103 protein-coding genes, 3 tRNA genes, 1 other RNA gene and 1 pseudogene (1 of these 108 only partly in view) are annotated in these 115,343 nt (G+C 68.9%); 55 read left to right on the forward strand and 53 right to left on the reverse strand.

Annotated elements, in window-relative coordinates; genetic code table 11:
• Positions 1–1,151: the 3' portion of a glycerol dehydrogenase gene (locus ACWGKS_RS15915; protein WP_358515993.1), read on the forward strand. 1 nt of this gene lie to the left of the window's left edge; only the last 1,151 of its 1,152 coding nucleotides appear in the window; only part of the start codon is in view: it crosses the left edge, with 2 bases visible at positions 1–2; the stop codon is at positions 1,149–1,151.
• Between the two features lie 111 nt (positions 1,152–1,262).
• Complete coding sequence (gene nshR / locus ACWGKS_RS15920) at positions 1,263–2,084, forward strand: NshR/TsnR family 23S rRNA methyltransferase (RefSeq protein WP_358515996.1); 822 nt, start codon at positions 1,263–1,265, stop codon at positions 2,082–2,084.
• A gap of 41 nt (positions 2,085–2,125) precedes the next feature.
• On the opposite strand, the gene ACWGKS_RS15925 is transcribed toward nshR, so the two are convergent.
• Complete coding sequence (locus ACWGKS_RS15925) at positions 2,126–4,099, reverse strand: M3 family metallopeptidase (protein ID WP_452456146.1); 1,974 nt, start codon at positions 4,097–4,099, stop codon at positions 2,126–2,128.
• Positions 4,100–4,231: 132 nt separating this feature from the next.
• Positions 4,232–5,797: an ABC transporter substrate-binding protein gene (locus tag ACWGKS_RS15930; protein WP_358508445.1), complete on the reverse strand. Its 1,566-nt coding sequence runs from the start codon at positions 5,795–5,797 to the stop codon at positions 4,232–4,234.
• A gap of 293 nt (positions 5,798–6,090) precedes the next feature.
• On the opposite strand from ACWGKS_RS15930, the gene ACWGKS_RS15935 reads away from it, so the two are divergent.
• Both ACWGKS_RS15935 and ACWGKS_RS15940 read left to right on the forward strand, forming a co-directional pair.
• Entirely contained in the window at positions 6,091–7,929 is a 1,839-nt protein-coding gene (locus ACWGKS_RS15935) for an ABC transporter ATP-binding protein (protein ID WP_452522997.1), read from the forward strand.
• On the forward strand, positions 7,926–9,668 hold the full coding sequence (locus tag ACWGKS_RS15940) for an ABC transporter ATP-binding protein (RefSeq protein WP_358508449.1): 1,743 nt from the start codon (positions 7,926–7,928) through the stop codon (positions 9,666–9,668). The genes ACWGKS_RS15935 and ACWGKS_RS15940 overlap by 4 nt, the downstream gene beginning before the upstream one ends.
• Positions 9,669–9,731: 63 nt before the next feature.
• On the opposite strand, the gene ACWGKS_RS15945 is transcribed toward ACWGKS_RS15940, so the two are convergent.
• Complete coding sequence (locus ACWGKS_RS15945; RefSeq protein ID WP_358508451.1) at positions 9,732–10,121, reverse strand: VOC family protein; 390 nt, start codon at positions 10,119–10,121, stop codon at positions 9,732–9,734.
• A gap of 236 nt (positions 10,122–10,357) precedes the next feature.
• On the reverse strand, positions 10,358–10,927 hold the full coding sequence (locus ACWGKS_RS15950; protein ID WP_358508453.1) for a GNAT family N-acetyltransferase: 570 nt from the start codon (positions 10,925–10,927) through the stop codon (positions 10,358–10,360).
• A gap of 126 nt (positions 10,928–11,053) precedes the next feature.
• On the opposite strand from ACWGKS_RS15950, the gene ACWGKS_RS15955 reads away from it, so the two are divergent.
• On the forward strand, positions 11,054–11,623 hold the full coding sequence (locus tag ACWGKS_RS15955) for a DNA-3-methyladenine glycosylase I (protein ID WP_358508455.1): 570 nt from the start codon (positions 11,054–11,056) through the stop codon (positions 11,621–11,623).
• 73 nt (positions 11,624–11,696) lie between these two features.
• Positions 11,697–12,110: an NUDIX hydrolase gene (locus ACWGKS_RS15960; RefSeq protein ID WP_452523001.1), complete on the forward strand. Its 414-nt coding sequence runs from the start codon at positions 11,697–11,699 to the stop codon at positions 12,108–12,110.
• A gap of 196 nt (positions 12,111–12,306) precedes the next feature.
• Here the strand turns inward: ACWGKS_RS15960 and ACWGKS_RS15965 are convergent, their stop codons facing one another.
• From ACWGKS_RS15965 to zwf, 4 genes are all read right to left on the reverse strand, one after another.
• Positions 12,307–12,825 (reverse strand): thioredoxin domain-containing protein, encoded by a 519-nt coding sequence (locus tag ACWGKS_RS15965; RefSeq protein WP_358508459.1) that lies wholly within the window; start codon positions 12,823–12,825, stop codon positions 12,307–12,309.
• A gap of 259 nt (positions 12,826–13,084) precedes the next feature.
• The gene (gene eda, locus ACWGKS_RS15970) at positions 13,085–13,723 is read right to left on the reverse strand and encodes a bifunctional 4-hydroxy-2-oxoglutarate aldolase/2-dehydro-3-deoxy-phosphogluconate aldolase (protein ID WP_358508460.1); all 639 of its coding nucleotides are present in this window, start codon (positions 13,721–13,723) and stop codon (positions 13,085–13,087) included.
• 63 nt (positions 13,724–13,786) lie between these two features.
• Positions 13,787–15,604 carry a phosphogluconate dehydratase gene (gene edd / locus ACWGKS_RS15975; RefSeq protein ID WP_452523003.1) on the reverse strand — a complete coding sequence of 606 codons (1,818 nt, stop codon included), beginning with the start codon at positions 15,602–15,604 and terminating at the stop codon, positions 13,787–13,789.
• Positions 15,601–17,082: a glucose-6-phosphate dehydrogenase gene (zwf, locus tag ACWGKS_RS15980; RefSeq protein ID WP_358508463.1), complete on the reverse strand. Its 1,482-nt coding sequence runs from the start codon at positions 17,080–17,082 to the stop codon at positions 15,601–15,603. Before zwf ends, edd begins: the two co-directional genes overlap by 4 nt.
• Before the next feature lie 228 nt (positions 17,083–17,310).
• Here zwf and ACWGKS_RS15985 point away from each other — a divergent pair, with 228 nt between their 5' ends.
• The 3 genes from ACWGKS_RS15985 to ACWGKS_RS15995 all read left to right on the forward strand — a co-directional run bounded on the left by ACWGKS_RS15985 (position 17,311) and on the right by ACWGKS_RS15995 (position 21,810).
• Positions 17,311–18,498, forward strand: coding sequence for an ROK family transcriptional regulator (locus tag ACWGKS_RS15985; RefSeq protein WP_358508465.1), 1,188 nt, complete (start codon positions 17,311–17,313; stop codon positions 18,496–18,498).
• Between the two features lie 385 nt (positions 18,499–18,883).
• Positions 18,884–19,558 carry a hypothetical protein gene (locus tag ACWGKS_RS15990; protein ID WP_358508467.1) on the forward strand — a complete coding sequence of 225 codons (675 nt, stop codon included), beginning with the start codon at positions 18,884–18,886 and terminating at the stop codon, positions 19,556–19,558.
• A 506-nt stretch (positions 19,559–20,064) separates the two neighbouring features.
• Positions 20,065–21,810 carry an LCP family glycopolymer transferase gene (locus ACWGKS_RS15995; protein ID WP_358508469.1) on the forward strand — a complete coding sequence of 582 codons (1,746 nt, stop codon included), beginning with the start codon at positions 20,065–20,067 and terminating at the stop codon, positions 21,808–21,810.
• A 515-nt stretch (positions 21,811–22,325) separates the two neighbouring features.
• Here ACWGKS_RS15995 and ACWGKS_RS16000 read toward each other — a convergent pair.
• Positions 22,326–23,420, reverse strand: a complete 1,095-nt coding sequence (locus ACWGKS_RS16000) for a hypothetical protein (protein ID WP_452523006.1) — start codon at positions 23,418–23,420, stop codon at positions 22,326–22,328.
• A 364-nt stretch (positions 23,421–23,784) separates the two neighbouring features.
• Complete coding sequence (locus ACWGKS_RS16005) at positions 23,785–24,603, reverse strand: hypothetical protein (RefSeq protein ID WP_358508473.1); 819 nt, start codon at positions 24,601–24,603, stop codon at positions 23,785–23,787.
• A 314-nt stretch (positions 24,604–24,917) separates the two neighbouring features.
• Here ACWGKS_RS16005 and ACWGKS_RS16010 point away from each other — a divergent pair, with 314 nt between their 5' ends.
• A complete protein-coding gene (locus tag ACWGKS_RS16010; RefSeq protein ID WP_452456145.1) occupies positions 24,918–26,669 on the forward strand; it encodes a sensor histidine kinase in 1,752 nt (583 codons plus the stop codon).
• A gap of 1,915 nt (positions 26,670–28,584) precedes the next feature.
• Here ACWGKS_RS16010 and ACWGKS_RS16015 read toward each other — a convergent pair.
• The 8 genes from ACWGKS_RS16015 to ACWGKS_RS16050 form a co-directional block, all read right to left on the reverse strand.
• Positions 28,585–29,523 (reverse strand): DMT family transporter, encoded by a 939-nt coding sequence (locus tag ACWGKS_RS16015; protein WP_358508477.1) that lies wholly within the window; start codon positions 29,521–29,523, stop codon positions 28,585–28,587.
• A gap of 243 nt (positions 29,524–29,766) precedes the next feature.
• A complete protein-coding gene (locus ACWGKS_RS16020; RefSeq protein WP_452456144.1) occupies positions 29,767–30,297 on the reverse strand; it encodes a hypothetical protein in 531 nt (176 codons plus the stop codon).
• A 115-nt stretch (positions 30,298–30,412) separates the two neighbouring features.
• Positions 30,413–31,420, reverse strand: coding sequence for an ABC transporter ATP-binding protein (locus ACWGKS_RS16025; RefSeq protein ID WP_452523009.1), 1,008 nt, complete (start codon positions 31,418–31,420; stop codon positions 30,413–30,415).
• A gap of 3 nt (positions 31,421–31,423) precedes the next feature.
• Positions 31,424–32,323 (reverse strand): ABC transporter permease, encoded by a 900-nt coding sequence (locus ACWGKS_RS16030; protein WP_452456142.1) that lies wholly within the window; start codon positions 32,321–32,323, stop codon positions 31,424–31,426.
• The gene (locus ACWGKS_RS16035) at positions 32,316–33,122 is read right to left on the reverse strand and encodes an ABC transporter permease (protein ID WP_358508483.1); all 807 of its coding nucleotides are present in this window, start codon (positions 33,120–33,122) and stop codon (positions 32,316–32,318) included. Before ACWGKS_RS16035 ends, ACWGKS_RS16030 begins: the two co-directional genes overlap by 8 nt.
• Positions 33,123–33,297: 175 nt before the next feature.
• Positions 33,298–34,074, reverse strand: a complete 777-nt coding sequence (locus tag ACWGKS_RS16040) for an SDR family oxidoreductase (protein WP_452523012.1) — start codon at positions 34,072–34,074, stop codon at positions 33,298–33,300.
• 97 nt (positions 34,075–34,171) lie between these two features.
• Positions 34,172–34,801 carry a DAK2 domain-containing protein gene (locus tag ACWGKS_RS16045; protein WP_358508487.1) on the reverse strand — a complete coding sequence of 210 codons (630 nt, stop codon included), beginning with the start codon at positions 34,799–34,801 and terminating at the stop codon, positions 34,172–34,174.
• 14 nt (positions 34,802–34,815) lie between these two features.
• Positions 34,816–35,811: a dihydroxyacetone kinase subunit DhaK gene (locus ACWGKS_RS16050; protein ID WP_358508489.1), complete on the reverse strand. Its 996-nt coding sequence runs from the start codon at positions 35,809–35,811 to the stop codon at positions 34,816–34,818.
• Between the two features lie 287 nt (positions 35,812–36,098).
• On the opposite strand from ACWGKS_RS16050, the gene ACWGKS_RS16055 reads away from it, so the two are divergent.
• A complete protein-coding gene (locus ACWGKS_RS16055) occupies positions 36,099–37,316 on the forward strand; it encodes a DUF418 domain-containing protein (RefSeq protein ID WP_452523015.1) in 1,218 nt (405 codons plus the stop codon).
• A gap of 151 nt (positions 37,317–37,467) precedes the next feature.
• Here the strand turns inward: ACWGKS_RS16055 and ACWGKS_RS16060 are convergent, their stop codons facing one another.
• A complete protein-coding gene (locus ACWGKS_RS16060; protein WP_452523017.1) occupies positions 37,468–38,454 on the reverse strand; it encodes a CHRD domain-containing protein in 987 nt (328 codons plus the stop codon).
• Positions 38,455–38,705: 251 nt separating this feature from the next.
• Here ACWGKS_RS16060 and ACWGKS_RS16065 point away from each other — a divergent pair, with 251 nt between their 5' ends.
• From ACWGKS_RS16065 to ACWGKS_RS16090, 6 genes are all read left to right on the forward strand, one after another.
• Positions 38,706–39,950: a hypothetical protein gene (locus ACWGKS_RS16065; RefSeq protein WP_358508495.1), complete on the forward strand. Its 1,245-nt coding sequence runs from the start codon at positions 38,706–38,708 to the stop codon at positions 39,948–39,950.
• 228 nt (positions 39,951–40,178) lie between these two features.
• Positions 40,179–40,943, forward strand: a complete 765-nt coding sequence (locus ACWGKS_RS16070) for a L,D-transpeptidase family protein (protein WP_452523019.1) — start codon at positions 40,179–40,181, stop codon at positions 40,941–40,943.
• An 87-nt stretch (positions 40,944–41,030) separates the two neighbouring features.
• Positions 41,031–41,777 (forward strand): protein phosphatase 2C domain-containing protein, encoded by a 747-nt coding sequence (locus ACWGKS_RS16075; protein ID WP_452456134.1) that lies wholly within the window; start codon positions 41,031–41,033, stop codon positions 41,775–41,777.
• A 467-nt stretch (positions 41,778–42,244) separates the two neighbouring features.
• Entirely contained in the window at positions 42,245–42,694 is a 450-nt protein-coding gene (locus ACWGKS_RS16080) for a hypothetical protein (RefSeq protein ID WP_452456133.1), read from the forward strand.
• Positions 42,695–43,155: 461 nt separating this feature from the next.
• On the forward strand, positions 43,156–44,418 hold the full coding sequence (locus tag ACWGKS_RS16085; protein WP_452523021.1) for a multidrug effflux MFS transporter: 1,263 nt from the start codon (positions 43,156–43,158) through the stop codon (positions 44,416–44,418).
• 69 nt (positions 44,419–44,487) lie between these two features.
• The gene (locus tag ACWGKS_RS16090; protein WP_452523023.1) at positions 44,488–47,262 is read left to right on the forward strand and encodes a DEAD/DEAH box helicase family protein; all 2,775 of its coding nucleotides are present in this window, start codon (positions 44,488–44,490) and stop codon (positions 47,260–47,262) included.
• A gap of 24 nt (positions 47,263–47,286) precedes the next feature.
• Here ACWGKS_RS16090 and ACWGKS_RS16095 read toward each other — a convergent pair whose 3' ends face one another.
• Entirely contained in the window at positions 47,287–48,534 is a 1,248-nt protein-coding gene (locus ACWGKS_RS16095; RefSeq protein WP_358508504.1) for an FAD-binding protein, read from the reverse strand.
• Between the two features lie 141 nt (positions 48,535–48,675).
• Here ACWGKS_RS16095 and ACWGKS_RS16100 point away from each other — a divergent pair, with 141 nt between their 5' ends.
• A complete protein-coding gene (locus tag ACWGKS_RS16100; protein ID WP_358508506.1) occupies positions 48,676–48,981 on the forward strand; it encodes a hypothetical protein in 306 nt (101 codons plus the stop codon).
• Between the two features lie 268 nt (positions 48,982–49,249).
• Here the strand turns inward: ACWGKS_RS16100 and ACWGKS_RS16105 are convergent.
• Both ACWGKS_RS16105 and ACWGKS_RS16110 read right to left on the reverse strand, forming a co-directional pair.
• Positions 49,250–49,325: transfer RNA gene (locus ACWGKS_RS16105), tRNA-Arg, on the reverse strand.
• A 149-nt stretch (positions 49,326–49,474) separates the two neighbouring features.
• Positions 49,475–50,725 carry an aspartate aminotransferase family protein gene (locus ACWGKS_RS16110; RefSeq protein ID WP_358508508.1) on the reverse strand — a complete coding sequence of 417 codons (1,251 nt, stop codon included), beginning with the start codon at positions 50,723–50,725 and terminating at the stop codon, positions 49,475–49,477.
• 140 nt (positions 50,726–50,865) lie between these two features.
• On the opposite strand from ACWGKS_RS16110, the gene ACWGKS_RS16115 reads away from it, so the two are divergent.
• On the forward strand, positions 50,866–52,332 hold the full coding sequence (locus tag ACWGKS_RS16115) for an NAD-dependent succinate-semialdehyde dehydrogenase (protein ID WP_452456127.1): 1,467 nt from the start codon (positions 50,866–50,868) through the stop codon (positions 52,330–52,332).
• Positions 52,333–52,728: 396 nt separating this feature from the next.
• On the opposite strand, the gene ACWGKS_RS16120 is transcribed toward ACWGKS_RS16115, so the two are convergent.
• The 6 genes from ACWGKS_RS16120 to ACWGKS_RS16145 all read right to left on the reverse strand — a co-directional run bounded on the left by ACWGKS_RS16120 (position 52,729) and on the right by ACWGKS_RS16145 (position 58,287).
• Positions 52,729–53,511 (reverse strand): hypothetical protein, encoded by a 783-nt coding sequence (locus ACWGKS_RS16120; RefSeq protein WP_358508511.1) that lies wholly within the window; start codon positions 53,509–53,511, stop codon positions 52,729–52,731.
• Positions 53,512–53,845: 334 nt separating this feature from the next.
• Positions 53,846–54,802 (reverse strand): hypothetical protein, encoded by a 957-nt coding sequence (locus ACWGKS_RS16125; protein ID WP_452523027.1) that lies wholly within the window; start codon positions 54,800–54,802, stop codon positions 53,846–53,848.
• Between the two features lie 323 nt (positions 54,803–55,125).
• Complete coding sequence (locus tag ACWGKS_RS16130) at positions 55,126–55,863, reverse strand: GntR family transcriptional regulator (RefSeq protein WP_358508515.1); 738 nt, start codon at positions 55,861–55,863, stop codon at positions 55,126–55,128.
• 115 nt (positions 55,864–55,978) lie between these two features.
• The gene (locus tag ACWGKS_RS16135) at positions 55,979–56,725 is read right to left on the reverse strand and encodes a maleate cis-trans isomerase family protein (RefSeq protein WP_358508516.1); all 747 of its coding nucleotides are present in this window, start codon (positions 56,723–56,725) and stop codon (positions 55,979–55,981) included.
• A 58-nt stretch (positions 56,726–56,783) separates the two neighbouring features.
• Entirely contained in the window at positions 56,784–57,686 is a 903-nt protein-coding gene (locus ACWGKS_RS16140; protein ID WP_358508518.1) for a maleate cis-trans isomerase family protein, read from the reverse strand.
• 118 nt (positions 57,687–57,804) lie between these two features.
• On the reverse strand, positions 57,805–58,287 hold the full coding sequence (locus ACWGKS_RS16145) for a DUF3830 family protein (protein ID WP_452523082.1): 483 nt from the start codon (positions 58,285–58,287) through the stop codon (positions 57,805–57,807).
• Between the two features lie 320 nt (positions 58,288–58,607).
• On the opposite strand from ACWGKS_RS16145, the gene ACWGKS_RS16150 reads away from it, so the two are divergent.
• From ACWGKS_RS16150 to ACWGKS_RS16185, 8 genes are all read left to right on the forward strand, one after another.
• Positions 58,608–59,645 (forward strand): D-2-hydroxyacid dehydrogenase, encoded by a 1,038-nt coding sequence (locus tag ACWGKS_RS16150; RefSeq protein WP_358508520.1) that lies wholly within the window; start codon positions 58,608–58,610, stop codon positions 59,643–59,645.
• Positions 59,646–59,671: 26 nt separating this feature from the next.
• On the forward strand, positions 59,672–61,186 hold the full coding sequence (locus ACWGKS_RS16155; RefSeq protein ID WP_452523030.1) for an amidase: 1,515 nt from the start codon (positions 59,672–59,674) through the stop codon (positions 61,184–61,186).
• Positions 61,187–61,443: 257 nt separating this feature from the next.
• Complete coding sequence (locus ACWGKS_RS16160; RefSeq protein WP_067598083.1) at positions 61,444–62,115, forward strand: response regulator; 672 nt, start codon at positions 61,444–61,446, stop codon at positions 62,113–62,115.
• Between the two features lie 149 nt (positions 62,116–62,264).
• Positions 62,265–62,642 (forward strand): hypothetical protein, encoded by a 378-nt coding sequence (locus tag ACWGKS_RS16165; protein WP_452523032.1) that lies wholly within the window; start codon positions 62,265–62,267, stop codon positions 62,640–62,642.
• Positions 62,632–64,248 carry a sensor histidine kinase gene (locus ACWGKS_RS16170; protein ID WP_452523034.1) on the forward strand — a complete coding sequence of 539 codons (1,617 nt, stop codon included), beginning with the start codon at positions 62,632–62,634 and terminating at the stop codon, positions 64,246–64,248. The genes ACWGKS_RS16165 and ACWGKS_RS16170 overlap by 11 nt, the downstream gene beginning before the upstream one ends.
• A complete protein-coding gene (locus ACWGKS_RS16175) occupies positions 64,245–64,904 on the forward strand; it encodes a response regulator transcription factor (protein WP_358508528.1) in 660 nt (219 codons plus the stop codon). The genes ACWGKS_RS16170 and ACWGKS_RS16175 overlap by 4 nt, the downstream gene beginning before the upstream one ends.
• Before the next feature lie 195 nt (positions 64,905–65,099).
• Positions 65,100–65,705: a DUF4956 domain-containing protein gene (locus ACWGKS_RS16180; protein WP_358508587.1), complete on the forward strand. Its 606-nt coding sequence runs from the start codon at positions 65,100–65,102 to the stop codon at positions 65,703–65,705.
• Complete coding sequence (locus ACWGKS_RS16185) at positions 65,702–66,562, forward strand: polyphosphate polymerase domain-containing protein (RefSeq protein ID WP_452523036.1); 861 nt, start codon at positions 65,702–65,704, stop codon at positions 66,560–66,562. The genes ACWGKS_RS16180 and ACWGKS_RS16185 overlap by 4 nt, the downstream gene beginning before the upstream one ends.
• Positions 66,563–66,783: 221 nt before the next feature.
• Here ACWGKS_RS16185 and ACWGKS_RS16190 read toward each other — a convergent pair whose 3' ends face one another.
• Positions 66,784–67,068, reverse strand: coding sequence for a hypothetical protein (locus tag ACWGKS_RS16190; protein ID WP_358508532.1), 285 nt, complete (start codon positions 67,066–67,068; stop codon positions 66,784–66,786).
• A 298-nt stretch (positions 67,069–67,366) separates the two neighbouring features.
• Between ACWGKS_RS16190 and ACWGKS_RS16195 the strand changes: the two genes are divergently transcribed.
• Together ACWGKS_RS16195 and ACWGKS_RS16200 are read left to right on the forward strand one after the other, a co-directional pair.
• Positions 67,367–67,990, forward strand: a complete 624-nt coding sequence (locus tag ACWGKS_RS16195) for a cyclodeaminase/cyclohydrolase family protein (protein ID WP_452456119.1) — start codon at positions 67,367–67,369, stop codon at positions 67,988–67,990.
• A complete protein-coding gene (locus ACWGKS_RS16200) occupies positions 67,987–68,823 on the forward strand; it encodes a bifunctional 5,10-methylenetetrahydrofolate dehydrogenase/5,10-methenyltetrahydrofolate cyclohydrolase (protein WP_452456118.1) in 837 nt (278 codons plus the stop codon). The genes ACWGKS_RS16195 and ACWGKS_RS16200 overlap by 4 nt, the downstream gene beginning before the upstream one ends.
• 120 nt (positions 68,824–68,943) lie before the next feature.
• Here the strand turns inward: ACWGKS_RS16200 and ACWGKS_RS16205 are convergent, their stop codons facing one another.
• From ACWGKS_RS16205 to ACWGKS_RS16215, 3 genes are read right to left on the reverse strand one after another with little or no spacing between them, the layout of a single operon-like run.
• Complete coding sequence (locus ACWGKS_RS16205; protein WP_452456117.1) at positions 68,944–69,156, reverse strand: hypothetical protein; 213 nt, start codon at positions 69,154–69,156, stop codon at positions 68,944–68,946.
• Complete coding sequence (locus ACWGKS_RS16210) at positions 69,153–69,503, reverse strand: hypothetical protein (RefSeq protein ID WP_452456204.1); 351 nt, start codon at positions 69,501–69,503, stop codon at positions 69,153–69,155. The genes ACWGKS_RS16205 and ACWGKS_RS16210 overlap by 4 nt, the downstream gene beginning before the upstream one ends.
• A complete protein-coding gene (locus ACWGKS_RS16215) occupies positions 69,503–70,045 on the reverse strand; it encodes a hypothetical protein (RefSeq protein WP_452523039.1) in 543 nt (180 codons plus the stop codon). Before ACWGKS_RS16215 ends, ACWGKS_RS16210 begins: the two co-directional genes overlap by 1 nt.
• A 273-nt stretch (positions 70,046–70,318) precedes the next feature.
• On the opposite strand from ACWGKS_RS16215, the gene ACWGKS_RS16220 reads away from it, so the two are divergent.
• The 3 genes from ACWGKS_RS16220 (at position 70,319) to ACWGKS_RS16230 (ending at position 72,339) form a co-directional block, all read left to right on the forward strand.
• Positions 70,319–71,158, forward strand: a complete 840-nt coding sequence (locus tag ACWGKS_RS16220; protein ID WP_452456115.1) for a helix-turn-helix domain-containing protein — start codon at positions 70,319–70,321, stop codon at positions 71,156–71,158.
• Between the two features lie 11 nt (positions 71,159–71,169).
• On the forward strand, positions 71,170–71,361 hold the full coding sequence (locus tag ACWGKS_RS16225; protein ID WP_452456114.1) for a DUF397 domain-containing protein: 192 nt from the start codon (positions 71,170–71,172) through the stop codon (positions 71,359–71,361).
• Positions 71,362–72,096: 735 nt separating this feature from the next.
• Positions 72,097–72,339, forward strand: a complete 243-nt coding sequence (locus tag ACWGKS_RS16230; protein ID WP_358508547.1) for a hypothetical protein — start codon at positions 72,097–72,099, stop codon at positions 72,337–72,339.
• Positions 72,340–72,682: 343 nt separating this feature from the next.
• On the opposite strand, the gene ACWGKS_RS16235 is transcribed toward ACWGKS_RS16230, so the two are convergent.
• Positions 72,683–74,764 (reverse strand): heavy metal translocating P-type ATPase, encoded by a 2,082-nt coding sequence (locus tag ACWGKS_RS16235; protein ID WP_452523042.1) that lies wholly within the window; start codon positions 74,762–74,764, stop codon positions 72,683–72,685.
• A 185-nt stretch (positions 74,765–74,949) separates the two neighbouring features.
• The gene (locus ACWGKS_RS16240; protein ID WP_452523084.1) at positions 74,950–75,666 is read right to left on the reverse strand and encodes a phosphatase PAP2 family protein; all 717 of its coding nucleotides are present in this window, start codon (positions 75,664–75,666) and stop codon (positions 74,950–74,952) included.
• A gap of 778 nt (positions 75,667–76,444) precedes the next feature.
• On the opposite strand from ACWGKS_RS16240, the gene ACWGKS_RS16245 reads away from it, so the two are divergent.
• The 10 genes and pseudogenes from ACWGKS_RS16245 to ACWGKS_RS16290 all read left to right on the forward strand — a co-directional run.
• Positions 76,445–77,122, forward strand: coding sequence for a GntR family transcriptional regulator (locus tag ACWGKS_RS16245; protein WP_358508549.1), 678 nt, complete (start codon positions 76,445–76,447; stop codon positions 77,120–77,122).
• Between the two features lie 480 nt (positions 77,123–77,602).
• Entirely contained in the window at positions 77,603–78,706 is a 1,104-nt protein-coding gene (gene pdhA, locus ACWGKS_RS16250) for a pyruvate dehydrogenase (acetyl-transferring) E1 component subunit alpha (protein ID WP_358508551.1), read from the forward strand.
• 16 nt (positions 78,707–78,722) lie between these two features.
• A complete protein-coding gene (locus ACWGKS_RS16255; protein WP_304077291.1) occupies positions 78,723–79,739 on the forward strand; it encodes an alpha-ketoacid dehydrogenase subunit beta in 1,017 nt (338 codons plus the stop codon).
• Between the two features lie 11 nt (positions 79,740–79,750).
• Positions 79,751–81,052: a dihydrolipoamide acetyltransferase family protein gene (locus ACWGKS_RS16260; RefSeq protein ID WP_358508554.1), complete on the forward strand. Its 1,302-nt coding sequence runs from the start codon at positions 79,751–79,753 to the stop codon at positions 81,050–81,052.
• Positions 81,053–81,168: 116 nt separating this feature from the next.
• Positions 81,169–82,260 (forward strand): hypothetical protein, encoded by a 1,092-nt coding sequence (locus tag ACWGKS_RS16265; protein ID WP_452523045.1) that lies wholly within the window; start codon positions 81,169–81,171, stop codon positions 82,258–82,260.
• 21 nt (positions 82,261–82,281) lie between these two features.
• Complete coding sequence (locus tag ACWGKS_RS16270; protein WP_358508558.1) at positions 82,282–82,656, forward strand: DUF952 domain-containing protein; 375 nt, start codon at positions 82,282–82,284, stop codon at positions 82,654–82,656.
• Between the two features lie 590 nt (positions 82,657–83,246).
• Entirely contained in the window at positions 83,247–85,019 is a 1,773-nt protein-coding gene (locus ACWGKS_RS16275) for a gamma-glutamyltransferase (protein ID WP_358508560.1), read from the forward strand.
• Positions 85,020–85,027: 8 nt separating this feature from the next.
• The gene (locus ACWGKS_RS16280) at positions 85,028–86,329 is read left to right on the forward strand and encodes an MFS transporter (RefSeq protein WP_358508562.1); all 1,302 of its coding nucleotides are present in this window, start codon (positions 85,028–85,030) and stop codon (positions 86,327–86,329) included.
• A 27-nt stretch (positions 86,330–86,356) separates the two neighbouring features.
• Positions 86,357–87,340, forward strand: coding sequence for a LacI family DNA-binding transcriptional regulator (locus ACWGKS_RS16285; protein ID WP_358508564.1), 984 nt, complete (start codon positions 86,357–86,359; stop codon positions 87,338–87,340).
• 31 nt (positions 87,341–87,371) lie between these two features.
• Positions 87,372–87,528, forward strand: a pseudogene (locus ACWGKS_RS16290) (IS5/IS1182 family transposase); the annotation flags it as partial.
• 203 nt (positions 87,529–87,731) lie between these two features.
• Here ACWGKS_RS16290 and ACWGKS_RS16295 read toward each other — a convergent pair.
• Positions 87,732–88,112 carry a PLD nuclease N-terminal domain-containing protein gene (locus ACWGKS_RS16295; protein ID WP_358508565.1) on the reverse strand — a complete coding sequence of 127 codons (381 nt, stop codon included), beginning with the start codon at positions 88,110–88,112 and terminating at the stop codon, positions 87,732–87,734.
• 339 nt (positions 88,113–88,451) lie between these two features.
• Here ACWGKS_RS16295 and ACWGKS_RS16300 point away from each other — a divergent pair, with 339 nt between their 5' ends.
• Positions 88,452–89,186: a GntR family transcriptional regulator gene (locus tag ACWGKS_RS16300; RefSeq protein ID WP_452523049.1), complete on the forward strand. Its 735-nt coding sequence runs from the start codon at positions 88,452–88,454 to the stop codon at positions 89,184–89,186.
• Between the two features lie 115 nt (positions 89,187–89,301).
• Here ACWGKS_RS16300 and ACWGKS_RS16305 read toward each other — a convergent pair whose 3' ends face one another.
• The 4 genes from ACWGKS_RS16305 to ACWGKS_RS16320 all read right to left on the reverse strand — a co-directional run bounded on the left by ACWGKS_RS16305 (position 89,302) and on the right by ACWGKS_RS16320 (position 92,962).
• Positions 89,302–90,363 carry an aspartate-semialdehyde dehydrogenase gene (locus tag ACWGKS_RS16305; RefSeq protein ID WP_358508567.1) on the reverse strand — a complete coding sequence of 354 codons (1,062 nt, stop codon included), beginning with the start codon at positions 90,361–90,363 and terminating at the stop codon, positions 89,302–89,304.
• On the reverse strand, positions 90,360–91,631 hold the full coding sequence (locus ACWGKS_RS16310) for an aspartate kinase (RefSeq protein WP_358508568.1): 1,272 nt from the start codon (positions 91,629–91,631) through the stop codon (positions 90,360–90,362). Before ACWGKS_RS16310 ends, ACWGKS_RS16305 begins: the two co-directional genes overlap by 4 nt.
• A gap of 181 nt (positions 91,632–91,812) precedes the next feature.
• Complete coding sequence (recR, locus tag ACWGKS_RS16315) at positions 91,813–92,412, reverse strand: recombination mediator RecR (RefSeq protein ID WP_358508569.1); 600 nt, start codon at positions 92,410–92,412, stop codon at positions 91,813–91,815.
• Between the two features lie 211 nt (positions 92,413–92,623).
• Complete coding sequence (locus tag ACWGKS_RS16320; RefSeq protein WP_067598433.1) at positions 92,624–92,962, reverse strand: YbaB/EbfC family nucleoid-associated protein; 339 nt, start codon at positions 92,960–92,962, stop codon at positions 92,624–92,626.
• A gap of 315 nt (positions 92,963–93,277) precedes the next feature.
• Between ACWGKS_RS16320 and ACWGKS_RS16325 the strand changes: the two genes are divergently transcribed.
• Positions 93,278–94,426, forward strand: coding sequence for a methyltransferase domain-containing protein (locus tag ACWGKS_RS16325; RefSeq protein ID WP_358508593.1), 1,149 nt, complete (start codon positions 93,278–93,280; stop codon positions 94,424–94,426).
• On the opposite strand, the gene ACWGKS_RS16330 is transcribed toward ACWGKS_RS16325, so the two are convergent.
• On the reverse strand, positions 94,415–94,603 hold the full coding sequence (locus ACWGKS_RS16330; protein WP_358508570.1) for a DUF6243 family protein: 189 nt from the start codon (positions 94,601–94,603) through the stop codon (positions 94,415–94,417). The genes ACWGKS_RS16325 and ACWGKS_RS16330 overlap by 12 nt on opposite strands.
• Positions 94,604–94,719: 116 nt before the next feature.
• On the opposite strand from ACWGKS_RS16330, the gene ACWGKS_RS16335 reads away from it, so the two are divergent.
• Positions 94,720–95,331 carry a TetR/AcrR family transcriptional regulator gene (locus tag ACWGKS_RS16335; protein WP_358508572.1) on the forward strand — a complete coding sequence of 204 codons (612 nt, stop codon included), beginning with the start codon at positions 94,720–94,722 and terminating at the stop codon, positions 95,329–95,331.
• A gap of 39 nt (positions 95,332–95,370) precedes the next feature.
• Here the strand turns inward: ACWGKS_RS16335 and ACWGKS_RS16340 are convergent, their stop codons facing one another.
• A complete protein-coding gene (locus ACWGKS_RS16340; RefSeq protein ID WP_452523052.1) occupies positions 95,371–97,560 on the reverse strand; it encodes a DNA polymerase III subunit gamma and tau in 2,190 nt (729 codons plus the stop codon).
• A gap of 117 nt (positions 97,561–97,677) precedes the next feature.
• Positions 97,678–97,773: signal recognition particle sRNA small type (ffs, locus tag ACWGKS_RS16345), an RNA gene on the reverse strand.
• 108 nt (positions 97,774–97,881) lie between these two features.
• Between ffs and ACWGKS_RS16350 the strand changes: the two genes are divergently transcribed.
• Positions 97,882–97,966, forward strand: a tRNA-Ser gene (locus tag ACWGKS_RS16350).
• A gap of 164 nt (positions 97,967–98,130) precedes the next feature.
• On the opposite strand, the gene ACWGKS_RS16355 is transcribed toward ACWGKS_RS16350, so the two are convergent.
• Positions 98,131–99,870, reverse strand: coding sequence for a pyruvate dehydrogenase (locus ACWGKS_RS16355; RefSeq protein WP_452456108.1), 1,740 nt, complete (start codon positions 99,868–99,870; stop codon positions 98,131–98,133).
• Between the two features lie 188 nt (positions 99,871–100,058).
• Here ACWGKS_RS16355 and ACWGKS_RS16360 point away from each other — a divergent pair, with 188 nt between their 5' ends.
• The 3 genes from ACWGKS_RS16360 (at position 100,059) to ACWGKS_RS16370 (ending at position 103,596) form a co-directional block, all read left to right on the forward strand.
• Positions 100,059–100,835: an SGNH/GDSL hydrolase family protein gene (locus ACWGKS_RS16360; protein ID WP_358508578.1), complete on the forward strand. Its 777-nt coding sequence runs from the start codon at positions 100,059–100,061 to the stop codon at positions 100,833–100,835.
• A gap of 122 nt (positions 100,836–100,957) precedes the next feature.
• Entirely contained in the window at positions 100,958–102,973 is a 2,016-nt protein-coding gene (locus ACWGKS_RS16365) for an NADPH-dependent 2,4-dienoyl-CoA reductase (protein WP_358508580.1), read from the forward strand.
• 56 nt (positions 102,974–103,029) lie between these two features.
• Positions 103,030–103,596 carry a PadR family transcriptional regulator gene (locus ACWGKS_RS16370; protein WP_358508731.1) on the forward strand — a complete coding sequence of 189 codons (567 nt, stop codon included), beginning with the start codon at positions 103,030–103,032 and terminating at the stop codon, positions 103,594–103,596.
• Between the two features lie 50 nt (positions 103,597–103,646).
• On the opposite strand, the gene ACWGKS_RS16375 is transcribed toward ACWGKS_RS16370, so the two are convergent.
• From ACWGKS_RS16375 to ACWGKS_RS16390, 4 genes are all read right to left on the reverse strand, one after another.
• Positions 103,647–103,734 (reverse strand) — tRNA-Ser (locus tag ACWGKS_RS16375).
• A gap of 10 nt (positions 103,735–103,744) precedes the next feature.
• Positions 103,745–104,197, reverse strand: coding sequence for a nucleoside deaminase (locus tag ACWGKS_RS16380; protein ID WP_358508743.1), 453 nt, complete (start codon positions 104,195–104,197; stop codon positions 103,745–103,747).
• A 44-nt stretch (positions 104,198–104,241) separates the two neighbouring features.
• Positions 104,242–104,730 (reverse strand): tRNA adenosine deaminase-associated protein, encoded by a 489-nt coding sequence (locus ACWGKS_RS16385; RefSeq protein ID WP_358508730.1) that lies wholly within the window; start codon positions 104,728–104,730, stop codon positions 104,242–104,244.
• 42 nt (positions 104,731–104,772) lie between these two features.
• Positions 104,773–105,273, reverse strand: a complete 501-nt coding sequence (locus ACWGKS_RS16390; RefSeq protein WP_067598185.1) for a tRNA adenosine deaminase-associated protein — start codon at positions 105,271–105,273, stop codon at positions 104,773–104,775.
• 323 nt (positions 105,274–105,596) lie between these two features.
• On the opposite strand from ACWGKS_RS16390, the gene upp reads away from it, so the two are divergent.
• The 5 genes from upp to ACWGKS_RS16415 all read left to right on the forward strand — a co-directional run bounded on the left by upp (position 105,597) and on the right by ACWGKS_RS16415 (position 108,463).
• Entirely contained in the window at positions 105,597–106,250 is a 654-nt protein-coding gene (gene upp / locus ACWGKS_RS16395) for a uracil phosphoribosyltransferase (RefSeq protein ID WP_358508728.1), read from the forward strand.
• A gap of 436 nt (positions 106,251–106,686) precedes the next feature.
• The gene (locus ACWGKS_RS16400) at positions 106,687–106,929 is read left to right on the forward strand and encodes a hypothetical protein (protein ID WP_358508726.1); all 243 of its coding nucleotides are present in this window, start codon (positions 106,687–106,689) and stop codon (positions 106,927–106,929) included.
• Positions 106,930–107,291: 362 nt separating this feature from the next.
• Positions 107,292–107,456 carry a hypothetical protein gene (locus ACWGKS_RS16405; RefSeq protein ID WP_358508724.1) on the forward strand — a complete coding sequence of 55 codons (165 nt, stop codon included), beginning with the start codon at positions 107,292–107,294 and terminating at the stop codon, positions 107,454–107,456.
• Positions 107,457–107,475: 19 nt separating this feature from the next.
• Positions 107,476–107,991 carry a PH domain-containing protein gene (locus ACWGKS_RS16410; protein WP_067598195.1) on the forward strand — a complete coding sequence of 172 codons (516 nt, stop codon included), beginning with the start codon at positions 107,476–107,478 and terminating at the stop codon, positions 107,989–107,991.
• A 241-nt stretch (positions 107,992–108,232) separates the two neighbouring features.
• Complete coding sequence (locus tag ACWGKS_RS16415; RefSeq protein WP_358508722.1) at positions 108,233–108,463, forward strand: hypothetical protein; 231 nt, start codon at positions 108,233–108,235, stop codon at positions 108,461–108,463.
• Between the two features lie 777 nt (positions 108,464–109,240).
• Here ACWGKS_RS16415 and dnaB read toward each other — a convergent pair.
• Positions 109,241–110,593, reverse strand: coding sequence for a replicative DNA helicase (gene dnaB, locus ACWGKS_RS16420; protein ID WP_067598201.1), 1,353 nt, complete (start codon positions 110,591–110,593; stop codon positions 109,241–109,243).
• A gap of 348 nt (positions 110,594–110,941) precedes the next feature.
• Here dnaB and ACWGKS_RS16425 point away from each other — a divergent pair, with 348 nt between their 5' ends.
• Positions 110,942–112,291, forward strand: coding sequence for an MATE family efflux transporter (locus ACWGKS_RS16425; RefSeq protein WP_358508720.1), 1,350 nt, complete (start codon positions 110,942–110,944; stop codon positions 112,289–112,291).
• A gap of 69 nt (positions 112,292–112,360) precedes the next feature.
• Here the strand turns inward: ACWGKS_RS16425 and ACWGKS_RS16430 are convergent, their stop codons facing one another.
• The 5 genes from ACWGKS_RS16430 to rpsF form a co-directional block, all read right to left on the reverse strand.
• A complete protein-coding gene (locus ACWGKS_RS16430; RefSeq protein ID WP_358508718.1) occupies positions 112,361–113,194 on the reverse strand; it encodes a peptidoglycan recognition protein family protein in 834 nt (277 codons plus the stop codon).
• A 176-nt stretch (positions 113,195–113,370) separates the two neighbouring features.
• Positions 113,371–113,817, reverse strand: a complete 447-nt coding sequence (rplI, locus tag ACWGKS_RS16435; protein WP_067598210.1) for a 50S ribosomal protein L9 — start codon at positions 113,815–113,817, stop codon at positions 113,371–113,373.
• Positions 113,818–113,844: 27 nt separating this feature from the next.
• Positions 113,845–114,081, reverse strand: a complete 237-nt coding sequence (gene rpsR, locus ACWGKS_RS16440) for a 30S ribosomal protein S18 (RefSeq protein WP_067598213.1) — start codon at positions 114,079–114,081, stop codon at positions 113,845–113,847.
• Positions 114,082–114,200: 119 nt separating this feature from the next.
• Complete coding sequence (locus ACWGKS_RS16445; protein WP_358508715.1) at positions 114,201–114,800, reverse strand: single-stranded DNA-binding protein; 600 nt, start codon at positions 114,798–114,800, stop codon at positions 114,201–114,203.
• A gap of 112 nt (positions 114,801–114,912) precedes the next feature.
• A complete protein-coding gene (rpsF, locus tag ACWGKS_RS16450) occupies positions 114,913–115,203 on the reverse strand; it encodes a 30S ribosomal protein S6 (RefSeq protein WP_067598220.1) in 291 nt (96 codons plus the stop codon).
• Positions 115,204–115,343: the final 140 nt, after the last annotated feature.

Raw genomic sequence — 115,343 nt, forward strand, 5'->3', positions numbered from 1 at the left:
TGTCCGAACACATTCCGTCGTTGCGCGTCTTCGCCTCACCGAGCCGTTACGTCCAGGGGCGGGGCGCGTTGGAGGAACTCGGTTCCCTGGTGGGCGCGCTGGGAAAGAGACCCTTGGTCCTGACCGACGACGTGGTGCGTGGTCTGACCGGCGAGATCCTGGAACGTACCTTCGCTCGGGCGAAGGTGCCGCTCACCTTCGAACGGTTCGGGGGGACACCCACCCGGGCGGAGTCGGAACGAGTGGCCGAGGTCATCGGGAAGGGCGGCCACGACGTCGTCATCGGCCTCGGTGGCGGCGCCGCGATCGACGCGGCCAAGGCAGCCGGTGACAACGCGGGTGTCCCGTGGGTGAGCGCGGCGACGGTGGCCTCCACCGACGCCCCCACCTCGGCCCTGTCCGTGGTCTACACCGAGGAGGGCTCCTTCGAGTCCTACCGGTTCTATGGCCGCAACCCGGCTCTGGTGGTGGTCGACACCCAACTCGTGGCGCAAGCTCCCACGAAGTTCCTCGCAGCAGGTGTCGGGGACGCGTTGGCCACCTGGATCGAGGCCCGTGCCCTTCGGGGTACCGACGCGGCCAACATGGTGGAGGGTCGCCCCACCCGGGCCGGGACCACCTTGGCCCGGTTGTCCTGGGACATCCTGTGGGAATCCGCGCTGCCCGCGTTGGACGCCGTGGACCGGAACCTGGTGACCCCCGACGTCGAAGCGGTCGTCGAGGCGACCACGCTCCTGTCCGGACTGGGCTTCGAATCCGGGGGGCTCGCGGCCGCGCACGCGGTGCACGACGGCCTCACCGCGGTCGACGAGACCCATCACCTGGCGCACGGGGAGAAGGTGAACATCGGCTCCCTCACCCAGCTGTTGTTGGAGGGTGCCGCCACCGCCGAGGTGGAGGAGTTCGCGGAGTTCACCGCACGGGTGGGGCTTCCCACCACACTCACCGAGGCGGGCTTGGGCGACGCCGACGATTCGGTGTTGGACCGGGTGGTGGAGGCCGCCATGGCTCCGGAGGAGACCATCCACAGGTTGCCCTTCACCCCATCGCACCGGGACGTGCGGGACGCGCTCCGTGCGGTGGAGGGGGTCGGCCGACGGGTCCGTGAACGCGCGGGGCTGGGAGAGCCGCGGTCGCCCGAGAAGGGTTGAGTCGACGAGGGTGCGGGACGGAAGGGGACGGGTCGGAGGGGCGGCGCGGGGAACCATGGCAGACTGGACCTTTGCCCTCCGACCTAGACACCGCACACGAGAAACGGGCCCATGGACAACTTGGAAATCATCGAAAGCGCCTCCGATCCGGCGGTCCGAAGGATCCTCGATGTCACCAAGAGTTCCAGGGCCAACATCAAGACGACCCTGATCGAGGACCCCGAGCCCCTCGTCCAGTGCCTCAAGGCCGGTGTGGAGTTCGCCGAGATCTACGGGATCGAGACCCAGCCGCCGCCCGAGGAGCTGATGGACCTGTGCCGGGAGCGGAACATCCCGGTCCGGTTGTTCGCCACCTCGGTCGTCAACCAGGTCTTCAAGGGCGAACGCAAGCCCAAGACCTTCGGTATCGCGCGGGTGCCGCGGCCGTCGCGGTTCAGCGATCTCGCCAAGCGCGGCGGGGACGTCATCGTGCTCGACGGGGTGAAGATCGTCGGCAACATCGGTGCCATCACGCGTTCGGCGCTGGCCTTGGGCGCTTCCGGGATCGTGCTCGTCGACAGCGACCTCACCAGCGTCGCCGACCGACGACTGATCCGTTCCAGCCGCGGTTACATCTTCTCCCTGCCGGTGGTCCTGGCCACTCGCGAGGAGACCATCGACTTCGTCCGCAAGGAGGGTGTCCCGATGGTGGTGCTCGACGCCGACGGCGAGGTTCCGCTCAAGTCCCTCGGGGACAACCCGGATCGGCTCGCGCTGCTGTTCGGCGGTGAGAAGGGCGGCGCTTCGGAGATGTTCGAGGAGGCGGCCTCCGCTTCCATCTCCATCCCGATGCTCACCTCCACCGAGTCCCTCAACGTGTCGGTGTCGGTCGGCATCGTGCTGCATGAGCGGACCGGTCCGAACTTCGCGGCCCACAGGGCCGACCGCCGCTGAGCGTAGGGGGCCGCTCCGAGATCGGAGCGGCCCCCTACCGTCTACTTCAGGCCCTTGCGGGCCAGCAGCGGCTCCATACCGGGCTCACGGCCCAGGAACTCGGTCACGGCCTCCATCGGGTCGACGCTGCCGCCCACGGCCAACACCTTGCGCCGGAAACGGTCGCCGTTCTCCCGGAGCAGTCCGCCGTTGGCCTTGAACCACTCCACGCTCTCGGCGTCCAGCACCTCACTCCACACGTAGGAGTAGTAGCCGGCGCTGTAGTCGTTGGAGAACACGTGCATGAAGTACGAGGTCCGATAGCGGGGGTGGACCAGCGGGTGCAGGGCACCCACCTTCTCCAGCGCCTCGTTCTCGAAGGCCAGGGCGTCGTCCACGGTCGTCCCGGGCTCGATGCGGTGCCAGGACCAGTCCAGCAACGCGGCGGCCAGGTACTCGAAGGTGGAGAAGCCCTGGTTGAACTTCTCCGCCGCGCTGAGCCGCTCCACCAGTTCGGTCGGGACGGGCTCGCCGGTCTCATGGTGCTTGGCGTAGTTGGCGAGGATCTCCGGCCAGGTCGCCCACATCTCGTTGACCTGGGACGGGAACTCCACGAAGTCGCGCGGAACGCTCGTGCCCTCCACCCGCGGGTAGCGAACCGCCGACAGCAGTCCGTGCAGGGCGTGGCCGAACTCGTGGAAGGCGGTCTCCACCTCGTCGAAGGTGAGCAGGGTCGGCCCCGACACCGGCTTGGTGATGTTGAGGTTGTTCACCACCACGGGCCGCTCGTCCATCAGGTAGGACTGCTCGACGAGGTTGTGCATCCACGCGCCACCGCGCTTGGTCGGCCTGGCGTAGGGGTCGAACAGGAAGAGACCCAGCGCGTCACCGTCACCGTCACCGTCGAAGACCTCCCACACCCGCATGTCGGAGTGGTATCCGCGCAGGTCGGAGCGTTCGGTGAAGGTGACGCCGTACAGGCGCGTGGCCGCGTACAGGACCCCGTCCTCGATCACCCGGCCCAGCTCGAAATAGGGGCGCAGGGCGTTCTCGTCGAAGTCGTAGCGGGCCTTGCGGACCTGCTCGGCGTAGTACGGCCAGTCCCACGGCTCGATGTCGTGACCGGCGTGCTCGGCCAGCGCGGCGGCCTCACGTTCGACGTTGCGCCGTGCCGGCCCCACCAGCTGACCGAGACGCTCCTCGACCGCGTCGACGGTCTTGGCGGTCTGGTCCGCGACCTTGTAGGCGGCGTGGTCGGGGTAGCCGCGCAGTCTGGCCTGCTCGGCGCGGATCGTCGCGACGCGCTTGGCGATCTCCAGGTTCTCCGGGGCACGCTCCACGCTGAGCTTGTAGAGCTTCTCGCGAGTGGCGCGGTCGTGCAGCCGGGCCAGGGCCGGCTGAACGGTGGTGTTGAGCAGCGGCAGCACGTACTCGCCATCGTTCTCGATGGCTTGGAGCCAGGCCTCGTCGAGCCCGTCGAGGTCGGAGACGTCCCGGGTGACCAGGGCGGACTCGGTGGAGGCCCGGACCAGGTCACGGGCGAACTCCGTGCCGAGCTCGGAGATCTCGGTGTTGAGTTCGCGCATCCGCTCCTGTTCGGCGTCGTCCAGGTCGGCGCCGGCCTGGACGAAGTCGAGCCGGTACCGCTCCAGTAGCCGGGATTCCTCCGGATCGGTGGTGGTGACCCGCTTGATGCGCTCCCAGAGCCCGCGGTCGAGCAGGATGGCGTCCTGGTGCTGGGTGGCCCTGGGGGCGAGTTCGGCTTCGAGTTCCTGGATGGCGTCGGTCGCGTCCGAACCTGCGAGGGTGTGCAGGACGGTCTCGACCCGCCGCAACGTGCGCCCGGAGCGTTCCAGGGCGGCGATGGTGTTCTCGAAGGTGGGTTCGGCGGGGTCGGCGACGATCGCCGCGACCTCGGCGAGGTGCTCGGCCACGCCCTGGTCGAAGGCGGGCCGGTAGTGCTCTTCGCGGATCCTCGCGAAGTCCGGGAGCCCGTAGGGCAGTGTGCTGGGTGACAGGAACGGGTTGTCGGTCAAGGGAACGTGCTCCTCGTTCGTCGGCGCCGGATCACGGCATCGGGGACGTCCGTGCTGTTCTATCGCGCGTCCCGCCACGTGTCACACGCTTACTCTCCGCTCAGGAGGGATGACGCCGCCACGAACGGTGGCTCAGGGCGCGCTCTCCCCTCCGGCGATGACGTGCGGTTCCGGCTTCGGTTCGGCGTCGGCGTCGAACGGCAGCTCGACGATCGGAACGTACCGTCCGATGGCATCGCCCGCGCTCTCGGGGCTGTAGCTGAGCGTGCCACCACCCGCCGTGACCTGGCTGTTGCGGGTGTTGAGCAGCATGAGCCGGTCCCGGACGGCCTCGGCCCTCGGTGCCACCGGCTCGTTGCCCTGCTCGTTGGTCATCCGGATGGCCGCGGCGGCCACCGCCACGGCGTCGTGGTTGACGAGCGCGTAGCCGTTGGCGAGCCGTTCGAGGTCGGTGTCGTGCTCGCCGAAGTGTTCCCGGTAGGCGTCGCGGAAGGCCGGGTAACCCTCCGGAACGCCCGGGGAACCGGCGGGCGCGTCGTTCCAGCGCGGGTCGAGGCCGGTGGCGTAAACGAGCGTGATGTCCTGTTCCTCGACGATCCGCATCTCCTCCTCCTGGTTGAGCATGCTCATCCCGGTGGAGACGAAGAGGACCCGCATCTCGCGATCGCAGACGCTGTACCTGAGGCTGTCCAGGAACGCGTCCAGGTCGGGTGCGCGTCCGGCGAAGAGGATGGTGTCGGCGTCGGTCGCGCACACGTTGCCGGACACGTCGGAGAACAGACCCGCGGGCGGGGTGTCACCGACGGTGGTGCCCCTGTAGGTCTGGACGGAGCGCCCCTCGGTGTACGCGCTCAGGTGTTCGTCATAGGCGCTCTTGAGGGTGGAGACGAACAGGTCGGGTTCGGTCTGGTCGTGCACGATGACGGCGCGGGCGGGTTCGTCGAGACCTTCCAGGTAGGTCCCCAGCGCCTTGACGTACTCGTTGTTGCTGGGCGCCACCCGGATCACCCCGGGCAAGGCGGGGTTCTCTTCGTCGCCGGCGTCGTCGATGCCCTCCGGTCCGTGCGCGAGCCCGTCGGCGGTGACCGCGGAGGAGACCATGGGGATGTCGTACCGGTGGAGTTCCTCCGCGACGCTCTTGGTCGACTCGATGCTGACCCCCAGACCGGTGACGGCGACGAGGGGGCGCTCCTCGTCCTGCGCCATGGCGACCAGGTCCTCCACGACCGGCTCCCAAGACCCCTGCCGCCCGCCCATGTTCGCCAGGACCAGCTGGATCTGGGGGGTGGGGTCACCGTAGGCGCGGGTGTCGTTGGCGCGGATCTGCGCGGTGTAGGCGCCCTCCAGGGCTCCGCGCATCCGGGTCGGGTCCATCGGGCCGACCTCCTCGAAGCTGAGGGTGCCCAGGAAGGCGACGCGGACGATGGGCTGCCCGTCGGCGAGGGCGTCGACGCGTTCGTTCTCGGCCCGAATGAGCCCGGAGACATGCTCGAACTCGTCGGCGAATTCGAAGGAGCCGTCCGTGATACCGACGCACTCGCCCTGGATCTGCCGAACGCCGCTGCCCGGGCCTCCGCAGGTGAAACGGTCTCCCACCATGAGGGCGGTCGCCACGACGACGAGGACCAACGCCGCCGCACCGCCCAGCAGCAGGATCCTCCTCCTGTTCCCGCCGCCTTCGTCGGCCGGGTCGGCCATCTGTGGTCACCTCATCCTGTTCGGCGGCTCGCCAACGACTTATAATGCGCGTTCTCAGTCGATATATGAGTATCTCGGCCATTCGTGACGCAGGCGTTATACGAATTCGTCTCAGCTCGGCGCCGAAATCACCGGAATCACCATTCGAATCGGGGACGAGAGGGGGAACGGAGACCTCGTACTCGAAGTGCGGGTCCCCCTCACGTCTCTCTCGGACGTCTCCCACCCTGGGGTACGGCCCGGGCCCGGCCTCTGATTCGATGAAGGCCCACAGGCCCCTCCAGGAGGACCGATTGGCCCAGACGACGAACGTCCCCGGCCCTTGGGGAAGCCTGCCCCTCCCCCGTTCCGCCCTTCCTCCCACCGGTGCACCCGACCTTCGCGGTTCGGCACGCTTCGTGTGGTGGCTCATCTCCTGTCAGCCCTGGCGGGTGCTGCGCGGAGCCCTCTACGGAACCCTGTGGATGGGCGCCCTGTTGGTCCCGCCGTACCTGCTGGCCCGCGCCATCGACGACGGTTTGAGGGCTCGGGATCCCGGTGCCCTCGTCCTGTGGGTGGCGGTCCTGGTGGTGGTGACCGTCCTCAACGCGACCCTGTCGATCCTGCGGCACCGCACCATGTCGATGGTGCGGATGGACGCCGCGCACCGAACAATGCGCGTGGTGACCCGGCACTCGACCGTACTGGGCTCCTCCCTGGCCCGGAGGGTCACCTCAGGGGAGCTGTCCACCGTCCAGGCCTCGGACGTGCTCCTCATCGCGCACATCCTCACCATGACCGGACCCGGGGTCGGAGCGGTCCTCGGGTACGCGGGGGTCACGATCCTGCTCTTCACCATGTCGCCGCCGTTGGCCGCGATCGTGGTGTTGGGTGTCCCGGTGCTGGCGTTGGTGGTCGGGCCCCTCCTCGGTCGGTTGCAGGGACGTCAGCGGACCTATCGCGAACACCAGGGCGCCACCACCGCGCTGGCCGCCGACATCGTGTCCGGGCTTCGAGTGCTGTGCGGCATCGGCGGCAAGGAGCACTTCGCCCGCCGCTACGAAGAGCGGTCCGGGGCCCTGCTCCATCAGGGGTATCGGGTCAGCGAGACCACCAGCTGGTTCCACGCGGTGAGCGCCTGTCTGCCCGTGGTGTTCCTGGGCGTGGTGACCTGGGTGGCTGCCCGGTTGACGGTCGCCGGGCAGATCACCGTGGGCGAGACCGTGGCGGTCTACGCGTACGTGGCCATCCTCATCGTGCCGGTGTTCTTCCTGATCGAGGGCGCCAGTGGGGTCACCCAGGGGTTGGTCTCGGTCCGACGGGTGCTACGGGTCCTCGAACTGGAGCCGCCGCTGGCCGGAAGCGGGGTGGATCGACCGGGGCCCGTGCCCGGGTCCGGTCTGGAGGATCCGGACTCCGGGGTGAGGGTCGTGCCCGGCACGACCACGGCCCTGGTCTCCGCGTCCCCGAAGGAGGCGGCCGCCGTCGCGGACCGGTTGTGCCGCTACATCGACTCGGAGGTCCTCTGGGGCGAGGTCCCGTTGCGCGACGTGGAGCTCACCGAGGTCCGCGAACGCCTACTGCTCAGCGACAACGGTGCCTACCTGTTCGCGGGTCCACTGCGCGAGGTCCTGGATCCGCACGGCGGCCACGCCGACTCGGAACTGCGCGAGGCACTGCACGTGGCCGCCGCCGACGACGTCGTCGACGCGATGCCGAACGACCTGGACTCATGGGTGGAACCCCAGGGACGCAACCTCTCAGGAGGGCAGCGCCAGCGGATCCGGCTCGCCCGTGCCCTGCTCGCCGACACCGAGGTCCTGGTGCTGGTGGAGCCCACCTCGGCGGTGGACTCGCACACCGAGGCGACGATCGCCGGACGTCTCCACGAGGCACGCTCCGGGCGCACCACCGTGGTCGTGGGAAGCTCACCGCTGCTGCTCGATCGGGCGGACCGCGTCGTCCTTCTCCTGGACGGGGAGGTGGTCGCCGTCGGCACGCACGGGGAGCTGGCCCAGAGCAGGAGCGACTACCGGGCCCTGGTTCTGCGCGGTGCCGACGAGGAGGACCCCTCGGGACACGACACGGACGAGGAGGCCGGGGAGATCGAGAAGCACCGGGCCCACGAGGGGAACGAGGAGGCCGGGGCATGAGCGAACGGCTCCCGGTCGCCGACCGGACCCAGGTACGCCGCGACACCGCCGAACTGCTGCGCGTCGAACGTGGACGGGTCACCCGGTTGGTGGTCCTGACCCTGCTCGCGGGCGCCGCGGGGTTGGTCGGCCCCTACCTGCTGGGGCTGATCATCGACATGGTGGAGGACGGCACCGCCACCCTGGACGTCGTGGACCTCATGGCCGCCGGTGTGGTGGTGGCGGCCTGCGCACAACTCGTTCTCACCCGGTACGCGCGTCGCTCCACCTATCGGTTCGGCGAACACGTCCTACGGCGACTGCGCGAGGACTTCGTCGGGCGGACGTTGGCGCTGCCCACACGGGTGGTGGAACGCTCCGGCACCGGCGACCTCACCACCCGGGCCTCGGCGGACGTGGCGACGGTGGGGCAGACACTGCGCGGTGCCCTCCCCGACATCGCGCTGTACGTGTTCCAGCTCGTGGTGCTGTTCGGCGCGATCCTCTGGATCAGCCCGCTGCTGGGGGCGTGCCTCGTGATCTCGATCCCGCTGGTGATCCCGGTGATCCGCTGGTACCTGCGACGATCCCGGCGGGCGTACCTGGCGGAGGGCGCGGCGCTGTCCGGGACCTTGGAGAACGTGTCCGCCACCGCCGAGGGCGGGCGCACGGTGGAGGGCCTGGGCGTTCAGCGGGATCGGATCGAGGTGACCGAACGGGACGTGGGGCTGCTGTACCGGGCGCGACGCGGCACCCTGCGTCTGCGCACGGTCCTGTTCCCCGTCACCGAGAGCGGCTTCATGATGCCGAGCGCCATCGCCCTGTTGGTGGGCGGTCTGGTCTACCTCGACGGCGGGATCGAACTGGGCGCCCTGGTGACGTGCCTGCTCTACATCGAGCAGGCGGTGAACCCGATGATCCGGTTGACCCAGTGGGTCGAGGAGATTCAGCGGGCCACGGCGTCCTTCGCCCGGCTGCGCGGTGTCCAGCGGCTACCGGAGGAGTCCACCGGGCCCGGCCCCGAGCCCGAGGGCGACGGGATCGAACTGGTGGACGTGCACTACGCCTACGTGCCGGGCCACGACGTACTGCGCGGCATCGACCTGGAGATCCGCCCCGGTGAGCGGATCGCGGTGGTGGGTCCTTCCGGGGCGGGCAAGACCACCATCGGACGGCTGTTGTCCGGCGCGGACGTGCCCGGTTCGGGCCGGGTACTGGTCGGCGGGGTGCCCGTCGGCGACCTCTCCCCCGGAGTGCTGCGCGAACGCGTCGTCCTGGTCGACCAGGAGCACCACGTGTTCACGGGTTCGTTGCGGGAGAACGTCGCGATCGCCGCCCCGGACGCCGATGACACCCGGCTGCTCGCGGCGTTGGACGCGGTGGACGCCGACTGGGTCCGGGAGCTGCCCGAGGGGTTGGACACCCCGGTGGGCTCGGGTGGCGCGGACCTGGACCCGGCCAGGGCCCAACAGGTGGCGCTGGCCCGGGTGGTGCTGCTCGACCCGCACACGGTGGTGCTCGACGAGGCCACCTCACTGTTGGATCCGCGGACGGCGCGAGCGGCCGAACGGTCCCTGGCGGCGGTGTTGGAGGGCCGGACGGTGATCGCGATCGCGCACCGGCTGCACACGGCGCACGACGCGGACCGGGTGGCGGTGGTGGAGGACGGTCGGATCACCGAGATCGGGCCGCACGACGAACTCATCGCCGCCGGTGGTGCGTACGCGTCCCTGTGGTCATCCTGGCACGGCACGGACTGAGGATTCGAGGACGCGTGCTCGGGCCGGACGTCGCTTCCCGGCCCGAGCGGCGGGTACTCGCGCTCACTCCCGCGGGCTGAGGAACTCCAGCCGGTTGCCGTTGTTGTCGAAAACGTAGAAACGTCGATAACCGGGGAAGGCGTCATCCCAGGTCACCTCGTGTCCGGCTGCGGTGATCCGCTCGGCGAGGGTGTCGATCTCACGCACGAGGATGCCGGGGTGCGCCTTGCGCTGCGGGGCGAACCCCTTCTCGACTCCCAGGTGGATCTCCAGGGCGTCGGCGCGCACCCACAGGCCTCCGCGGGCCGCCAGAACCGGGGGCTTGGGGATCTCGACGAAGCCGAGGACGCCCACGTAGAAGGCACGGCAGTCCTGCTCACCACCTGGCGGGAGGGCGATCTGGACATGGTGGAGACCGAAGCCGAGTGCGGTGGAGGTGTCGGGGGTCGTCATACGTTCCTCTCGGTTCGGTCCAGGGTTCCGTTGCCCGCGCCGTTGGGTCCCGGCAGCCCGTGCGTCTCGCCTTCGGGAATGTCGAGGGTGACGCCGCGCAGGGCTACCGAGTCCGCGTTCCCTTTTCGCCGGTGGACACGTCTGAATTCGGTGATCTCCAGGGCACTCACGTGCGTCCTCCGAGGGTGTCGAGGCGAAACCGTGATTGTCTTGATGTCGAGGTAATTAGGGGAACGCTACCCCCGAGTCGATTCCTCCGGCAAGGGTGAGGAACGCTCGAAGATGTACTCCAGTCCGTCACGTTCGTCCCACTGCTCACCGACCCTTTCGAAGCCGAAGCCGGTGATGGTGGCGAGCGATCCGACGTTGTCCGGACTGATCGCGGCACGTACCGTCATCACGTCCGGCGACGCGTCGGCCCGCCGCAGCAGCTCCACCACCATCGCCCGGGCGTAACCCCGACGCCGCAGTTCCGGCACGACGGAGTATCCGATCTCCACACTTCTGCGCTCGTCCGGTGGTCCATGGAATCCCGCGTGGCCGACCGCCCCGCCGTCGTCGGCGTCCACCACGACGTTGGTCAACCAACCGGCACGCTCCGGTACCGCCCGTAGCTGGTCGAGCCGGTAGCCGCTGAGCCAGAGCATCTCCTTCTCGGCGAAGTGCGGCCCCAACTCCGCGCCCACCAGTCTCCCGGCGGTCGAGACGTCCCCCTTCTTCAGGGCGACCAGGATGGGTTCGGTCATCTCCACCAGGCGCACCCGAGGGGCGCCGGTCGGTACGGTCCCGGCGTTCGTGTTCGTCACCCAAGCATCCTCGCTGCCTCCGACGAACGGCTCAACGTGTTTTACCGAACGCGCCACGTGTCGGATGGTCGTCGATCTCGGGGACGATGGACGTGCCCCGCATCGACCAGCCAATGAGGAGCCCCAGTGCCCGACGTCGACGATCCGCGCTGTTCCTGGGCCCGGACCACCTCCGAGCTCATGACCTCCTACCACGACGGCGAATGGGGGCGACCCTCCCATGAGGACCGCTACCTGTTCGAGATGCTCGTGTTGGAGGGTGCTCAGGCCGGCCTGTCCTGGGCCACGGTGCTGAACAAGCGCGAGAACTATCGGCGGGCGATGGACGGTTTCGACTTCGATCGGATCGCCGGCTATGGACAGACCGAAACGGACCGGTTGCTGTCGGACCCGGGGATCATCCGCAACAGGCTCAAGGTCGGTTCGGCGGTACGCAACGCCCAGGCCTTCCTACGGGTGCGCGAGGAGTTCGGAAGCTTCGACGCCTACCTGTGGGACCGAGTGGACGGCACCCCGGTGGTGGGCCACTGGACCACACCCGAGGAGGTTCCGGTGACCACCCCGCTCGCCGACCGGCTGAGCCGCGACCTCAAGCGGCGCGGGTTCACCTTCGTCGGCGGCACCATCACGTACTCCTACCTCCAGGCCACCGGCGTGGTCGAGGATCACCTGGTGGGCTGTCCGGCCAAACCCTGACCACCGTCCTCGGGACGAACGCTCCCGCCCACCGGATGGGCCTCGCGACGTCCCGTGGCCTAGCGTGAGCGACATGACGACCGCTCCTGCCACCCACGGCGCGATGGCCATCATCACCAACGGCGCCGGACGATATCTGCTGCACCTGCGCGACGACATTCCCGGTATCGCCTGGCCCGGCCACTGGAGCACTCTGGGCGGTGGTTGCGAGGAAGGGGAGGCCCCGCGCGAGGCGATCGTCCGCGAACTCCAGGAGGAGGCCGGCCTCACCGTCGAAGGACTCACCGAGTTCTGCGAGGCCCCCGACGTCAACGGCTCCGGGCAACACCTCACCTTCTTCTCCGCCACTTGGGAGGGCGATCCCCGTTCCCTGCCCCTCACCGAAGGCCAAAGACTCGACTGGGTCGCTCCCGAACGGTGGGGCGCCCTCCTCGTCCCCGGCTTCGTCCTCGAAATCCTCCACCGACACCGCACCACCACCTCCTGACCCCGTGAGGCCCGCCCTACCGGACCCGGCCCCGCCCGGTCCCCTCCCTCCCATTCCCGCCGCCGAACGGCCGGGCACACCGGGCGGTCTACGGCCCCGACCACGAGTTCTCCTTGGGTCTGGAGCGGGTCTTGGACGGGGTTGTGCGCTCGTGGACTCCCGCGCTCCGACCGACGACCGAGGGCGGGTCGGGCCCTCAGGTGAGTTCGTCCTCGATGGCGGCGTTCAGCTCGTCCACGTTCATCGCGCCGGGAACGGTGGTGTGGGTGCCGTCGGATCGCAGGAAGACGAACGAGGGCGGGCTGATCACCTCGAAGCCACCCCAGATGGTGCCGAACTCGTCGACCAGGTTGGTCATGTCGTCGATCCCGTGTGCGGTCTCGAAGAGGAGGGCGGCTTCCTCTTCCGAACGACCGACGACGCCATGGAAGTCGATGTCCTCGTGCACCCGGTCGGCGGCCGAGACCACGGAGGCCTGGCCCGGGCATTCCTCGCAGTCCGCGGTCCAGAACCACAGGACGGCGTCGGACTCGGTCAGGGACTCACCCTCGAACTCGGCGCCGTCTGTCGTCGTGGTGGTGAAACTCAGGGCCCGGTGGACCTCGGGGGTGGTCTCGGCACCGGAGTCGATCGTGTCCACGGTGTCCTCGGGTTCGGATCCGCAGGCCGATAGCGCCAGGGTCAACGCGGCGGTCGTCAGGTTAACGCGGTTCATGGTCGCGCCCATGTCTGCACCTCGATGGGGGGATCGGGGGGTGGTCACGGAGTCACGTGATAGTGACGCAAGTGAATGCAGTGCAGTATGCCCGTTACGGAGCGTTCAGGCACCCCCTCCACGAAACTTATCCGCTTTCATGCCCCTTGTCCGGCATCAAGATCCGCTTCGCACCGAGACATGACACCGCCGACCGTCGGCTTCCCAGCGACGGTCGGCGGTGTGCGCTCCGCGGTATCGAGGTCCGTGGTATCGAGGTTCAGGAACGCAGCGCGGCGGCCTCGCGGGCCAGGGCCGTGATGTCGTCCCAACGGGCCCCGGCGACCAGGTCGGTCGGGGTCAACCAACTCCCGCCCACACAGCCCACGTTCGGCAGGGCGAGGTAGTCCGGCGCGCTCTGGAGGGTGATCCCACCGGTCGGGCAGAAGCGCACCTGCGGCAGCGGTCCACCCAGGGACTTCAGGAACCGTGCCCCGCCCGACGCCTCCGCCGGGAAGAACTTCAGCGCGGTCAGGCCCGACTCCAAAAGGGTCATCGCCTCCGACACCGTGGCCACCCCCGGCAGCGAGGGCAGCCCGGTGTCCGACATGGCGCGCGCCAGGTCGGGGGTGCACCCCGGGCTGACCAGGAACCGCGCCCCCGCCTTCGCGGCGGCGTCGGCCTGGTCGGCGGAGACCACCGTGCCGGCGCCCACCACCGCCTCGGGCACCTCCTCGGCGATGCGCTCGATCGCGTCCAGCGCGGCGGGTGTCCGAAGGGTGACCTCGATGCCGGGCAGGCCGCCCGCCACCAGTGCGCGGGCCACGGGCACCGCGTCCTCGGCGTTCTCCAGCACCACCACCGGCATGACCGGGGCGAGGGCGAACAGGTCCTCACCGGAGCGGGGAACGGTCGTCATGTGCTTCTCCAAGTACAGGTTCGGTACGGGTGGGGTCGTGCGGGTCCCCGGCGCGCGGATTCCTCAGTGACCGAAGACGCCGGCGCCGGACTCGGCCGGGCCGACCGCTGCGCGCAGAGCCGCGAAGAGCTCACGCCCGGTGCCCACCGAGGAGTCGACGGAGGGACGAGCGTCCTCCCTGCCCTCCAGGTCGGTCAGGACCTCCAGTGTGCCGTTCACCGCGTCCAGCCGGATGAGGTCGCCGTCCTGGATCCTGGCCAACGGACCGCCCGCCTCCGCCTCCGGGGACACGTGGATGGCGGCCGGCACCTTCCCGGAGGCCCCGGACATACGCCCGTCGGTCACCAAGGCCACCTTCTGGCCCCGGTCCTGTAGGACCCCGAGCGGCGGGGTGAGCTTGTGCAACTCGGGCATTCCGTTGGCACGCGGCCCCTGGAAGCGCACCACCGCGACGAAGTCACCGGTCAACTCTCCCGCGGTGAAGGCCTTCTGCAGTTCGGCCTGGTCGGCGAAGACCTTGGCGGGGGCCTCGATCACGCGCCGTTCGGGGTCGACGGCCGACACCTTGATGACGGCACGGCCGAGGTTGCCGGAGAGCATGCGCAGACCGCCGTCGGGGGCGAAGGGGTCGCCCGCGCCGCGCAGTACCGTCTTGTCGGCGCTGTCCTTCGGCCCGTCCACCCAGGTCAGACCGGCCTCGTCCAGGTGGGGCACCTGACGGTAGCGGTCCAGTCCCGGGCCGACGATGGTGTGCACGTCCTCGTGGAGCAGACCGGCGTCGAGGAGGCTCCCGATGAGGAAGGCCATGCCGCCCACCTCGTGGAACCGGTTCACGTCCGCGGCACCGTTGGGGTACATGCGGGTGAGCAGCGGCACCACCTCGGACAGGTCCGCGAAGTCGTCCCAGGTGAGCCGGATACCGGCGGCGCGGGCGATCGCCACCAGGTGCAGGGTGTGGTTGCTGGAGCCGCCGGTGGCCAGCAGCGCGACCACCGCGTTGACGATGGCCTTCTCGTCGACCTGCTCACCGAGTGGGGTGTGCTCCTCCCCCAACGCGGTGTGGCCGAGTACGCGGCGCCCGGCCTCCTTGGTCAGGGCCTCGCGGAGCGGGGTTCCCGGCTGCTCGAAGCTGGCGCCTGGCAGGTGCAGGCCCATGACCTCCATGAGCATCTGGTTGGAGTTGGCGGTGCCGTAGAAGGTGCAGGTGCCGGGTGAGTGATAGGCGGCGGACTCGGCCTGGAGCAGCTCCTTGCGCCCGATCTGTCCCTCGGCGAACCTCTGTCGGGCCCGCGCCTTCTCCTGGTTCGGCAACCCCGAGGCCATGGGGCCGGCCGGCACGAAGGCCACCGGAAGGTGCCCGAAGGACAGTGCGCCGATGAGCAGGCCGGGCACGATCTTGTCGCACACACCGAGCATGAGCGCCCCGTCGAACATGTCGTGCGACAGCGCCACGCCGGTGGCCATCGCGATCACGTCGCGGCTGAAGAGGGACAGTTCCATGCCCTCACGGCCCTGGGTGATGCCGTCGCACATGGCGGGGACACCACCCGCGAACTGGGCGACGCCGCCGGCCTCGGACACCGCGGCCTTGATGATCGCGGGGTAGGACTCCAGGGGCTGGTGCGCGGACAACATGTCGTTGTAGGCGGAGACGATCGCCAGGTTGGGGGTGACGTCCCCGGAAAGGGCGAGCTTGTCGCCCACACCGCAGGCGGCGAACCCGTGGGCGAGGTTGGCGCAACCCATCGAGGAACGGGCCGGCCCCTTGCTCACGGCCTCACGGATCCGTTCCAGGTAGGCCGATCGGGTGTCGACGCTGCGGTCGGCGAGGCGGCGGGTCACCTCTGCGACGACAGGGTGGAGGTCGGGGTGCGCGGTCATCGGGCTCTCTCCTCTTCGTGCCACGTACGGCCGGTGCGGCCGATGAGCCGGTCGGCGCCCGCGGGGCCGGCGCTTCCGGCGGGGTAGGGCTCAGGGGCGACACCGAGGTCGTCCCAGGCCTGGATGATCGGGTCCACCCATCGCCATGCGGCCTCGACCTCGTCGCGGCGCATGAAGAGGGTGGAGTCCCCGGCCAACACATCCATCAGCAGCCGCTCGTATGCCTCGGGGGAGCGGGTGGCGAAGGTGTCGGCGAAACTGAGTTCGAGCGGGACCGGCCGCAACCTCAGCGCTCCGGCGCCGGGTGTCTTGGCCAGCATGGTCAGGTGGATGCCCTCGTCCGGCTGGAGTCGGATGACGAGGGAGCCGGCGTCGCTGGGCGTACCGGCGCCGGGGAAGATCGTGTGCGGCACGTCCCGGAACCGGATCACGATCTCCGAGTCGGCGTTCGCCATGCGTTTGCCGGTGCGCAGGTAGAAGGGGACGCCCGCCCACCGCCAGTTCGCCACCTCGGCGCGCAGGGCCACGTAGGTCTCGGTGTCACTGGTCGGCGGCCCGCCCGCCTCGTCCAGGTAGCCGAGGACCTCTTCTCCCTGGACCTCGCCGCGGGTGTACTGCCCGCGCACGATGTGCCGGGCGACCTGGTCCCCCGCCACGGGTTTGAGGGACTGCAGGACCTTGAGCTTCTCGTCGCGGACGGCGTCGCGGTCGTAGCTGGACGGCGGTTCCATCGCGGTCAGGCAGAGCAGCTGCAGCAGGTGGTTCTGGACCATGTCGCGCATGGCACCGGAGGAGTCGTAGTAGCCCCTACGGCCGCCGACGCCGACGGTCTCGGCCACGGTGATCTGCACGTGGTCGATCCAGCGAGAGTTCCATAGGGGTTCGAGGAAGACGTTGGCGAACCGCAGCACGAGCAGGTTCTGCACGGTCTCCTTCCCCAGGTAGTGGTCGATCCGGTAGATGCGGGACTCGTCGAACACCGCCCCCACCTCGTCATTGACGACCTGTGAGGAGACCAGGTCGCGGCCCAGCGGCTTCTCCATGACCACTCGGGATTCCGGGGTGACCAGGTCGGCGTCGCGCAGGCCATGGCAGATGGCGCCGGAGATCATCGGCGGCACCGCGAGGTAGAAGACCCGGTCCCGGCCGGAGGTGAGCGCCTCGGTCAGACGCGTCCAGCCCGAGGGGTCTCCGCCGACGTCCACCGTGACGTGCCGGAGACGCCCCAGGAAGCGGCGCAGGACCTCGGGTTCGACCACCTGGACGGCGTTGTGGCCACGTACCGCGGAGGCCGCCTTGTCGCGCAGGTCGGCGTCGGTCAGTCCGTCCTTGGAGACGGCGATGACGCGTGTCCCCTCGTCTAGGTGACCGTCACGGTCCAGGAGGTAGAGGGAGGGAAGGAGTTTGCGCATCGACAGATCGCCGGTTCCGCCGAAGACCACCAGGTCGGTGGGGTGGCGGGGCACGGGCTGCTGCATTCGGTCGGCTCCTGCGAGAGGGAGGGAGGAGAGGTGTGATCGGGGGGTGCCGGGGCGCGGGTCCGAGGACTTCCGGTGCGGGGTCCGGAACGTCGTGGCCGGGGGGACCAACGACCCTGTTTCGACCTTAATCCCACTATGGTAAAAAACCAATCACACTTCAGAACAATAATTTACATAAGCACACGGTCTTCACGGCGACCGACCTGGTGAATGGTTCAATGAGGCATGGCCAGAACCCCAGGACGCCTGTCCTCCACCGCGACCAGCGGCCACATCCTGGAGATGATCCGTACGGGAAGCGCCACCAGCAGGTCGGAGATCGCCCGAGCGACCGGCCTCTCGCGCCCGTCCGTCGCCCTGCGGATCACCGAGCTGATCGAGAACGGCCTGGTCACGGAGGGCACCCGCGCCGCCTCCAGTGGTGGCCGGCCACCCACGTTGCTGGAGTTCAACGCCTCCCACGGCCTGGTGTTGACCGGGGCCTTGGGCATGGTCCGCAGCCAGGCCGCCGTGTGCGATCTGGACGGTCGGGTGCTGGTCCGCACGCCGGGCTCGCCCGACATGGAACAGGGACCCGACGCAACCGTGCCCTGGCTACTGGACACATGGAGCGAACAGATCGCGTCCCTCGAACGCTCCCCCGACGACGTCCACGGCGTGGGGATCGGCCTGCCCGGAACCGTGGAGTTCCACGCGGGTCGGGCGGATGATCGGCCCGTCCTGGGCAAGTGGGCCGGCGTGGCCCTGGCCCCGCTCGTGGCCGAACGCTTCCCGGTCCCGGTCATGGTGGACAACGACGTGAACGTGATGGCCCTGGGTGAGCACATCTCGGGCGGCCACGGCCACACCGACGACATGATGTTCGTGAAGGTCTCCACGGGGATCGGCGCGGGGCTGATCTCCGGTGGCAACCTACTGCGCGGGGCCCTCGGCGCGGCCGGGGAGCTCGGGCACATCCCCGTGCGCGACGGTGGCGGCCTGCCGTGCCGCTGCGGCAACACCGACTGCCTGGAGGCGGTGATCGGTGGCCGACGCCTGCTGACCCTCGCGGCGCGGGAAGGGCGGGCGGTCGCGGGACTGCCGGAGCTGGTGACGCTGGCCCAGGACGGGGATCCGGTGGCCGTGACCCTGGTACGCGACGCGGGGCGACGGCTGGGTGAGGCCCTCGCGGGGGCGGTCAACCTACTGAACCCGGAGGTGATCGTGCTCGGCGGCGACCTCTCTGGGGCCTACGACCACCTGGTCGCGGGGGTGCGCGAGGTGGTCTTCCAACAGTGCACCGCGCTGTCCACTCGCCGTTTGCGGATAGTTCCGAGCACCCTGTGGGACGACGCCGGGGTTCGCGGATGCGCGGCGATGGTCACCGAGGAGGTCCTCTCCCCCGACGCCGTGAACAAGCTGCTCGCGGGTTAGGCGGAGGGTTCAGGGCCTCCGCCGGCGCTTCGGCCCGTCCTGAACCGGTCCCCGGATGTCACGGATCGGCTCGGGTCGACTCATGGACGGCCCCGGCCGGGAGCACGGGCGGGCTCACGACCTGGAGGGCGGGGCGATTATCCACAGCCTGTGGACGGTCGTGTTCGACCACGAACTCCCGGGTAAGTGATGGGCGAGGGCGATTCGACACCGATCCCCACCGGCCTCCCTGATCTGCGGGGGCGTCTATTTTCGTGTGCCCGGCATGTCATGACACTTGACAAGATGTACCGAACTACCGAATAGTCACGCACCCGAGCACCTCCCCGCACGCCCCCACCTCCGCAACCCCTGCCCCGTGCGGCCCCGTCCGGAAAGGCCTCCCGTGGACATTCTTGAGAACCCCGCCGTGCTCGTCTTGTTGGGTGCCGGCATCAGCCTGGTCACGAGCGCCGTCGTCACGGCCCTGCACGCCAGACAGATCCGCCGAGCCGAGCTCCGGTCCGGCACCCGCAACTCCGCCCGTAGTCTCACCAGCGCGTTCATCGCCGAACGTGACGGCGACGGCGACAAGACCGAGTTCCTGCGCGACGCCGAGCTCACCGTCATGTCGATGACCGACCGCAAGACGCGTGAACGGCTCGCCGCCGTCGTCCGGCTACTGCGCGAACACGAACTGCCAGAGGTCGAACAACTCAGTGGCGTCGGCTCCGGTACCGCCAAGCGGGTCCTGTGCGACCACGCTCTGGACGTCCTCGGCGCCCACCTGCGAGCGGACCGCCTCCCAGAGATCCCCTCCGCGATGCGCAAGATGCTGAGCGTGGAGGAAGAGGCCCTGAGCATCCACTCCGGGGAGACGCCCAAGCCCGCCGCGCCGATCGAGAAGAGCTCCGTCACCGCGCGTCCCCGGCACACCGGAAGCGCGCCCGCCAAGAGCACCCCGGCCCGTAAGACGACCACCAAGACGACCAAGGGTGGCACCAAGCCCTCCGGCAAGACCAGCGGACGCACCGCCACACCGGCGAGCCCTGAGAAGGAAAGCGCGTTCTGGGACGACTGACCCCGGTTCGTCACGGGACACGCGACTCCACGCACCCCGATCGGGAGCGTTCTCCAGGCGGAACCGCATCATTGCGCGCACGCCCACCGGGACGCTCCGAACCGATGTTCCCACGGCGGGTCAGAAGTGATTCTTGCGGTCACACGTGAGAAAGTCGGGCAGGAAAACCTCCGTGGACTTCCATCCGACGAAGGAACTTGTGCGGCGCAATTGTGGTCAGGAACCGCGCGCGTGGACAACCCGAACGCGCACTCTGCGAGAACTTCACCTAGGATCACTGCCACGCGCGGGTTCTGGTGTCTTAGCCGCCCCCTGCCCATCGGTGCCGCACCCTCTTCCACGGGTGCCACATCTTCCCTCGATGACTTTTCGGCCCGGATTCCGGACATCCCGCGCGCATCCCCTGCGCGACCTCCGCCATTCCTCGGATCCGGACGCGAGACCCGCTCGGGTCGGTGTCCGTCCGTTGGCACGTCCAGCCGTCCGAACTCACCGAGATTGTCACGATGCCCGCTGACGAGAACTCCGCCGATTCCGGCGCGGACCAGACACCAGACGAGATCCCGGAGAACGATCCCGTGTCCGAGGACCGGAGAGACTCCGAGGAACAAGACGGTCCCGGGGGACCCGAGACCGTGGCCGAGGAGCCTCGCGCCGAGGATCCGAACGAGGCACCGGAAGAGGCAACGGACGGAGCGTCGGCACCGGACGGTGTGAGTACGCCTGATGGTGAGAGCGCTCCGGCGCCCGTCGTCGACGACGTCGACGAGTCCGTGGCGGCCACGGAGAAGTCCGGTGAGGACGCTTCGCGGGACCGGACCGAGGACGACACCACTCCGGATGACGAGGGTGCCGAGAGCTCCGAGACGGAACCGTCCGAAGGCGCCGAGGAAGTGACCGCCCAGGCCACCTCGAACGTCACCGGGGCGAGCCCCGAGAGCGCACCCGAGACGGACGGCGAGGCAGGCGGCGAGGAACAAGGCGCCACCGGAGCCGGTGATGAGTCCGCCGCCACCGCCACGGCCACCGTGGCGACCGGCAAGAAGGGGCACCGCCGTCTGCGCCGCGTCGTCCTGTGGACCGCGGCCTCGGTCGCGATCCTCCTGTGTCTGGGCGCCGCCACCGCCTACGGCTACTACCACTCACTGCGTTCGGAGATGACGCAGCACGACATCGGTTCGGTACTCAGCGAGGAGGACCGACCGGACAAGATCAGCGACGCGGTCAACATCCTCTTCATCGGATCCGATGGATACGAGGAGGACAGTCCCGCCTACACGGAGGAGTTCGAGGGCGAACGCTCCGATTCCCTGATGCTCGCGCACATCTCGCCGGACAAACGCGTGTCGGTGATCAGTTTCCCGCGCGACTCCCTGGTGCAGCTTCCCGAATGCGACGCCTACGCCAAGACCGAGGGCACCTACGGCTACTTCGGCATGATCAACGCCGCGATGTACCACGGTGGCCCGCCCTGTGTCGTGCGGACCATCGAGTCGCTCACCGACATTCGGGTCGACCACTTCGTCCACCTGAGCTTCGCGAGCTTCCGAGACGTGGTGGACGCCATCGGTGGGGTGGACATGTGCATCCCCGAGCCCATGCGGGACGAGCGGTCCAAGCTCGACATCGAAGCCGGTCAGCAGACCCTCCGCGGGGAGGAGGCCCTGTCCTTCGTCCGGGCCCGCTACGACATCGGCGACGGTGGGGACATCGGCCGCATCGACCGACAGCAGATGTTCATGGCGGCGCTCGCCGACCAGGTGACCAGCAGCGACGTGCTGGCCAGCCCGCGCAAGCTCAACGGGGTCCTGCAGGCGGTGGCCCAACACAGCGCCACCGACCGTGAGCTCTCGCTCGATCGCATGTTGTCCATCGCGGTCACCATGGCCGACGTGGACTTGTCCGACATCGAGTTCCACACCGTGCCCTGGTATCAGGCTCCGTACGACCCCAACCGGGTCATGTGGAACCAGGAGGACGCCGAGGAACTGTTCCGGGCCGTGCGCGAGGACCGTCCTCTGCCGGAACTGCTCGCCGCCGATGACGCTTCGGTCCCGCAGGAGCCGCCGACGTCCTCTCCGACCCCGGTGGACCGGTCGGTCGTGGAGAACGGCGAGGCGCTGGAGGAAGAGGGTGTGGGCGAGGAGGACGCGACGGGATCGCCGTCCGCCCGTCCGGGCGAGGGCCGTGACGCCACGTCCAACCCGTGTGAGGACGGGCTCGGGTTCGGTACCGGCGAGGACGACTGGTAGCGGTCACACGAATCGACCTCGACGTGGAGGGCTCCGCCGTGAACGGCGGGGCCCTTCGGCGTTCACGGGTTCGGTGGGGTCGAGGGGGCCGGTCGGGTCCGGGAAGGACCGCGGGTTCAGGGAGGACCACGGGTTCGGGGAGGACCACGGGTTAGGGGAAGGGCACCGGATCGGAACGCCCCATGGCCGGAGCCGACCGCGCCCTATGTGCGGCACCCGATGCGCGGCGGGAGAACGGGGCGCCGGGGTCCGCCCCGACGCCCCGAACGCTCTCGGAACCCCTGTGTCGTCCTCCCTCCCCGGACCGGAGCGGGCGGTCCGGGTGAGGACTCGGCGCGCCCCCGGCCTCCTGGGCCGGGGCACACCGCGCACCTCGGGCGGCGAGAGCCGACCCGTGCCCACCGGCGGATTCCGGGGAACCCTCACAGTTCAACCCGATGGCCGATCGACGGAGGCGGTCACGCGTATCGCCCAAGGTGGTGCGCCCACCGCTGTGGGTGGGCGCACGTTCGGAATCAGCTCAGGCCCAACCCCAGGTCCGCGGCGGAACCCTCGGCCACGGGCAGTTCGTCGGTGGAGACGGGCAACTGGTCGGTGCCGACCTGGGGCTCTCCCAACTGAGGCAGACCCTGGACGTCGACGAGGTCGCCGCCGGGGGTCTGCGGCAGCAGATCGCCCACCAGGTCCGTGGCACCGCTCTGCGGCAGGGTCCCGGCCGAGTCGCCCACGGGGAGCGGCAGTTCGAGTTCGGCGGCGGTGTCGGTGACGGGCTCGGTGGCCTGGTTCAGCGCCCCTGCGTCCACGCCGTCGACCACATCGGTGGCGGCCAGGTCCTCGGATCCGCTCATCGGGAGGGTCTCGGCGACGTCCGCGGGCAACAGGGTGGTGACTCCGCCGGTCAGGTCGGCGTTCTCACCCGCGTCGAGCCCGACGGGGTCGCTCATGGGGACGCTCCCACCGACCCGGTCGAGGTCGACCTCGTCGAGGCCGACCAGGTGCGCGTCGGTCTCCTGCACCCCGGTCTTGACCCGGCTCCCCAACTCACCCGCGGTGTCCTCGACGACGGAGGCGTGGTGCCCCAGGTCGAGGGGCGACTCGGAGTGGTTCAGCGGGAGGGTCTGTCCGCCACCGCTCAGGGGGAGGGCGTCGAGCAGCCCCGTACCCCCCAACAGCCCGGAGAGGGGGTCGACGGCACCGCCGACCGGGGAGGCCCCGGCCGCGTCGGTCAGCGGCAGGGTCTCGGTGGCTCCGTCCAGACCGAGCGGGCCGAGTTCGGCGGCGTTCTCCTCGCCGGTCTCGATCGGGGTTTCGGCGGAGACACCGTCACCGACGACGTGTCCGACGGTGTCGGTGGGGGTCCCGGACTGGTGCTGGACATCGGGCTGGGCGGAGATCTCGCCGGGCTGGACCTGGACCAGGTCACCGACGGGGGTACCGACGCCTTCGGTCAGGGCGGTGGGGACCTGGTTTCCCAGGTCTCCCAGGGGGAGGCCGTCCGTGACACCGCCGAGCGTGTCGGCCCCCGCGATCCCGGCGCCGAGGGCGACGAATCCGGCGGTGCCGGCCGCCAACAGCATGGCATGGGCGGAGGAGCGGGCGGTGTGGAACATGTGTGTCCTTCCAGAGTGGTTCTCGTGTCGGTTCATTCGGGTGCGGCGGGGCGATGTCACGCCCCGTCACGGTGGCCCGTCTCCCTGGCCGGGGGATCGGGGCCGGAAGGCTTGTTCCGGCGGTCGAACCATCGCGCCCATGGAAGGGGCGGGGTCGGTTCTTGCCGGATTCAGTCGGTCGGTCTGGCGGACCACCGGCTGACGTGAACCTCGCAGGAGGTGCGGGGCTCACGTCAGCCCCCAGACGCGTGGCTGGGAAGGGTGTGCCGGGAGAAGGCCGATCGCGCGCGGTGGGACGCCGAAGGAATGAGGAGCGTGTGGAAACGCTCGGGGCGTGGCGGCGCGGTGGACCTGTGGGGGTCCGTTAGTCCGGGGAGAAGGTGGACTCGTCCGTGGGTTCGACGGGCGCCGAACGCAGGACGTGTCGGGCGGCCTCGAACAGGCCGGGGGCGGGTGCCGGAGCGGCCGCGGTGGCGAGGTAGCCGGCGACGGCGTGCGCGGTCGCGGTGCCGCCGGTGGCGGTGGGCGCCGTGGCGGGCGCGGCACCGCCGGCGGAGGAGGCGTCGAGGACGTCCGGACCCAGGACATCACTCTCGTCGTCGGAGTCCGCCACATCGGTCGCCTGGACCGGGTCGGGGACGGCCCGTTCGTGAGGAGGCGGGGCATCGAGGCGCGCCATGGTCTCTTCGACCTCGGGCTCTTCGGGGTTCTGCCCCGTCTCGGTGGTCACGCCGGTCTCATCGGGGCCGTCCGTGTCCTGGGACTCGGGGTGGTCGACCTGACCGGTGACCGGGGCGAGCGTCTCGGGAAGCCCACCCGGTTCGGGCAGCGAGGCCGAACGCACGGCCTCGTGAACGTGCGGAACCGGATCCGGGGTCTTGGCCTGGAGCGCTTGTGCGGCCTCCGAGGCACCGCCGACCGCTCGGGTCGCGTGGCCCCCTACCTCGGCGACGGTGTCACCGACCGGGCCGAGTCCCTCCGCCCGTTCCACGACGGCGCCCGTCGAGGGCAGCGCGGGTTCGGAGAGGGAGAGTTCCTCGGCGTGTGCCGGAGCGGAGGAGAGCCATACGGTGAACAGGATCGCGGTGACCAACCCCGCGAGCAGCAGGACCCTGCGGAGTGGTTCCGGCCACACGGCGGGACCGACGCCGGTGGCGCCGACCGTACCGTGGTATCCAGACACCGAGGTTTCCTTCCGCCGTACCGTGGGTCCTCCCAGAGGCGATGCCCGGGTCCCGACAGCCTGTGGGGTTCATGTGAATGGCACCGGAAACATCGTGTTCCAGATGCTCGACTCCAGGTCAGAGAGGGCTTGCCGCGCTGACTGACCGCGACGTTAGCATGAATTACCCAACCGTCGTCCGCGTTTTCGAAGTAATTTATCCGCCCCACAGACAGGCTTCAGAGCAGCCAGATGTGGCAAAACGGGAAAAAACCAACGACAATTCGAGTATTAGCCCTCAACCCCTCAACGGCTCTGCGGAGGTTGAACCACACATGACCGAGATCCCCCAGAGCCACCGGTTGTCCCCCAAGCCCCTGGGCGAACTCCTCGCGGAGATGCGTTCCGGGGCACGAACAGGACCATCCGCCCAGGGACGAGTGCATTCCCTGCTCCAGGCGGTGCTGACCATCGGTGGTGATCTGGACCTGGCCACCGTGCTGCGCAGGCTGACAGAGGCCGCCGCACAGCTGACGAAGGCCAGGTACGCCGGACTCGGAGTGATCGGCGAGGACGGCAACTTCACCGAGTTCATTCCCGTGGGGCTGAGCCGGGAGCACGTCGAACGGATCAGTCGCTTCCCTCATGGCAGGGGCGTGCTGAGCGCGCCCCTGTACGACCGCGCCGCGCTGCGCCTGTCCGATCTGCGCGACCACCCGGAGTTCGGCGGGTTCCCCGAGGGGCACCCCGGCATGTCGAGTTTCCTCGGGGTGCCGATCCAGGTCCGCGACGAGGTGTTCGGCAACCTCTACCTGACGGAGAAGGAGAACGGCGAGGAGTTCGACGAGGAGGACGAGGCGATAGTCACCGCGCTGGCCACCGCCGCCGGCGTCGCCATCGAGAACGCCCGCCTGTACGAGGAGACCCGGCTGCGCGAACGCTGGCTGGGCGCCTCCAGCGAGATCACCACGCGATTGCTCTCGGGCGCGGACACCAACCAGGTGCTGACCTACATGGCGGCCCAGGCCAGGGAGATCAGCGGGGCGGACACGGCGGTGGTGATGCTGCCCGACCCGCACGCGCGCGATCACCTCTTCGCGGAGTTCGCGGATGGTCCGGTCGCCCAGGAGATCCTGGGGACGCCGGTCGAGATCCACGACTCCGTCTGTGGGTGGGTGTACGAGTCCGGGGAGGCCGTCACCATTCCCGATCTACGGCAGGCCAAATGCCCGATGCTGACGCACCGCGGGTACGGTCCCGGGTTGTTGGTGCCGTTGGGCACCCCGGGGAACACCCGAGGCGTGTTGTTGCTCGGCAAGCTCCTCGAACGGGCTCCGTTCGACGCCAACATCCGCCGGATGTTGCATTCGTTCTCCGCGCAGGCGGGGGTCGCCCTGGAGTTGGCGGACGCCCGCCGCGACACCGAGCGGATCGTGGTGTTGGAGGAGCGCGACCGGATCGCCAAGGACCTGCACGACGTGGTGATCCAGCGATTGTTCGCCTCGGCGATGACCCTGATGAGCACGGTCCGGCTGATCGATTCCGCCGAGGCCGAGGAACGGGTCCAGCTCACCATCGACGAGCTGGACGGCACCATCAGGGAGATCCGCTCCACCATCTTCGACCTGCAGAACCCACCGAGTCGGCAGGACACGTCGTTGCGCGGTCGGATCCTGCGACTGGCGGAGAACACCGCGCACAGTCTCGGTTGTCATCCGGGGGTGGGTCTGGACGGGCCGATCGACGCGTCGGTCCCCGAGGACGTGGGCGAGCAACTCCTGGCGGTGCTCGGGGAAGGGTTGACCAACGTGGCCCGACACGCCCAGGCCTCGGAGGTACACGTGTCCGTGGTCGTGGAGGAGAGGGCGGTCACCGGCCGTTCGACCACCCTGGCGTTGAGCGTGACGGACAACGGGATCGGGTTGCCGGAGACGGGTCGCCGCAGCGGGCTGCGCAACATGAAGGAGCGGGCCCTGGCCCTGGGCGGGGAGTTCGAGGCCAGGCGCGGTGAGGTCTCCGGAACCGTGCTGACCTGGAAGGTCCCGGTTCCCGATCCGGCTCCGGAACCGCATCTCGACCTGTACTGAACCGGACACCCTTCCGGGTTCGGAAGGGTTGTCCACAGGCCGGAGATCGGGGCTTGGCAGTCGATCCCCGGTCGTGTTCAGTGGAAGGTGGGGGCACCGGAAGACCATCCGGTCCCTCCCCCGTCCCCGCTCGGCGGGAGGTCACCGTTGCCCACCTCGACCCGACCATCGGTCCCTCACCGCCTCGACCCCGATACCGCTACCGCCGGTGGACCGCACACCGGTAGCGCGCTGCCGGGCCGAGGACGGAACCGGGTCGATCGGAGCCGGGTCGTCCCGAGCCTTCGAAGACGGTGACGGGGGTCGGGGTGCGACCACCCGGACCGGCGCCGATCCCGGTCCCCCGACCTGAAGCTCCAGGTCATGCCTTGGACCGATCGACGCGTGAACACCCGACACCCCGGAGGAGGTTCCAGCAGAGCGACCAGGACCGATGTTCGGAACCGCCGTCGACACCGATTCGAGGAACGACGGGAACAGCGAAGAACGGTGCGGAAAACGGTCCTCAGGTAATCGAGCCGGGTGACCACCGACGCGACCGTTCCGGTCTCGATACGGCCGGGGTGCGTCGATGCGATCACCACAAGGGAGATTGGCCATGCCGCCGAGCCCGAACACGTACCCGGCGACCTCCTTGGAGGTGGACAGGTACCTCGCGACGACCCTCTGCCCACCCGGCGTCACCGCGTTCAGCGCGAGACCGGACGCGTACCGCGACGCCACGGCCGCACTGGTCACGGCCCACGAAGGTTCGAGCCGCCGTTCCGCCGGGGTCCGCACCACGAACGGCACCGCGGGGGTGCCCGCACGAGGGAATCGCGCCGAGGTCCGGATCATGAGGTCGCCTCGGGGGACGTCCACCGGTGGGGCCGCCAAAGGCGGGCCGGAAAGAGTCCCACCCGGCCGGTTCGTGTCGACGCGCACCCGCCCATCGAGGTCGGGGGCGCGAAGGCACGACGGCTCGCCGCGTCCGAGGGTCAGAGCCGCCAAGGGGTCTCCAGGTGCGCGAACGTCACCGGCGAGACCCTGTGCCCGACCCACGAGAAGACCACCCCGGGTGACCCGAGCGAGAGGCCGGCTCGGCGTTCCGACGAGCGTCCCGATCGCGCGACGGCTCTGTTCGGGCGCCGGTCGATCCCTGCGACGAGCGGCCCCCAGGAGGAACGGCGATGCGTACGGAACCCAGGGGATCCGGACATGTGACCACCGGAGATCGACGATCCGACATGGACGGTCGCCGGGAAGGCCCATCTCGGAGCGGGGAGAGGGCGGCCAGGGGGCGGTGTCCCCCTGGAAGCCGTCGCCGGTCGGTTCGATGGCGGTCGAGAGGACGTCGACCACGACCACCTCGGTGGAGACGCCCTCGGGTGCCGGTCCATCGAGGATGCCCGGTTCGGATCGTCCGGGATCCACCTCGCGCGCCGCGGTGGGGGGCGCGGCGCCGTGCCCGTTCCGACTGCCTGTTCGCGCGGTCGCGGGCCGAAGGAGGGTGCCCACGGGCTCGGGCGGGTTCGGCTCGCGTGGGCCGGTCGGTGCGCCTCGGGCGCCACCAACAGGATGGTCCGCTCCGGCGGGTCGATGGTGCCGTCGGCTGTCGGGCACGTGGTCGGCCGGAGCGGTGACGGGCCGGCCCATGAGGGGCGTCACCAACGCGGGAGCATGGCTTCAGGCGGCTCGTGCGGCACGAATGAAACTCTGATCCGTTCGTTTCGTCACCGCCACCTGAAACGCTCCATGCATGCCAGGGGCGACGAAACAGCGCCTACGCAATGTGCTCGACGTATCACGATAGTGACGAAACAACGCAACGAAAACGCGTTCGAGGCCACCGTCGAAACGGAGAGGGAGGAGGTGGGCCCAGCTCTCCGCAGGGGTGCGAGGGGCTACTTCGAGGGCCTATCGGGGTGAGGCCCGGTCAGGGGCGGCGGTCGAGACCGGACCAAGGCTCCGACTTCGCAGATCCGGGTTCGCAGGTCTCGGAAAGGGGGCCGGACGAACCATCGGAGCGGACGGTGAGCAACCGGATCCCGTGTGCGGCGACCAGAGCGCAGACCACGGCGGTCACCGCGCCGGGAACGCCGCCGGCGTAGGTCTCCCCCATGAACGCCACACCCACGACCGCCGCCGCCACCGGATTGGCGAGCGTGGTGATGCCGAGCGGCGCGCCCAGATCCATACCCTGGTAGGCGGCTTGGGCCAGGAAGAGCCCGAAGACCGCGATCACCGGGGTGGCCAGGGTCGCGGGGTGGACGAACGCGGTGACCCCGAAGTCTCCGAAGGCCCACACGGCGGTCTTCACCGCGGCCGAGGAGACCCCGAACGCGACCCCGGCGGCCCCGGCCAGCAGATAGCTTCGCCAGGCCATCGAAGGAATCCTGCCCGCCAACCAGGCGACGGCGGAGATCAGCAGGACCGTGCCCGCCCCGACGAGTACGGAGTCCGATTCCGACATCACCCCGCCCACGTCCCCGGTGACGGTGACCGCGAGCAGGACGCCCAGGGCCACCATCGTGAAGGCGGCCCCACGCCATTCCGCCGAGCTCACCCGCCGGTGCTCCAGCCGGGCCGACCAGGGGATACCGAAGACCAGGACGAGCACGCCGAGGGGTTGCACCACGGTGAGCGGGGCGAAACCGACCGCCGCCACCTGGAACCCGGCACGACCTCCGTTGAAGACCAGTGACACCCACCAGAGCGGGTGCCGCAGCAACAGACCGAACTGCCGTCCTCCTGTGAGCGGCGCGGAGAGCCGGACCGCGAGCCTGCGTTGGGCCACGGCGGCGACCGTGTACGCGACACAGGAGAGCACACCGAACGTGACCCCGAGCCACATGCCGTAGGAGAGCAGCGTCATGTGCACCATTTTCCCGGTATGGGGCGAAGCGCGGCAACCGGACGGCTGAGAGGTGGTGAAGGTGGTGGGAGGGCACGCCGAGGCGCGCGAAGAGCGAAGCTCCCCATACGTCCGCGGTAGGCCGAACACATCGGGCGAGGACAGGCCGACTCTCACCCTGTGGACGACCGGTCCGTGGCCCGAAGGCCGAACCGGTCGGTGGCTCGGTGACTCTGTGGCTCTGTGGCTCTGTGGCTCGGCCGATCAGCCGCCGGCGAGCAGGGCGCGGTCGATGACGGTGCCCTCAACGTCCGATCGTCCGACGTTCTCCGAGTGGAGGGGATCGTCTTCGACACCGGTGGCGGCGAAGTAGCGGCCCGAAGCCGGGAGGAACGCCATCACGGTGGCCACCACGACCGCCGCCACGTACACGACGGTGTGGACGACCCGGAGCGCCAACGCGGCACCCGGGCCCTCATAACCGAGGCCGGCGAACACACCCAGGCCGGACAGCACCCCCAGCCCCATGGACGCCAGCACGCTCGCCAGACCCACACCGGTCATCAACACCACGAGCGTCACCCTGGACCAGTGGTGTCCCCTGGCGAACCAGACGACCAACAGGGCGGAGAAGGTGTAGAGCAGCCCGCGGACCGACAGGGCGAGCCACGGCACCGCGGCGCCCTCCGCCAGCCCGGGCGCCACCGCGAGGGAGGTCTCGATGATGCCCGCCGCGATCGCCGACGCCCACAGGAACGTGGACCAACGCACCGGGCTCGGAAGGGTTCTGTCCATACGACCGAGTCTTTCGGGTACCGTCCTCGGATTCCATGGTGGTGATACCACCACCACGCGTGGTGCCCACTCCCCCACCGCGTCCGAACGCCACGTCACATCGCGTCCACACGCTTCAGGCTCCGTCCGCCCGCTCCACCGGTACCGTCCCTCGATAGAGCGACGACACCACCGTCTCGATGTCGGGTTCGCGCAGGGTCAGGTCGACCACCTCGTGCTCCCCGGCCACCTCGGCGATCACCCTGGCGGGGTTGTCCCGCAGCTCCAACCACTGCCTGGGCCCCTCTACCCGTACGGTATGGGCCCCGGGAACCTCGATCCTCGGCGCCGGAGCCGCCAGGTCGACCACCAGGACCCGCGGTACCGGCACGGTCGCGCGCAGTTCGGGAAGGCCGCCGTCGAAGGCCAACCGACCGTGGTCGATCACCATCACCCGGTCGCACAGACGCTCCACGTCACCCAGGTCGTGCGTGGTGATGAGGATGGTGGTGCCCCGCTCGGCGTTGGTCCGCAGCAGGAACTCGCGGATGGTCGACTTGCTCACCACGTCCAGCCCGATGGTCGGTTCGTCCAGGACCAGCAGCCGTGGAGCGTGCAGGAGGGCGGCGGTGAGGTCGCCCCTCATGCGCTGGCCCAGGCTGAGTTGTCGGACCGGCGTGTCCAGGAAGGGGCCGAGTTCGAGGAGTTCGGTGAGCTCCGCCAGTCGTTCCGCGTGCTCGCGTTCCGGTACCCGGTACAGGTGCCGGGTCAGGGACAGGCTGTCGCGCAGGGGAAGGTCCCACCACAGGGTGGTGCGCTGTCCGAACACCACCCCGATCTCCGCGGCCAACCGGGTGCGTCGGCGGGCCGGTTCCAGGCCCGCCACCCGAACGGTCCCCGAGGTGGGGGTGAGGATGCCGGTGAGCATCTTCATGGTGCTGGACTTCCCGGCGCCGTTGGGACCGAGGTATCCGACGATCTCCCCGGCCCGGACCGTGAAGGTGACGTCGCCGACCGCGCTGACCCGGCGGCGGGTCCGGCGCAGGAACGGGCCTTCGGACAGGACGAAGTCACGTCCCAGACCGACCACCTCGATGATCGGTTCTCCGGGTGCCTCACGGTGGAGGGTCTCGTTCGGGGTCATCTCTCAGCTCCCGGTGGATCGGTAGTGACGCAGCCCGAACCGCCAGGTGAGGGCGGCGCAGACACAGAGGAGGACCGCGACGACCGGCCCGAGGTAACGCAGCTGCTCGGGCATTCCGAGGGGGTCGGGGCGGTCGAGGACGAGCAGTGCCGGCTGCCAACTGATGAAGGCCAGCGGCACCACGTAGGTGACCGAGCGGACGATCTCCTGCCCGTAGATCGCGATCGGGTATTCGGTGAGGGCCTGCCCTCCGTAGGTGAGTGAGTTGGCGGCCTCACGCGCACCGGCGATGAAGAACTGCAGGCATCCGGTGATCACCCAGATCGCGGCGCAGATCAGCGTGCCGGAGAGCACCATCAGGACCAGCAGTCCCACCTTGGCCACGGACCACTCGACGTCGACCTCGGACAGGGCGACCCCCAGGATCGCCAGGGCCGGGACGACCTTGCCCAACCGTCGCGGTGAGAACTCGTCCGCGGCCACCTGGACCAGTGGGGACACCGGCCGGATGAGCATGGTGTCCAGGGTCCCCGATCGGATGTGGGTTCCCAGGCGTTCCACCGAACCCGCGAACATGTCCGCGGTCCCGAAGGCGCTCGAAGCCAGCCCGAACACCAACAACCCCTCCATCACGCTGAATCCGGCTAGGGTGCCGGCGTGGCCGAACAGGATCACCACGGCGCCGACCTGGGTGAGGACGCTGACCGTGACGGCCAAGGACATGAGCACGAGGGAGAGCGGATACTGCGCGAAGGCCCGAACCCACAGCCAGGCCAGCCGCCGGTAGTCGGCGAACGGCCGTAGGAGTGTCGTGGCGGTGTACCGGACCCGACCGGTCCGCCCACCTCCGGGCTCGGACCACCCGTCCCCGGGGATTCCGGCGCGGCCCTTGGTGTCAGCCACCCTGGATCACCACCCTGCGCGTGGCCGTGGCGGTGATCCAGGCCCCCAGACCGAGCAGCACCGCCGCCCACAGCGCCTGGAGGGCCAGACCGCTCAGAATTCCACCCCCGGGCAGTGACTCCTTGCCGAGCAGGATCTCGGCGGGGATCTGCACCATCGACGCCCACGGCAGCAGCCGTAGAACGTCTCCGATCGCCGGTGGGAACAGGGGCAGCGGCAGGATCATCCCCGCGAGGATCGGCCCGACCAGCCCGGCGACCGCCCACACTCCACGGCTGTCCAACATCCAGAACCCGCAGAGCGAGTACAGGTAGCGCAGGGCGAAGCCGACCAGTGCGGCGAGGACCACCGAGGTCAGGAACGCGAGCGCGCCCGTGATCTCGTAGGGCAGCACCGTGTCGAACAGGACCACGCCGACCAGGAAGGTCGGCACCCCGCGGAAGAGGAAACCGCAGGTGGATCGGCCCAGGTCCTCTGACAGGCACCACCCCTGGAGGGAGATCGGGCGGAGCAGGTCGTTGGCGACCTCACCCGTGCGGATGCGCTCGGCGAGGTCGAGTGAGGGACCGGTGTGGACGATCATGGTGACCGTGATGAGCATCTGCCCGACGAACACCTGGGTGACGGCGTCGGAGGCGTCGTACCCATTGATCTGTGGGCGCGCGGAGAACACCGCGAGCAGGACCATCGCGTTGATGGCGCCGAAGACCGAGTTGGTGATGAAGCCGGCGACGAGCGCGGCACGGTAGGTCGAATGGCGGCGTAGCCCTCGGGCGTACACCGCGAAGTGGACACGCACGGGCGCGACTCCCCTTGACGGCTGAAGAACGTGCAATCGGCACGTCCCTGGGCCAGGGGGCCAGGTCCGGGTCGCCTAGAGGAAGCGACGTTAGCACAACGGGTAACGCCCCCACCCATGATTTCGGGAGGTCCGGAAACGGTGGGGCGCGTGGATTCTCGTCGACGTACCGAGGTCAGCCGCGGCCCGCGAAGGGCATCTCCCGGGCCATCACCGTCAGGGTGGGCACGTTGACGTCCAACGGCAGGGACACGATGTGCGCGATGGTGTCGGCGACGTGCGCGGCGTCGATGGTGGGTTCGGGGCGCACCGAACCGTCGGCCTGGCGGGCGTTGGCACCGAACCCCGCCGTCATCGCGGTGGCGGCGTTGCCGATGTCGAGCTGGGTGCACGCGATGCCGTGACCACGCAGGTCCAGGTTCATGGAGGCGGTGAGTCCGCTGATGGCGTGCTTGCTCACGGTGTACGCCACGCTCGACGGCCGGGGCACCCGCGCCGAGATGGACCCGTTGTTGATGATCCGGCCGCCCCGGGGTACTTGATCGCGCATGAGCAACGCGGCCTCTCGGGCGCAGTACAGCGCCCCCGTGACGTTGGTGTCCAGGACCTCCCGCCAGTCCTCGTCGGTGACCTCGTCCACCGACGCCGCGGGCCCGAACACACCGGCGTTGTTGAACAGCACGTCCACGCGACCGTGTCGTTCGCGCACCGCCCGGAACAACGACCGCACCGAGTCGGGCGAGGTCACGTCGGTCTCCACGACGATCGCCCCGGGACGGCCCTCGGCGGTCTCCGCCAAGGTGGTGGCACGACGGCCCGCCAGGACCACCGAATGACCTTCGTCGAGGAGGCATCGCGCGGTGACGCGGCCGATCCCCGCTCCGGCCCCGGTGATCACGATGACCTTGTGGTCGCCCCTGTGGTCGCCGGCATCGGCCCTGGTCTCGCTCATGCCCGTCCCTCGCTCCCGTTCCGCGTGCTCGATCCGCGTTCTCAGTGTTCTCGGTCCGCGGAACGGGAGGTTATCGGCCCCGGGGCACACCCTCTCCTCAGGCCCCCTCGGCGCACTCGAAGAACCACGCCACGGCCACCGCGCCCGGGTCGAGCACGTCCTGCGCGCGTTCGCCCAGGTAGCTGGCTCGTCCTCGGCGCGCGATCATCCCACCGGTGGAGTCCGCGCCCGCGCGGGCGGCTCGCGCCGCGTCCGACACCGCCTCCCGCCAGCCGACCGTGGAGGTCTCGGTGAGCGCGTCGGTCGCCGGCGCCATCGCGTCCACCATGGTCTTGTGCCCCACTTCGGCCTTGCCGAGCCTGCGCACCGCCCCGGTGGCCCTGCCGAAGGCCGCGCCCAACTCCGGCACGTCCCAGGGCGCGGAGGGTCCCGAACCGAGCCGACCGAACCACAGCCCGAACAGCGGACCACTGGTTCCACCGGAGGCGAGGAAGGCGTCGGACACGGTCTGGAACACCTGGGCCGGGTGGTCGCCCTCGATCCCCGCCAACCCCTCCCGGCCCCGCTTGAGCGCGGAGGAGATGTTCCATCCGAAGTCGCCGTCACCGGCCTTCCGATCGAGTTCGGTGAGCTCGTCGGCGTCGGCGATCACCCGTTCGGCGAACGCGAGCAGCCACGTCCTGGTCTCCGCGCCGGTCAGGTCGGCCGCGTTCCCGTCACCCGTCATGTCCACCACTCCCGTCACCACACCAGCGCCGGGGTACGCACCGGCGCGTCCCAGAACTTCACCAGGTCGTCGCTCAAAGCCGTGAGCGTGATCGACAACCCCTTCATGTCCAACGACGTCACGTACGGGCCGACCAGGGAGCGGGCGACACCGATCCCCCGCCCGTCCAGGACCCGTCGGGTCTCGCGGGCCGCCACTCCGAGTTCGAGTCCGTGGGTGGCGCCCAGTCCGTTGACGATCGCCAGGACCGAGTCGCCACGGCGCAGCCCCACCGACTCCACCAGGGGCGTCACCAGGCTCTCCACGAGTTCCGCGGCACCGGTGGTCGGTCTGGTCTCGATGCCGCGTTCACCGTGGATGCCCACGCCGAACTCCATCTCTTCGGGCTCCAGGTCGAAGGAGCGCCGTCCGGTCATCGGGTTGGTGCACGCCTCGAACGAGACACCGAGCGTCGCCGACCGCGCCACCACCTGCCGGCCCAGTTCCCGCACCTCGACGACGGGGGCACCCGCCTCGGCCGCCGCTCCGCAGATCTTCTCGACCGCGACCACGGCGGCGGTTCCGCGCCGGCCGGGTCCTCCCTCGTCCTCCTTCTGCGTGGCCAGGTCGTCATCGACCAGCACCTGTTCGACCCGGTGCGTCTCGGAGAGGAGTTCGGCGGCGATGGAGAAGTTCAAGACGTCGCCGGTGTAGTTCTTGATCACCATGACCGTTCCCTCACCGGTGTCGGCGGCCTGGATCGCCGCGCGCACCTGAAGGGCCGTGGGACTGGCGAAGACGTCCCCCGGCACGGCCGCGTCGAGCATGCCCTGGCCGACGAAGCCGGTGTGCAGGGGTTCGTGCCCGGAACCACCGCCCGACACCAGCGCGACCTTGCCCGTGGCGGGCACGCGCCGGGTGACGAACAGTGGATCGGTGTGCACGTCGACCAGGCCGCCGTGGGCTTCGACGAGCCCCTCCAACGCCTGTTCGACGAGGGTCTCGCGCTCGTTCATGAAGAACCGGCTCATGCCGCCTCCCGGATCGTCGAGGTTCTGGCGGGGCACCGCGCCGTGGGCCTGACGGGGCGCCCCGCCCACACGACCTACCCGCTTTCGACGGCTCCCCACTCCGAGGCCCTCCCGTCGGTCGGATCCGATCGTGGCCGACCGACCTACCGTGGCGGCCCCGATCCGGCCGGTCGGCCGGCCTGCCGACCGATGCGCCGGCCCCCTCCCCGGATGGAGACTGAGGTCCGCCGGCAGCACCCGGCCCGGGAACACATCGATCGAGATCGACCGAGAGAGGACATGTCGACATGTCGGCACCGACGGACGGTTCCACCGGTTCCGTGATTCCGCCGAGGGCGGCGCGCAAACTCGCCCCCGACCTGGCGCGCGGCGTCATGCTGCTGCTCATCGCCATGGCCTACGCCGGTGTGTACTCCGGGGTCGGATTCGGTGTGGACGTGTCCGGCGAACCCGTCCAGGACCGGATCGCCGCCCTGTTCACCACGCTGTTCCTGGACAACCGTTCCTTCCCGATGTTCGCCATCCTGTTCGGCTACGGGATGGCCTGGATGGTCTCCCGGCAGCGTGCCAAGGGCACCTCCGACCAGGAGGTCCGCAGGCTGCTGCGACGACGGGGCTTCTTCCTGCTGTTGTTCGGCGCCGTGCACGCCTTCCTCGTCTTCCCCGGCGAGATCCTCACGTCCTACGGTCTGGCGGCGCTGGTCACCGGTTGGCTGCTGCTGCGTTCCGACAAGGCGATCGTGCGGGCTGCGGTGGTGTTCGCCGTGTTCTACGCGATCACCGTGCCGGTCGCGATGGTCGGGATGAGCGTGGGCAGCGCGACGCAGGGACCGGAGGGGTTCGCGCTGCCCGGATACCTGACCGTCGAGGACTGGATCGGCCGCGTGGTGGGGCTGCCCTTCGGCCCGGTGTTCATCGCCTTCGCGTACCCGCTGCTGCTCTTGGTGGTCCTGGGCTACCGGGCGAGCCGCGCCGGGCTGTTGGACGACCCGGCCGCGCACAAGGGGCTGCTCACCAAGATCGCGGTGATCGGTATCGGCGTGTCGGTGCTCAGTGCGGTGCCCTCCGCCCTGACCGCCGTGGGCGTGCTCTCCCCGGACGTGATCACCGAGGGGTTGTACATGGCCCTCCAGGTGCTCACCGGGGTACTGGGCGGCGCCGGTTACGCGGCCCTGTTCGCCTTGTGGAGCATCAGGCTGGACCGAACCCAAGGCCCACTGACAATGTCCGTCGCCGCCATGGGCAAGCGTTCGCTCACCTTCTATCTCCTGAACTCGGTCCTGGTCGCCGTGGCCCTGCACACCCAGTTGGTGGGATTGGGCGACGCGGTGGGCGCCGCGGGGGCTCTCGTGGTGGCCGCGCTGGCGTGGTCGGTGAGCCTGCTGGTGGCCGCCTTCCTGGAATCACGCGACCGCCCGGGCCCCCTGGACCAGTTGATGCGGCACTGCGTGTACGGAGGGCGTCGGGCACGTCGCCTCGCCGTCGAGAAGGGTGCGTCCTCTTAGGGGATCAGGCGGCCGCCGAGGCTGCGAGCCGCGCCGCGGGGCATGACGGCGTTCATCCGTGACCGGTCGGGGCCGTGGCGGGGACCCGATCGGTCGGGGCCCCGCCACGTCGCCTCACGGCCGAAGGTCGGGCCGTCTTGGCGCGGATCGGTCACTCGGTGCTTCCGCCACCGTCTTCGGTGCCGCTGCCGCCACCGGAGCCTTCCCCGCCTTCGGTGCCGGTGTCTCCACCTTCGGTGCCGGTGTCACCCTCGGAGCCGCTACCGTCACCGGATCCACCGCCCTCTTCACCGCCTTCGGTGCCGGTCTCTCCACCTTCGGTGCCGGTATCGCCCTCGGAGCCGCTACCGTCACCGGATCCACCGCCCTCCTCGGACCCACTGCCCTCTTCACCGCCGGAGCCTTCACCACCGGATCCCTCACCGCCGGAGCCTTCACCACCACCGCCGGAGCCTTCCTCGGAGCCGCTCTCCTCGGCCGGGAGCTGACCGCGGACCGCCCCGTCCGGGTAGTCGGCGGTGTGCATGTCGACGTAGAAGTCCTCGGGACTCTCCTCGATCTGGGCGACGGTGAAGCCCTCACCGGTGTCCGTGCCCGCTTCCGCGTCCTCCTCACCGGTGGTGAAGGGTCCCTGCACGCAGCCGGAGCCGACCAAGGTGCCGTCACCCTGGTCCTGCGGGTCGGGGAAGACCACACGCGGCGGACCGAACTCGCCTTCGGCCGCCTCATGAAGGTGGGTCGCGGTCTCGGCCGAGCTCTCGAAGGGTTCGGTGACGCCGGAGAACTCGATGTCGTAGCAGATGATCTCCTCATCGCTGTTGAGCCGCAGTCCGAAGGTCCCGGTCGCGCCCTCCTCACCGTCGACCGGCTGGTTCTCGGCGTCCACGACCATGTCCGGGGTCGCGTCGACCGTGAACTCGCTGGTGAACGTCTCGGGCTCTTGTACCTCCTGCTCGCCGCCCCCTTCGGAGCCCTCGGTCTCCTCCGTTCCGCCCGTCCCCTCGGTCGCCTCGGCCTGGTCCGTCGGCTCCATCCCCTCGGTCTGCTCCGCGTGCGCGACCGTCGACTGCGTCGCGGCCAGTAGACCCGCGGCGGCCGCGGCCATCGTCACGGTCATCCGACCCACCGTCATCCTCATGTCCGCTTCCCCTCATTCGGCGAAATGTGCACGGACCCTCCTTTATGCAACGGAACTCGCTCCCACATTCACTCTGAGTCATCAACTCTCGGCAAAAACACCACATCTCCGCATCGTGGAACTGGCGTTCGGCCCGCTTCGTACCCTCGAACCGCGGGAACGTGTTCCCCAGAACCCCGCGCCTCGGGCGGTCATCGGAACGTGGTGGGACGCGGCCCGGTATCCCGCACCCGAGTGACGAGAGGGACATCTTGACGGCAGATCTCGACCAGGCATGGCGGGCCTTGGAGTCCGGTGACGTGGGCTCCGCGGTGAACTCACTACGCGGCCGGGCGGACGACCTCCGCCCGGCCGACGTCGGGCGCTTCGTGGGCGCGGTCGGGCGCGCGGCGAACCTCCCCGACCTCAGTACGGCGGCGGAGGCACTCGTTGAACGGCCGGACACCCCGCAGGCCTGCTACGACTTCGGTTACGCGTGTCTGGAGGCGGGCCTGCCGCACCTTGCGGTCCCCGCGCTGCGAACGGGCCGGGTGAACGCGCCGGAGGCCGTCCCGATCCTGTGGGAACTCACCTCGGCCCTGGAGGACCTGGAGCGCCACGAGGACGCCGCACGCGAGCTACGGGCCTGGGACGGCCCACTTCCGGACTGGCCCGGCGGATACCTCCTGGCGTACAACACGTTGTGCTCCGGCGACATCGACGCCGCACGCGAGCTCCTCGACCGTCTCTCCACCCCCGAGGACGAGTCCTGGGATCTGGCCCATCACCGGATCGCCCTCATGGTGGAGAGGGCCGAGGCGGCCCGGGAGGCCGGCCCCATGGACCACCGTGATCTGCGTGGATGGCATTTCGCGCTGACGGGCGCTGTCTTGGGCCAGGTCTCTCCGTATGGTTTCGACGAGGGGATGACCGGACGCTTCGCCTATCTCGGCGACGGCTACGAGAGCTGCCGCACCGGAATCGCCGATCTCGCCGCGGTCCTCACCGCCGGCGGTCGCGTTCCCGACGCGGTGATGCCCTTGCCGGACCGTTCCAGCCTCATCCTGGGGCTCGCCACCGCACGGCTACTCGACCTACCCGTGGTCCCCATCGAACCGGAACGATCCGACGCCCTGGTGGTGGCCTACGACCTCACCGACACCGACATGGAACTTCGTCGGGCCCTCGTTCCTCGTTCGCCCGGCCAGGTCCTGTTCGAGCACGCTTCCTGCTGGACCGACCCACCCGGTGTAGCCGCCGACGTGGTCTCGGTGCTGCACCAGACCGTGAACCCTCCCTGGGGCGAGAGCCTGCGCGTCGTGGACGGCGACCTCGACCGGAAACCGGTCGACGAGCGTCCCGAGGAGGAGATCGCCGAGGAGATCGTCGCGGCCGAACCGCAGGAGAGCGAACCCGAGGTGGTGTCCTTCACCGAGGCGGTGGCGCGGAGGTGGGCGGACGGCCCGAGGCTGCCCTCGATGACCTCCGGACCGGTGCGCAGCTCCAAGTTCGCCTGAGTTCCCGACCCGGCAGGTCGGGTCGGTGGATAGGGCCGGCAGGTCGTCGTGGCATCGAATCGAAGCGCCTTGGGCCACCGTCGATCGACCGTCCGGGCGGGCCATGTGTCTCGATTCTCCGGCCCTGGAACGCCATGACCTGCGATGTCGATTCGAGGTCGATTCGAGTTGTCCACAGCTTCCGGGGCGAAGGCCCGGGAAACCCGAATCTATGGGTAAATGGAACGTATGGTCTCCCCTCGATCACTCTTCGCAAGGAACCCCGTCCGCACGACCCTCCTCCTCGGCCCGGCCTGTGCCCTGGCCTTGAGCGCCTCCCTGATCGCCTCCCCGGCGCACGCCGCACCGGCCCCGGCCTCCACCTCGGCGGCGGCCCCGTCCGCCACCGCGATCACCGCGGACCTGCGGCCCGGTGACTCCGGTGAGCAGGTGCGCGCACTCCAGGACCGGCTGAACGAACTCGGCTACTGGATCGACGGTTCGGACGGCGAGTTCGGCATGCACACCGAGCACGCGGTCCTGGCCCTGCAGAAGGCCGCCGGCATCGACCGGGACGGCATCGTCGGCCCGGCCACCCGCGGCGCCCTCGACGAGGGCACCGTCCCCTCCGCCTCCTCCGACTCCGGCGCGGTGGTGGAGATCGACCTGGAACGGCAGTTGCTGCTGGTCGTCACCGACGGCGAGGTCCAGCGCGTCATCCACACCTCCACCGGTTCCGGTCAGCCCTACGAGGGCTCCGACGGCGACGAGCGGATCGCCGTCACCCCGGAGGGCTCCTACCCGGTCTTCCGTGAGGTCGACTCCTGGGACCCAGGGCCCTACGGAGCGCTCTACCGACCCAAGTACTTCAACGGCGGCATCGCCGTGCACGGCTACCCGAGCGTCCCCGCGCAGCCGGCCTCCAAGGGTTGCGCCCGGGTCAGCCTGGCCGCCATGGACTGGCTGTGGGAGCAGGGTCACCTGGACATCCACGCCACGGTCCTGGTGCGCTGAGCCGATCGTCCACGCGGGGTCGGCCGGTGTGACCGGGACGACCCCGCCGACACGGATGCGGGCCCTTGTCCCGGGTAGGACCGCTTCGTGCCCTTCCTCCTCGCAACCGAAGCCGGTACCCCCGACCGTCCCAACGAGGACTTCGCCGCGGTCACCACCACGTCCGCGGTGCTGCTCGATGGCGTCAGCGCCCCGCGGGACGAGGACAACGGTTGTTCGCACGGGGTCGCCTGGTACACACACAGGCTCGGGGCCCTGCTGTTGGCGGGGATGGAGTCCGGTCTGCCGATGCGTGAGGCGCTGGTGGAGGCGATCACGGCCGTGTCCACCGCGCACTCGGGAACCTGCGACCTCACCGTTCAGGAGACACCTTCGGCGACGGTGGTGGCGGTCCGGGTGCACGACGACGCCCTGGAGTACCTGGTGTTGTCCGACTCCGTGCTGCTGTCCCAGGCCGACGGTCGGATCCGGGTGGTGGCCGACACCCGTCTCGACGACCTGCGCCCACGTGTGGGTCCGGGTACCGCGATCAGGGCCTGGCGCAACGTTCCGAACGGGTTCTGGACGGCGGGCGCCGATCCGCGGGCCGCCGAAGAGGCGCTGACCGGCACGCTGCCCCGGGCGCCTTTCCTGGCGATGACCGACGGGGCGAGCCGGTCGGTGGAGGTTTTCGGTGACCTCTCCTGGTCCGGGATCTTCGAGTTGGCCCGGGAACAGGGCCCCGCTGCCCTGTTGAAGCGGGTGCGATCCCTGGAAGGGGCCGACCCCTCGGGTCTGCGGTTCCCACGCGGCAAGGTTCGGGACGACGCGACCGCCCTCTGGTGGAACCCCTGATCCTGGAACCGATCGTGGTGGGACTTTCGGCCATGGAAGCCCTAGTTTCGGCCAGGCCTGATATCCAGTTTCGGACTTTCAATTCCATCCACGAGAAAGATCGTTTTCTCGACACGCCAGAGTGAACAGGGAAAAGAAAGTTACCGACATTGCAGACGTTTTTGCCGGTGCCCCAGATCACCTTTGCGCCGGTTTCCTAGAAAAGACCCCAACGGGACGTCACGTACCGAAGCTCCCCTGCACGAAGGAGACGTACGCCTCCCGTGAACCCAGGCGGCAAGCGCTTTCGCGCGTCCTCTTCATCCGGTACATTTCCCTGTAACCGATCGGTCGGTGTTCCCGCCACAACATCCCAATCCGACGGTCGACGTTCACGAAACACCCTTGTCCGCGCTCGTGTCGTACGAGCGCGGGAGTGCCCTTTCCATGCCCTTGGCCGTCATCACGACAGCCGAAAAGGAGACCGAGTGAGTGTCCCAGACCTCCTCGAACCGACAGGCCCGAACCGTTCGCTGCACAGGTCCGGTCGGGTGGCCCGTGTCCGGGTCGACCTCATGAGCACGCCCACGACCGACACCCACTCCGAATCGGAGCAGCGTCCCAACCCCATGGAGGCACGCGACCCCGCGGAGTTCCTGCTGACCATGCGCCGCTACCTCGCCTGGGCCGGCGACTGGTCCTACCTGGAACTGGAGTTCAAGTGCGGCGGCGTGGTCAGCGCCGAGAAGTTCCGCCGGGCCCTTGAGGGCACCGAACTCCCCGGCTACGTGTTCCTGATGGCCTTCGTGACCGCCTGCGTCGGCACCGACGAGGGCGAACGTCTGCGTTGGGCCACCTCCTGGCACCGGCTGCGCCGCGCGGCCCGTGCCGCCGAGGACGCCCGGCTGCGCGCGACCTCGGAGCGGGACGAGAGTTGACCACTCGCCTGGGACCGTGACGGGCACCGGTCCCAGGCGACATTCCCCTTGGAGAGCGCGGTGGGTCCCGCGCCGAATCGTTCGGGCGGTACATCCCCGAGCCGGCGACCGGTCGACCCCGCGCGCCCCCACCCCTTCCGCCCCGGAGTCCTGAGCGGCACGGCCTCTTCGATCGGCTCCGAAGCGCGACGAAGGGCGCCCCGCGCCCCGACGAACAGGTGAGTGAGCGCGCTCACGAGTACGGGAAACCCGCGGTGGCGGGGTTTGCGGGCCTGTGGTTCGGATCACCGGGAATCCTTGGTCAAGTCGGGATCACCATCCCTTGGACATCCGTTGCACGCGGAAGTGTCCCCACGTAGGGCACGTCCCAGGTGCCCCACCCGAAGGTGGCTCACGGCGCCGACCCAACACACGACCCCCAGGTCGCCCTGTACCTTCTTCCACCCTGTTCTGGAGAGCTCGTGAGCCTGACCACTGTGCGCCCGAACGCGCGTCCGAACGAGCGGCCGGACACCGCCGTCGCGACTCCGACGCGTCCCGCCGCCCTGCTCGTTCTCGTCCTGGCCGCGCTGTCCGCCATCGGGCCGCTCGCCACCGACCTGTACCTGCCGGCACTCCCGCAGATCGCCGCCGACCTGGGGTCTACCGAATCCCGGGTGAAGCTCACCCTGACCGCCGTCATGGCCGGTCTGGCCCTGGGTCAGTTGGTCGCGGGGCCTCTCAGCGACCGTTGGGGACGCCGTATGCCCCTCCTGGTCGGGACCGGTGTGTTCACCGCGGTGACCTTCGCGATCATGTTCGTGACGTCGACCGAGACGTTCATGGTGCTGCGGTTCATCCAGGGGCTGGCCGCGGCGGCCGGCCTGGTGGTGTCCCGCGCGGTCGTGCGAGACGTGTTCCACGGCGACACCGCCGCCACCTTCTTCTCCCGGTTGATGCTGGTCACCGGGCTGGCGCCCATGCTCGGACCACTGCTCGGGGGGCAGCTCCTGTACCTGGGTCCTTGGCAGTTGATCTTCGGGACGCTGGGCCTGGCCGGTGCTCTCACGTTCGCGCTGGTGTACTTCTCCCTCCCGGAGAGCCTTCCCGAGGAGCGTCGCACCAGGCAGGACCCGCGTGTGCTCGCCCGGACCTTCATTCGGCTGCTGCGCGACCCCGGATTCATCGCACCCACCGCCGTCCTGGCGTTGAGCTTCGGGATGAGCTTCACCTACATCTCGGCGTTCTCCTTCGTTTCGCAGAACCAGTTCGACGCGACCGCCCAGCAGTTCAGTCTGGTCTTCGGGGTGACCACGCTCGGGATGATCCTCGGCAACCAGGTGAACGTGGCGCTGATCCGACGGATGGAGCTGCGCCGCCGGCTGGGCGTGGGGCTCCTGGGCGCCATCGCCTCGGTGCTGGTCATGGGTCTCCTGGCGGTCTCCGGACACGCCGACCTGCTGAACATCACCGCCGCGCTGTTCGTGATGATGCTCTTCACCGGGCTGATCTCGCCCAACGCCACGGCGATGGCGCTCTCCGGGCAGCCCTCGGAGATCGCCGGAACGAGCTCGGCGCTGCTGGGCACGCTCCAGTTCGCGGTGGGATCCGGTCTCGCGGCCACCGCCGGCCTGACCGGCGCCGCCACCCTGGTCAGCATGACCACGGTGATGCTGCTGACCGCGGTGGGCGCACTGGCGGTGTTCCTGTACGCCGCCCGTCGCACCCCCGCCCCGGCCGTCTGAACGGACTCCGAACCCACCGGTCACGGCCCCGACCGGTGGGTTCGGGGCCCTCCCACCTACCCTGAGGGGATGTCCGAAACGGCGATGACGATGGCGGAGGCCGCTTGGTCCGGGGAGCTACGCCCCTACCAACTCTCCGCCCTCGACGAGGTGGACCACCGGTGGGGCCGTGGGGACCGGCGGACCTGGATCGTGCTCCCGCCGGGCTCGGGCAAGACCCTCGTCGGGTTGGAGGCCGCCCGAAGGCTGGGACGCCGAACCGTGGTGCTGGCGCCCAACACCGCCATCCAGGGCCAGTGGATCCGGCACTGGGAATCCTTTGAACGCCCCGAGGGCTGCGACGCCGGCGGTGACCGTTCCCTCGGGGACGCCGTCAACGTGCTCACCTACCAGTCCTTGGCGGTCTTCGACCCCGACGCCGAAACGGACGATGAGGGACGCTCGCCGACCCCCGTCAGCGACCGACTACACCCCAACGGCCGTGCCCTGATCGACGCCCTGCACGACGCGGGTCCGCTCACCCTGCTGCTCGACGAGTGCCACCACCTGCTGCAAGTGTGGGGGCGTCTTCTCGCCGAGATCCTCGACGAACTCCCAGACGCCCACGTGATCGGGCTGACCGGCACGCCGGCGGGCAGTCTCACCGGCACCGAACGCGATCTCGTCGACCGACTCTTCGGGTCGCCCATCACCGGTGCGTCCATCCCCGCCCTGGTCCGTGACGGCTACCTGGCGCCCTTCGCCGAGCTCGTGTACGTCATCGAACCCACCCTCACCGAACACGAGTACCTCGCCGGTCAGGGCACCCGGTTCAGCACGATGTGCACCGAACTGCTCGAACCCGGCTTCGCGAGCACCGACTTCCTGCCCTGGTTGGACGCCCGTTTCGTCTCCCGCGCCACCGCCGAGGGTGGGCGCCTGGGTTGGGGGACCCTCGCCACGGACGACCCCGAACTCACCGACGCCGTGCTGCGGCTGCACCACGAGGGACTGATCGCCCGACCGGACGGTGCCCGCGTGTACGAACAACATCGGCACCCGCCACGGGCACAGGACTGGACGGCCCTGATCGGGGACTACGCCCGCCACTGCCTGAACCCCGACACCCCACAGGACAAGGAGGCACGCGAACGGATCCGCACCGCCCTGCCCTCCGTGGGATACCACCTGACCCGCCGTGGAATCCGCAGGGGCGCCTCACCGGTGGACCGGGTGCTGGCTCGCAGCTCCGCCAAGTCCCTGGCCACCGTGGACATCCTCGCCACGGAACGGGACGCCATCGGAACGCGGCTGCGCGCCCTGGTGCTGTGCGACCACGAACGCGCCACCGCGCGAGCCCCCGCGGCGTTGCGCGGGGTGCTTCCAGACGACGCCGGTTCGGCCTGGCTCCAGGTGGTCCGACTGGCCGAGGACCCGCGTACCCGCGACCTGGATCCCGTGTTGGTCACCGGACGCACCGTCGCGGCCGGTGCCGGCACCGCGACGGCGCTGCTGGACTTCGCCCGCGCGGAAGTGCCCAGGGCCGACCTGTCCGTCCGTGAGGTGGACGGGCTGCACGTGGTCGAGGGTTCCTGGTCCTCGCGTACCTGGGTGGGGGTGGTGACGCGTTTCCTGGAGAGCGGCCGTTCCCAGGTCCTGGTGGGTACACGCGCCCTGCTCGGCGAGGGGTGGGACGCGCGCGGGGTCAACACGGTGGTGGACCTGACCACCGCCACCACCCCCACCGCCGTGGTGCAGAGCCGAGGGCGTGCGCTGCGGCTGGACCCGGAGTGGCCGGAGAAGGTCGCGCACACCTGGACCGTGGTGTGCGTGAGCCACGACCACCCGCGCGGGGCGGCCGACTGGGACCGGTTCGTACGCAAACACGAGGGCTACCTGGGTGTGGGCGCCGACGGTGCGGTGATGAGCGGGGTCGCGCATGTGGACCCCGAGCTCTCCCCCTACGAACCGCCCACGGAGACGGCCCCGCTCAACACGCGAATGCTGAAGCGGGCGGCCGACCGGGACGGCACCCGGGACCGGTGGCGGCTCGGCACCGGCTACGAGGACACCTTGCTGCCGACGTTGCGGGTGTACGAGCGACGAGAGATCCGGTCCGAGATCGCGGAAGCCGGAGTGGACGTGGCCGTGCCCGGACCCCCCGAGGTGCTGGTGGGCGAACACGGCATCGTGCCCGCACCCCGAGGTCTCCCCACGGGCCGGGACCTGCTTCCCACATGGGTGCTCGGTTCGCTCATGGCCGTGTGCCTGGTGGCGGCGGCCTTCACACCGTGGCCGCTCGTGCTCGCCCTCGTATTCGCTACGGCCGCGGGCGTCCACTGGTGGCGCCGGCTCGGCCGGACCCGCCGAGAGGCCGCACGCCTAAGATCCTTGGCTCGCCGACCGGTGGACACCTCCCGCTACGCGTGCGCGGTCGCCGAGGCTTTGTGCTCGGCGGACCTGTCCGGCACCGGAGCACAAGGGGTGCGTGTGCACGTGGACACCGACGGGGTGTACCGATTCACCCTCACCGACCCGGCCGCCGCGGAACTGTTCGCCGAGTCCCTGGACGAGGTCCTCGCGCCCTTGGTCGGTGACCTGCGCTACCTGATCCCCCGACATGTGCTCACCACACCGGCCGAGGGGGCGGGGGAAGACACCACCGTGGCGGTCCTGCACGCGGTGCCGTCGGTCCTGGCCCGCAACAAGAAGGGGGCGCTGGCCTTCGAGCGGGCGTGGAACCGGTGGGTGTCCCTGGGCGAGGCGGTGCACACACGCAACGAGGCGGGTCGGGCCCTGCTGGCCGCGCACCAGGGCAGCGCACCCCTGGAGGTCTCCACCGCCCGCCGCCTGGCCTGGGAGTGAATCCGCCCCGGACGCCCCTCCGACTCAACCCCGGGGGAAGTAGGAATCGACGAAGGGGTTGCGGAACTTCCCGGTCGGGTCGAAGCGCTCCAACAGGTCGGCGAAGTCGGTCGCCCGTTCGTACCTACCGACGACCTCCAGGGGCCGCAGTGTCGTGATCTTGCCCCAGTGCGGGCGCGCGCCCAGCGGGGCGAGCCGTTCCTCCACCTCCCGCAGGACCGGGGTCACCGCCTCCGGGTTCGGATGCCAGGTGAAGTGGAAGGTCACCGAGTCGCGGCCGTGAGCAGGACTCAGCCACAGGTCGTCGGCGCGGACCGTGCGCACCTCCCCGACGTACAGCACCTCGGCGATGTGGTGGCCGATCTCCCTGAGCACCGCGAAGGCCTCGGGAGCGGCCTCCCGAGGCAGGTAGAGCTCGGACTGGAGTTCGGCGCCGGCGCTCGGGGGCAGTTCCGGACGGAAGTGCGGCAGCCGATCACACCACGGGCCGGGCACGTCCAGTTGTTCGGTGGCGGGTTCGGTGGGTGCGCCCGGGACCGGGTGCTGGGGGACGTTCGCCGTACGACCGCCGGACCACGCGTCCCCGGGCTCGTCCACGCGTCGCTTCAGCCAGACCCTCCCACTTCGCTCGCGCCAGTCGGTGAACAGGCTGACGCTGTAGGCCGCCCCGAAGACCGCGTCGAAGTTCTCCGCGACCTCGTCCAGGGGCACGTCGAGTCGGACCCGCTGGGAGACCTCGAAGGTGGGTTCGATCTCCAGGGTGATCCGGGTGACGATCCCCAACGCGCCGAGCGCCACCACCGATCCGGGAAAGGCGTCGTCGCCCCGGCCCAACCGGACCGTCTCCCCATCGGCGCCCATCAGCTCGATCCCGCGGACCGCCGCCGCCAGGCACCGTTGTCGGTCACCGGACCCATGCGTGCCGGTGGCGCAGGAGCCGGCCACCGAGATGTGCGGCAACGACGCCAGGTTGCCCAGCGCGAGCCCCCTCCGGTGCAGCTCTGCGGCCAGATCCGCGTACCGGGTGCCTCCGGAGACGGTGACGGTGTCCTCGCCGACCTCGATCTCCTTGGGGAACGCGTCCAACCGGACCAGGTCGTGTTCCGAATCCGCGACCTGGTTGAAGGAGTGTCCGCTGCCCAATGCCCGGATCCGTGTGGTCTCCCGAACCAGGGCCGAGAGTTCGTCGACACTGGTCGGCCGGTGGATACGCGGGCTGGTGTAGGTGAGGTTGCCGGCCCAGTTACGGGCCGGCGTGGGCGAGGCGGTCATGGGGCCTCCAGAGGGGGTCACCATCTGGGAGCGATCCCAGAGTTCGGATCGGGCACGCTACCAGACCGACCTTCCGGGCCCACGGCAACCGGAGAGGGCATGGGAGCGTCCTACCCGGCACCCCCGGCATCGAGGAGAACCATGTCCCCCGTCCAGATCATCCGCGCGCTCGCCATAGCGTTGATCGCCGCTGGAAGCGCGCTCGGACTGGTCCCCACCGGACCTTGTGGAGCAGGCTGGTGGTCCTTCCCCATGCCCGAGCGGTCCTTCGGGTGGTTCTCCTACGAAGACCTGCCCCACCAGACCACCATCGGCTTGGGCGGGTGCGAAACGGCCTTGGTCCCGGTGGGTTCGTGGGCCATCGCCCTGGTCGCGGCCGGCATTGCGCTACTCGTGACCCTGCGGTTGAACACCCAACGTCGAACGACGGACGAACCAATGGAATAAGGCGGGCCGCTCAGCGCCGGCCCCTGTCGATCGAAGTGCGGACCACCCATGTCTCCGATGTGGACAACACTGCCATGACCAGTGCTCACCCGTCCTGCTCGACGGGGAGAGCGATGATGGGGTGTGGCGGCATCGGAGTATGCATCCTTCCGCCACGAAGGAGGCCGCCCGGGCTGCTTGCGCATGCCCGACGTGGGGTTCGAGGCAACACAAGAAGAGACCCGGCTCGCCAAGGCGAGTACCGGGTCTCTTCTCCACTGTCTCAAGGTGGCGCACTCGGGAGGATTCGAACCCCCAACCTTCTGATCCGTAGTCAGATGCTCTATCCATTGAGCTACGAGTGCAGGTTTTCAGTTGTGTGTCGCTTGTTCGAGCTGCGCTCTCCCTTGCGACGTCTCCGACTCTATCACGCTGTGGGAGTGGGTTCGCGCCAATTTCCGGTGTGACGCGGGCCATCCGGACGCCGCCGGCGGACCGGCGGCGTCCGTGCAGGTCAGACCGCTTCCTCCGCGGATGCCGCCCACAGTTCGAGGGCGGTGTCGACCTGGCCGCCGTCGACGATCAGCGCCGGGATGAACCGGACGACGTTGCCGGCCGGGCCGCAGGTCAGCAGGAGCAGACCGTTCTGGGCGGCGGCCTGCTGGGCACGCTGGGCGGTCTCCCCGTCGGGTGAACCATCGGCCTTCACGAACTCGCAGGCCTGCATCAGGCCGCGACCTCGCACGTCGCCGATGGCCGGGTTGGCCTCGGCGATCTTGGCCAGGCCCTGCTGAAGGCGCTCACCCTGGCGGGCGGCGTTCTCCACCAATCCCTCTTCCTGGATGACGTCCAGGGTGGCCAGGGCACCGGCGCAGGCGACGGCGTTGCCGCCGTAGGTCCCGCCCTGGGATCCCGGCCAGGCCTTGTCCATGATCGCGCTGGAGGCGGCTATGGCGGAGAGCGGGAACCCGCTGGCGAGCCCCTTGGCGGTGATGACGATGTCCGGGCGAACGCCGGAGGGCTCGTGCCCCCAGAACGTTCCGGTGCGACCGAAACCGGTCTGTACCTCGTCCATGACCAGCAGGAACCCGTGCCGGTCGGCGCGCTCGCGCAACCCTTGGAGGAACGCGTCCGGGACCGGGACGTAGCCGCCCTCTCCGAGGACCGGTTCGATGAACACCGCCGCGGTGTCCTTGGGCGAGGTGACCGTGGCGAACTGGTAGTCGAGCTCGCGCAGGGCGTGGGCGACGGCGTCGACCTCGGACATGCCCAGCCGGTAGGCGTACGGGAAGGGCGAGACCACGACACCGGGAACGAGGGGCCCGATGCCCGCGCGGATCTTGGTGCCGGAGGTGGTCAGGGAGGCGGCGCCCATGGTGCGCCCGTGGAAGGAGCCCTGGAAGACGACGGCGTTCTGGCGTCCGGTCGCCTGGCGGGCCAGACGCAGGGCCGCCTCGACCGCCTCGCTGCCGGAGTTGACGTAGAACAGCCGATCGACGCCCTCGGGCAGGACCTCTCCGAGGCGTTCGGTGAGTCGCAGCAGGGGACGATGCATCACGGTGGTGTACTGGCCGTGGATCAGGGTCGCGACCTGTTCCTGGGCGGCGGCGACCACCTTGGGGTGGCAGTGTCCGGTGCTGGTCACACCGATCCCGGCCGTGAAGTCCAGGAAGCGGCGGTCGTCCTCGTCGTAGATGTAGACACCCTCACCTCGTGCGGCGACGACCGGGGTCGCCTGCTTGAGGACCGGGGAGAGCTCCGCCATGCGATGGCCTCAATTCCTTGTATCGAGTTCCGTAGGATTGTTGACAATCGACACTGCTATGGAAACATCCGGGACGCGGCGGTGTCCAGCGGACGCACGCCGGGCAGTTCTCTGACCACAAGTCGACTGAGGAGCAAGGCATGTCGGATCGGGAAGCACGGGTCGTCGCACAGGTGAACAAGACGCTCTTCCTCGGGGGGAAGTGGCGTGAGGCGTCCACGGGGTCCACATTCCCCGTGGAGGACCCTTCCACCCGCAAGGTTCTGTGCGATGTCGCCGACGCGAGTAAGGAGGACGGGCTCGAAGCCCTGGACATCGCGACGCGTGTCCAGCCGGAGTGGGCCAAGACCTCACCCCGGGAGCGCGGCGAGATCCTGTACCGGAGCTACCAACTGCTGATGGAGCGCCAGGAGGACCTGGCGGTTCTGATGACCCTGGAGATGGGCAAGCCACTCGCGGAGGCGCGCGGCGAGATCGCCTACGCCGCCGAGTTCTTCCGCTGGTTCTCAGAGGAGGCCGTGCGGATCGAGGGTGGTTTCTCCATCTCACCGGATGGCAAGTCGCGCTTCCTCGTCATGCGACAGCCGGTCGGCCCCTGCATGCTCATCACCCCTTGGAACTTCCCCATGGCGATGGGAACCCGCAAGATCGGGCCGGCCATCGCGGCGGGGTGCACGATGATCCTCAAGCCGGCCCAGCAGACCCCTCTGTCGGCGCTGGCGCTGGCCGACATCCTCACCGAGGCGGGTCTGCCGGAGGGGGTCCTGAGCGTCCTGCCCACCACGGACGCGGGCGGGCTCACCGAACCCCTGCTCACCGACGGCCGGATCCGCAAGGTGTCGTTCACGGGGTCGACGGCGGTGGGTCGCAAGTTGCTGGAGCAGAGCGCCGGCCAGGTGTTGCGCACCTCCATGGAACTGGGTGGCAACGCGCCCTTCATCGTCTTCGACGACGCCGACCTGGACGCGGCCGTGGACGGAGCGATGCTCGCCAAGATGCGCAACATCGGGGAGGCGTGCACGGCGGCCAACCGGATCTACGCCCAGTCGGGGATCGCGGAGGAGTTCTCGGCCCGACTCAGCGAACGCATGGGCGCGCTCCGGCTGGGTCGGGGCCTGGACGAGGACGCGGACGTGGGTCCGCTGATCGACGAGAAGGCTCGGCGGAAGGTGCAGAGCCTGGTCGACGACGCCGTCGAACGTGGGGCGAACGTACTGGTGGGCGGTGGCCCTGGGGACGGGCCGGGGCACTTCTACCAGCCGACGGTGCTGGCGAACGTGCCGTTCGCGGCGGAGCTGTCCACCACCGAGATCTTCGGTCCCGTGGCGCCCGTGATGCCCTTCGACACCGAGGAGGAAGTACTCCACGCCGCCAACGACACCGAGTTCGGCCTGGTCAGCTACCTGTACACCCGGGACCTGAACCGCGCGTTCCGAGTCAGTGAGGCCTTGGAGACCGGCATGGTCGGGCTGAACCAGGGCGTGGTGTCCAACCCGGCGGCCCCGTTCGGCGGGGTGAAGCACTCCGGGCTGGGTCGTGAGGGCGGGCGAGTCGGCATCGACGAGTTCCTCGACGTCAAATACGTGGGGATCGGCGGAATTTCCTAGCCGGTAGACCCCGAAAGAGAAAGACCGGAACACGATTTCAGCAATAGCCGATAATCACCTATTCGCGCCTCCTTGATATCCCTCCAATGAAAGGAGAAGCGCGGTTTCGGACATGGGTCGCCGCGCCCCGTACCTCGGGGCGCGGCCTTGTTCGCGAGGGTCCCGGGAAGGGTGACGCCGGCTCCCCGTCGCTGCCACGGGTACACGCCGTCCCCTCCCGGGACCTTCCGGTGAGACCCCGGGCGGTAGGGCCCCCTGATCCCGCTTGCTCCGGGTGGCGTGGTCGGACCCCCCACGGAACCCACCACGCCCGTTCCGGAGCGGATCAACCCTCGAACCGCCCGGGGCCGCGCGCACCCGCGTGTCACAGCGCGGGGCGCGCGGTCGAACCGACGGCTACAGCAGGCCGTCGGTCAGGTCGGTGCCCAGGGCGTCGGTGGTGCCGCCGACCGGGTCGGCACCGGTCACGTCCGTGTCCAGGGCGTCGGTCGGCAGCTCGTCGGTGGGCAGGGTCTCGGTGTCGACGACCTCCAGCTCGGCCAGGTCGTCGGCCTCGGTGAGACCCTCGACGGTGTCCTCCACCCCGCCGGCCGCGGGGGCTTCGGGCAGCACCTCGGTGTCCACGACGTCGGTCGCGGGGACGTCGAGGTCCTCGACGGTGCCGTCGGTGACGCCCGTGGCGGTGTCCACGGCGTGGTCGTCCACACCGTCCAGGTCGGTGCCCACGCCCGACACGGTCTGGTCGACCACGGAACCGGCCTCGGCGGCGACGGCGTCGACGTCACCGCGGGCCTGCTGGGAGAGGAAGTCGACCATGACGGTGGTGCCCTGGGCGGCGGCCAGGTAGCCGTCGGTGTCCACCTCGGGCACGTTCACGCGCGGAACGGTCCCCTCGACGGAGTCGACCTGGTCCTGGGCGGCTCCCACGACCCCGTTGACCTCGGGAACGGCGACCCCGGGCAGGGCGGCGGAGGGCAGAGTGGGGTCGACCTCGGGCAGGGCCGTGGTCGGGAGGGCGGTGTCGACGGCGGGCAGCTGCCCCGGGAAGTCGGTGCCGAGAGCGCCCGTGACGTCCCCGACGGTGTCCGCCGCCGCGAAGCCGCTGCCGAGGGTGACGAAGCCGGCGGTGCCGGCGGCGATGAGCAGGGCCTTGGCGGTGGTGCGGGCGGTGTTGCGCATGGGAGTCCTTCCGGATGTCTTGGTTTGCGGGCCCCGATCGGATGGCGCCACACGTTCGGGGTGGGGCGGCCCTCGATCGGGGGAGTTTCGGTCTTCGGGTCCGGTGGACCGTTGACCGACCTGAACTCCGCTTTCGTCGGGCACGCATGGTGCGCGAAGGTGAGAGCGGGGCTCACGTCGGCCCCCAGGTGATCGGCCGGAACGTGCCGTGGTGGCGGGCCGGGACTGGGCGGGTCCGTGGGTCGCGTCGGTCCGCTTCCGGTTCGAGCCGGGGCGTGTCGAGGCGACGGGGAGGCACCTGGGCGGAAGGACCCTGGATGCCGGAGGGGACCCGCTAGTCGGGGGCGAAGGTGGGCTCGTCGGCGACGGCGGTGGGAACCGCGCGCAGGACGTGCCGGGTGGCGTCCTCGAAGGCGAGGGCCGGGATGAGGGTGCCCACGGAGGACAGGTGGCCCGCGAGCCCGGTGACCGCTCCCTGCGAGGCGGTGCCGGTCGGGGTGGATCCGTACTGGTCGCGGAGGGGCGTGTCACCCGTGGCCGTGTCGGACCCGGTCACGGTCGGATCAGCGTGTTCGAGCAGGTCGACGACGGTCTCGGAACGCTGGCTCTCAGGGATGACGAGTACGTCGTCCCGGTCCTCCACGGACTCCGGCTGCGTCGCCGGTTCCTCGCCCGAGGCAGGGCCCGGTGCCGCTTCCCGCCGGGGCGGGGTCTCCACCCGGTCGAGCCGATCGTCGACCGTCCGGGTGATCTCGTCGACGGCCCGCTGAACGGGTTCCGCCAGGTCATCGCCGTCGACCACGATCTCCGGAACTTCGGTCTCGGAGACCTCGCGCACGGAGACGGTGGCCTCCCGACCGGTCTGGGCGACGGTGTCGGTCAGCCGTCGTGGCTCCTTGGTCTGCCCGGTCTCCGCGACCTCCGCGACCTCCGCGGTCTCCGTCGTCTCGAAGGTCTCGACGACGGTGGGGGCCTCGACGGCTTCCAGCGGTTGGGGAACCTCGGTGGCCTGCGATGACTCGGCCACCTCTGTCTGATCGACCGATTCCTCGGTCTCCGTCTCCAGGGTGTCCACCACCGGACCGACGGCGTCCGTGACCGCGGCGTCCACCGTCACGGTGTCCGCCCCCACGGAGACCTCCTCCGCCTCGGCGTCGGTGACGCCGAGGACCCAGCCCGCGACCAAGGCCCCGGCCAGGAGTCCGAGCAACAACATGGTCCGACGCAAGGAGTCGGACAGCACGGCGGTGCGCGCGCCGGAGGCGCTCGCGGGACCGTGGTGTCCGAACACTTGGGGTTTCCTTCCACCGTGGGGACGGTGACGGCTCGGGACCGTCGAGGGGTGTGAGGGGCCGGCGGGAGGTACTCGACCTCGGTGCGAAGTCCGACACGGGCCCTTGGGCCGTGTCCCGACGGAACTCACCCCAAGGCCTATGCCCTAAATGGACTTAATGCGCTGCCCGAAATAGAAGCTAGCACGGGCCACCCACCGTTTCGCAACCCATTCAACCGATTTATTCGCACGGAGTCACTACGCCCCGATCGAGCATGAAAAAGGGGTCGGTTCCGAGTCACTCGGAATCCGACCCTTTGTTCCCTTTTCACCGCGCGGGCTCAGTTCCCCGAGCCGGTCTCGGGGAGCGCTCCGGTCTCCCCGGTGCCTCCCTCGTCACCGTCCCCGGGTCCGTTCCCGCCCTCGGCGTTGATCCGTTCGACGGTGTCGATCATGTGCGACTCGATCAGGGCGAGCAGACGTTCCTCCTCGCCCTCGACGATCGTGTCCAGGATCCGCCGGTGCTCCTCCAGGAGCTCCTCCGGTTCCGGGTAGACGTCCTGCATCACCGTCAGACACATACGGGTCTCCACCAGCAGCGTCTGCGCCATGCGCTCCAACCGCGAGTTGCCCGAGCAGCTGACCAGGGTCCGGTGGAACTCCTGATCGGCGTCGCTCATCTCCTCACGGTCCCCCTTGGCCGCGGCCTGCGCCAACCGGTCGACGGCGGGGGTGAGGCGGGCCAGGGCCTCACCCCGGTTGCCCCTCATGATCAGCTCGCAGGCGGCACGTTCCACCGCGAGTCGGGCGACGTAGATGTCCCGCACGTCCGTGGGGGTCAGCTCGCACACGAACAGGCCCCTGTGCCGTTCGCTGCGGAGCAGACCCTCCTGGACCAGACGCTGCATCGCCTCGCGGAGCGGTCCCCGGCTCACCCCCAAGCGCCCGGCGAGCTCGGCCTCGCCCAGCTGGTCCCCCGGGGAGAGGGAGCCGTACATGATCGCCGAACGCAGTTGGTCGGCGATCAGCTCGGCGGTGGAGCGCCGTGGAACGGGTCTGAGCTGACCAGGGGATGACATGGGGTCTTCCCTTCTCGGGACTCGATTCGGATTCCTGACGGGCGGTCGACACCTCGACCGCGAACACGGGGGCCGGACTCAAGCGGACGAACCGGACATGTGCCGGCCCCCGAGGTTAACGGGCGACGAACGGGTCCCTGACAGTGGAGGCGCCCGATCGGAACAGGTTGCCGGGCCCGTTGCGCGCACCGCACCGCCCCACCAACCGAAGCCCCTCCCAGATGCTCACCTGGTTGGCGGTGAGCACCGTCTTGCCCAGGAGCGCCTCCATGGGGTCGATGAGGTCGGCGCTGTGCAAGGCGGTGTCCGGCACCAGGACCACCTCCGACCTCGGGTGGTCGTTGGTGATGACGAAGTCGACCGCGTCGTCGGGTTCCAGGCGCCCCACCTCGGCGGCGGTGGGAATGCCGTGGCTGGCCAGGGACACCACCGAGACACCCGCGTCGTCGAGGAAGTCCACGAACCGTTGACCGACGTCGTCGGGGTAGGTCGCGGCGATGGCGACCCTTGAGACCCCCAGCTGGCGCAGGGCGTGCACGAACGCGAAGGAGGTGCTGGACGTGGGCACGCCCACCACGTCGCGCACCCCTTGGACCTGGCGTTGTGCCCCCTCCCAGCCGAACACGAAGCTGCCGCTGGTACAGGCCCAGACCGCGGCCTCGACCTCCAGGGCGGCGAGCTCCTGCGCCCCCTTGGCGAGCACGCCCTCACCGCCCACGTCAAGGAGGGCGTCCACACGGTGGGCGTCCTCGCGCATGAGCGTGTGCACGAGGGGTAGTTCGACGTCGTCGAGCAGGTCGGCGAAGGCCGGGTAGTCGTCTTCTGCGCTGTGGCCGGGATACAGGAATCCGACGCGGGTCATGTCTCTCCTCTGGTTCGAGGCGCTCTCCGTGGCCGGTGGTCGGTGGTCGGTGGTGCCGTCAGGCGGCACTGGGCGCGGCCACGTCGATCAGGCTCTGTCCGCGTGCGACGGCGCGGCGGCCGGCCGCGTTCATGACCGCCCACATGGTGACCTGGTTGGCCGCTATGACGGGTTTACCCAGTTCGCGCTCCAGGGGCGCGATGATGTCGTAGGTGAGGACGTTGGTGCAGCTGATGTACACGGCCTGGGCGTCGGGGTGGTCCGCCTCGTGCACCGCGTGGGCGACCTCGGCGTAGGTGACCTTCCAGATGTGGCTGAGCAGGCCGAGTCCGACGCTGGAGGTGACGCCGACACCGTGTTCGGCGAGGAAGTCCAGGAGTCGGTCGGTCACGCTGTCCACGTACGGGGTGACCACCGCGATCCGGTCGGTGTCGAGGGCCTTGAGCGCCTCGATCAGGGCACCCGACGTGGTGGCGGCCCATGGGGCGCCGGCCGCCAGCATGGTGCGGTGGAGTTCGCGTTCGCCCTCGGCCCCGTGCACGAAGCTGCCTGAGGCACAGGCGTAGCCGACGGCCAGGGGTTCGGGTGCCATGAGCGCCTTGACGGCGCGGGTCACCGCCTTGCCCTTGCTGAGAGCCGCCGCCTGGTCGACCGTCACCGGAACGTGGACGTAGGGGAGGCGGGTGACGTGCAAGGACACGTCGTCGGGCGTCCATCGCCACAGTTCGCGGTCGAGCGCGAAGTCGTAGGGGGCGATCACGCCCACCCCGGCCTGCCAGGGGGTCGTGGTGGCCGCCGACAGTTCGACGACCTTCGGGTCGTTCGCCTGCCCGGGCGCCCCTTCAGGCGCCCGTCCGGTCGTTTCCGGCTCTGTCTCGGGTCCGGCCTGACGCGCCGGGACCGTCGAGTTCGTGTGCTCGGTGCCGTAGTGGGGCTCCGACCCGGTTCCCTCGGTTCTCATCGGTCACTCACCTCCCGTTGATGTGCTCTGTCCAGCCGTGTGCGGTGTTCCGGATGTGCCGGCACGGGCCGCGGGTGCGCGGTGGGCGCCGCGGCCGCTGTGGTCTCGTGGCCGCGGTTCAGCGGTCGAGCCGTTCGTACAGGAGACGTTCACCGACGCTGCCGGAGCGCCAGACGTCGTTGCAGGCCTCGGCCATGGCGGGCAGGTTCTCCACCACGGTGGCGAACACGTTGCCGGGGACCCAGCCCACGTCTCCGTTGAGCAGCAGGTTGTTCCGGCCGTAGAAGAGGGCCAGGTCGATGACCCCCGGCAGGTGACCGATGCCCTTGTCCTCCTTGAAGGAGTGGTCGAGCATGCCGGAGTCGAAGGAGAAGTAGACGAGGTCACCGGGGATCGGGGTGACGGTGGGGTTCTCCTGACCGGGTTCGGGATCGGCGAACCGCGGCACCATCGTGTAGACCTCGTTGCGCGCGTACTTGGCGTGTTGGACGGCGTCGCCCTGCGGGAGGGCGTTCCACACCGCCTCACACGTGCGGGGCGCTTCCTTGTCGAGGAGTTCGGCGACGCAGGAGACACCGCGTCGGGTGAGCGTGACGGTCATGTACCTGGGCAAGTGGGTTCCCTTCGGCGGGGCCTACATGATTCCTGGGAGACCGACCCGAGGGGCCGTTCGGGCCGTCGAGGTCACGGTGCTGTTGATTGTCGACAATCTTACGATCAACCTCCGGAGTCGGGCAATAGACCTGAGCCGAACGGGTATCCCGCCAGTGCCGTTGCGGGCGCAAGGTGCGCTTTTGCCCAAGAACAGCCCTTTTGTGGATTGTTGACAATCCCATGTGGGCTCCTTAGCGTTTCCGGTGCAGGGCGAACCAACACCCCGACGGCACCGCATCACCAGTCGCTACCGGAAAGCTCGTGCCAGTGAACCGTCCTCCCGGCTCCACCACCGTCTCCGCACCCGAACGACCGCGTCTGCTCGTCCTCCATGGCGAGGACCTTCCACCGGGGCACGAACGCCTCGACGACCACCCGGGGCTGGGCGAGGTCGTCTACACCGACGCCGAAGGACTGTCCGCCGCCCTTCCCGGCGCCGACGCGCTCCTGGTCTGGGACCTGTTCACCGAGGCGCTCGCCGAATCCTGGTCCAAGGCCGACCGACTGCGGTGGGTGCACGCCGCCACCACCGGGGTGGACAACCTGATGTTCCCCGGGCTGGTCGAGAGCGACGCCGTGGTCACCAACTCGCGCGGGGTCTTCGACGAGCACATCGCCGAATACGTGCTGGGCCTGGTCATCGCCTTCGCCAAGGACTTCCACCGCACGTCGGAGCTACAGAGCCGGCACCGGTGGCTGCACCGCGAGACCGAACGCGTCACCGGCAAACGCGCGCTGGTGATCGGTACCGGACCCATCGGTCGAGCGATCGGGCGCAAGCTCGCCGCGGTGGGGATGGAGGTCCGTGCCTCCGGCAGTCACGCTCGCGACGGCGATCCCGACTTCGGTCACGTGGTCGCCTCCAGCCTGGCGGAACACACCGACGGCGGCGGCCCCACGCTGTTCCAGGCCCTCCCCGAAGCCGACTACGTGGTCGTCGCCGCGCCGCTCACCGACGCCACCCGAGGCCTCGTCGACCGACACTTCCTCGACCTCATGAAGCCCACCGCGCGCCTGATCAACATCGCCCGCGGCCCCATCGTCGTCCAGTCCGACCTGGTCCACGCCCTCCAAGAGGGTTCGATCGCCGGCTCGGCCCTGGACGTCTTCGAACGGGAACCGCTCAAGGCCATCAACCCGCTGTGGGGCCTGTCCGGGTCCTTCGTCTCGCCGCACATGTCCGGTGACGTGGTCGGGTGGCGCGATGACCTGGTCGAACTGTTCCTGGACAACCTCGCCCGTTACCTGGACGGGCGGGAACTGCGCAACGTCGTGGACAAGGACCGGGGCTACGTACCCGGCTGACCCCTCGCGTGACTTGGGAGGCTGAAGTGACGATCCGTTCCGAACGAGCCGGGACCGAAGACACGGGCACGGCCGCCGGCACCGCGGGTAACGCGCCCGGCGCCGACCCCGCGGTCCCCCGCGCCCGTTCCGGTGCGAGCACACCGCCCGACCTGTCCGCCGAACAACTGTTGCGCGCCTACTCCACCGGGGAGCTCTCCCCGGTGGAGGCGGTCGACTCCGTGCTCGAACGCATCGAGCAGGACAACCCGGCGCTCAACGCGTTCTGCCTGGTGCGCCCCGAGGAGGCCCGCGAGGCCGCACGCGCCTCGGCCGAACGGTGGCGACGCGGTGAACCGGTCGGGAAGCTCGACGGGGTGCCCGCGTCCATCAAGGACATCCACCTGACGAAGGGGTGGCCCACCCTGAAGGGGTCGGTGACCTCTTCCCAGGAGGGCCCGTGGGAGGAGGACTCCCCGGTCACGGCCCGCCTGCGCGAGCACGGGGCGGTGTTCGTCGGCAAGACCACCACCCCCGAACTGGCGTGGAAGGGGGTCACCGACAACCCGCTCACCGGGATCACCCGTAACCCCTGGGACCTGTCCACCACCCCGGGCGGCTCCAGCGGCGGCTCGGCGGCGGCGGTCGCCGCGGGGATGGGCCCACTGTCGACGGGGACCGACGGGGGCGGGTCCATCCGCATCCCGGCGAGCTTCACCGGGGTCTGCGGGATCAAGCCCACGTGGGGGCTGGTGCCGCACTACCCGGCGAGCCCGTTCGGATCACTGGCGCACACCGGTCCGATGACCCGCACCGTCGGCGACATGGCGCTGATGCTGGACGTGATCTCCGGCTTCGACTCCCGCGACTGGATGGCGATGCCTACCCCCGCCCCCGGTCTGGCCGGCGCCGGACGCGGAGAGGACCCGCGCGAACTGGTCCGAGGGATGCGGATCGCCTACAGCCCCACCTTGGGCGGGCTGAACGTGGACCCGGAGGTGGCCCGCGCGGTCGCCGACGCCGTGCGCGTGTTCGAGGAGCTCGGCGCCAAGGTGGAGGAGGCCGACCCGGGGCTGCCCGATTCCATGGCGGAGTTCCACGTGCTCTGGTACTCGGGCGCGGCCAAGGCCACCGAGAAGCTCACCGACCGTGAGCGCGACCTCCAGGACCCGGGGCTGCGCGAGATCATCGAGGAAGGGTTGTCCTACTCGGCGCACGACTACCTGACCGCGATGGCCCTGCGAATGGCCATGGGTGCTCGTATGGGTCGCTTCCACGAGACCTACGACCTACTGCTCACGCCGACCATGCCGATGGTGGCCTTCGAGGCCGGGCTGGAGTCGCCGCCCGAGCTGTCCGGGCGACGGTGGACCTCCTGGGCCGGGTTCAGCTATCCGTTCAACATGACCCAGCAGCCGGCGGCGAGCGTGCCGTGCGGGTTCAGTGATTCGGGGTTGCCGATCGGCCTCCAGATCGTGGGTCCACGACACTCGGATCCCCGGGTCCTGCGGGCCTGCCGAGCCTTCGAACTGACCCGCCCGTGGGCCGGGCACCGTCCCTGAACTCGTGTTCCCATGTTCCCCGGGGGCCCATCGCCCCCGGGGGTACGCATTGGCGATACGGTGACCATGACACGACCGTGATCACGTCCGCACCACCCGTGATCGACCCCCGCGGCACTCGAACCACGTTTGGTCGGTTCTGGGACCTTTGACCGGCCACTTCGATGGCTTAAGACCCCCGATGAACCCCGTATACGTATTAACGTCTTCCTCGGAGTGGTGTCGCGAGCACGCGGACGCGAGGAGAGGGAGGACCGATGACGATCGGTGGAGCCGAGAACGCTCGGAAACAGATCAGGGTCTTCCTCGTCGATGACCACGAGGTCGTCCGGCGCGGCGTGGCTGCCCTCCTCGAAACCGAGGACGACATGACCGTGGTCGGTGAGGCCGGGACCGCCGAACAGGCGCTGGCACGGATCCCCGTGGTACTTCCCGACGTCGCGGTGTTGGACGTGCGGCTGCCCGGCGGCTCCGGGGTCCAGGTCTGTCGGGAGATCCGGTCCGACCACCCCGAGATCGCCTGCCTGATGCTCACCTCCTTCGCCGACGAGGACGCGCTGTACGACGCCGTCATGGCCGGGGCCGCGGGGTATGTGCTCAAGCAGATCCACGGCGCGGACCTGGTCGGCGCGGTGCGTACCGTCGCCGCCGGCGGCTCCCTGCTGGACTCCGGGAGCACGGGTGCGATGCTGGAGCGATTGCGCGGCGCCCAGGCCGAACCCGACCCGCTGGCGGAGCTGACCCCGCAGGAACGGCAGATCCTCGACCTCATCGGTGAGGGCATGACCAACCGGCAGATCGGCGAGCGGCTGTACCTGGCGGAGAAGACCGTGAAGAACTACGTGTCGGCGCTGCTGGCCAAGTTGGACCTCAAGCGCCGTACCCAGGCCGCCGTCCTCGTCGCGGAGTTGCGCGGCCGCCGCTACTGAGACCCTCGATTCCCCTCGGGCCCCACCGCGTGTGGGGCCCGTTCGGTGTGATGGGGCTCCTGTTCCTCGCCCGGTCGAACTGGGAGGATGAAGCCTTCTTCATCTTCGCTTCATCCTGTCTTCCTGCGGGACGAGGAAACTCTGTCGATATGAGATCACCTCTGGTGCCCCTGGTCACCGGGACGTTGACGGTCATCCTCGTGACGGCCGCCGCCCTGGTCTGGGCGTTCTTCCTGCGTTCCGCGGATCCGGTCCCCGCCTCGGAGGTGGTGGTCGGTGAGTCGCCCGAGGGCGCCACCGCCGAGCCCACCGACGAAGGCGTGGTCTCCCCGCCTCCACCCGTCACCGAGGAGTCGGGCGAGCCGAGCCCGGAGGCCGAGCCGTCCGCCGAGCCCGCACCGACCGGCTTCCCGTTCGACTGCCTCGACGAGGGCTCCGGGCACGAGAGCTGGGGCGAGGACCAATGGGACGACTGGTGGGAGCTGTGCCAGGACCAGCGGTTCGGGGACGATGACGATGACGACTGATCCCGAGGACGGACCCGACGCCACCACCATCCGGGTACCGCCGGCAGGTGACCGCGAAGGCACCTCCGTGTTCCCGACCCTGGTGATGCGCGGCCCCCAACCGGAACTCCCCCACCGTCGCCGCGTTCCCGCACGACTCATCATCATGGCCTGGGTGGTCCTGCTCATGGCCGCCGTGCTCCTGATGGTCAACGTCGTCACATGGAGCGCGCTGACCGCGAGGGTGGACGAACGCGTGGATCGGGCGCTGAGTCAGGAGACCGGCGAGTTCGAGGAGTTCGCGTCCGTGGGCATCGACCCACTGACCGGGGAACCCTTCACCGACGTGGGCACCCTCATCCGGGTCCACCTTGAGCGGCAGCATCCCGACGACTCCGAGATCCTCTTCGGTTGGGTCGAGGAGGGCGAGACCACCGAGACCCCCCGGCAACGAGGGGGCGCCGCCGGGAGCGAAGAGGAGACGACGACCGAACCCGGGCGGATCCGGCAGGGCCAGGACCCTCCGCACGACCTTTCCGCCGACCCGGAGTCCGTGGCGGCGATCCTGGAGTCCCCGGACGCGCGCGGCACCCTCGACACCCCGGCGGGTCCGGTCGAGTGGGAGAAGGTCCGCGCTCTGCCCCCGGAGGGCGTCCAGGGCCCGGCCGGTTGGTTCGTCATCGGTTACTTCACCGAAGAGGACCACGCCGCCACCGGCTCCACCATGGGCACCATCGCCCTGGTGAGCGCGCTGGGTCTGCTCGCCGCGAGCACGGCGGCCTGGTGGGTGGCCGGACGCATCCTCGCCCCGGTCCGGCTGGTGCGCCGCACCGCCGCCGCGATCGGCGAGGAGGACCTCACCCAGCGGATCGAGGTGTCCGGCCGGGACGACATCGCCGCCCTGGCCGAGCAGTTCAACAGCATGCTGGACCGGTTGGAGGGGGCCTTCACCGCCCAGCGGCGGTTCGTCGACGACGCCGGCCACGAACTGCGCACCCCCATCACCATCGTGCGCGGACACCTCGAACTCATGGGCGACTCACCCGAGGAACGCGAGGAGGTCGTCCGGCTGGTCACCGACGAACTCGACCGCATGGGGCGGATCGTGGAGGACCTGCTGTTGCTGGCCAAGGCGCAACAGCCCGACTTCGCGCGCCCCGAGCCGGTCTCGCTGGCCGAGCTGACCAGCGACATCGATGCGAAGGTACGCCCGTTGGGCGACCGGTCGTGGCGGCTGGAGACCATCGCCGAGGGCACGGCCCGACTCGACCCGCAGCGGGTCACCCAGGCGATGGTGCAGTTGGCCGCCAACGCGGTCCGGTACAGCCCCGCGGGGTCCACCGTGCGGATCGGTTCCGCCTTGGTGGGTTCGGACGTCCGCCTGTGGGTGTCCGACGAGGGATCGGGCATCCCGGCCGAGGACCACGGCAGGATCTTCGAACGGTTCTCCCGTGGTGGGCGGACCGCGCGGGGCGGCGACGGCGGCGCCGGACTGGGCCTGGCCATCGTCCGCGCCATCGCCGAGGCGCACCACGGCAGGGTCGACCTGCGTTCGGCACCCGGCCAAGGATCGACGTTCACCCTGGTCATCCCGGTCGACAGAACCATTGGAAGGGAGCGCGCGTGAGTCGCGTACTCATCGTCGAGGACGAGGAGCGGATCGCCTCGTTCGTCCGCAAGGGCCTGACCGCGAACGGATTCACCACCACCGTGGTGGGCACCGGCGCGGAGGCCGTGGACTACGCCGTCACCGGCGGGTTCGACCTGATGTTGTTGGACCTGGGGCTGCCCGACACCGACGGGTTCGACGTGCTGCGCCGGCTCCGGTCGATGGGTGTGGAGACCCCCGTGGTGATCCTGACCGCGCGGGACGGGGTGCGCGACACCGTGACCGGGCTGGAGATCGGGGCGGACGACTACGTCACCAAGCCGTTCCGGTTCGAGGAACTGCTCGCCCGGGTGCGGCTGCGGATGCGTACCGAACGCACGGCGGACCTGACGGTGCTGCGCGCCGGCGGGTTGTCCCTGGACCTGCGCACCCGACGAGCGTCGGTGGACGAATCGACCGTGGACCTGACCGCCCGCGAGTTCGCCCTGTTGGAGCTGCTCATGCGCCACCCAGGACAGGTCTTGACCCGGCAGCAGATGCTGTCGCACGTGTGGGGTTACGACTACGACCCCGGGTCGAACGTGGTGGACGTGTTCGTGCGGGCGCTGCGCCGCAAGGTGGGCGCGGAGCGGATCGTGACGGTGCGGGGCATGGGGTACCGGCTGACCGGCTGAGCGGTCGGTCGTCGGGCGGTCGTTGGTCGTCGAGTGGTGCCGGCCGCCGGGCGGCCCCGTTCGTCGGGCACCCCCGACCGGTGGACGACACTTCCGCTATACCGATCGTTCGGCGAAATGACGGTCGGGCGATCATGAGGGTTTCCTCATCCGGCACTCATGATCACCTCACGGCCGGTGCCCAGGATGATGACCATGATCTGGTTCGCGTTGGCGGTCGACCTGGCCGCGATCACGGTGTTGTCCTATGTCCTCTACTTCCGTCGGCACGGCCGCCGGGACCTGTTGTTGGCCTACGTGGCACTGAACGTCGGCATCTTCGCCGTGGTGGCGATGATGGCCCGCCAGGAGGTGGGACTCGCGGTCGGCTTCGGGTTGTTCGGTGTGCTGTCGATCCTGCGGCTGCGGTCGGACCTGATCAGTCAGGGCGAGATCGGCTACTACTTCGTCGCGATCGCCCTGGGTCTGATCAACGCGATCGCGCCCCCGCTGGTGATGGTGGGTCTGAACGTCCTGCTGCTGGGTGTGCTGTACCTGGCCGGCCACCCCAAGCTCCTGCCCCGCACCCAACGGCGGATCATGACGCTGGACGTGGTGCACGAGGACCCCATCGCGCTCCGGCAGGATCTGGAGGGTCGGCTGCGCGGCAAGGTTCGGCACGTGGAGGTCACCGAGGTGGACTACGTACGCGACCTCATGGTGGTGGACGTTAGGTTCCTGGAACCGAGGCTCGAAGCAGCCCCGGGCCCACTGCCGGGCGAGCGTCGCCACTCCATGCCGGCCTGGTGGGGTGAACGATGAGGCCCTCACTCGTCGGCGGCCCGGCGGGGCCCCTCGCCGTCGGACGCTCCCCCGAGCTCTCCCCCGGACAGCCCCCGCCCGGCCTCGCCGGGCTGCGCCCGGTGTCCCTCGCCGAGATGAACGCGCGCGCCGCCCTGGTGACCCGGACCTGCCGCAAGTACCTGGTTCCCATCGAACTGATGCCGGAACTCTTCGCGGGCGCCGAGCGGGACTTCAGCGTTCTGGAGATCGGGGGCCGGACCTCCTTCCTGTACTCGTCCACCTACATGGACACCCCGGACCTGGGCACCTTCCACGACCACCGCCAGGGTCGGCGGCTCCGGTACAAGGTGCGCACCCGCACCTACGTGGACACCGGCACCAAGATGTTCGAGGTGAAGCTGAAGGGGGCGCGCGGCATCACCGACAAGGTGCGGATCGAGCTGCCGATGGAGGCGCCCTCGGACCGGCTGACCCCGCGAACGCGGGAGTTCCTCGACCGTTCCCTGGCCACCTACCGGATGGAGGCACCCGACACGCTGCTGCCCGCCGCGGTGACGGATTACCGCCGCTCCACGATGGTGTCGTCCTGCGGCCAGGAGCGCGTCACGGTCGACACCGAGCTCGTCGGCTACCGGGGGGACTGGTCGGTGCGGATGCGCCCGGACGTGGTGTTGCTGGAGATCAAGACCCGGGGCGGGCTCACCCGGACCGAACGCCGACTACACCGACTGGGGCTACGAGAGGCCCGGTTCAGCAAGTACGCGGCGGCGCTGTCCTCTCTGGAGCCGGGGCTTCGAGGCAATCGTTGGCTGCGCGCCATGGGCCACTGCCTGGACCTGCCGGAGCGGGTGCACGGCCTTCGGGGCGGAGCGTGATCGCAGGCCGGAGCGCCGAATGGGGGCCGGATGTTTCACGTGAAACCTTCGGCCCCGCGCTCGCGTCGCGGGCGTGGACGGCCGCCGCCTCGTAACCGGTCGAGACGGCGGCCTCGCCGTGAGCCCCCTCCCGCTACAAGAGGGCGAACACGACGCACCAATGTTGTCACCCGCCACCGCACAGGTCCAGACCGGTGGCCGGAACCTGTCACTTCCGGGGGCTACCGGAGGCCCGGATGGGTGAGGGCCTGGGCGACCCGGCGCCAGTCCACATCGCTCAATCCGCCCGACTGGAGGTCCTCCACCACGGCCTTCAAGGTGCGCAGGTCGAAGTCGTCGCTGATGGGTCTGGTCCCGTCGCGGTGGTCGCGCACCAGCTCGGTGACGTAGAGGCGAAGGCGCTCCGATCCGTGACGTGCGTGCTCGCGGGCCTGGGCCTGCCAACGGGCGTCATGGGGGATCCAGGCCTCGATGACTTCGGTGGGGTCCGGATGCACCGGAGGCACTAGGACCTTCCGATCCATGAGGACGGTCGCCCTCGGACACCCAGGGGACGTAGACAGTTCCGGCACTTCTGGTTCACTCCGCCGTTCCAGGACCCGCAGTAGTCGCAGTACACGTGAGCTCCTCCCTGGCCTGCTCCTGCCGACGGTAAAGCCATTCGGGCTCCGATAGGGGCGGAATGGAACAAGTGCTCTGCACCAAGTCGGATCAGGCGATCGGGCCACCTCCGGGTCCGGGTGCGTGACAGGATTTCAAGTAACCCCCGAACACCGACGAACACCACCGAACGGGTGATGCCTCATGCTGTCCGCGGAGAAGATCGGCGACTACCTGGCCAGGTTGTCGGCCAAGGAACCGACCCCCGGCGGTGGAGCCGCGGCGGCGCTCCACGCGGCACAGGGAGCCGCCCTGATCGCGATGGTCGCCCGGTACAGCACCGGGGAGAAGTACGCCGAGCACGCCGACGACATCTCCCGGATCACCGAGAGCGCGGACGAACTCGTGGCCAGGTCCCTGGAGTGCGCCGACGCCGACGAGACCGCCTTCGGGGCCATGGGCGACGCCTACGGGCTCCCCCGAGGCACCGAAGAGGAGAAGGCCGCCCGCAAGGAGGCGATCTCCGACGCCGCCGCGGGGGCCGGTCGACCGCCGATGAGGGTGATCGCCATCGCCCGGAAAATCGTCGACCTGGCCGAAGAGCTGATTCCGATCGGCAACCGCAACCTGGTCACCGACCTGGCCGCCGCCGCGGACGCCGCTCGGGCGGCGGCCGGCACCAGCCGGGTGAACATCGAGATCAACCGGCCGAGCGTCAAGGACTCGGACATGGCGCTTCGTCTCTCTCAGTCGGCGGACGATGTCGACGCCGTCCAGACGGACGCCGACCGGGTGACCGAACAGGTGCGCGAGGTGATCCGCCGATGACCGTGCTCTCGGGCAAGGAGATCGCCGCGCGGATCCGGCGTGAGACAGGGGAACGCGCCGCCGAACTGAGCGAGCAGGGCAGGCCTCCCCGGCTGGCCGTGGTGGTGGCCACCGATGACGGAGGTAGTGCCTGGTACGTGAGCTCGATCGCCCGCGCAGCGGAGAAGGTCGGCATCGCCTGCGATGTCGTGGACCTGGGCGCGGACGCTTCAGCGAAGGTCATCGCGGATCGTCTCGACGAACTGGGTCGGGATCCGAAGGTGCACGGGATCATCCTGCAAACACCGCTGCCGGAGGGCGTCTCGGCATCGGAGCTCGCCGAACGGATTCCGGTCGACAAGGACGTGGACGGGGCCAACCCCGCCTCGCTCGGCCGGCTGGCCGCCGGGCTGACCGCGTTCGCGCCGGCCACCGCCGAAGCGGTGGTGGCGATCCTGGACCATCACGAGGTGGCCCTGGAGGGTGTCGAGGTCGCGGTGGTGGGCCGGTCCACCGTGGTCGGCAAACCCCTCGCCCACCTGTTGTTGGATCGGAACGCGACGGTCACCGTGTGCCATTCGCGGACGAGGGATCTCCCCGAGGTGTGCTCCCGTGCGCACGTGCTGGTCGCGGCCGTGGGTCGGCCGGCGCTCATCGGCGCGGACCATGTGCGATCCGGCGCGGTGGTGGTGGACGTGGGCACCAACCCGACCGAGGAGGGCGGCCTGGTCGGTGACGTCGACGCCGACGCGGTGTCGGAGAAGGCCGGGGCCCTCACCCCTGTTCCAGGTGGTGTCGGCCCGGTGACCACGGCGCTGCTGTTGCGCCACACGGTGGACGCCGCCTCACGCTGAGCCGTCGAGGGCCGGTCTCGACGCGTCCGACCGGGCGTGCGGGTCCGGCCCCGACCGAGGTCGAACCCGCGTGCCCGGGGTGGGTCGGAGGAGGGCCCGGGCGCGCGGGGGCGTGGGGGTCTAGACATGCTTGCGTTCTGATGTGCGCGGACGGTGGAGTCGGTGGAATCGGCGGCCTTGTTCGAGCCAGCCCTGCCCGTTGTCCAGACGATTCAGCGCTGCGGTCTCCTCCTCGTCCAGGGGACGGTTGGTGTCCTGACCGTGCTCGTCGAGGTCCGGGGTGTAGCGAGTCGGGTCGTAGGGCCGGCTCTGGCCGGTGTCGTCGGCTTTCACGGGGTCGCTCCTCGCTGTCGCGGTACCGCTCCGGGTTCGAGTTCGGGCGCCGGTCCCGGCGGTGGGCCGTGGTGCTCGCGTAGGCGGACTTCGAGGAGTTCGGGGGTGGGTTCGATCTCGGTGCGCCAGTGCGTGTGCGGGTCGCGGTGCACGGCGACCCACAGCCTTCCGGTGTAGGCCACCCGGTGGGTGCGGCCCCAGCGGTGGGCGAGTTCTTGGAGGGCTTCGCTCGGAAGGTGGCGGGCTCGGCCGTGGTCGTCGGTGTGGGGGCCGGGGTGGTCGGCCCGACCGATGCAGTACCAGTGTTCACCCCGCCCGGTGGCGCCTTGGGCCTGGCACAGTTCCATCACGCCGCCCGCCTTCCCGGTCGACGAAGGTAGGCGCGGATGGTGTTGCGCAGGGTGGCGAACTCGGCCCGCTCGTCCGGTTCCAGGTCGCGCACGTACCCGCGTACCCGGCGGCCTCGCCTGCGCACGGGCCCGGCTTCGGCCGGTGAAGGCGTGGTGGGTGGCGGGCCCGGAGGGGTGCGGTAGGCGTCCAGTTCGATGACCATGGCCAGGGCCCCGGGTCCGCGCTGGTGGTCGGGTTCGGTACGGATCCGGAATCCGGTGTCCTGGTCGCGTAGATCGATCACCGTGAAACCGGTGTCCTCGTCCACGGGTTCGGGTTCGGGGGCCGGTTCGGGCCGGTGATGCCTGCCCCTGGGGGCGGGGAGCACGGCGGCGTCGATTCCCGAGTCGAAGGTGCGGGCCCGGTTCCCCTCTCCCCCGACATTGCCTCCGAGTGCGGAGCGCTTCACCGGCAGGTCGACACGGTGATCCAGGGAGAAGGCGGACTCAGCGGCCAGGGAGCGGACGGCCAGCAGGTCGGCCGAGGCGAGGTAGGTCATCGCGTTCCCTCCACACGGGGTCCGAGGTGGATACCGATCGCGTCGATACGACTCCGGTGCGTCACGTCGGCAGGCAAGGGGTTCGGACAGCAGGGCGCCATGGGCGCGCACCTCCTGATGCAGGTGGCCGCTGGATGAGGACGGCCAGGTTGAATGCGTAGAGACATGATGCAATACACATATCAAAATTAGCAAGATGTGATTCGCACTTGGGCAATATGTCTGCTTTCCTGAGGCTGCCCTATGATCGTGCGAGCTAGGAGGTGACACAGCGTGGCCGACAGTAGATACAGCCCCAGTGCACGACGGCGACGTCTTTCTGCGCTTCTTCGCAACATGCGAGAGGAACGCAACCTCAAGATCGACTCCGTGAACAAGGAACTGGGCTGGTCTTCCGGCAAGCTCTCCCGCATGGAGCGCAACGAGTGGAAACTCCCCTCTGTGCGCGACATGAAGGATCTGGCCGAGCTTTACGAGCTGCCGGACGACATGCAGGAAGCCATCGTGTCTCTCGCGCGTGAGTCCCGAGTGCGCGGCTGGTGGGTCGACTTCAAGGACGTCCTACGCGGCGGCCTGGCCGACTTCGAGTCCGGCGCCAGCATGATCCGAACCTTTGAGGCGCTTCTCATCCCGGGCCTTTTCCAAACACCCGACTATGCCGCAGCAGTCCTCCGAGGCAGCCGAGTCCTCAGTGATGGGGACATCAAGCGCAAGGTGGCTGGGCGCATGCGCCGCCAAGAGATCCTCGCCTCCGAAGGCGCCCCTCACGTCTGGGTGGTCATAGATGAGGCGGCGCTCCGCAAGCGGGTGGGTGGAGACAAGGTGATGACCGAGCAGATTCGGCATCTCACCGCCATGGCGGAACGCCCGAACATCGACATCCAGGTCCTCCGCGATCGAGCTGGTTCGCATGCTGCCATGGAGGGCGCCTTCATGATCCTGGACTTCCCCGACCCGGCAGACCTGCCGTTGGTTTACATAGAGACCGCGACCGAGGACCTGTACTTGGAACAGCCAGAAGCGATCCAGAACTACGTGTCGATCTTCGGCCATATCTGCAGCTCGGCTGATTCCCCCGAGGACTCTGTCCAGTACCTGGAATCACTCATCTAGCAAGGACGACCATGGCTTCAACCACCCCCTTGAACTTTCGCAAGTCCAGCTACAGCGGCAGAGGCGACAACTGCGTGGAAGTCGCCGATCTCCCGAGGGGTTCGGCCGTACGCGATACTCAAAACCGCGCGGCCGGACATCTGTCCTTCTGCTCCACGGAGTGGACGGCACTGCTTGCGGCCACCTGCCACAAGCAGCCCTAGCCGAAACGGAAAGAAGGCCCCGACATCTCCGGTCGGGGCCTTCTTCGCATTCATCCGTCCGGCACCCTACCCGCAGCAGCCGTCCGGTGGAATGGGGTCTTGTCGCGACAAGGCCTCGAAGTGTGGGCAGCACGATGCCGTCGAAGGCCGAAGTTCCCCCGATACAGCCACGATGCGCCATGGGAGCAGGGCGCGTCACCTCCACTTTCCACAGGCTGTGGATAACTTCCGCGAGCCCGACTCCAGCGCGACCGGCTACGGCCGCGTTGAGGTCGCCGACTCCCACACCGGCACAGCGGTCCGGGATTCCGAACACTCGACCCAGGGGCGGCCGACCTCCCCTCTACCGAGTGGGCCTCGCTCATCAGGGCCACCGCAGGCTCGTAGCCGGTGAAGACGAAGACCCCGATCATCGCTTCGGTGTCGCGGTGAGAATCCCGCCCATGCCTCCCCCTGTGGCGGAGCGTCCTTGACCCGGGATGCAACCCATCTCCGCACTCCCCATGTGGACAAATACTCATGTATATCTTTATCTCGAATTGATGCGGTCTTCGGTTACCCTGACGAAGGCGGTCTTGGCACGAAGCGATCGGCGCAGATTTGATTCAGGGGATCTCGATCGCCGACCTGCAAATTGTCGGGAAGCGAGGCATCGAGAATTATCACTGTTCGATGGCGCATTTCTCTTGGTCGCACCGGCCGCCACCAGTCCGTATAGCATCAGATTGAGGTTTTATGAAGTCCTGGCGTTCTCTTGCCGCCGCCGGTTTCGTCGCATGCGCCGCCGCGGTCGTTCTTCCGCTGAGCGCGGGCACCGCGTCCGCCGCGGAGGCCGATTGGGACGTGGTCGGCGGAGCCTCCGGCACGATGGACGATTGCGTCGCCGAAGCCAAGGAATACCTGGCCGAGCCGTACGTGGACTACACCGAGTGGAAGTGCGAAACCAGTGATGGCTCCTGGACGCTCTTCGCTCGCTAGTCGCGCTGGTTCGAGAACAGCCGATCTCTTGTGAAAGCCTCTGCTGCGATGTGCCTTCGCAGCAGAGGCTTTTTCATTTCCTCCGGTGTTTCCCGGACGGTGGGGTCGGACGGATACCGGCAGGATGAGGACCGACGTCCTGTCGCGACGAGGCCATCACAGTGAGGGCAGCGCGATGCCGGCGGAGACCGAACTCCCCCGATACAGCCACCATGCGTCATGGGAGCAAGGCATGTCACCTCCGGTTTCCACAGGCTGTGGATAACTCCGACTCGCCACCTAATGTGCCGGCTACATCACGAAGGCATCGGTTTCCAGCCCGGGAAGTCGAGGTTCGCCCGGGTCAGTCGGCGGGACGCAGGTCCAGACTCCTCAACAACTGGGCGTTGAGCGCGACGATGATGGTCGACAGGCTCATCAGCACCGCACCGACGGCCGGAGCCAGGACGAACCCGATCGGCGCCAGGACACCCGCCGCCAACGGCACGGCGACGACGTTGTATCCCGCCGCCCACACCAGGTTCTGGATCATCTTCCGATAGCCCGCGTTGGACAGTTTCCGGACGGAGACCACACCTCGCGGGTCGTCCGAGGCCAGCACCACCCCGGCGGACTCGATGGCCACGTCCGTGCCCGCGCCGATGGCGATACCGACGTCGGCACGGGCGAGGGCGGGGGCGTCGTTGACCCCGTCGCCCACCATCGCCACCCGGCGGCCGCGCTCCTGAAGATCACGAACCACCGCGTCCTTCTGGTCGGGCAGCACCTGGGCGAACACCTCGTCGAGACCGAGCCTGCCGGCGACGGATTCGGCGACGTTGCGAGCGTCACCGGTCACGATGGCCACCCGCAGGCCCTGCTCCTTGAGTTGTCGGACGGCGGACGCGGATTCGGGTCGGATCTCGTCGGCCAGGGCCAAGGCTCCGAGGATGGCCCCATCGTCGATCACGTGCAGCACGGTCGAGCCCTGCTCCCGCCAGGGACGGGTGCGTTCGGCCAGTTCCTCGGGCTCGGTGAGCCCAAGGGACTCCAGCAGGGCGGGCCCGCCCACGTGCACGTCGATCCCGTCCACGGTCGCCCGAACACCGTGTCCGGGCAGCGACTGGAAGTCGGTGGCCCTGGGGAGCGAACCGGTCTCGAGGGCAGCGTCGACGATCGCCTTCGCCGAGGGGTGCTCGGAGTCGGCCTCCACGGCTCCGGCCAGGGACAACATACGCTCGGGCGACTCGCCGTCCATGGCGGTCATGTCCAGGACCGCGGGCGTGCCCTTGGTGAGGGTGCCGGTCTTGTCGAACAGCACCGTGTCCACCAGGCGGGTGCGCTCCAGTGACAGCCGGTCCTTGACCAGGATGCCGTTGCGCGCGGACAGGGTCGTGGAGATCGCGATGACCAGTGGAATCGCCAGGCCCAGGGCATGGGGGCAGGCGATCACGAGCACCGTGACGGTCCGTTCGACGGCCTGGCTCGAATCCCCGAGGAGGAGCCCCCAGACGAGCGAGGTGATGACGGCCGCGGACAGGGCGAACCAGAACAACAGTCCGGCCGCCCGGTCGGCGAGCGCCTGGGAACGTGAGCGCGACTCCTGAGCCTGGGAGACCAGGCGTTGGATTCCGGCGAGCGTGGTGTCGTCGCCGACGGCGTCCACCCGAACCCGCAGGGCGGAGTCGGTGGCGACGGTCCCGGCGACCACGCGGTCGCCGTGGGTTCGGGTGACCGTGCGGGACTCGCCGGTGATCATCGACTCGTCGACGTCGGCACGTCCCTGGAGCACGGTGCCGTCGGCGGGCACACGCCCCCCGGAACGGACCAGAACGGTGTCGCCGGCGACCAGTCGCGCGATGGGGATCTCCTCGACCTCACCGTCGGCGCCCACGCGTTCGGTCTGGTCGGGCAGGAGTTCGGCGAGTGCCTCCAACGCTCCGGACGCCTGGCCCAGCGCCCGCATCTCCAGCCAGTGGCCGAGGAGCATCACCACGACCAGGAGGACGAGCTCCCACCAGAAGTCCAGCTCCATGCCGACCACACCGAACGTGGCGAGCAGGCTGGAGCCGAAAGCGACCGTGATCGCCATGGCGACCAGGGTCATCATGCCCGGTTTGCGATCGCGCAGTTCGGCGGGCGCACCGGCGAGGAAGGGCCATCCGCCGTAGAGGAAGACGACGGTGCCCAGGAGCGGCGGTACCCAGGTGAGCGCGTCGGGGACGTCGTAGCCGAACCAGCCGGCCACCATGTGGCTGGTGAACACCACCGGAACGCTCAAGAGCAGGCTCCACCAGAACCGCTTTCGGAACATGGCGGCGTGGTCGCCATGGCCCCCGTGTCCGCCATGCCCGCCGTGCGCGTCATGGTCGTTGTGACCTTCGTGCTCACCATGGCCGTGATCGTGCCCCGTGTGATCGGGGTGACCGTGAGTGCCCGTGTTCATGTGTACATTCCTTCCCCCGCGAACCCCCTCTAGGGGTGCCTTCGGCGCGGATGTCCGCGGTGTCGCTCACTTCCTTCAACGAAACATACCCCCTAGGGGTATTCCGAATCGAGGCGTGTTCCCCGAAGAAAAAGGAGCGCCCGTCGATCTCCTCGACGGACGCTCCTCATGTCCTTCTCTCGAACCTAGGCCGCGACCTCGGATTCCTTTCCGTACCAGGGCCACCAGTGGACGGTGTGTCCGTGCGGGATCATCCGGTCCAGACGGATCGTCAGCCGCAACGCGAACCCCCCGGCGATCATCCCGGCCAGCAGGTCCGTGAACCAGTGGAACTGTAGGTAGATCGACACGGTCGACTGCAGTAACGCGATGCCCACGATGCAGTACGCCAGGCGTTTGATGATGTGTGGTCGGGCCGCGCCGAACCTGATGATCAGGAACAGCACCAGCCCGTAGATGAGGATCGCGTTGGCCCCGTGCCCCGATGGGAAGGCCACGTTCCCCGTCCCCGCGAAGAAGTCCGGGTCGTGGTACTTGGCGTGCCCCCGGTTGATGAACAGCTTCATCACCGAGACCATCGACATCACCCCGAAGACGCCGCCCGCCCCCAGGATGATCGGCCGCCAACTCCGGTGCCAGTAGGCCAGCTGGACCGCGGTCACGCCCAGGACCGGCAGGGCCACGTAACGGGAGGCCACGTTGTCCGGCCAGTAGATCAGCGGCTCGCGCAGCGCGTCCCAGTAGGGCCGATACGCGTCGTTGAGGAAGTTGTCGACCGGGTGCAGCGGCCCGGCCGCGAGCATCGTCACGACGATGAGCGCCACGAAGAGCATGATCGCGAGTCGGTCCGAGGCGAGCCCCCACGCGATCTCGCTCACGCTCGGCCACTTCACGGCGCGCACGACCGGCGGCCCCGGGGCGAGCTCATCGGCTCGGACCACGGGTATGGGACCGCTGTACGGACCGGGTTCGGGTCTGCGCCGTTCCGGTTCGTGAGGCGGAGGTTTCTGTCTGGACCGTGTGTGCCTGGCCCTCGGAGAATGCGTCATGTGCTCAGTGCTGTCTCACACGTCGTGGGCTTGCCTGTGGCACTGCTGAGGCGTGGGGGACGGGCTAGCCGCGGTTGTCGGACTGGTTCTGACGGCCTCGGGGTCGACACCTGGTGTTGGTAACGTACCGAGGGGCGTTTTCCTCCCCCCGCACCCGGTTCGACGACCGAACCTTCAGGCTGGTTCGCGGTGTTCGCGACCGGCTTTTCGCAGGTTCGGCATTCCAAGGCGAACAGATCGTCGTCATCGATGTCCCCCACCCGCGCCGGCCCCACTCCAATTCCGTTCACGCAGGTCAGGCGCCATCTTGAGCTGTGGCCGTGACGTCCACTACATTTCATCCGGCCTTTTCCAGATATCGCCGACAGGTGAGCCTACCCGGCCACGCTATGCCATTGGCGCCTCGACGACACGAATGTGATCCTTCTACCTCGGACTTTGCCGAAGCCTCCCCCGGCCGATTCGACCGCTTCACCTGACCGCGATCCGTTCGTGAGGCTTTCGTTAGCGCCCCGTGCCCGAAGGTCCGGTCGACCCACCCGGGTGTGGCACTCTTCAAAGAGCTTGTCAGACAGTGGTGTGCGGGCCTCGAAGCCGGTCGCACCCGGGACGGAGAACGGAAGGGCCCTGGATGGTCGACCTCCCGCAGTTGCCGGATGATCCCTCGAAACTGGCCCGTGAGCCGTTGAGGGAGCAGATCCGGCAGGTTCTGGTCGAGGGCCTGTTGTCGGGTCGTTGGCAGCCGGGCGAGCGCATCGTCGAACGGCGGGTCGCCACCGAACTCAAGGTGAGCCAGGCGCCGGTCCGCGAGGCCCTACGCGAGCTGGAGACACTGCGTCTCATCGAGACCGTGCCCAACAAGGGCGCCAGGGTCCGGGCGTTCGGTGTCCAGGACATGGCGGAGATCTATCCCGTGCGTGCCGGCCTGGAGCTCGTCGCCGCCCAGTTGGCCGCTCCGCGTCTGGCCCAGGACCCGTCGCCGCTGGAGCGCGAGGTGGAGGCCCTGCGGGACGCGACGGCCAGGGGCGACGTCACCGACCAGATCCGGCACAGCGTGGAGTTCCACCGCGAGGTCGTGCGGGCCGCGAACAACAGCGTGCTGTTGCACACCTGGGAGTCCCTGGGCGTGGAGGTGTGGACCGCGCTCTCGGTGCGGTGGCTCGACATGGAACTGCACGCCAAGGCGGCCGACCACGCCCAGATCACCAAGGCGTTCCGTGAGGGAGACCCCTCCGTCGGCCAGATGCTCAGCGACCACGTCCTGAACTACGTCGAGGCGGCGCTGAAGACCCACGAGGGCAGGCACTGAAGGAACCCGATCCGGACCGGGTCTCGGTGCCGGGATCCGGGGTCGATCTGGTGTTATGCGCGAAACTTCGGGTATCTCCCGTAAAGTTGTATTGATCGATCATCGATCAGAACGTAGAGTGTGCGCGACACACGTCACACCGCTACACGCGTACGCCCTGGTGGCACGGTGTCGTTCATCCGGCCGGTGAACGAACTCGGACCACCTCTCCGCGCATGCTTACCGCCCTCCAGACCGGGAAGCAATGCCCTCAAGGGTTTCGGCGCGACAACTGCACACGCGACCCGACTCACTTCGCGTCCACACGCGGGCCCCGCCACGGCCCCGATGGACGCTCCCCGCAACAGCCACTGTGTCGCCGCCGATGAGCCCGGCGGCGACACACGCTCGGGCCACGCCTGACAGCGGGGCCCGAGCGGGCCAGGCCACCCGACCCACAGGTCGGAAGGGCAGGCCTTCTCGTACGTAGAAAGGCACGACATGGCTGACACGGCCAAGCCGAAGGGCGGGACCGCACGGGCCTCCACGGCCAAGCGGCGCACCCGCAAGGACACGACCGGTCTCGGAAACGAGAAGCCGGAGACGCTCCTCGACTACTACCGCCAGATGCTGTTCATCCGGCGCTTCGAGGAACGCACCGGCCAGGCCTACACCCAGGCCCGGATCGGCGGTTACTGCCACCTCAACCTCGGCGAAGAGGCCACCGTCGTCGGTCTGATGACGGCCCTCCAGGAGCGCGACTACCTGTTCACGAACTACCGTGACCACGGGTACGCGATCGGCAAGGGCATGGACCCCAAGCGGGTCATGGCCGAGCTCTACGGGCGCGTCGACGGCGTCGCCAAGGGCTGGGGCGGGTCGATGCACATGTACGACACCGAGACCCGCATGCTCGGTGGCTACGGCATCGTCGGCGGACAGCTGCCGCTGGCCACCGGCGCGGCGCTGGCCGTCACCTACCGCGGCGGTGACGAGGTCGTCATGTGCCAGATGGGCGACGGCACCACCAACATCGGCGCCTGGCACGAGTCCCTCAACATCGCCAAGCTGTGGAACCTGCCCATCGTGTTCGTGGTGATCAACAACTTCACCGGCATGGGCACCACCGTCGACATGGCCTCCGCCGAGCCCGATCTGTACAAGCGCGGCGCCGCCTTCCGCATGGAGGGTGAGCGGGTGGACGGCCGCGACGTCCTGGCCGTGCGCGACACCACCGCCAGGCTGGTCGAGCGCGCTCGCGAGGAGCAGACCCCGTTCCTGCTGGAGGCCTGGAGCTACCGGCAGAAGGGCCACTCCGTCGTCGACCCCGCCAAGTACCGCACCGAGGAACAGAAGGACGAGGCGCGGTCCGACGAGAACGACCCCATCACGATCTTCGACGCCCAACTGACCAAGGCCGGCGTCCTCACGGACGAACTCCGCGAGGAGATCGCCGCCTCCGTCAAGGCCGAGGTCGCCGAGGCCGCCGACTTCGCGGAGAACAGCCCGCACCCGGACCCGTCCACGCTCTTCGACTACACGTACGCCACCCCGGTTCCCAACGAGTCGCGGCGCATGCCCGCCGACCCGGTGTTCGCGGAGTAGGGAAGGAACCAGTCACATGTCCGTGATCACATACCGCCAGGCTCTGCGGGACACTCTGCGCGCCGAGATGGTGCGCGACGAGAACGTCCTCGTCATTGGCGAGGAGATCGGTGTCTTCGAGGGCTCCTACAAGATCACCGAGGGTCTCCTCAAGGAGTTCGGCCCCCGGCGCGTCAAGGACACCCCGATCGCCGAAGAGGGCTTCGTCGGCGCGGCCGTCGGCGCCGCCATGCTCGGTCTGCGCCCCGTCGTCGAACTCATGACGATCAACTTCTCGCTGATCGCCATCGACCAGATCATCAACCACGCCGCCAAGATCTACGGGATGTTCGGTGGCCAGACCAGCGTTCCGCTGGTCATCCGCACCCCCGGGGGCGGCGGCCAGCAGCTGGGCGCGACCCACTCCCAGAACATCGAGCTGTTCTACTCCTTCATCCCCGGCCTCAAGGTGATGGCTCCCAGCACCCCGGCCGAGGCCTCCTCGATGCTTCGCGCGGCCATCCGCGACGACGACCCGGTGCTGTTCCTGGAGAACCTGGGCCTGTACAACTCCAAGGGTGAGGTCCCCGACGACTACGCCGAGCCCGAGAACGACAACGCCGCCACCATCGGGCGTGCCGCGGTCACTCGCGAGGGCAGCGACATCACGCTGATCGGCTACTCCCGGATGGCCATGGTCGCGAACCAGGTCGCCGAGAAGCTGGCCAAGGAGGACGACATCAGCGTCGAGGTCGTCGACCTGCGCAGCCTGCGTCCGCTGGACCGGCAGACCTTCGTGGACTCGGTCAAGAAGACCGGTTCCGCGGTCATCTGCGAGGACGACTGGCTCACCTACGGGATCGGCGCGGAGATCGCCGCCTCGATCCAGGAGGGGGCCTTCGACTACCTGGACGCTCCGGTTCGTCGAGTGGCGATGGCCGAGGTGCCGATGCCCTACGCCAAGCCGCTGGAGACCGCGGCCCTGCCGTCGATCGAGTCGATCAGCACCGTGATCAAGGAGACCCTGAGCGCCGTCGGCAAACGGGTCGGGTAGAGGGAGATTCAATGAGCGAGATCCACATGCCGCGCCTCTCCGACACCATGGAGGAAGGCGTCATCTCCACCTGGGTGAAGAAGGTGGGGGACAAGGTTTCCTCCGGTGACGTGCTGGTCGAGATCGAGACCGACAAGGCCGTCATGGAGTACGAGGCCTACGAGGACGGTTACCTGGTCAAGCAGACCGCCTCCGAGGGCGACACCGTGGCGATCGGTGAGGTCATCGGCATCATCGGCGACTCCCCGGACGCGGTGCCCGAGGAGTCGGGTGGCTCTGACGCTCCCGCGGCCGAGGAGAAGGCCGCCGAGCCCGAGGACGAGGCCAAGGGCGAGGACGAGCCCGCCGAGGCGACCTCCTCCGCCCCCGCCGAGCCCACCGCTCCGGCCGGCGACGTCGACGGCCCGCGTCCGCGCACCTCCCCGCTGGCCCGCAGGCTGGCCAAGGAGTACGGCCTGGACATCACCAAGGTCCAGGGTTCCGGCCCCAAGGGTCGGATCGTGCGTGCCGACATCGAGGCCGCGGCCAAGGACGGGCACGCCGCCAAGGACGCCCCCGCCGCGGAGAAGGCCGCTCCGAGCGCGCCCGCCGAGGCGTCCGCGGCGCGGTCCTTCGACGACGGTCGCGACTCCGAGGAACTCAAGACCAGCAACGTGCGCAAGGTGATCGCGCGCCGTCTGACCGAGAGCAAGCAGACGGTCCCGCACTTCTACCTGCGTCGCGCGATCGACGCCGAGGCCCTCAAGGCCTTCCGTGCCCAGATCAACGAGCAGCTGTCGAGCACGGGCGTCAAGATCAGCTTCAACGACCTGATCGTCAAGGCGTGCGCCACCGCGCTCAAGCTCCACCCCGCGGTCAACACCTCCTGGGTGGAGGACAAGCTGGTCCAGCACCACCGCGTCAACGTCGGTGTGGCGGTGGCCGTGGACGCCGGTCTGGTCGTTCCGGTGCTGCACGACACGGACAAGGCCACGCTGTCGGAGATCTCCACCCGCACGCGTGACCTGGCCGGCAAGGCCCGCGACAACAAGCTCAAGCCGCAGGAGATGAGCGGCGGCACGTTCAGCGTGTCCAACCTGGGCATGTTCGGCGTGGACAGCTTCTCCGCGGTGATCAACCCGCCGGAGGCCGCGATCCTGGCCGTGGGCGCCATGCGTCCGGAGCCGACGGTCGTGGACGGTGAGGTGCGGGTGCACAACCGCATCTCCCTGGAACTGTCCGTCGACCACCGTGCGGTGGACGGCGCCGTCGGCGCCGCGTTCCTCAAGGACCTCGCCGAGATCCTCGAAGAGCCCATGCGGATCATCCTGTAGGTCATCGGCGACGCTTCCGTGCGTCGGCGAAGTCGAACGCCCCGGTCGGGCCCTCCGGCCGGGGCGTTCGTCATAGCCGGCATGATCGACGCATCACCATGGAAAGGCCGCACAGTATGACGAACCACCTCTGGTCCGCCGAGCGGATCAGCGCCCTCGGCACGCTGCTCTGGAATGTCGACCCCGGGAAGTGGACCGAGGCCGACCTGTCTCGGATGGCGGTCGAACAGGGCTGGCGTTGGGAGGCCGGAGAGTGGGGGCCGATCCTGCGCACACGCTCCTACGGTGACCCGTGGTTGCGCCCGGTCGACGACTTCATGGAGATCCACGTGACCCGCGAGGAGTACGTGGGCCTGCACTTCCCGTTGGGGCGGGTCGGAACCGGGGCACGGGAGCAGGTCGAGGCGTTCCGTGACGCGGGCCGTGCCCTGCGCCAGGGGTTGGGCGAACCGAACGTCATCGGTTCCGACGACGAGAGTCCCTTCCATGGTGAGATCCCCTACTGGGGTGCTCCCTTCCTGCGCTGGCGCCGGAGCGATCACAGCCTGGACCTGCGCGCCGGCCGCGATGGCCCGGTCCTGTGCCTGGTCCCGACCTCCCCCGCCGAGGGTTGGTACTGGTACCAGCGTGAGCACGGGGGTGATGTGACCGCCGGTTTCCTCGGGGTGTCCATGACCGGCGACGTCGGCGGCATGTCCATCGCGGGGATCACCCGATTCGACGACTGGAAGCCCTACGCGCGCCGGTTGGTCGACGTCTTTCGCGACATGCCGTCGGAACTGACCGCGATGGACCACGAACGTTCCTTCGGCTTCCACGGTCGCTTCCCCGGTAAGGAGGGCGGTCCCTGGGTCTTCCACTTCGAACTCGGTGAGCACGTGTGCTTGGGTCTGGACCGGGTCGCGGCCGACGCGCTACGGAACGATCCCGAGGCGCCCGACCCGGAGGAATTCGGTTGGGTCGAGGCCACCGCGGAACGCCATCTGGAGATGGAGGTCACCCACGTCTCTCCCGCCTACCGCTTCGACGAGGTCAACGCGGTGCGCCTGGCGATGCTCGTGTTGGAGACCGCCGAGGCCCTGGGGATCCGCACCCCCGAGGACCTCTCCCTGACCGACAGCGGCGACACCGTCCCGATGCCCGGCGGTGGGTGGCGTGAGGCCTATCGGATCAGCGACTACGGGCTCTGTGTCACCGGTAATCCCTGATCCGGGCGGTACCGTCCGCCCATGAGCCTTGTACTGCACCTGACCGAGCTCTCCCGGTGGTCGATCGGCGGGGACGTCGAAGCCACGTCCTTGGACACCGAGGGATACCTGCACGCCTCCCCCGACGAGGCGACCATGCTCGCCGTGGCGAACGCCTTCTACACCGACCCGGCCGAACCCCTGGTCGTCCTGGTGGTGGACACCGACCTGCTGGACGCCGAGGTCCGTTGGGAGTCCGCCGCCCCGGTCCCCCCACCCGGGGTGGGCTCCGACGTGCGCTTCCCCCACATCTACGGTCCCATCCCCCGTCGCTCCGTGACTTCGGTGCTGCGGCTCGTCCGTGACGCGTCCGGACGCCACACGGCGTTGGAGGAGAGCCGGCCGCCCACCCCGTGAGTGTGAGCTCGACCGGTCGTCGTTACGACAAGCCGTTTTGGCTACACAGTGTTTTGGCGACAGGGCGACAGGGCGACTTGGCGACAGGGCGACTTGGCGACACGTCGCCTTGGAGACAGAGCGACTTGGGGGTCGAGGAACATCGGAACAGGATCCGGCGCTGAGCCAGGATCGCCTTCCGAGGAAGCCCTTACTTCTGGAAACACACGGACCGGGCGGCCCCACCGCGCCCCCGATCCTCCGGCGGATCCGGCGGGGGAACTCGCGCCTTCGCCGCCCCGCCGGCTCCGGTCCCCGAACCGTTCGCCGACCTGCTACCGCGGGCCGCAACGGGGCGGTCCGACATCAACACCGCGAACAGCGGCGTTCCCTGGGGCGAAGGCTTCTCACACTTAGATGTGACCTCACCGGCCGGCTTCGCCCTGTCGGCCTCGCCTCTCAGGAGCACGCAGCCCGTTCGGCCATGGGCGCGTTATCCCAGGTACGAGCTTTTTGTGTTATTTGCGCAAACAACACACAGAATATTCATCGTGGAACGTTCCGCTCCTAGGCTTCCTGTGACCTGCAACGCATTGGAAGGGGAGCGCGGGATGGACTCGCACACTGCGGAACGGCCGGCGGTCGCCACGCGAGAGGACCACGGCCTCGGAACCGTCGTAGCGCCGCACGAGCAAGCGGTGCGGGCGGGGATGACCATGTACGAGCACGGCGGCAACGCCGTGGACGCGGCAGTCGCCGCAGCACTGGTCAGCGGCGTCATCGAGCCTGCCGAGACGACGCTCGCGGGGTGCGGGTTCGCCGTGCTGGCCGAGGACGGCGCCGATCCGGTCGAGATCGACTTCGGACCGAAGGCACCGATCGGGGCATCCGCGACGATGTTCGAACTGGAGGAACGGGAGGGAGGGGCCCAGGCCCCGGTGCTCGGGCTGGCGACGGTGGCCGGGAACGCCAACGTCGACGGTCCGCTCGCCTCCGGTGTGCCCCGGACGCTGCTTGGACTCCTGACGACGCACGCACGGTTCGGGCGTCTGCCCCGCACGGTCGTCCTGCAACCGGCGATCGAGGCGGCGCACACCGGGTTCGCGCCGGACGCCTGGTTCATCACCTCCGCGCTCGGCGACATCGAGCGACTGCGCAGTGACCCGGTCGCCAGAGAAGTCTTCCTGGACGGGCGGGGGCTACCGAAGGGCGCCGGGACGGATGCCGGATACGGACAGTCCTTCGCCGCCTACCCCATGATCACCCAGCCCTTGCTGGGACGCACGCTCGAAACCGCCGCACACGCCGGCCCCGACGTCCTGGTCGACGGCGAGATCGCCGACGGGCTGGTTCAGGCCTCTCGTCAACGAGGCGGTCTACTCACTCCCCAGGACCTCCGCGCGGCGGAACCCGCGGTCCGGGCCGCGCGCCGGCTCCGTTACCGGGGATCGACCGTCGCCGCCCCACACGCCCCCTCCGGAGCGCTGACCGAACTCCAGGCGCTCAATGTCTGGCAGCGGGTCCGCCCCGGGGCAGGCCTGCCGACCGCGTCCGGCGCCGACCTTCGGGCGCTCGCCCTCACGCTCCGGCACGCGTTCGCGGACCGCTACCACTGGCTTGGCGACCCCGCGGTCCGCGAGGTCCCCGTCGAAGAGCTGCTGTCGGACGCCTACGCCGACGAACTCGCCGAGCAGGTCACCGAAGGGAGCGACGTACCGGGATGGCGGGAGGGCGCGCCCTGGCTGACCTACGCCTCGCGCGCCGCACACGACCCCCGGGCCACCGGTTCAGGGCTCCGCTCGACGCGGAGTTGGTCACCCGCCGGGGCGACTCGGCCGACGAGCGGCACCACGCACATCTCGGCGGCGGACGCGCAAGGGCGCGTCATCAGCATCACGCACACCGCGGCGAACCACTTCGGTAGCGGCATCGTGTGCCCTCGTACCGGGTTGCTCCTCGACTCGGCGATGGCCTGGTTCAACGCGGCCCCGGGGGCCGCGAACAGCATCGGCTCGGGCGCTCGCGCACTGGCGAACATGGGTCCCGTCGTGGTGCTCGGCGACGACGGGACCAAGGCCGCGATCGGGGCGTCCGGCGGGCGCCGGATCGTGAGCGCCGTCACCCAGCTCGTGATCGCGCTGGTCGACGGCGGCTCGTCCGCGAGGGAGGCGCTGGCGGTACCGCGCATCGACGCCAGCGGTAGATCCCTGGTGGTACCGGGCTCACTGCGAGGGCTCATCGGCGACCTCGGTGACCTCGACCCGTTCGTCCCCGCGCACTCCAACGACCCGTTCCCCATGGACTTCAGCCGTCCGAACATCGCCCGCTCTCTGGGTGGCGGACGCACCGAGTCCGCGATCCTCGCGTCCCACTTCAACGTTTAGGAGCAGCCATGCACACAACCGGACAGGAGCCGGAGACTTCGGGAACGAAGGTCACGGCGACCAAGACATTCCTGGTCTCGGGGATCGGGACGGCGCTGGAGTACTACGACTTCCTCATCTACGGACTCGCGGCCGGGCTCGTCTTCAACGTGCTCTTCTTCCCCGACGTCGACCCCGTTGTCGGCACCCTCTACGCCTTCGCCGCGTTCGGCACCGGATTCCTGGCGCGCCCGCTCGGCGGCATTGTCATCGGGCACTTCGGTGACCGCATCGGCCGCCGCCCGATGCTCGTGCTGACACTGATCACGATGGGCTTCTCGACCCTGGCCATCGGCTTCCTGCCGACCTACGACACGATCGGGGTCTGGGCGCCGGTCCTGCTCGTGCTCTTCCGCCTGATCCAAGGATTCGCCGCCGGCGGTGAATGGGGCGGCGCCGCGCTCTTCGGCATCGAGAACGCACCGCGACACCGCCGCGGGCTGTGGGGAAGCTTCACCAGCATGGGCATTGGCCTCGGCACGCTTCTGGGAGTCGGGGTCTTCGCCGCCACGAGCGCGATCGCCGGCGGTGATCTCGTGGAGTTCGCCTGGCGCGTGCCGTTCTGGCTGGGCGGGGCGCTCATCGTGATCGGGCTGATCGCCCGTCTCAACATGCCGCAGGAGGAGGCGGTCACAGCCGCCAAGCCGGACACGATCCCCTTCGTCGAGATGCTCAGAACACGACCGAAGCAGATCCTCTTGGTGCTCGGCGTGAGCTACGGCTACAACACCATCGCCTACATCGGTTTCACCTTCTTCCTCTCCTACCTGACCTCGATCGGCTACGACTCGACCCAGGCACTTCTCGGCCAGCTCTCCTACAGCGCCGTCCTGCTCCTGAGCGCGCCCCTGTTCGCCCTGCTCTCGGACGTCATCGGGCGCAAGAAGGTCATGATCCTCGGCGGTGTCGCGATGGCGATGTTCCTGTTCGCCTACTTCCCGATGGTCGGAACGTCCAGCATCGTCATGGCAACGATCGCCTTCGGTGTCACCGGGCTCATCACAGGCATCACGCAGGGGCCGATCCCCACGCTCTCCGGCGAGCAGTTCCCGGCCCGACTGCGATACAGCGCGATGTCGGCGGGATATCAGGTGGGTGCGGCGCTCGGCGGTGGGACCGCCTCGTTCATCGCGACGTGGCTGCTGGTCGCCACCGACAACCCGCTCTCCGTCGCCGTCTACGGGGCTTCGGTCATGCTGGTCCTGGTGCTCTGCTCGCTCGGGCTGCGCGAGACCTCGCACCTGTCCACCGAGGAGATCAACGCGGGATAGGCTGCGAAAACCGGGAGGTAACGCGATATGGACCAGGTACGGCTCGGCGACGTCGCGCTGCGCGCCGGAGTGTCCGCCACCACCGCCTCCCAGGTCTTCTCGGGAAAACGCCCGGTCTCGGTCGACGCCCGACGGCGTGTGCTGGAAGCGGCCTCCGAACTCGGATACCGGCCGAAGGGGCGTACCGGGACCATCGGGATCCTGGTGCGCCCGACCGAGGCGATCACCAGTTTCACCGCCGGGACGACGTCGTTCTCGACCATCACAGGAGCGGTGACCCTCGGGCTGCTGAACGCCGGGTACACGGTGTTCGTCGCGAGCTCGCTCAGCGAGCTCACCGCCCTCGCGGCACGGCTCGACGGCGCGGTCGTGCTGCACCCGAACTACGAGGACGAGACCCTGCGCGAACTGGAGTCCCGGCGGATCCCGGTCGTCGCCTTCGATCGCGATCCGTCCAGCTCCACGTTCGAGTGGTGGGTCGGCGTCAACTACTTCGCCTCTTTCATCAAGCTCATCCAGCACCTCCAGTCGACGGGAGCGGACATGATGGGCCTGATCGTCGGCGAGACCGACAACATGTACCGAAGGTCGATCCTGCAGGCCTACTCGACGCTCGCGGTCTCGTCCGGGAATCGGCAGCTGATCCGTGTCGCCGCCAACGATGATGGTGCCGAGGGCTCACGCGTCGTGGCGACGAGGCTGTTAGAGGCCCACCCCCGGTGCGATGCCGTGCTGACGTCGTCGAGCGTCTTCGCAGCCGGTGCGCTCGACGCCGCCCTCGGGATGGGACTCGCGGTGCCCGGCGACGTCAGGGTCGCCTGTGCCCTCGACGGCGCCGTGGCCGAGACGGCCACCGTCCCGATCACGAGTCTGCGCATCGACACGACCGCCATCGCCTCGCGGGTCGTCGGTGTGCTTGAGGACCGTTTGCGCGACAACGAACCGCCGACCGCGCACCAGACGATCCCGCTTGACCTGGTGGTGCGGCGCTCGACACAGCCGCCGGGCTGAACCAGGCCGAGGCCGAGGCCGCACCTTGCGGGAAGCACTCCAACCCTTGGTCCGGGGCATCCCCGCGGTGCGCTCACGCCAGGGATCCCGTAGGCGGCGTCCGGCCAAGCTCCACGGCGACAAGGCCTACCACTTCCGCGAGCGGCGCCGCTGACCGTGCGCGCGGCATCGGCGTGCGCATCGCCCGTGTTCTGATCTGCCATAAGCACCTGGCCAGGCACACCGACGACCTTTGAGATGAGCTCTTGGCGCCGGATCCTGCTCCGACGTTCCTCACCCCCGGACGTGGAGCCAGGGCGACGTGCCTCCAAGACGATGAGCGGAGAAAGGACGAAGGGCTTGTCCACAGCCTGTGGACAAGCCCTTCGCTTCGCCGCGCGGGTGGGTCGACTCAGGCGTCGACCCCGGCCCGGTCGGGCACCACGTCGCTGTGCTGGCCGACGCTGGCGGGGATCGTGTGGCGAGCCCGGCCCCTGTCGATCCCGAGGAACCGGTTCAGGTGGCCCTTCTTACCGACCACGAACCAGGCGATGGCCCCGAACAAGGGGAACCAGAGGATGAAGATCACCCACAGGAGCTTGCCCCCTGTCGAGGTGTCACCGTTGGCGAGGGTGGAGACGATCGCCGCGACGATCATCACCACGACCGCGAGGAACGCGAGTCCGATGAGGACGCCGGTGACCCCGCCCATCCAGACGACCGCCCGACCACTGGTGTCCGTCAGTTGGGCCAGTCGCTCCAACTGTGGTGTCTCCGACAGGTTCGTGATCATGACTCCCCCAAGCATGATGTGGCCAATCTACTACCCAGAGTAATAATCACGATCGTCGAGGAAGTACATTCCTTCGGTTACGGGCGTTTCCCCCTTGGGTCCCACGGGTTCCGATTCCGTGGTCCCCTCGCGGTCGGACCCCCTACTTTCCGGTAGCACCCCCCACCAGGCCTTTCCACTGCTTTACTGGTTGCCATGGGCGAGCTTCGGCGATCTGGCAGCAACATTTCGACCCTCCGACCCCCGACCGGCACCTCCGGGGAAACCGGCACCCTCGACCACCGAATCACGAGAACCCGCGCTCACCCGGGGACCCCCGTCCCAAGGGTCCGGTGAACGGTGGCCAGGCGACCCCGATACCTCTGGCTGGCCGAACAACTGCGCGCCCCCATCCTCAACGGGGAGATGAGCCCGGGAACCCGGTTGCCCTCCCGTACCCGTCTGGCCCGTTCCTACCGGGTCAGCGAGCAGATCTCCCGCACCGCGCTACGACTCCTGGTCACCGAGGGGCTCGTCGAGTCCAGACCCGGATCCGGTTACTTCGTTCGTGCCGTCCCCGAGGTGTTCCGGCTCTCCCGTACCGACGCCACCTCGGGTTCCGGGCTGGGCGGGCTGAGCCGGGAACGGGTCGGCACCGAGCAGGAACGCAGTTCGGGCCGGCTCACCGCCCGACTGCGGCTGCGTGACGGCGACCCGGTGTACCGGACCACCTCCCGCGGTCTGCACGGCGACCGCTCGGTCACCCTGCACCTCTCGTGGGAGCCGGCGGTCCTCACCGCCGGAACCCTGCGCACTCCTTTCGACGCCGCCGACGTAGGCCCCCTCGAACGGCTCGGTTCCGTGGGACATCCCGTCGACCGGGTCGTGGAGGAGGTCGGGATCCGCACCCTGCGTGACGCGGAGACCGAACTGCTGGACATCCCGCCCGGGGTCCCGGTCCTCGTCGTGGAACGGACCCACTTCAGCGGTGATCGTCCGGTGGAGACCTCCGACCTCATCGGTTCCGCCGAACAGTGTCGACTTCTCTACAAATTGTCCTTGGGCCGAACCCGCGGCCTCCGGCCCCCGACCTGAGCCGGACACGGCGAAGGGCGGTGGCCCGTCTCTCCCGCAGGAGGGACGAACCACCGCCCTCAGGTCACACCCGACCGGCCTGGCATCCGGAACGGACACCCGGACCCGCCACGGATCAGGCCTGGATGAACTCCTTGGCCACGACCTCGGCGATCTGCGCGGTGTTCAGCGCGGCGCCCTTGCGCAGGTTGTCCCCGCACAGGAACAGGTCCAGCGACTTGGGGTCGTCGATCGACTGACGGATACGACCGACCCAGGTCGGGTCGGTGCCCACCACGTCGTTCGGGGTCGGGAACTCGCCCTTGGCGGGGTCGTCCAGGACCTCGACGCCCTCGGCGGCGCCCAGCAGCTTGCGGGCGTCGTCGGCGGCGACCTCGCTGTCGAAGGTCGCGTGCACGACCAACGAGTGCGTGGTGATCACCGGGACGCGGACACAGGTCGCGGAGACCTTCAGGTCCGCCAGACCCAGGATCTTGCGGGACTCGTTGCGGACCTTCAGCTCCTCGGAGGACCAGCCGTCGTCCTTGAGCGAGCCCGCCCACGGCACGACGTTGTAGGCCAGCGGCGCCGGGAACGGGCCGAGTTCGTCGACGGCCTCGCGCATGTCGCCGCCCTTGTCACCGAGGGTGCGGTCCGAACCGGCCTTGGCCATCTGGTCGCGCAGAACGTCGATGCCCTCCTGGCCGGCGCCGGAGGCGGCCTGGTAGGAGGAGACCACGAGTTCCTTGACGCCGTAGGTGCGGTGCAGGGCACCGATCGCCACGATCATCGAGAGGGTGGTGCAGTTCGGGTTGGAGATGATGCCGCGCGGACGGTTGCGGACCTGGTCCGAGTTGACCTCGGGCACCACCAGCGGGACGTCCGGGTCGAGCCGGAAGGCGCCGGAGTTGTCGACGGCGACCGCGCCGCGGGCGGCGGCGATCGGCGCCCACTCCTTGGACACCTCGTCCGGTACGTCGAACATGGCGACGTCGACGCCGTCGAAGACCTCGGGGGCCAGGGCCTGGACCACGACGTCCTCGCCGCGAACGCTCAGGACCTTACCGGCGCTGCGCGCGGAGGCGACCAGACGGATCTCGCCCCAGACGTTCTCGCGCCGGCTGAGGATCTCACGCATGACGGTGCCGACCGCGCCGGTCGCACCGACGAGGGCGAGGGTGGGAAGACGGTTGCTCATCGGCCGGTACCTCCGTAGACGACAGCTTCGACCTGGTCGGCGTCGAGCTGGAACTCACTGTGCGCGGCCTGGACCGCGGCGTCGACCTGGTCCTCTTCGACGATGACCGAGATACGGATCTCCGAGGTGGAGATCATCTCGACGTTGGTGCCGGAAGTGGCGATGGAGTCGAAGAAGCGGGCGGTCACACCCGGGTAGGAGCGCATGCCGGCGCCGATCAGCGAGACCTTGCCGATCTTGTCGTCGTAGCGCAGGGAGTCGTAGCCGACCTTGTCCTGGACCTTCTTCAAGGAGTCGACGGCCTGCTTGCCGGAGTCCTTGGGAACGGTGAAGGAGATGTCGGTGCGCGAGGTGGAGACCGCCGACACGTTCTGCACGATCATGTCGATGTTGATCTCGGCGTCGGCGAGCGCCTTGAAGATCGTCGCGGCCTCACCGACCTTGTCGGGGACGCCTACGACGGTGATCTTGGCTTCGCTCCGGTCGAAAGAGACCCCGGAGATGATCGGCTGTTCCATGCCTTCGCTTTCCTCGACTTCCGAAACGATCCACGTGCCGGGCTTCTGGCTGAACGACGAGCGGACGTGCAAGGGGATGTTGAACTGGCGCGCGTACTCGACGCAGCGCAGGTGCAGGATCTTGGTGCCACTGGCGGCCATCTCCAGCATCTCCTCGTAGGAGATCTGCGGGATGCGCTGCGCGGTGGGCACGACACGGGGGTCGGCGGTGAACACGCCGTCCACGTCGCTGTAGATCTCGCAGGCGTCGGCGTTGAGCGCACCCGCGAGAGCGACGGCGGTGGTGTCCGAACCGCCACGGCCCAGGGACGTGATGTCCTTCGTGTCCTGGGAGACGCCTTGGAAACCCGCGACGATGCAGATCGCACCCTCGCCGACGGCTTCCTGGATACGCCCGGGAGTCACGTCGATGATCTTGGCGTTGCCGTGCAACGACGTGGTGATGACTCCGGCCTGGGAACCGGTGAAGGAACGAGCCTCGTACCCGAGGTTCTCGATGGCCATGGCCACGAGTGCCATGGACATGCGCTCACCCGCGGTGACGAGCATGTCGAGCTCGCGGGCGGGCGGCATCGGGGAGACCTGTTCGGCCAGGTCCAGCAGTTCGTCGGTCGTGTCGCCCATAGCGGAGACGACGACCACGACGTCATGTCCCGCCTTTTTCTGAGCCACGATCCTTTGGGCTACTCGCTTGATGGCTTCCGCGTCGGCCACGGAAGACCCACCGTACTTCTGCACGATTAGGGCCACGATCGATGCTCCTGAGGAGTTGGGATCAAGACAATTCACAAGGGAGTGTAGTCAGTGACGCCTCGCCGCACCCGTTCCGACCTGCGGCGGGAGGGCGTGGCGTCTTGACACACCAGCGCTCGGGCCTACCCGCTCGAACGGAGGTTACTCATATTTCGTCCCCATTACGGGCGAATGTGAGCTAGAACTCCAGGCTTCTGCGGCCTTCGAAGGCACGACCCAAAGTGACCTCGTCGGCGTACTCAAGGTCGCCGCCGACGGGCAGACCGCTGGCCAGGCGGGTGACTTTCAGCCCCATGGGTTTGACCAACCGCGCCAGGTAGGTCGCGGTGGCCTCCCCTTCCAGATTGGGGTCGGTCGCCAGGATCAGCTCGGTCACCTGGCCGTCGGCCAGACGGGTCATGAGCTCCTTGACGCGCAGGTCGTCCGGTCCCACGCCCTCGATGGGGCTGATGGCGCCGCCGAGCACGTGGTAGCGGCCCCGGAACTCCCGGGTGCGCTCGATGGCGACGACGTCCTTGGACTCCTCCACGACACAGATGATCGCGGTTTCGCGGCGGGTGTCACGGCAGATTCGGCACTCGGTCTCTTCGGCGACGTTGCCGCAGATGGAGCAGAAGCGGACCCGCTCCTTGACCTCGACGAGCGCGTTGACCAGGCGCTTGACGTCCGCGTGTTCGGCGGACAGGAGGTGGAAGGCGATGCGTTGCGCGCTTTTCGGACCGACGCCGGGCAGCCGCCCGAGCTCGTCGATCAGATTCTGAACCGCGCCTTCGTACATGCCTACCCACTCGGTCGGAACCGGGATCGACCCGGCGGGGCCGTTGTCGCCCCTTGTGATCCCCCACCGTATCGGGGGCCGGTGACCTCTTCGGACAAGGGACCGGCGAAGCAGAGGCGGTGTCCCGGCCTCGCCGCCCCGGCCCTGTCACCGGGACGGCGCCGTCTCCTCAAGCCTTCCGGCAAGGACTCGGCCCGTCCGGAAGGAAACCTTAGAAGCCGGGGAGACCGGGGATCCCGCCGCCTCCGGGCATGCCCTCGGTCAGCGGACCCATCTTCTCCTGCTGGAGGCGCTCGACCTGCGCCTCGGCGTCGCGGATGGCCGCCAGGACCAGGTCCGCGATGGTCTGGGAGGTCTCCTCCGCGTCGGTGGGGTCGACGGCCTTGGGGTCGACGGTGATGTCCTCGACCTGTCCGCGTCCGCTCAGCTTGACCTTGACCAGGCCACCACCGGAGGTGCCCTCGACCTCGGCCTCCTCCAGGGCCTGCTGAGCCTCCACAAGCTGCTGTTGCATCTGCTGGGCCTGCTGGAGCAGGGCCTGCATGTCCATTCCGCCAGGGTTCACGGCCGTCTCCTCGCCGCACTCGAGGTGCTGGGTCTCTTTCCGGATGTCACTTGTCTGTGAGGGTAGTCGGTACATCCGGTGCCGTTCGCGCTCCGTTCGACGAGCCGGTCGAGAGGCTCGGGCCCCGGTTCGTCACGGGGAGGACTTGGTCGCACCGTTGACCCGATTTCACCAGCGAAAAGACCGAAGAGAGCGGCGGGGAACGGCCTCGGTTGACATGATGGCGACGGGGTCTCTCGACCCCTTCGGTGTCCTTCGACACCACATCCGACCAGCGACGACCAGGGGACTGAGGACGTGTTGACCGCAAGGGAGCGCAACTCGGCACTGATCGAGGCGATAATCGCGGACGGCACGCTGAGGGACGCCGCCCTCGTGGAGGCGTTCCGCGCCGTGCCCCGCCACCTGTTCATCCCGGAGACGGGCGCGGTGACCGCGCGCGGCGGCACGCTGAGCGCCGAGGGGAACCCGGACCGCTGGTTGGCCGCCGTCTACACGGACAACGCCATCGTCACCCGCTTGGAGGGACCCGAGGTCCCTCGGCAACGAGGATCTCGACAGGGTTCGGCCACCTCGTGCAGCTCGGCACCGACCGTGCTCGCTCGGATGCTGGAGCTGGCCGATCTCGCCAACGGCCAGCGAGTGCTGGAGGTGGGCACGGGAACGGGTTGGAACACGGCGTTGCTCGCCCACCGGCTGGGCGACCGGGCCGTGACCTCGTTGGAGATCGACGACCGTCTGCTGGGCGCGGCCCGGCGGGCACTGCACGACACCGGATTGTCCCCCGCCACCCATCTGGCGGACGGCCATTCCGGGCACCCGGACGGCGCGCCGTACGACCGGATCATCAGTGTCTGCGGGGTGCGCCGGGTGCCGGGTGCCTGGTTGGAACAGCTGGTCGAGGGCGGGTCGATCGTGTGCCCGTGGGGCCTGTTGGAGAGCGCGGGAGTGCTCATGCGCCTCGAACGTCGAGCCGGGGGCGCCGCGCTGGGCCGATTCCACGGAGGCGTGGGGTTCGTGGCGCTGCGCGCCCCGGGGTCCTCGTCACCGCCGGTACGCGACGCCGGGCAACAGCCCGACGAGTACCGCCTCACCCAGGAGGACCCGGTATCGCCCCTGTTGACCTTCGCGTCCGCGTTCGCCCTGTCGGTGATGGTGCCGGACTGGCGGATGCGACGGCGCTGGATCGGTACCGGATCGGGCCTGTGGCTGTGCGACCGCAGGGGTGATTCCTGGGTGCGGATCTACCCCTACGGCACTTCGTGGATGGTCGAGCAGGGCGGCCCGCGCAGCATCTGGGACGAGTTCGAGGACGCCTTGAGGCTCTGGACCGATCTGGGCCGGCCGGAGCCGGACCGGTTCGGGTTGGCCGTGGGTCCCGACGGTGGTCAGCGGTTGTGGCTGGACGACCCCGACGGACGATCCTGGCCGGTGGGTTCACCGATCTGAGGTATCGCTCCTCGGGTCGGTGTTCTTCTCCCGGAACCTGCGCAGCAGTTCCTCCTTGCGCTCACGGGCGTCCCCCGTCGGTCCGCCCTTGTCCCCCGCCTTGCCACCGCGCAGAGTGGAACGGGCGACGGTGGTGCGTTGCCCGCCCATGCCGAGCATGTTGTTGTTCTTCGCCACGGGGTCCTCCTATTCGACTAGAGCGAGACACTACGTCTCGCCAAACGGACTCACGCTTGATCATAGCGACGTCAATACGAGACGTCTCGTCATTTTTGAGCCACTACCTTGGAACCATGGCAGACAACACCGCCGAACAGACCCGACGCACACCGGACCCCCGCCGGCGCAGCCAACGCGCGCGCAACGCCATCCTCGACGCCGCCGCCGAGATCCTGGGCGAGATCGGCTACGCCAGGCTGACGATGGAGGCCATCGCCTCTCGCGCCCGGGTCGGTAAACAGACCATCTACCGGTGGTGGCCATCCAAGGCCGCCGTGGTCTTCGACGTGTTCACCCGGCTCACCGGTTCGGAGGCCGGTGAACCCCTACCCGACACCGGGGACCTGGCCGCCGACCTCAAGACCGTCCTTCGGGCGACCGCCGACGAGTTCGTCGACCCCACGATGGACCGCACCACCCGGGCCTTCACCGCGGAGATCCAGAACGACGAAGAGTTCGCCCGCGCCGTCTACGAACACCTGACCAGGCCCAACATCGAGGCTTTCCGGAATCGACTGCGATCCGCGCGGGACTCCGGCCAGATCCGTACCGACGTCGACCTGGACCTGGCCGTGGAGATGTTCAACGGCCCGTTCCAGCACCGGTGGCTACTGCGCACCGGACCGATCGACCACTCCTACACCGACACCCTGGTCGACACGGTCCTGCGCGCGTTGCGGCCCTGAAACTCCGCCGAGGAGACACCCCCGCCGGCGGCACACGGCTCACAGTTGTCCGGGTGCCTCGTGCTCGATCTCCTCGATCAGCTTGCCGCCGAGCTCGGTCTCGATGAGGGCGGTACCGCCACCGGAACCACCGTTGGACGTTGCGTCCTGCCGCGAGCCACCCGCCGAAGGAGCGTTGTTCGTGGACGCGCCATCGTCGGGCGCGGCCGGCGACGTCCCCGGAACGGACGTCTTCGCGGGGCTCGCGTCCCGACCCCCCGGGGCGTTTCCACCCTGGACACCACCACCGCGGGTCGGCGCCGCGACCCCGTAGTCCTCCGGCGGCGGAGCGGCGGCGTCCTCATAGGGGTCCGGCGGTGGCTCCGGACGGTCGCTGAGCAACCGTTCCGGTGGCGAACCCGCGGGTCGCGCCGGTTCCGGAGCCGGTTCGGGCGAGGCAGGCGCGGCGGCCTGGGGCTCGGACCGTCGCGGTGGGGCGTCCCACCCGGCGGGTTCGGCCGGTCGCGGCGCGGGCTGCGATCGCTGGGTCTGCGCGCCACCACTCGTTCCCGAAGGTGCCACGCGCACCTCGATGCCCAACACCTGCTGGATCGCCCCGGCCACGACCTTGTCGCTACCGGTGTTGGTGAAGCCCTTGGCCTCGTTGGGCTTGTTGAAGCCGAGCAGCACGGTGTTGCCCTCGACCCCGATCGGCTGTACGTCACCGCCGTGCAGCATCATCCACGTGAACCGGCGACGGCCCTTGACGGCTTCCATGATCTGGTGCCAGGCACCCTGGAGCCGGCCCAGGTCCAAGGGACCACCGCCACCGGCGGGCGCGCTCTGCTGCGGCGCCGCCTGAGGACGGGAGGGCGCGGGCGCGTCCCAGCCCGAGGGCTCGTTCCGTCCGCTCGGGCTCGGAGTCGGTTCGGCGGGTCGGGAGGGTTCGGGCCGTGCGGGCTGCGGAGCCGGGGGCCGCTGCACCGGAGCCGGGGCCGGGTCGGGTGCGGGGGGCGCGGCTTGCGCGGGGGCCTGGGCCATCGGTGCCGCGGGCACCTGCGGCCCGGAAGCCGCCGGGGCGACCGCCCCGGACGCCAGCCGGCGCTCCATCTGCTCCAGCCTGGCCAGCAGCGCGGTCTGGTCACCGTCGGTGGCGGGCAGCAGGATCCGCGAACACAACAGCTCCAAGAGCAGGCGCGGCGCGGTGGCGCCCCGCATCTCCGTGAGCCCCTGGTTGAGGACCTCCGCGGCCCGGGACAGTTCCGCCGGCCCCAGCCGCGCGGCCTGCTCCTTCATCTGGTCCACCGACTCCGGAGAGACGTTGACCAGGCCCTTGTCGATGGCGTCCGGAACCGCGGCGAGCACCACCAGGTCACGGAAGCGCTCCAGCAGGTCCGTGGTGAAACGGCGCGGATCGTGACCGCCCTCGACCACCCGGTCCACCAGACCGAACACGGCCGCGCCATCACGCGCTCCCAGGAAATCGACCATCTCGCCGAGCAGGCTGGAGTCGGTGTAGCCCAGCAGGGAGACGGCACCCTCACGGGTGATACCACCCTCGTCCGAACCGGCGATCAGCTGGTCCAGGACGGAAAGGGTGTCACGCGCCGAACCCGCGCCCGCGCGCACCACGAGCGGAAGGGCGGCCGGGTCGTAGGAGACCTCCTCCTGCTTGAGAAGGTCCTCCATGAGCTCCTTGAGGGTGCTCGGCGGGATGAGCCGGAAGGGGTAGTGGTGGGTCCGCGAACGGATCGTCCCGATGACCTTCTCGGGCTCGGTGGTCGCGAACACGAACTTCAGGTGCGGCGGGGGCTCCTCGACGAGTTTGAGCAGCGCGTTGAAACCCTCGCGGGTCACCATGTGCGCCTCGTCGATGATGTAGATCTTGTAGCGCGATTTCACCGGCGCGAAGAAAGCCCTCTCGCGCAGGTCACGAGCGTCGTCGACACCACCGTGGGAGGCGGCGTCGATCTCGATCACGTCGAGGCTGCCGCCGCCGTCGGGGGCGAGCCCCACGCAAGAGTCACAGGTTCCGCAGGGATCCGGGGTCGGCCCCTGCTCACAGTTGAGCGAGCGCGCGAGGATGCGCGCGCTGGTGGTCTTGCCGCAGCCGCGTGGTCCACTGAAGAGGTAGGCGTGGTTGATACGTCCGCTCCGCAGCGCCTGGCGCAACGGGTCGGTCACGTGCTCCTGGCCGCGCACCTCACCGAACGTCGCGGGACGGTACTTGCGGTACAGCGCGATGCTCACGGTGTGATCACTCCCCTGGTCCCTGCCACGGTCCCATTCAACCCTCTGGGAGTGACAACTCGCGCCGGGTCGGGGAAACCGGGAGGGGCTGATCCGGGGCGGGTACCCCCGAGAACAAGAAAGGACCCCCCGCGCACCCGCCAGAGCCTACTTATCCTTGCTGCCTTCCGGCCCTGGGGAGGTTCATAGGATGACGCCGCACGAGGGGTCTGCCCCAGAGTGTATCCGACGCCGGCACTGCTCCGGCAACCCTCGTCGCTCCGAGTTCCGCCGGGTCGAGCCCGTTCGAACCACTCCCGCGAAGCCTGTACAGTTGCTCTCGGAGGATTCGCCTAGTGGCCTAGGGCGCACGCTTGGAAAGCGTGTTGGGTGCAAGCCCTCAGGGGTTCGAATCCCCTATCCTCCGCCGAGCGGCCCGTTCTGGTCGACGACTCACGTCGTCTTCCCGGACGGGCCGTAATGCTTTCCCAAGGGGACGACCCCCTGAAACCCCCGACGGCCCACCAGGGCAAACGGAAGGCCCCGATCGCACAGCGGTCGGGGCCTTCGTCGTTTCCGGGAGCCGGACGGTCACGGGCGGGGGATGTTGCGGAGGTTGGAGCGGGCCAGGTCGATCATGGCCCCGACCCCGCCTTGGAGGACCGTTCGTCCCGCCGAAAGGGCGAACCCGGTGATCTGGTCGGCGGTGATCCGCGAGGGCACCGACAACGCGTTCGGGTCGGTGATCACGTCCACCAGCACCGGCCCATCGGCCGACAGGGCCTCGTCCAGCGCCTGACGCACCTTCCGGGGGTCCTCCACCCTGATCGACGGCATGCCCACGGCCTTGGCCACCGCGGCGTAGTCCACCGGCGGATGGTCGGTCTGGAACGCCGGCATGCCGTCCACCATCATCTCCAGGCGGACCATACCGAGCGAGGAGTTGTTGAACACCACCGTCGTGATCGGCAGACCGTGCTGCTGGACGGTGATCAGCTCACCGAGGAGCATGCTCAGGCCGCCGTCCCCGGACATGGAGACGATCCGGCGCCCCGGCGCCGCGTACGCGGCGCCGATCGCGTGCGGCAGGGCGTTGGCCATGGTCCCGTGGGTGAAGGAACCGATCACCCGCCGCCTGCCGTTCGGGGTGACGTACCGGGCCGCCCACACGTTGTTCATGCCGGTGTCGACGGTGAACACGGCGTCGTCCGGCGCGGCCGCGTCCAGGTGTCGGGCCACGTACTCGGGGTGGATCGGGGTGTGGTCCTCGATGTCCTTCGTGTAGGCGTCCACCACCCGGGTCAGGGCGCGTTCGTGCCGGCGGAGCATCTCGTCGAGGAAGCGCACGTCGTTCTTGGCGCGGAGCACAGGCCGCAGGGCGCGCAGGGTGGCGGCGACGTCGCCCTGCACCCCCAGTTTCAGGGGGACGCGACGGCCCAGTCGGCGCGGGTCGTGGTCCACCTGGACGACGTTCTTCTTGGGCAGGAAGTCGTCGTAGGGGAAGTCGCAGCCCAGCAGGACGGTGAGATCGGCCTCCTGGAGGGCGTCGTAGCAGGCCCCGTAGCCGAGCAGGCCGATCATGCCGACGTCGTGGGGGTTGTCGTACTGGATCCATTCCTTGCCGCGCAGGGTGTGCCCGACCGGGGCCTTGATCTTCTCGGCGAGCTGGATGACCTCCTCGTGCGCGTCCCTGACCCCGGCCCCGCAGAACAGGGCGACCTTGTCGGCCTCGTTGATCCGCCGGGCGAGCTCGCGCACGTCGTCCTCACCGGGCCACGCGGTGGCACGCCCGGCGGTGACGGGGGTGTCGTCGGCGGGCCCGCTCGCCTTCCGCCCGGCGATGTCCCCGGGCAGGACGAGGACGGCCACACCGGGGGTACCGAGGGCGTGTTGGACGGCCACGCGCGCCAGGCGGGGCATCTGTTCCGGGTGGGAGACGAGTTCGCGGAACTCGGTGACGTCGGCGAAGAGCCGTTCGGGGTGGGTCTCCTGGAAGAAGCCGGTGCCGATCTGCCGGGAGGGGATGTGCGAGGCGAGGGCCAGCACGGGCGCCCCGCTGCGTTGGGCGTCGTAGAGACCCTGGATCAGGTGGGTGTTGCCGGGACCGCAGGATCCCGCGCACACCGCGAGCCGGCCGTCGATCTGTGCCTCCGCGGCGGCGGCGAAGGCCGCGGTCTCCTCGTTGCGGACATGGACCCATTCGATGCCGTCGATGTCGCGGATCGCGTCCACCACCGGGTTGAGGCTGTCCCCCACCACCCCGTAGATCCGGGTGACCCCGGCGGCGATCAGGGTGCGTACGAGCTGTTCGGCGACGGTGTTCCTGCTCAAGACGGACCTCCAGGGACAGAGTGTGGCGCGGGCGACGGGCCCCCGCTCCAACGCTAGGAACGCCCTACCCGGATCACCCGTATCGCCACACCACGATGTTCGTCCCGCTCCTCGTCACCCGGACCCCGCGAGGCGGATCGGCGCCGACGGGGGTAGCTTTCCGGGGGACCGAGGAAAGGGGACCGGGTATGTGGTGGGACGGGGATCTGCGTTATGTCGCCCTCGGCGACAGCCAGACCGAGGGTGTCGGCGACGGTGACGAGAGCAGCGGTTTTCGGGGATACGCCGACCGATTCGCCGAGCACATGGTGGCCGCCGGGGCCCGGGTCGAGTACGCCAACCTGGCGGTACGTGGGCGTTTGGCCGGGCAGGTGCACGCCGAACAGCTGGAACCCGCGCTGCGGTTGCGCCCGGACGTCGCGACCGTCTTCGCCGGGGTCAACGACCTGATCCGCCCCGGGTACGACCCCGACGTCGTGATCGGCCACCTGGAGACGATGTTCGCCGAGCTGACCGGTGCGGGGGCCAAGGTGGCCACGCTGACCTTTCCGAACATCACGAAGATCGCGCCCTTGACCAGACCGCTGCTGCCACGGGTCCTGGACTTCAACGCCCGGGTTCGCGCGGCCGCCGCCCGCCACGACGTCGCGGTGGCCGACTGCTTCGGCCACGCGGTCGCCACGGACCGCCGTCTGTGGGCCCCGGACCGGTTGCACTGTTCCTCGGAGGGGCATCGAAGGATCGCCGGTGCGGTGGCCCACGCGATGGAGCTGCCGGGCGCGGACATCTCCTGGGCCGATCCGCTGCCTCCGTTGCCCACTCCCGCCGCCGTGACCCGGGTCTACGACGAGCTCACCTGGCTGGGTTCGTTCCTGGGCCCTTGGGTGGCGCGCCGTATCCGCGGTCGTTCCTCCGGTGATGGTCGTGTGGCCAAGCGTCCCGAGCTCATCCCGCTGGTCCCCTGACCGACACGGTCGAGGTTCCCGTCCTTCTCGGGGGCGGAGCCTCGATCCCTTGTGCAACTTGTTGCATAATGAGGGGGAGGTCGGCCGGACACCGACCGAGAGGCACCGCGCGAGGAGAGACCATGAGCGACTACCCCCACCTTCTGGAACCCCTGGACCTGGGCTTCACCACCCTCAAGAACCGCGTGATCATGGGCTCCATGCACGTCGGTCTGGAGGAGGCCCCCAACGGCTTCGAGAGGATGGCCGCCTTCTACGCCGAACGCGCCCGCGGCGGCGTCGGCCTGATCGTCACCGGCGGCATCGCCCCCAACCCCGAGGGCGCCACCTACACCGGCAGCGCCAAGCTCACCGATGACGAAGAGGTCGCCGAGCACCGCCTCATCACCGAGGCCGTGCACCGCGACGGCGGCCGGATCGCCATGCAGATCCTGCACACCGGCCGCTACGCCTTCAGCGAGGACTCGGTCTCCGCCAGCGCGATCCAGGCGCCGATCAACCCCTTCGTGCCGCACGCCCTCACCGACGAGGAGGTCGAGCGCACCATCGAGGACTTCGCCCGCTGCGCCGAGCTCGCCCGGCGGGCCGGGTACGACGGCGTCGAGATCATGGGCTCCGAGGGCTACCTCATCAACCAGTTCATCGCCCCCGCCACCAACAAGCGCGAGGATCGCTGGGGCGGCTCCTTCGAGAACCGCGTCCGCCTGCCCCTGGAGATCCTCCGCCGGGTCCGCGAGCGCGTGGGCACCGACTTCATCGTCATCTACCGCCTGTCCATGCTGGACCTGATCCCCGACGGATCCACCTTCGACGAGGTCGTCGAACTCGGCCGCAGGGTGGAGGCCGCCGGCGCCGACATCATCAACACGGGCATCGGCTGGCACGAGGCCCGCGTACCCACCATCGCCACCTCCGTGCCGCGCGGCGCCTACACCTGGATCACCGAGCGACTCAAGAAGGAACTGTCCGTCCCCCTGGTGGCGGTCAACCGCATCAACACCCCCGAGGTCGCCGAGCGCATCATCGCCGACGGCCAGGCCGACATGGTCTCCCTCGCCCGCCCGATGCTGGCCGACGCCGACTTCGTCGCCAAGGCCGCCGCCGGCGCCCCCGAGGAGATCAACACCTGCATCGGCTGCAACCAGGCCTGTCTGGACCACACGTTCAGCCTCAAGATCACCTCCTGCCTGGTGAACCCGCGAGCCTGCCACGAGACCGAACTCGTACTCTCGCCCACCAAGGTCCGCAAGAACGTCGCCGTGGTCGGCGCGGGCCCCGCCGGGCTCGCCTTCTCCGTCTCCGCCGCGAGCGTCGGACACACCGTCACCCTGTTCGACGCGGCCGCCCGGATCGGCGGACAGCTCAACATGGCCCGCCGCGTGCCCGGTAAGGAGGAGTTCGACGAGACCCTCCGCTACTACCGCGTGCAGCTCGACAAGCACGGCGTGGACGTACGCCTGAACACCCCGGTCGCCGCCGCCGACCTGGCGGGCTACGACGAGGTCGTCGTCGCGACCGGTGTCTCCCCGCGCACCCCCGAGATCCCGGGTGTCGACCACCCCAGCGTGGTCGGCTACGTGGACGTGCTGCGCGGCGGCGCGGAGGTCGGCGAGAAGGTCGCCATCATCGGCGCCGGCGGCATCGGCTTCGACGTCGCCGAGTTCCTCACCGACACCGGTGAGGAGGCGAGCCAGGACGCCGAGGCCTTCTTCCGCCAGTGGGGCGTGGACCTCGACTACAAGGAGCGCGGCGGCCTGCGCGCCCCCGAACGCGTCGCCCCGCCCCGCAGGGTCCACCTGCTCCAGCGCAAGACCACCAAGGTCGGCAAGGGCCTGGGCAAGACCACCGGGTGGATCCACCGTCTGGAACTGCGCCACCGCGGCGTGGAGATGGTCTCCGGAGCCGAGTACCGCCGCATCGACGACGACGGCCTGCACCTGACCGTGGACGGCGAGGAACGTGTGCTCGACGTCGACACCGTGGTGCTGTGCTCCGGTCAGGACCCGCGCCGGGACCTCGCCGACGAGCTCACCGCCGCCGGGCGGACCGTGCACGTGATCGGTGGCGCCGACGTGGCCGCCGAGCTCGACGCCAAGCGCGCCATCAAGCAGGGCACCGAACTCGCCGCCTCCCTGTGATCCCCCGTGGCCGCGGACCCGACCGGTCCGCGGCCGCCCCTTCCTAGAATGCGCACATGTCCCTGCCCCACGCGATCCTCACCGCCCTGTTGGAGAAACCCTCCTCGGGACTGGAGCTGACCCGACGCTTCGACCGTTCCATCGGATACTTCTGGTCCGCCTCCCACCAGCAGATCTACCGAGAACTGGGGAAGTTGGAGCGGTCCGAGCTGATCCGGGCCCTGCCCAACGACTCCCCCACGCGGGGACAGCGCAAGGAGTACGAGGTACTGGCCGCGGGCCGCGCCGAACTGGAGCGTTGGGTGGGCGAGACCGAGGAGCCCCGTTCCCTGCGCGACACCCTGATGCTGCGGGTACGCGCCACAGGCGTCGTGGGTGTGGACCCCGACTTCGTGGCCGAACTGCGCCGGCACCGAGAGCTGCACGGCGAACGACTCGCCGAATACCGCGAGTTCCAGCGACGTGACGCGGCCCGAGGCCGAGGGACCGAACGCGACCGGGTCCAGGGGCTGGTCCTGCGGGGCGGGGTCGAGCTGGAGATGTTCTGGGTGAACTGGCTGGACAAGGCCATCGCCGAGCTCGGGGAGACCAAGGGCCCGACCGGGGGGACCTCCCCCTCCTGACGCTTCCGGGGCAAGAAAAAACCGCCCCCGGTGCTCCCGGGGGCGGCTGGTGGCGGTGGAGGAGGGATTTGAACCCTCGAAGGGTTGCCCCTTACCCGCTTTCGAGGCGGGCGCCATCGGCCACTAGGCGACTCCACCGAGAGGAACTCTACCGGATCCTGCGCCGTGCGAAAAACCGGGTGAGCAACCCCGAACACCTTTCGGCCACGTTTTCGCTGATCATCTCGGGTGGAATCACTTCAGGACGGTGGTTCTGCCGAGGGTCCCGGAGCAGGTCCCACATCGAACCGACCGCACCGGCCTTGGCGTCCCGCGCCCCGTAGACCACGCGATCCACTCGGGCGAGCACCGTGGCACCCGCGCACATCACGCAGGGCTCCAGGGTCACCACCAGCGTGCAGCCGCTCAGGCGCCACTCACCGCGTGCCTCGGCGGCCGCGCGCAGGGCCAGTACCTCCGCGTGCCCGGTCGGGTCACCCGTGGCCTCACGTTCGTTGTGGCCGCGCCCCAGCACCGTTCCGTCGGGTCCCAGCACGACCGCGCCCACGGGCACGTCGTCGGTCCTCAGGGCACGCTCCGCCTCGACCAGGGCTTCGAGCATCGCCGAGTCGGCCGTGGCACGGTCGATCCCGGGAAGGGTGCCCGTCACAGCCGCATCGAGTCGAGGAGTTCGGCGAAGCCGGTGCGTTCGGCCACCACCGCGAGGACGTCACCGGGCAGCACCCCGCCATCGGCGGAGAGGGACCGCAGTTCCTCGCCCGGCACCCCGAGGTCCGAGAGCAGACCGTCGTCACCGTCGGGACGCGGATCGGGGCGGGCTCCCGCGCTCTCCACCGGCATGGGGGCTCCCAGGCCACCGGCCTCGGAAAGGATCCCGGCCACCGGGTGATCGTGCACGACCCGACCGTCGGAGAGATAGACGCGCGGCTCGGAACCCATCACGTCCACACGCACGACGGCGAACCACTCGTCGTCGGCCTCCACCAGGAGCAGGGCCATGTCACTGCCCCACTCGGTCTCGTAGTCGAGCATGAGGTCGGTGATGTCGTCGATGACGTCCACATCACCGAGATCGACCTCGGTTCCGCGCCATGTCCCGCCGTTGGGAGCGAAGACAGCTGCGAAGGTCGACACGGCTCACTCTCCCGTCTCTCCAGGTCACTTCCGCAGGCGTCCTTACCCCATACCGTCGAGGACACGCTGAAAGGCCTGAGCGAATCCGAGACGTTCGGAGACGCTGGCGAGCACCTCGTCCGGATACAGGTCCAGGTCACCGGCGAGGGCGCCCAGTTCCATCTCGTCCAGGCCCAGGTCCGCGACCACGGACAGGTCGCCCGCGGGCAGGACCTGGTCGAGGTCGTCGTCGTGGGGAAGGTCGATGTCCAGGTAGTCGAGGACGTCCCTGGCCACCTGCCAGTCCACCGAGGCGGTCACGTCGGAAAGGAAGACGGTGACGTCCTCGCCGTACACCCGGACGATGATGAAGAAGTCGTCGCCTACGGACACCAGTCCGAGGGAACCGCTGATGCTCGGTTGTTGGCGCAGCGCGTGGATCAGACCCTTGAGGTCGTGCACCAGCGCGATGGGGAGGAGATCCACATCCCAGTACTCCTCTTCCCTGTATGCGACGGCCGCGAAGTCACCCGAGTCGTCGTCACCATGATCGAGCACTGTCATCGTCACCCCAACCCGGACGGTGTATCGGTGCGGACGAAGGGATCCGGCTCGCCCGTGCGAGTGTCATGGTAGCGATCACTCCCACCTCACAGCCTTCCTTCGTCCGCCATGGACCGGACCCACGTTCTCACGTCAGGAGGCTCCGGCGCGCCCCCGCATACGATCCCGGCACCCTTCTTCACGGCCTCGACACCTCGAACGGGGGCCGGGGTGCCCCGAGGCCCGCCCGAGACACCCCGGGTCGGGGTATACGCGCGGTTAGACTCGTGCCGGCCCCTCTACCCACACATCGCCCTGTCGCCCCAGCTCACCCGGAGAACGTTTTGGAAACCCTGGTCGTCGACCACCCCTTGGTCTCGCACAAACTGACCACCCTGCGCGACGTGCGGACCGACTCACCGACCTTCCGGCGGCTGACCGACGAGCTGGTGACCCTGCTCGCCTACGAGGCGACGCGAGATGTCCGAGTGACAGAGGTCACCATCGAGACCCCGCTCGTGCAGAGCACCGGATTCCAATTGTCGCGCCCGACTCCCTTGGTCGTTCCGATCCTGCGCGCGGGACTCGGCATGCTCGACGGCATGACCCGGCTGCTGCCCACCGCCGAGGTCGGGTTCCTGGGTATGGCCCGCAACGAGGAGACCCTGCAGCCGGCGACCTACGCCGACCGTCTTCCCCAGGACCTGTCCGGTCGCCAGTGCTACGTGCTCGACCCGATGCTGGCCACCGGTGGAACCTTGGCCGCCGCCCTGAAGCTGCTCGTCGAGCGCGGCGCCGATCACATCACCGCGATCTGCCTGCTGGTCGCTCCCGAGGGCCTGACCGCGGTGGAGCGGAAGCTGACGGAGAGCCTCCCGGAGAACCACGGGGCCACCCTTCGCGTGGTGACCGCGGCCGTCGACGAGCGCCTGAACGAGCAGGGCTTCATCCTGCCGGGACTCGGCGACGCCGGTGATCGCCTCTACGGCTGTTCCTGAGGCCGGGCCGCGGCTTCGTCGCATCCCACGCCCCGAGCGCCCGATCAGATCACTGATCGGGCGCTTTTTCGGCTCTTTCTGGTCGAAGCCGAATGAACGTCCGAAAATCGGGCATTGACCCCTCATGGCCGTGCCCCCGCCCGACGTCCCCCCTGGTCGAGCCCGCTTGATCGATCACACCGGAGACACGGCGCTGCTTTAGCCGAATTCATTTCGAGATTGGAACGTAACAGATTAGGGTGATCATGGTTCCTGACCACCCGTAACGGGGTAGATCAGCCCGACCGAAACCGCCCCGCCCCAGGGGCCAGGCCACCGAGACCCGGAACACCGCCCCCACATTCGAGGCGGCACTCCGGCTACCCCTCAGTGGCTACGCATAGCCCCCGTGCGCACACCCCCCGTGCCGTTCCGCCCGCAGCCCAGAAGGAGTGAGATGCCCGAGAACCCCTCCCCCTCGTCCACCCAGGCCGCCAGCGACCCCCACTTCAGTCCCGTCGTCAGTCGCCTTTCCACGGAGTTCTCCAACGTTCACCACTCCGCCACCGTTTCCCGGTGCGTGGACGCGGCTCGGCACGGAGCCCAGGACGTGACCGGACGAGCCACCCCGGACCTCGTCGAACGCATCGCACGACAACACCTACAGGTTCTGGCCCTGGCCTTCGCCGAACAACGTTGACCACTCGCGTGGGCTGTTTCGGCCCTGCATTACACAGAACTATGGAAGACCGGGAACCGACGCCGGGCCGGCGCCGGTGACCCCTCCCCGGGATCCGGACCTGCGGAACTCCACGGAACCTCCCACCCGGAACACGTTCGTCTGCGGTCTTCACCCCTTCTGACCTGCCTCTGGACAAAAAGGAATTTCGGACCGTCCTTCACAGGGACAACAACCTCACCGGAACCGGACACAGTCCGCAAGTGGCGAACGGCAGACATACCGCCACGCCGAGGGTGCGCTTAAGGCTTTACGGGCATGATGGTCGATGCAACAATCACTGCTGGGTTGGTGGGTCAGGTGGATTCCAAGGGGAGTCAGTCGTGGCGAAGTTGAAGAAATGGGGCGGATACGCGCTCATCGGTTTCGTGTTGTTTTATCTACTCACGCAACCGGAAAGTGCGGCCGGGGTGATCCAGGGTGCCCTGGGCGGCCTGATGGGCGGCGCGGAGTCGATGTCCCGCTTCGTCAACGCACTGCTGCCGTAGTCGTGAGGAAGCGGGTGCCATGAAGCTCGTCGCCTCAAGTAACGCGGCACCGGCATCGGTCAACCGCTATCTCCTGCCACATGAGCAGGACGTGGTGACCATCCGACGTCACCCCGCGGTCCTCATCGGACCGGTGGCGATCGTGTTGGCCGCGTTGATCCTCGCGGGGATCCTGAGCCAGACGATCGGCAGCGGTGCCGACGGCGGCGTCGTGCTCGCCGTCATCTGGTGGCTGTGGCTGCTGGTCCTGGTGTGGTTCGTCTGGCGGGTCGCGGAGTGGTCTGTGGACTACTTCGTCATCACGTCGGCCCGGCTGCTCCTGACCACGGGGTTGATCACCCGACAGGTGAACATGATGCCGTTGGGCAAGGTCACGGACATGCGGTTCGAACGCACCCTGCTCGGCCGGTTCCTCGGCTACGGAACCTTCGTCATGGAGTCCGCGGGTCAGGACCAGGCGCTCAGCAGGATCGACTTCATTCCCTACCCCGAGCAGCTCTACCTCGAGGTCGTGGGACTGATCTTCAAGGAGTGACCGGTACCCGCGTACGACGCTTCGAAGCACCCGTCTAGGTGGCGGGTGCTTCTTCGTGTCCGATCCTTGGCCGACCCCTCGCCGCGACCCGGGTTACCGGTTTGTTCATCTTGCGTTCACCTTGGAGGCGGTTCGAGCGCGAAATCCCCGGGTGGTCAGGTACGTCACGCCGTGCCGAATTGACTCTTAGATGAACAAAGGGTTAACATGAGCTATCTCAATAGGAAACGAGGAGGGCTCCATGGCACGCAGGACCGACCACGCGCCGCGCCCGTCCCGCTCGTTGACCACCCGTCGGCGCAATCGATCCGCTGCCCAGAGCCGCCGCCTCGCCGGCCTGGCTCCTCAGCCCACGCAGGTCCCTCGACCGCGCGAGAACACCGACGCGACCACTTCGGAGCACCCCATCCTTCACTGGGTTCTGATCACCGATGAGAGCGGACGCACCCGCCCCGAGGCCCGCTGGCTCTGACCGGCCGCCCGGACACACACCCCGAAGAGCCACCCGCACGACGCGGGTGGCTCTTCGCGTTCTCGGGCCGAACAGAGTCGGCTCATCGTTTTGTCGACAAATCGGCAAGACCATAAATCTAGATGAGGACAACCGAATATCCGCCTCTAGAGAAGCGGCGAGGGTGACTCCCGTCTCACGAAAACGGCCTTGACCTTGATTGAGACGAGACGCACCGTCTCACTCATGTTGCTTTAGATCCTTCCTCGCGCCGGACCGCCACGTTCCGAGCACCACGCGCCCACCTCCACACGGTGGGCGCGGCTCCGTCGGCGTCCCCACACCGCGATCAGGAAGGCCTTCGCCACCGGCGACCATCGGCTTTCGGCCGGCAGCGTATATGCGCGCCAATGACCGAAACCCATCCCTTCCCTACCGTGGCGCACAACCCCGGACCACACACGCGGCAGGAGGTCCCCATGCTCGGACCGCGTCACCGACGGCTTTCACAGATCACCCGGACGAACCGACCAACCATCTCTCCTCCGGTCCGGCGGAGGAACTGGAGGAGGCGCTGTCCCACCACACCGGAGCACTGGTGATCGTGACCCACGACCGACGCATGCGCGAGCGCTTCAGCGGCCGACATCTGTGCCTGGAGTCCGGCGAGATCCACGGCGACAAGTCGACGAATCTCTTTGTCGACATTTTGGCCAGCACATAAGTCGACTTATGGATTGACCGATACAACGGGGTGTGACCAAATCGATCACACCCCGTACTCGCCGACCGCCGAGGTTATCCCGGAGCCATGTCGACGAAGCGGCTGTAGTGGCCCTGGAAGGCCACGGTCACGTCGGCGGTGGGTCCGTTACGGTGCTTGGCCACGATGATGTCCGCCTCGCCGGCTCGCGGCGACTCCTTGTCGTGCACGTCCTCGCGGTACAGCAGGATGACCATGTCCGCATCCTGCTCGATGCTGCCCGATTCGCGAAGATCCGACACTTGTGGGCGTTTGTCAGTGCGCTGCTCGGGACCACGGTTGAGCTGGGAGAGCGCCACCACGGGCACCTCCAACTCCTTGGCCAGAAGCTTGAGCGAACGCGACATCTCGGAGACCTCCTGCTGGCGGCTCTCCACCCGACCGGGCGAGCTCATCAGTTGGAGGTAGTCGACGATCACCAGCTTGAGGTCGTGCTGCTGCTTGAGCCGACGACACTTGGCCCGGATCTCCATCATCGACATGTTCGGGGAGTCGTCGATGAACAAGGGCGCACTCGCCACCTCGCCCATACGTCTGGCCAGCCGCGCCCAGTCGTCGTCGGTCATCAACCCCGAACGCATGGTGTGCAGCGGCACCCGCGCCTCGGCGGAGAGCAGACGCATGACGATCTCGTTGCGCCCCATCTCCAGACTGAAGAAAACGGACGTCATCTCGTTCTTGATAGACGCAGCACGGGCGAAATCCAAGGCCAGGGTCGATTTTCCGACGGCGGGCCGAGCGGCGATGATGACCATCTGGCCGGGGTGGAGGCCGTTGGTGAGGGCGTCGAAGTCGGCGAAGCCGGTGGGGACACCGGTCATGCTGCCGTCGTTCGCGCCGATGGCCTCGATCTCGTCCAAGGCGCCCGGCATGATGTCGCCGAGGACGACGTAGTCCTCACCGGTGCGCTTCTCGGCGACCTTGTAGATCTCCGCCTGGGCGTGGTCGACCAGGTCGTCGACCTCTCCGTCGCCGGAGTAACCGATCTGCGCGATGCGGGTGCCCACCTCGACCAGGCGGCGCAGGACCGCGCGGTCGGAGACGATCTTGGCGTAATAGCCGGCGTTGGCCGCGGTGGGGATCGCTTCGGTGAGGGTGTGCAGGTAGGGGGCGCCGCCGACACGGGTGGCCTCGCCGCGCTTGGTCAGTTCGGCGTTGACCGAGATGGCGTCGACCGGCTCGCCACGGGAGAACAGGTCTACGACGCTCTCGTAGATGATCTGGTGCGCGGGTCGGTAGAAGTCCGCGGACCGAATGATCTCGACGACCTGGCTGATGGCGTCCTTGGACAGGAGCATGCCGCCCAGGACGCTCTGTTCGGCCTGGATGTCATGCGGTGGGGTGCGCTCGTATCCGCCTGCTTCAGGTGGTTGCTCGGCGACACTCACGGACTACTCCCCACACCGGACGCGTGCGTCGGCCCGGGTCCGGGCCGACCCTTCCAGCATGCCCCATCCGGGTGACGGGGGACGCCGTGAGGGAGGCCTGTGGACACCCCTTTACCATCACATCCCCAGCCCCATGGGGCATTGTGCGCAGAGGTTATGCACATCACCTGTGGATAACTATGCCACCAGTCACCCATAACCCATTTGAACTGCGAAAACGCGCTTCTCTACCAAGACGTGCAAGATGTCTCACGAGGAGGCTTTCCACAGGTTATCCACAGGCCTTCGACAGCCTGTGGACAACCTCACCCCACCCGTCGAACGCCTGTCCGGTACTGTGGCTCTGCCATGGCCACATTCCTCTCGGCGGCCCCCTTCCGACACCGCCACGACCGCGAGATCTTCGCCCTCGCCATCCCCACGTTCTTCGCCCTCATCGCCGAACCGCTCTTCCTGCTCACCGACTCCGCCATCGTCGGTTCGCTCGGCACCCAGGCCCTCGGTGGTCTCGGCGTCGCCGGACAGGTGCTGCTGACCCTGGCGGCGGTGTGCGTCTTCCTCGCCTACGGCACGACCGCCGCCGTCGCCCGCAAGTTCGGCGCGGGAGACATCCCCGGCGGCATGCGCGACGGTGTGGACGGGCTCTGGCTCGCGGTCCTGCTGGGTATCGCCGCGATCGGCATCGGTTGGCCGCTCGGCCCGTGGATGATCGACCTCCTCGGCGCCTCCCCCGAAGTGGCCCCGTACGCGATCATCTACCTGCGCATCAGCCTGCTCAGCACCCCGTTCCTGTTGATCATCATGGCGGGCACGGGAGTGCTGCGCGGGTTGCAGGACGCCCGTACCCCGCTGATGGTGGCGGTCTCCTCCTACATCGGCAACGCGATCCTGTGCGCCACGTTCGTCCTGGTCCTGGACTGGGGCATCGCCGGTTCCGCGTGGTCGACGGTGCTCGCCCAGGGGGCGGGCGCGTTCTGGTACGTGGCCACCATCGTCCGCGCCGCCCGTCGCGAGGGTGTCTCCCTGATGCCGAGTGTGGCGGGACTGAAGGCCTCGGCCTCGGCCGGGTTCGCACTGTTCCTACGCAGTGTGTCCATGCGTGTGGTGGCGCTGGTGACCACTGCGGTGGCCGCCCGGTTGGGAGACGAGTCGATCGCCGCGCACCAGGTGAGCTACAACATCTGGGCGCTGCTGGTCTTCGCCATGGACGCCATCGCCATCGCGGGGCAGTCGATCGTCGGCCGCTATCTGGGGGCGGGGGATGTTCGAGGCACCAAGGACACCACTCGGCGCATGATCGAATGGGGGGTGTTGTCGGGCCTGGTGTTCATGGTCCTGGTGTTCCTGGTGCTGCCGTGGGCGCACCTTCCGTTCACCTCGGATCCCCGGGTGGCCGGGTTGATCATGGCCTCCCTGGTCGTCGTGGCGCTGATGCAGCCGCTCAGCGGAGTGACCATGGTCCTCGACGGAGTACTGATGGGCGCCGGGGACCAGCGTTACCTGGCGTGGGCCTCCCTGTGGACGATGCTGGCCTTCCTGCCGTTCGCCCTGGTCCTTCCACACCTGGCCACGTCCCAGACCTGGGGTCTGGTGGGCCTGTGGATCGCCTTCGCCGTATGGATCCTGGCCCGGGCCATCACTCTCGGCCTTCGCGCGCGTGGTACCGCCTGGTTGGTCACCGGCGCGACGCGTCCCTGAGGGGCACCCTCGCGAACGCAGGACCCGCCCCCGACCGTCGTGTCGAGGGCGGCGACGGGTGGGCCCGGGTCAGAAGGACGCGTCGAGGTCCCCGATCGTGGGGCCGTGGTAGAAGGTGGCGGTCCGTTCCGCCTCCGGCGCGCCGGGGAAGCTCGGCAGCTGTTCCACGGCGAGTTCCTCGCCGGCGTATCGGCTCAGGTGAGCGAGCTGTTCCCGCAGGCGGCTCCCCACGTCGTTCCGGAGCTTGGGGAGCATCGAGTAGAGCTTGTCCCCCGGGCAGTTGGTGGAGTTGTAGTCGCGGTGCCCCACGATCGCGTCCTGCGGATCCAACCGGTACACCAGGCACAGCCAGGTACAGGTGTCCACCAACGCCGACATCAGCGCCTCCGGCGGGGTCGCCGAGGTATAGGTGCCCTCGTTCTCGATCCCGATGGTGTGCGAGTTGTGGTCGGCGGTGTGCGCGCCCAGGACGTGCTTGCCGTCGCCGATGGCCTGAAGGGTCTTGTCGCGCCCTTCCATGATGTGGCCACCTCGGCTGATGGTGAGCTGCTGACCGGTGTCGATCCAGCCGTTGCTGTCCATGTGGTGCTTCTGAATGGATCGGGACAGGGCGGCGGCGTGGCTGGTGGACGTGTCGGACACGTTGCCGGTCGCGGTGTGGTGGACGACGATGTGCGTCGGCCCCTTGCCCAGGATGTCCACCGATCCCTTCGGCGATCGGGCCTTCCAGTTCGACCTGGTGTACACCTTGGGTGTCGCGGAGGCCGAAGCCCGGCCCACGGCGGAAACCCCCAGTGCGCCACCGAGGAGCACTCCCCCGGCGGCCAGAACCGTTCCGCGCAGCATCGTCCTGCGGCCCACCGCGAACGGGTGGTCGTTCTCGGGTCGTCTCTCAATGGCCATCGGTATGCTGTCCTCTCCGTGAGGAGCGTCGCGGGACACGACGCAACACAGAGAACACGATAAGTTACAAAGAGTAGCCAAAGGGAGGTTCTCGCCGGCCGGGCGTGTTCGCCGGACGGCAAGAACCCCGCCCCTCCGAGGAGGAACGGGGTTCAAGAACTGGAAAGGGTCGACGACTAGGCGCCGACGATCTCCAGCTTGATCGAGGCGGAGACCTCAGGGTGCAGGCGGACCTGGACCTTGTGGGCACCGACCGACTTGATCGGGTTCTTGATCTCGACGCGGCGCTTGTCCAGCTCGGGACCACCGGCGGCCTTGACGGCCTCGACGATGTCCGCGGGCGTGACCGAACCGAAGAGACGACCTCCCTGGCCGGCACGCTGCTTCAGGCGCACGGTCAGAGCGTTGACCTGGCCGGCGACCTGCTGGGCCTCGTCCAGGGTGCGGATGTCACGCGCCTTGCGGGCACGCTGGATCAGGTCGATCTGCTTCTGCCCACCACGGGTCCACCGAATGGCGACCCCACGGGGGAGCAGGTAGTTGCGTCCGTAACCGTTCTTCACCTCGACGACATCGCCGGGGGCTCCGAGACCGTTGACCTCGTGGGTCAAAATCAGCTTCACGACAAAAACCTCCCTCGGATATCGCCGCTAGCGAGCGGTGCTGGTGTAGGGCAGCAGGGCCACCTCGCGCGCGTTCTTGATCGCGGTCGCGACGTCGCGCTGGTGCTGGGTGCAGTTGCCGGTCACCCGACGGGCACGGATCTTGCCGCGCTCGGAGATGAACTTACGGAGAAGCGTGGTGTCCTTGTAGTCGATGTAGGACTGCTTCTCGTGGCAGAACAGGCAAACCTTCTTCTTGGGCTTGCGTGCTGGGGGCTTAGCCATCGTGGTGCTCCTTCGCAAGAGCCCCGGGGTCCACCCGGGGATGGGCTGGGACATGGAAAGGGTGACTCGGTGCCGTTTCGGGCTCCGTGTCGGGTGTTACGTGGGGCCGTGGGGCCGGGCTAGAACGGGGGCTCGTCGGAGAATCCTCCGCCGCCGCCACCACCGAAGCCGCCGCCACCACCGCCGCCGTTGGTCGCCCACGGGTCGTCGGCGGGAGGACCGCTGCGGCCGCCCTGGCCGCCCTGCGGGCCGCCGAAGCCGCCGCCCTGGTTCCCGTAGCCGCCGCCCTGAGGCTGGCCGCCACCGAAACCGCCGCCACCGCCACCACCGCCGCCGAAGCCGCCGCCACCCTGGCGCTGCGTCTTCGTCACCTTCGCGGTGGCGCTACGCAGAGCCGGGCCGACCTCTTCGACGTCGATCTCGAAGACGGTGCGCTTCTCGCCCTCGCGGGTCTCGTAGGAACGCTGCTTCAGGCGGCCTTGCACGATGACGCGCATGCCACGCTGAAGAGTCTCCGCCACGTTCTCCGCGTACTGCCGCCAGACACTGCAGGTGAGGAACATGGACTCGCCGTCCTTCCACTCCCCCGACTGACGGTCGAAGGTGCGGGGCGTCGAGGCCACACGGAAGCTGGCGACCGCGGCTCCACTGTTAGTGAAGCGCAGTTCAGGGTCGTCGACGAGGTTGCCGACGAGCGTGATCTGGGTTTCGCCTGCCATGGATCGGCTCCGGTTCGAGATAGTTCGGATCAGGCGGTTCGCCTGGTCCCCGCATCATCCCTGTCGCCTAGGACAGAACGAACGGGGCACAGGGGGTCGGGCACCGAAGTGCCTAGTGAACCTCGGGACGCAGAACCTTGGTGCGAAGCACGGACTCGGCGATACCGAACTGCCGGTTGAGCTCCTTGACCGTCTCGGTCTTGGCGGTCAGGTCGATGACCGCGTAGATGCCCTCGGAGTTCTTCTCGATGTCGTAGGCGAGACGACGCTTGCCCCAGATCTCCGTCTTCTCGACCGAACCGCCGTCCTCGCGGACGACGTTCAGGAAGTTCTCCAGCGACGGGGCGACGGTGCGCTCGTCGAGGTTCGGGTCGAGGATGACCATGATTTCGTAACGACGCATAGGCGTACGTTCCTCCTCTGGACTGTCGCGGCCATGGAATCTCCATGGCAGGAGGGCAGGAGCCCGGGGTCTCACCGTCCCGATCGGACCGGGGGCGCACCACTCGGACTCTGAGCCATACGGGAGTCAAGGTTACCAGC

Source organism: Nocardiopsis sp. NPDC055879 (assembly GCF_053615935.1).

Coding starts and splice junctions, on each gene's coding strand:
- ACWGKS_RS16110 (WP_358508508.1), bottom strand. CDS start 50,725: ATGGCGGAGCTCTCCCCGGTCCTCAAGCAGGCGACCCCGGTCGTCGCC.
- ACWGKS_RS16390 (WP_067598185.1), bottom strand. CDS start 105,273: ATGACAGTGCTCGATCATGGTGACGACGACTCGGGTGACTTCGCGGCC.
- ACWGKS_RS16090 (WP_452523023.1), top strand. CDS start 44,488: ATGTCCGAAACGGCGATGACGATGGCGGAGGCCGCTTGGTCCGGGGAG.
- ACWGKS_RS16275 (WP_358508560.1), top strand. CDS start 83,247: ATGGACTCGCACACTGCGGAACGGCCGGCGGTCGCCACGCGAGAGGAC.
- rpsF (WP_067598220.1), bottom strand. CDS start 115,203: ATGCGTCGTTACGAAATCATGGTCATCCTCGACCCGAACCTCGACGAG.
- ACWGKS_RS16245 (WP_358508549.1), top strand. CDS start 76,445: ATGGTCGACCTCCCGCAGTTGCCGGATGATCCCTCGAAACTGGCCCGT.
- ACWGKS_RS16000 (WP_452523006.1), bottom strand. CDS start 23,420: ATGTTCCACACCGCCCGCTCCTCCGCCCATGCCATGCTGTTGGCGGCC.
- ACWGKS_RS16305 (WP_358508567.1), bottom strand. CDS start 90,363: ATGAGCAACCGTCTTCCCACCCTCGCCCTCGTCGGTGCGACCGGCGCG.
- ACWGKS_RS16370 (WP_358508731.1), top strand. CDS start 103,030: ATGTCCCTGCCCCACGCGATCCTCACCGCCCTGTTGGAGAAACCCTCC.
- ACWGKS_RS16365 (WP_358508580.1), top strand. CDS start 100,958: ATGAGCGACTACCCCCACCTTCTGGAACCCCTGGACCTGGGCTTCACC.
- ACWGKS_RS16025 (WP_452523009.1), bottom strand. CDS start 31,420: ATGACCCCGAACGAGACCCTCCACCGTGAGGCACCCGGAGAACCGATC.
- ACWGKS_RS16255 (WP_304077291.1), top strand. CDS start 78,723: ATGTCCGTGATCACATACCGCCAGGCTCTGCGGGACACTCTGCGCGCC.
- ACWGKS_RS16165 (WP_452523032.1), top strand. CDS start 62,265: ATGAGATCACCTCTGGTGCCCCTGGTCACCGGGACGTTGACGGTCATC.
- ACWGKS_RS15930 (WP_358508445.1), bottom strand. CDS start 5,797: ATGGCCGACCCGGCCGACGAAGGCGGCGGGAACAGGAGGAGGATCCTG.
- ACWGKS_RS16295 (WP_358508565.1), bottom strand. CDS start 88,112: ATGATCACGAACCTGTCGGAGACACCACAGTTGGAGCGACTGGCCCAA.
- ACWGKS_RS16400 (WP_358508726.1), top strand. CDS start 106,687: ATGCCCGAGAACCCCTCCCCCTCGTCCACCCAGGCCGCCAGCGACCCC.
- ACWGKS_RS16130 (WP_358508515.1), bottom strand. CDS start 55,863: ATGTCATCCCCTGGTCAGCTCAGACCCGTTCCACGGCGCTCCACCGCC.
- ACWGKS_RS16095 (WP_358508504.1), bottom strand. CDS start 48,534: ATGACCGCCTCGCCCACGCCGGCCCGTAACTGGGCCGGCAACCTCACC.
- ACWGKS_RS15945 (WP_358508451.1), bottom strand. CDS start 10,121: ATGACGACCCCCGACACCTCCACCGCACTCGGCTTCGGTCTCCACCAT.
- ACWGKS_RS16260 (WP_358508554.1), top strand. CDS start 79,751: ATGAGCGAGATCCACATGCCGCGCCTCTCCGACACCATGGAGGAAGGC.
- ACWGKS_RS16285 (WP_358508564.1), top strand. CDS start 86,357: ATGGACCAGGTACGGCTCGGCGACGTCGCGCTGCGCGCCGGAGTGTCC.
- ACWGKS_RS16215 (WP_452523039.1), bottom strand. CDS start 70,045: ATGACCTACCTCGCCTCGGCCGACCTGCTGGCCGTCCGCTCCCTGGCC.
- edd (WP_452523003.1), bottom strand. CDS start 15,604: ATGACCGCGCACCCCGACCTCCACCCTGTCGTCGCAGAGGTGACCCGC.
- ACWGKS_RS15960 (WP_452523001.1), top strand. CDS start 11,697: ATGACGACCGCTCCTGCCACCCACGGCGCGATGGCCATCATCACCAAC.
- ACWGKS_RS16270 (WP_358508558.1), top strand. CDS start 82,282: ATGAGCCTTGTACTGCACCTGACCGAGCTCTCCCGGTGGTCGATCGGC.
- ACWGKS_RS16100 (WP_358508506.1), top strand. CDS start 48,676: ATGTCCCCCGTCCAGATCATCCGCGCGCTCGCCATAGCGTTGATCGCC.
- ACWGKS_RS16160 (WP_067598083.1), top strand. CDS start 61,444: ATGACGATCGGTGGAGCCGAGAACGCTCGGAAACAGATCAGGGTCTTC.
- pdhA (WP_358508551.1), top strand. CDS start 77,603: ATGGCTGACACGGCCAAGCCGAAGGGCGGGACCGCACGGGCCTCCACG.
- ACWGKS_RS16445 (WP_358508715.1), bottom strand. CDS start 114,800: ATGGCAGGCGAAACCCAGATCACGCTCGTCGGCAACCTCGTCGACGAC.
- ACWGKS_RS16010 (WP_452456145.1), top strand. CDS start 24,918: ATGACCGAGATCCCCCAGAGCCACCGGTTGTCCCCCAAGCCCCTGGGC.
- ACWGKS_RS16225 (WP_452456114.1), top strand. CDS start 71,170: ATGGCTTCAACCACCCCCTTGAACTTTCGCAAGTCCAGCTACAGCGGC.
- ACWGKS_RS16070 (WP_452523019.1), top strand. CDS start 40,179: ATGGTCTCCCCTCGATCACTCTTCGCAAGGAACCCCGTCCGCACGACC.
- ACWGKS_RS16415 (WP_358508722.1), top strand. CDS start 108,233: ATGGCACGCAGGACCGACCACGCGCCGCGCCCGTCCCGCTCGTTGACC.
- ACWGKS_RS16115 (WP_452456127.1), top strand. CDS start 50,866: ATGTCGGATCGGGAAGCACGGGTCGTCGCACAGGTGAACAAGACGCTC.
- ACWGKS_RS16120 (WP_358508511.1), bottom strand. CDS start 53,511: ATGCGCAACACCGCCCGCACCACCGCCAAGGCCCTGCTCATCGCCGCC.
- ACWGKS_RS16180 (WP_358508587.1), top strand. CDS start 65,100: ATGATCTGGTTCGCGTTGGCGGTCGACCTGGCCGCGATCACGGTGTTG.
- ACWGKS_RS16210 (WP_452456204.1), bottom strand. CDS start 69,503: ATGGAACTGTGCCAGGCCCAAGGCGCCACCGGGCGGGGTGAACACTGG.
- ACWGKS_RS15940 (WP_358508449.1), top strand. CDS start 7,926: ATGAGCGAACGGCTCCCGGTCGCCGACCGGACCCAGGTACGCCGCGAC.
- ACWGKS_RS16050 (WP_358508489.1), bottom strand. CDS start 35,811: ATGAGCCGGTTCTTCATGAACGAGCGCGAGACCCTCGTCGAACAGGCG.
- ACWGKS_RS16020 (WP_452456144.1), bottom strand. CDS start 30,297: ATGGACAGAACCCTTCCGAGCCCGGTGCGTTGGTCCACGTTCCTGTGG.
- ACWGKS_RS16380 (WP_358508743.1), bottom strand. CDS start 104,197: ATGCTCGAAGCCCTGGTCGAGGCGGAGCGTGCCCTGAGGACCGACGAC.
- ACWGKS_RS16015 (WP_358508477.1), bottom strand. CDS start 29,523: ATGACGCTGCTCTCCTACGGCATGTGGCTCGGGGTCACGTTCGGTGTG.
- ACWGKS_RS15985 (WP_358508465.1), top strand. CDS start 17,311: ATGGCCAGAACCCCAGGACGCCTGTCCTCCACCGCGACCAGCGGCCAC.
- ACWGKS_RS15995 (WP_358508469.1), top strand. CDS start 20,065: ATGCCCGCTGACGAGAACTCCGCCGATTCCGGCGCGGACCAGACACCA.
- ACWGKS_RS16410 (WP_067598195.1), top strand. CDS start 107,476: ATGAAGCTCGTCGCCTCAAGTAACGCGGCACCGGCATCGGTCAACCGC.
- ACWGKS_RS16145 (WP_452523082.1), bottom strand. CDS start 58,287: ATGACCGTCACGCTCACCCGACGCGGTGTCTCCTGCGTCGCCGAACTC.
- ACWGKS_RS16170 (WP_452523034.1), top strand. CDS start 62,632: ATGACGACTGATCCCGAGGACGGACCCGACGCCACCACCATCCGGGTA.
- ACWGKS_RS16140 (WP_358508518.1), bottom strand. CDS start 57,686: ATGAGAACCGAGGGAACCGGGTCGGAGCCCCACTACGGCACCGAGCAC.
- ACWGKS_RS16060 (WP_452523017.1), bottom strand. CDS start 38,454: ATGAGGATGACGGTGGGTCGGATGACCGTGACGATGGCCGCGGCCGCC.
- ACWGKS_RS16265 (WP_452523045.1), top strand. CDS start 81,169: ATGACGAACCACCTCTGGTCCGCCGAGCGGATCAGCGCCCTCGGCACG.
- ACWGKS_RS16055 (WP_452523015.1), top strand. CDS start 36,099: ATGTCGGCACCGACGGACGGTTCCACCGGTTCCGTGATTCCGCCGAGG.
- ACWGKS_RS16195 (WP_452456119.1), top strand. CDS start 67,367: ATGCTGTCCGCGGAGAAGATCGGCGACTACCTGGCCAGGTTGTCGGCC.
- ACWGKS_RS16185 (WP_452523036.1), top strand. CDS start 65,702: ATGAGGCCCTCACTCGTCGGCGGCCCGGCGGGGCCCCTCGCCGTCGGA.
- ACWGKS_RS16430 (WP_358508718.1), bottom strand. CDS start 113,194: ATGGCCATTGAGAGACGACCCGAGAACGACCACCCGTTCGCGGTGGGC.
- rpsR (WP_067598213.1), bottom strand. CDS start 114,081: ATGGCTAAGCCCCCAGCACGCAAGCCCAAGAAGAAGGTTTGCCTGTTC.
- ACWGKS_RS16335 (WP_358508572.1), top strand. CDS start 94,720: ATGGCAGACAACACCGCCGAACAGACCCGACGCACACCGGACCCCCGC.
- ACWGKS_RS16135 (WP_358508516.1), bottom strand. CDS start 56,725: ATGACCCGCGTCGGATTCCTGTATCCCGGCCACAGCGCAGAAGACGAC.
- ACWGKS_RS16320 (WP_067598433.1), bottom strand. CDS start 92,962: ATGGACATGCAGGCCCTGCTCCAGCAGGCCCAGCAGATGCAACAGCAG.
- ACWGKS_RS16360 (WP_358508578.1), top strand. CDS start 100,059: ATGTGGTGGGACGGGGATCTGCGTTATGTCGCCCTCGGCGACAGCCAG.
- ACWGKS_RS16200 (WP_452456118.1), top strand. CDS start 67,987: ATGACCGTGCTCTCGGGCAAGGAGATCGCCGCGCGGATCCGGCGTGAG.
- eda (WP_358508460.1), bottom strand. CDS start 13,723: ATGACGACCGTTCCCCGCTCCGGTGAGGACCTGTTCGCCCTCGCCCCG.
- ACWGKS_RS16425 (WP_358508720.1), top strand. CDS start 110,942: ATGGCCACATTCCTCTCGGCGGCCCCCTTCCGACACCGCCACGACCGC.
- ACWGKS_RS16235 (WP_452523042.1), bottom strand. CDS start 74,764: ATGAACACGGGCACTCACGGTCACCCCGATCACACGGGGCACGATCAC.
- nshR (WP_358515996.1), top strand. CDS start 1,263: ATGGACAACTTGGAAATCATCGAAAGCGCCTCCGATCCGGCGGTCCGA.
- recR (WP_358508569.1), bottom strand. CDS start 92,412: ATGTACGAAGGCGCGGTTCAGAATCTGATCGACGAGCTCGGGCGGCTG.
- ACWGKS_RS16045 (WP_358508487.1), bottom strand. CDS start 34,801: ATGACGGGTGACGGGAACGCGGCCGACCTGACCGGCGCGGAGACCAGG.
- ACWGKS_RS16280 (WP_358508562.1), top strand. CDS start 85,028: ATGCACACAACCGGACAGGAGCCGGAGACTTCGGGAACGAAGGTCACG.
- zwf (WP_358508463.1), bottom strand. CDS start 17,082: ATGCAGCAGCCCGTGCCCCGCCACCCCACCGACCTGGTGGTCTTCGGC.
- ACWGKS_RS15965 (WP_358508459.1), bottom strand. CDS start 12,825: ATGAACCGCGTTAACCTGACGACCGCCGCGTTGACCCTGGCGCTATCG.
- ACWGKS_RS16230 (WP_358508547.1), top strand. CDS start 72,097: ATGAAGTCCTGGCGTTCTCTTGCCGCCGCCGGTTTCGTCGCATGCGCC.
- ACWGKS_RS16040 (WP_452523012.1), bottom strand. CDS start 34,074: ATGAGCGAGACCAGGGCCGATGCCGGCGACCACAGGGGCGACCACAAG.